Raw genomic sequence first — 109724 nt, 5'->3', positions numbered from 1 at the left:
CTGACGAGACGCCGCAGGCTGCGACCTTCATCCCGGGCGACGTCAGTACGCCGGAAGGCGTGCGGACCTTGGCCACTGCCGCCCTCGAGGTACTCGGCGGTGTCGACATCGTCGTCAACAACGCCGGCGCCGCGCGTACGCACCTCGGCGGTATCGGCTCGATCCCCGACGAGGAGTGGGTCGACGCCCTTGCCCTGAACTACCTGTCCGCCGTGCGGGTCACGGGTGCTTTCCTGCCCGCTCTGCGCGAATCAGGTGCCGGCAGCGTCGTCGTCAACATCTCCTCCGGGATGGCCGTCGAGCTCGCGGCACCGCTGGCCCACTACGGCGCCGCGAAGGCGGCCCTCAACGCCTACAGCAAGGCGCTCGCCTCCGAGCTCGCCCCGGCCGGCATCCGCGTTGCCACCGTCACACCGGGCAACGTTCTCACGCCGGGCGCCGACGCCATCCGTCAGACCCTCGCCGACGCACAGGGCGTCCCTCTGGACGCCACGACGTCAGCCATCCCCCTCGGCCGACCGGGAGACCCACGCGACATCGCCGAAGCGGTCGCCTACCTCGCCTCCGACCGCGCCCAGTGGGTCACGGGAACGAACCTCGTCGTCGACGGTGGCGAACTCCCCATCGCCTGACCCCGTGAACACCACACCCGCTCCCCCGACCGCTCGAGGGAGCGGGTGTCGGGGCGACAGTGCGTGTTCAGTTGGGTGGCGGGGACGAGAGCGCGTAGGTCATCGCCGCGAGTCCTGTCGCGACGCCGGTGCCGCGGGCGTTGGTCAGGGTTTGGTCGAAGACAGCTGACGGCAGGTCGTTGGTCCGATGGTCGTAGCTCGCCTGCGCGTTGTCGTAGAGCCAATCGACGTACTGCGTCTGTCCGCCCATCGTGATGAACCGCGACAGCCCCCGCAGGAAGATCCCCTTGAAGACAATCTCGTAGCTCTCCACCGGGTCCGGTCGGTACCGGCCGGATCCGTTGACGTCGTCCTCGTACACGATGAGCTGCTCCGGCCCGGTCGTGAAGTGCGTCTTCGCGAAGTCCGCCACCCGCACCCCCTCGACGAGGTACGACCGATCCTTCGTCAGGTCGTACAGATTCGCGGCCAGCTCGAGGAACACGCCGGCGTTGTAGGTGTAGAGGTTGGCGTCCCACTCGCGCCCCGAGAACGAGTTCTCCAACCTGCCGTCGGGACGCAGGAAGCTCGCCTTCAGCCAGTCGTAGGTGTCCTGGCCGATCTGCAGGTATGTCTTGTCGGTCCCCAGCGGATTGTTGTGCACCTTCTCGGTCGGGTAGTACCGCGCCAGCCCCGCCGCGGCGATGGCGAACCCGTTCGACGGCACGTCCTTCTGGTCCTTCGTCCCCCGCTCGCGCCAGAACCCACCGCCGTACGCATCGTCGTAGAAGTCGCGGTAGAAGAAGTCCGTGTGCCACTTGGCCTGGTCGAGCAGGTGCCGGTCACCGGTCACCGCGTACGCCGCCAGCGCGAACTGCACGGCCCACGAGTAGTCGTCGTTCCAGTCCGTGTCGTTCGCGATCCAGCACTTCGGATTGCCGAACCGGTCGACTGCGTGCGTGTTCTCGTACCGGTAGTACGTCTCGCCGATCTCGTCCCTCCACAGCCCGGTCAGCCGGGACGCGTCGACCAGCGTCTCGCGGATGAACGCCGCCTCCCAGAAGTGCAGGGGCGTTGCGTTCCCAAGGTCGGTCCGGAAGTCACCCTCGATCCCGTACGCCGCCACGAACGCGTTCATGCTCCGCACCAGATCCGCCTGGGTGAACGTCATGAACTACTTCTATCCCGAAGCCAATTGACGGTCAAACGGCCCTTGTCCCCCGTGCGAGCTACACGTCGAACTTCTGCGGCCACGTCCGCCTTGTGCGCCGCGGTCAGAGCGGCGAACAAAGGCGGCGATCACGTGGCGTGGGGGCAGAGCCGGGTCTAGCGATTCGTTATCGTGGCCAACGTAATTCTGGGGCGGGAAGTTGCGGGAACGGTGTCTGCGGGGCGATCTGGTACCAGTACGCCGTGGTGGCGATGTCGTCCTGCCGCTCGAACAGGCCGTGGTCCCAGGCGCCGATCTGTTGCACCGTGACCGCGAGCCGTTCGGTGAAATGGATCGGGTCCGGCAGATGCCAGCGGTAGAGGCCGTGCATCGGCGGGGCCTCGGTCGAGAACGGTGACGCCTTCGTCCGATCGCGGACCGAGTGGAACGGATATCCGCAGTACGGCGCGTTGAAGGTGACGATCTCCGGCTCCGGATCGGCGCGCAACTCGTCCTGGAACGCCCATGCTCCACCCGCGTAGTCCTCCAGCCCCGTGCTGCACAAGGTCGGGAACTCGTCGTCGCCGTCGACGAAGAACTTGACCTCGCCCTCGCCCCACCAGTAACGGTGCAGCGACGTCAGCGCCAGGTAGGTGCCGACGTACGTACCGCGGCCGACGACGCCGTCGAGGATCACGTGGTCGGTGCCCAGCGCCGCCGTACCGTCGGAGTGTCGCCACTGCGCGTGGAAGTACGGCGTACCCGGGGCGACGTCGTCGCCGAGTGTGTAGTCGATCTGGAAGAACACCGCAGGCAGGTCGCCGGGGTGCTGGCTCTCCAGCGTCAGCCGGGCACCGCTACGGAACGGCATCGGGAAATAGCAGTTCATGCCCCCGGTCGGGGCGACGACGATCGGTGCCGAGTTGACGAGCGCGCGGGTGCCGAATCCGTTGCAGAAGAAGTCGCCGAGCGGGACCTCGACCGACGGCAGGTCCGAGCCGTCCCAGTACGCCCGCAGCACCAGATCCCGCAGTACGAAGGGACCCTGTTCGGTGCGGTCGGCAACGGTCAGCCAGATGTGCCGGATCACCCCCGGCCCCTCGATCTCGGCGAGCGTGAGCGTCTCCCCGGCCGGCAACGGCAGGTACGCCGACCCCTTCCGGGACGGACCGAGCGCCGACGCTGCACGCGCGGCCGCTCCGGGAGCACCACTCGGGTTCTCGGCGTTGATCGACCGACTGGTCACACCGTCGGGCAGGACGGGGACATCGAAGGTGGAGAACAAGAGGTTCCTCTCGGGACGGCTATTTGACGGCACCCGCGGTGACGCCGCGGTTCAGCGTGCGCTGAAAGATCAGGAAGAAGACCAGCGTCGGGAGCAACGAGAGCAGCGATCCCGCGTTGAGAACGGTGATGTCGATCGAGTGCTGTCCGCGCAGCGTCGACAACGCGATCGGCACGGTTTGGGCCGACTGGTCGGCGAGCAGGACGACCGGGATGTAGAACTCGTTCCAGGTCCAGATGAAGAAGAACACCAGCAGCACCGACAACGTCGGCCGCAGGATCGGCAGCACGATCCGCCAGAGGATCTGCCATCGGCTCGCGCCGTCCATGGCGGCCGCCTCGAGGATCTCCTTCGGCATCGTCCCCATCACGCTGGCGAGAAGGTAGGTGCCGAAGGCTCCTTGCAGTACGACGAACACGATCACGACCGACCAGACCGTATTGAAGGTGTGGGTGGCCTGGGCGCCGTAGAACAGCGGGTAGATCAGCGCCTCGTGCGGCAGCATCGTGGACAGCAGCAGTGCGGCGAGGATCACCCCGCTCCCCCGGATCCTGCCGACCCCGATCGGGTAGGCACTGAGCAGACCCAGCGCGACCCCTCCGAAGGCCACCGCTGTCGAGATCAGGATGGAGTTCCACAGCGCGACCGGGAAGTCCACCAGCGACAGGTAGTTGGTGAATGCATCGAGACTGAAGCTCCGCGGCCACGCGATCGGGCCGTGGCTGGAGTAGTCCTCGCCGGTCTTGAAGGCGTTCAGCACCATCAGCAGGAACGGCGACGACATCGCCAAGGCGAGGAACCCGGCGATCACCAGCACGAACCACGTCAACGGCGAGCGGCGCCTGGGCCGGCCCTCGACCTGTACCGCGACTCCCGCTCGGCGCGAGACCAGTGAGTCGGTCATGTCAGCCCCTCCGTTCCGCGCGTCGCTGCCAGCCGAGGAGTACGGCGGCGACCGCGAAGATGACGATCGCCATCACGGTCGCGATCGTCGAGCCGTACCCGACCTGCGACAGCTCGAAGAAGTTCCGGTAGGCGTAGTACGACGGCACCAGCGTCGAGCCCTCGGGACCGCCGCCGGTGAGGATCAGGATCGGCGCGAACACCTTCAGCGCGGCGACCGTCGCGGTCAGCACCACGATGAAGATCTCCGGCCGTACCGTCGGCAGCGTGATCGCCGCGAACTGCCGCCACCAGCCGGCCCCGTCGATCGCGGCCGCCTCGTAGAGCTCGGGATCGACCCGGGACAGCGCGGCCATGAAGATCACCAGCGGGTACCCGAGCTGCAGCCAGACCAGCATCAGCATCACCGAGTACAGCGCGAGGTCCGGGCTGCCCAGCCAGTCCGGCGGATCGCTTACCCCCACTGAGCGCAGGAACGTGTTGATCGACCCGCTGCCGGGATCGAGGATCCAGCTCCAGATGAACCCGGCCACGGCGATCGGCAGGATCTGCGGCAGGTAGTACGTGGCTCGCAGGAAGCTCGCCGCCCGGGCGCCGAAGCGCCTGCCCAGGTAGTCGACCAGCGTCGCCGCGAGCAGGATCCCGAGACCCGTCGGAATCACCACGATCGCGATGATCATGAACACCGAGTTCCGGAACGACAGCCAGAAGTTCGCGTCGTGCAGCAGGTCGCTGTAGTTCCCCAGGCCGTTCCAGTGCAGCGGCGCGATCCCGCCCTTCCACCGGAAGAAGCTGAGCACCACGTTCGCCGCGAACGGTACGGCGACCACCGCGGTGAACCCGATCCCGATCGGCAACAGGTACCACCAGTAGCCGGCTTGTCGTGGTCTCATCGTTTCGTGCCGTCGTCGTAGAACTTCTGCAGGGCGTCGAGGTACTGCGCGGCAGTCTCGTTCTTGTTCGACATCGCCTGCATGTGCGTCTGGATGAAGTCCAGAAAGCCCGGGACCGGATAGTCCGGGTAGAACGACAGCGTGTCGGCCTTCACCAGTTGGTCGAAGCGCTCGGTGAACTGGCGGGTGACCGGGTCGCTGATCGTCGCGGTGTCACCGGCCAGCGGCAGCCCGCCCTGCCGGCCGATCACGTTCTGCACCTCGGGGCTCAGCGTGGTGTTGATCCAGTCGTAGGCCAGATCCTTGTCCTTCGCCTTCGCCGGCACGCCCCACAGGTGCCCGGACGACCCCAACGACAGCCGCGCCCCGGGAAGGGTGAAGTAGCCCCAGTCGAACTTCGCGTCCTTGCGGATCCGGGCGAACTCGCCGTTGTTCCAGATCAGCATCGCCGCCTTGCCGCTGAGGAAGTTCACCGTGGCCTGCTCGAACGACAGCCCACCGAGCTTGTCCCCGACGTACCCCTTGTCGATCCACTGCTGGAACTTGTCGGCACCGTCTTTCCACGGACCGCTCTTGAAGTCGATCGGCGCCTTGACGAACATGAAGTCGTCGATCTGCTTGCGCGTCGCCAGCGCCGAGACCAGCGAGTACCAGATCCACATCTGGTTGAAGCCCTGGCTGCTGTTCGCCGAGCTGGAGATCGGGATCTGGCCGGCCGCCTTCAACTTGTCCATCGCGGCCTCGAACTCCGCGAGCGTGGCCGGCGGCTTCGCGATACCGGCTTGCCGGAATTTCGCCTTGTCGTAGTAGAACATCACGTACTCGCCGATGTTCGGTACGCCGTACCAGTCGCCGGAGCCGGCGTGCCCGTTCTCGTCGTACTTCGCGAACGCCGCCATCGACCCGGTGACCTTCTTGTCCCAGCCGTTCTTCGTCACCTGCTCGGTGAGCGGCTCGAGCAGACCCTGCGCGGCGAGCTGGCCGCCGTCGGCGTTGCCCTTGTTGAACTCGACCACGTCCGGTACGTCGTTGCCGGACAGCGTGATCTTCGCGTTCTGCCGGAACGCGTCGAAGCTGGTCTGCTGGAACTCGACCTTCACGTCCGGATGCTTGGCCTTGAAGATCTCCAGCGCCTTCTGCCAGCCCTGACCTTGCGGCGTCGAAGGGTTCTCGTACTGCAGGATCTTGAACGTCTTGCCCGACTCCGCCGCCGTACCGCCACCGCAGGCACCGAGGCTCATGCTGATGAGGGCCGCGACGGCCGCGACGACGCAGGCTCTGCGCGAGAGTGATCGCATAACAGGCTCCTTGAACTGTAGGTAGGCGTGACGGATCGCCCCGCGGCCATGCCAGGTCGCAGGTGGTGGTGCTCAGTGGTTGGGGTCAGTCGCTCCCGGTGCCGGGCGGCGCGACAGAGGAACGTTCGATCACCGGGCATGGCATCAACCGGTGGGTCGGTGCCGAGTCAGTCGCACCCCGGCTACGGGCGATGGCCTGCTGGGCTGCCCATTTCCCCATGGCGCGGTGCGGAAGCTGGACTGTGGTCAGTCCGGGAAGCATGCTCTCAGCAACGAACTGGTGGTTGTCGAAGCCGACGATCGACAGATCTCGTGGGATCTCCAGACCCAGTTGCTGAGCGACCTGATAGAAACCCATGGCGATCTGGTCCGAGAAGCAGAAGACCGCCGTCGGCCGATCCGGTCGGCGTAGCAGCTTCAGTGCCGCAGACCGGCCGGCCGCCGCACTCGGATCTGCCGCCTCCACGATCAGCGCCTCGTCCACAGCGAGGCCCGCTGCCCGCATCGCCTTCTCGTATCCGGTTCGTCGAAGCACTCGGGCGACGAACATAGGGTCGGCAACGTTACAAAATGCCACCCGCCGGTGCCCGGCTGCGATCAGCCGCTCGGTTGCGGCCCGCGCCCCACCGACCTCGTCCGGAACGACCCAGTCCGCGCGAGAACCAGGATCCTTCGGGCGCCCGTCGAGTACGACGGCAGGCAGCGAGTTCGGCACCAGTGGCACATCCACGTCCCGATGGAACTCAGCAGCAACGATCAACGCCTCGATGTTCCGCTGCAACAGTGCCCGGGTCGCCGGACCCTCCACCTCAGGGTGTCCGACGGTGTCGATCAACATCAGCAGGAAGCCGTCGTCGGCCGCCGCGAGTTGCGCGCCGGCCAGCATCTCCGTTGCGAACGGGATCGAGGCCACCCCGTCCGAAACCAGGCCGATGGTCAGCGACTGCTTGGTCTTGAGTCCGCGCGCCAGCAGGTTCGGAACGTAGCCGAGCTCCGCCGCGAGCTCCCGGATACGCTCGGCGACATCGGCTCGGATCCGTCCCCGATCCCGGTCGTTGAGCACCAACGACACCGAGGACACCGACACGCCCGCCTGCTCGGCGATGTCCCGCAAAGTCACCATCTCGACCGTCCGTCAAACGATTGCTGTTAGCTGTCGAAGGAACCTTGACTCCGTCAAACGTGTTGACGCAAGACCGCGATCTGACCTGCTGACCGCGGCGAGCGGGAAGGCGGTCCGGGGTGCAGAACTTTCAAGTCCGAAGGAGATCGGTGGCGCGGCCGGCCGCCTCGATCAGGTGATGGAGGTGCCGCCGGTGACCCGTGGCCCGCCTTCTGCAGCTTCGCGGAGGACTACGTACGCCTGCGGGCGACGAGTTGCGGTCTGAATGAGGCGCTGGCCGGAACGGGCGGGCTGGCCCTGGCCGATCGCGTCGGTGAACTCCGCCAGGAGTTCGGCGCGCTCGTACGGCGATTGCAGACCACCGGCGCGCTCCGAGAAGGCCTCAGCTACCGCGACGTCGCCTTTGCATTGGCGGGCGTTGTGCCGCAGACGCGGACGCTCGGAATGACCGCTGAGCCGGCCCAATGGCGAACGACTCTGCAGATCCTGCTCGACGGCATCCGCGCTTGATCGCCTGCGAGGTCCGGAGCGCGCCGAGAGGCGACCTTGCATAATCGTAGCCGTCGGCAACTGCTGAGGGTGGAGCCGTGCGTGGCACGGCTCCACCCTCGGTAGTTAGCTAGCGTGCCGTTGGACGAGGCCGGCAATGGCGCGGGAGAGCAACTCAGCGGCGCTGTCAGCCTTCGGCTGTGTCAGGTCGGGCGACCGCAGTGCGGCCTTGGCTGCCTCCAGTGCCGGGAGTAGCGGCTGCCAGCTGGACGGCGTGTAGCGCTCGCTGTCCAACGTGTTTGCACGCTTGACCAGCTGCTCGAGCTTCGTCGTCGCAACCGTGAACGTCACCGGGCACAGGGTGTACTCGTCACCCTTGGCGTGCGTGAAGAGGAGCGAGGTCGATCCCGAGCTTCCCGTGCTGAGGTCGACGTCGATTCGGCCGTCGGCATCAACTCGCGGGGCGCCGGAGATCGAGACCACGTTCTTGTCCAGCGTGGCGACAGCGACCTCGTCGTCGGGATCGCGGGGCGAGAGGGTGGCCGTGACAACGGCCTTTCGGTTCGGGTCGACCCTGTACGGCGTCGCACCGCAGCGCAGGGTGTAGCCGCCGTACACCTCGAACTCGAAGATCGACACTCCGTACTGCGTGGCCGGCAGTCCGGCCACGCGCACATAACGGACCACCGACTGGCCGAAGTCGACGACGTTCCGCAGCTCACTCGAGGTCTTCTGTACGTGGGACAGCACGTTCCAGTTCTGACCGTCGACCGAGCCCTCGATACGGAAGTCGTTCGAGGTCGCCGCCTCCCAGGTGACGACGGCCTGGTTGACCGGCTGTGCCCTTTCGAGATCGACCTGGAGCCATCGCTCGGTGGTGTAGGGAGCCGCCTGCCGTTGCGACGCCCAGCGTGTGGTCGCGTTTCCGTCGTTTGCGTTCGCCGCGGCCAAGGTGGCGTTGTACGTCGAGTCTGCGGTGACCGGCCGGTGCAGGGCGAGATTCTCACGTCCGCCGGATTGGGGTGCCGCGTCCGTGATCCGGCCGTCGTCGAACACCTCGAGTTCCCACAGCGAGATCCCGTATTGGCTGGTACTGCGCTGCCGCGACTGCACCCGGACGTACCGCGCGGTCTCGTCGACCCTGACCAGATCCGTCCCGCCGTCGGAGCCCGCGCCGCTCGTGGCGAAGGCGTCGCGCCAGGTCCGGCCGTCGTCGGACACCTGGATCGTGTACTGCTTGGCGTACGACGCCTCCCACCACAGCCTGACGGTGCGGATCGGTTGCGCCGAGCCGAGATCGGCCTGGATCCACGCGGTGTCGGAGGAGTTCGCGCTCCACCGGGTGTCCATGCTTCCGTCGGTGACGTTCGCCGCAGCCCCGCCGGACGAGCCGGACGCGGTGACAGGCATGCCCAGGGCACGGTTGATGCTCGTCTGCGTCCCGAACTCCTTGACGGAGTATCCCCGGCCGGTGGTGCTGTCGATCATCAGCAGCCGGACGTAGTTCGCGGGCGTCGGCGCGAACTGCAGGTCGACGCGTCCACCGGCTCCGTCGGCGACGAACCGCTGATCGGTCCACGTCGTACCGTCCGACGAGGTCTGCAGCAGGTAGCGCCGCGCGGCGTCATTGCCCCACGCAATCGTTACGCCGGTGAGGAACGACCCGGTTGCGAGTTCCTTGCGCAGCCAGGCCGACCCGTCACCCGCCGAATGCCAGGCGGTCGTCTCGTCCTGGTCGCCGGCGAACGCGGCCCGCCCATCCGCGGCCGCGGTGCTCGCGGTGTAGTCGGAGTTCTCGCCCGGCGTGCGCCGCACCAGTGCTGCGGTCACGGTTCGGCCGAGGTTCGGGCCGGAGCCGAGAGCGAAGCTGCCATCGGCAGAGGTGGCCCCGTCGTTCAGGGTTACGCGTACGACGAGACCCGGCTGGCTCGGGTTCGCCACGCTGACCACCGGCGTGGCGCCGGACTCGTCGAGGATCACGATGCTCGGCCGACTCACCTCCAGGGTTCGTCCTTGCCCCAGGTCGAGCCGCCCGGGCCGGTAGAAGGTCGCCATGGTCCGGTGCAGGCCCGGGTGCTGGACGGCCTGGACGTCGGTGTCGTTGCGCAGCACCTTGATCGCCGGAGCGGCGGCGTAGGCCTTGACCTGGTCCGGCTTCTTCCCCGGCAGTACGACGTACTCGTAGCCGGCGTCGTGCGGCTTGACACCGTGATCGACGTACAGGGTGAACGCGTCCCGGCTGACCGGGTCCTGGTCGAGCCAGTTACCGCTTTGGGTCTTGTTCGAGACGCGCACCGGTTGCCCGGTCGGGAAGACGTACCCGACCTCGTCGTTGTAGGCCCACGACGGATGGTCGACAGCCACCGAGTCCGACCCGGCCGGCACCGGCTTGCCGTCCACCGAGGCGTTCGGCTTCGCTGCCGCCTGATTCACCGTCGTGTGGATGGCCGCATCGGACGTGGAGGTGATACCGGAGCCGAGGGCGACCATCTCGTCGTCGAAGTAGTAATAGCTCTTGTTTCCCTTCGTGGCCGCACGATCGAGGCTGTACACACTCGCGCCGTAGGTGCCGTCGGAGATACCGCCGGTGAAAGCCCCGCCGTTCCCCGTCGAGCCCCGGGTCTGCTCCTTGACGTACGGCGCGGTCACGCCGGGATAGTGGAACCAGTCGAAGGCCGGCCCGAGGTCGGAGTATTCGTGGTTGTTGACCTGGATCGCCGTCGCACCGGCACTGTTCCAGACGATCTCGTTCCCGACCTCGGGACGGAAGGTGGACCGGTACTCGCTGCCGACGGTCCGGCTGGAGTTCAGCCGGGTGAAGATCCCGTAGCCGTCGCGGAGGTGGGACGAGAACTCCGAGCGCCAGAAGTACTTGTCCCCCACCAGTCCGTTCGACCGGGTCTTTCCGTAGATGCTGTCCAGCAGACCGCGGTACGCGCTCGCGTACAGCGGGTCGGTGCGGATCATCTTGGTCAACGGCTCGATGAACTCAGAGCTCTGGCTCGTCACTCCGTCGATGGTCTTCGGCGGCCGGTAGCCCAGGTAGAGCATCCCGATCTCTCCGCGAATCATCCACCGGGTGCCGTTGACGATGTAGTTGGCGATCGTGTCCAGGTTGTCCCGGCTGAAGGCGAAGCCGGTGCCGCGGGCGGCGTCGGCCCACAGCGCGACGTTGACGAACAGGATCATCCCGTAGCCCTCGCTGTACAGCTGCGCGCCGTGCGCCCAGAAGCTCGCGTCGGGCTGAACTGCCTCGTTGGTCGCACCGGAGTTGTCGACGACGACCGTTTGGACCATCGTGTCGAAGCCGGCTTTGATGTTCGCGGCGTTGTTGGTGGCAAGGGCCTCGAACAAGTAGTTGGTGGTTCGCCAGGCCCCGTTGGCGCCGACAGGGTCCAGCTTGCCGGTGTTGTGCCGCAGGGCGACGTCCAGCGCGTCCTGGCTGAGCACGTCACCGACAAAGATCGAGATCCTGCCCATGGCGATGGACTCGCCGATCTCCGTCTCCCACCAGTTCTTGTTCGTCGGGTCCGCCGAGTCCCAGTATTTCAGGGCCTTCTCGAGCCCACTGAGGACCGCGGGGTTCTGGTACCCGCTCGCGGTGGGATCGCGGTAGGCCTGGGCCATGGCGAGCATCCGGTACAAAGCGATGTACGCCGACCAGACCGCTCCGTTCGCCGAGCTCGTCGTGTCGGTGTAGTCGACATCGGACCACGAACCGTCCGCCGACAGGGAATCGGCGTACTGCACGGCCTCGGACATCCGGCCGAGGTAGATCCCGTTGGCGATCTTGATCTCGTCGCCCTGGTCCAGGTAGTACTGCCGCAGGCGCGTGACGATCGTCTCGACATCCTTCTTCCCGGGATCGGCTGATGCCGAAGGCACCGCGATCAGGCCGCTGCCGGTGATCACGATGCTCAGCATCGCGGCGATCAGGAATCTGATGCGTCTCATGTCCAGCTCCCTTTCTGACGGTGCGTGAGTTCGGCGACGCCGATCCGGGAGTCGGCCATGCCGTAGAAGACGAAGTACCGGTCGCCGATCTTCTCGACCGCTGTCGGGAAGACGACGTTGCCCAGCGTGCCCTGCAGCTCCTCCGCGGTCTCCGGGACGAGGAGCGGTTCGGGTGTCCGGGCGAGAACTCGCCGCGGGTCGGCCGGGTCGAGCAGAATTCCACCGGCTGTGTACCGCGCGCCGTGCGCGAGCTCGAAGCCCTTGACATTCGCTCCGGTCACGCCGTGGTGCAGGACGAGCCACCCCTCGGGTACCCGCAGCGGCGGCGGCCCGGCGCCGATCTTCGACTCCTCGAAGGGCATCTCGGGCGCCGCGATCAGCTCCGACCCGTACACCGAGGTCAGCGTGCTGAGGTCACGCGTCGCCTGCTCGAGGTCGACGTACCCGATCCAGATCGACGGCCTGGCGTCCACGATCCCGGCCGGCGTCGGAGCGCCCGCGCCCGGACGCAGCCAGTCGAGGTCCCACATCGGGCGATGCAGCAGAGCGAGCGAGGGTTTGCCGTCGGGGCCCGGAACAGCCTCGGGGAAGAACGTGATGTCCTTGTTCGCGAACAGGTTCAGGTCGGTGTCCAGTTCGGGCTGGTAGCCGAACCGGATCGGGCCGAGGCGCTGCCAGCCGACCGTGTCCCGGGACACCGCGATCGCCGGCCGCGGGCCGAGCGGACCGTACGCCACATAGGTCATGACGTGGATCCCGAGCGGCTCGACGAAGGTGATCCGGGGGTCCTCGACGCCGGCATTCTGCCGGCTGCGTTCCCAGCCTTGGTCGGGGGCCAGAACGACGCCGAGCCGCTCGGCCCCCACCGGCTCGCCATCGGCGATCACCACCCGCGCACGGCCGATGCGCGACACGTTGCCCTCCGCGACGAGACGGGGATACAGGTAGAGCTGACCATCGCTCCCCCAGGCCGTCCCGGGGTTGAGCACGCCCTCGGCCTCGAGCGGGTCGCCCGGCTCGGGGCTCATGATGGTGCCGATCCTTCGCAACTGGTACGGAACGGTCGTTACACCGGAGATCTGCGTCATTACCTGGCTTTCAGGGTCGGGGTTCGTACGGGCGGGCGACTCGGATCAGCCCTTGACAGCCGAGCCGAGGTTCGCGGACGTGAAGTGCCGCTGGAACAGGATGAACAGCACGACGGCCGGAATCGCCAGCACGCAGGCCCCGGCGAGGACGGCGCCCATCGGGTTGGCCTGGAACGTCGAGTTCGCCTGCGAGAAGTTGGCCAGGGTCACCGCGAGCGGCTGCAAGGAGGTGTCCTTGGTGACGAGGAACGGCCAGAGGAACTCGTTCCAGGGACCGATGAACGTCACCAGCATCGCGGTCAGGATCGCCGGCCGGACCAAGGGAACCGCGACCGAGATCAGGATCCGTACCTCGCTCGCACCGTCGATGCGGGCGGCGTCGAAGACGTCGGGCGGGATCTGGCGGAAGTACTGCCGGAAGATCAGCACCGCGACCGAGTTGACGGCGAACGGCAGGATCATGCCGAAGTAGGTGTCGGCGAGGCCGAAGTAGCGGACGACCATGACGTACAACGGGATCATCAGCAACTGGAAAGGAATCGCCTGGACCAGCAGCACGAGCGCAAAGACCAGCCCTTGACCGCGGAAGGACAGTACGGCGAGCGCATAGCCGGCGAGCAGGCCGAAGACGAGCGTGAGGCCGACGACTCCGGCTGTCATGATCAACGAGTTCAGCAACGACCGGAGCAGGTCGATCGAGTCGTTGACCCCGGCGAAGTTGTCCAGGCTCAGGTTGCCCGGCAACGGAAGCAGCCCGCGGAGGCTGGTATCGCGGCCCTTCTGCAGCGCGCCGATGACCATGTAGTAGAACGGCACCAGCGCGACGAACGCGCCGGCGAGCAGCGCGGCGCCTCGCAGTACGGCCAGGATCCCGCTGTGCTGGCGATCGGTTGCCATCTCAGTGCTTCCCCTCGGTCAGGCGGCGGGAGATCAGCGAGAGGACCATCACGCCGAGGACCAGGAGCATTCCGATCGCCGCCGCGATGTCCGGTTGTCCTTGCTGGATGCCCTTCTGGTACATCAGCAGTGCCGGGGTCATCGACGCACCGTTCGGTCCGCCGCCGGTGAGCAGATAGGGCTCGGTGAAGATCTGCCCGGTGGTGATGATCGTCAGCAGGACGACCAGCGACGTCACCGGCCGGACCCCGGGCAACGTCACGGCGCGGAAACGGGCCCATCGGCCCGCACCGTCCATCTCGGCCGCCTCGTGCAGCTCCGCCGGGACGTTCTGCAGTGCCGCGAGGTAGAGCAGCACGTAGAACCCGAGGTTCTTCCAGGTCACGTAGACCGCGATCAGCGGCATGACCAAGCTTCGGCTCGCCAGCAAACCGGACCCTTTGAACATGAAGATCCATACGGCGAGGGTCGCGACGGACGCTGTCACATAAGGGACGTAGTAGGAGACCCGGAGGAAGACCTTCCAGCGTGCAACCGCGTTCAGCCCGGTGGCCAGCAGCAGCGCCAGCACGACGGTCAGCGGGACGTTGATGACGAGGAACGTCACCAGGTTGCCGAAGGCCTGATGGACAGCCCGGTCGCCGAGCACCTGCCGGAAGTTGCCGAGCCCGACGTACGGATGCGGCACCTGCACGCCCGGAGCGGTGAAGAAGAAGTCGTGAAACGCCATCCAGACACCGAACCCGAACGGGACCAGGAAGACCGCTACCACGAACGCCGCGTACGGAGTGCTCAGGATCAGGCCGAGCGGATGTTCTCCCAGCAGACGCTGAAGACGCCGGGCGGAACTTCTGGGAGCAGGTGCCCGCACGGTGCGCCGGATGTCACTGCGTTCCGGCCTCGTTTCGCTGACGGTGGTCATGAGTCCTTCCTCATCCGCTCCGGACCGGCACTACAGTCCGTCGATCGTGGTCGCCGCGTCGCCGAACGTTCCGTTCAGATCGCCTTTGCCGGACTGGACGGCGCTCGCCCACGCATCGCGGAACGCCTGCATCCGCTCGGTCAGGGCCGGCACGTTCGGCACGTCGACAGCGCGTGGCACAGCGGCCGCGAACGGCTCGAAGAACGTGTTCCGGCCGAGGAATCCGGCCGCGAGCTTCGTCACGTCGGCGCGGGTCGGGAACTGTCCGGTGGTCTCGAGGAGTGCGAGGTCGTTCTGGGCGTTCGTCGCGAACTTCACGAAGTCCCACGCGGTCGACTTGTGCTTGCACGCGGTGAACAGGCCGATGTTCTTGGAATCGGCGAACGTCGACGTCGCGTCCGCCGCCTTGCCCGCGGCGGTCGGGATCGGCACGACGCCGTACTTCACCTTGCCGTCGAACTGCGCCTTGCCCCACGGCCCCGCGACTCCCATCGCCGCGGTGCCGTCGGCGAACGGACCCGCCCACATGTCACCGCTGTACGCCTCGGCGGAGGCATAGCCCTTCGCGTACAGGGCTTGCCAGAACCGGAGTGTCTCCATTCCACGGTCTCCGGTGAACGTGGCCTTCCCGTCCTTGATCAGCTGGGTTCCGTCGGAGTTGGCCAGATAGAACGGGTAGAAGTCGAAGTTGACGTTGGTGTAGTCCGCGGTCGCCGGCGGGTAGATCGCGACGTCCGCGGCGCCGGAGTCCTTGATCGCTTTCGCGGCGGCAAGGACGTCGTCGTACGTCGCCAGCTTGGGATGCTCCGGATCGAGCCCGGCCTTCTTGAAGACGTCCTTGTTGTAATAGAGCATGAACGGGTTCGTCTTCCACGGGACCTGGTACAGGCCGTGATCGCCGCTGCGGAAGCCTTCGGCCGCGGCGCCGGAGCGCGCGGTGATGTACTTGTCGGCGTCGTCGAACGTGGTCGTGAGATTGACCAGTCCGCCCTGCTTCTGGAACGCCGGAACGGCCGCCGGCGCGGTGTTGAAGACCAGGCACGGCGCATTGCCCGCCGTGATCGACGCCGCGATGACGTCCTCCGACGACTTGCCGGCCGGGATGGCCTGTGCCTTGACCTGCTGGTCCGGGTGCTGATCGTTCCAGGCCTTCACGACCTTGTCGCCCCAGGCAATCTCCTGCTTGTTCGTGGAGTACCAGATGTCGATCGGCCCGCTGCTGAGCGCGGTCGCCGCCGCCCCGCCTGAGCCGCCGGACCCGCCGGAACCGCATGCGGCCAGCGGCAGGACCGCCATCGCCGCCAGCACAGCAGCCGCCACTCGCGCCTTACGCCTCATCGCGCCCATCTCCTCGCCTGGGCCACTGCGGCCCGCTCGTCACTACGCGCCCTCGGCGCCGCCACCCCGTTCGACACGGGATTAAACCGGTTTGAGTAAAGGGCGTCAAGAGGTCGTCGTGGGATCATCGAGTCAGCAGGAGTGTCGACGGGTTCGCGCTCCAGATCTCCTTTGATTACTGATATTTGTGACAGTCTCGCCCCATCCGCAGCCGCCACAGCAGGCCGACCGAAGACCGAATACCATCATCAAACCGGTTTACAGCCGCTATCCTTCTGAGGTGAGCACAGCGGAGCCGTCCCCCTCGTCCGGCGCAGGAGCCGAGTCCAGCCCGTCCAAGCGGGCGACGATCGGCGACGTGGCGGCAAGGGCCGGAGTCTCCAAGAGCACGGTGTCCTTCGTCGTCAACGGACGTCCCGGCCCCAGCGCGACCTCACGGGACCGAGTCCTCCGCGCAGCCGCGGCGCTCGGTTGGCAGCCGAGCGCACGGGCCCGCGCGCTGTCTCGCAACCGCGCCCAAGCCGTCGGGCTGGTCATTCGCCGCGACCCGGAGCTCCTCAGCACCGACCCGTTCTTCCCCCAGTTCCTGGCAGGCATCGAAATCGGGCTCGCGGCGCATGAGTACTCGCTGGTCCTGCAGGTGGTCGGCGACGAGCAGTCCGAGCGCGCCGCCTATCAGCGGTTCGTCCGCGAGGCCCGGGCCGATGGCGTGTTCCTCACCGACCTTCGCATTCACGACGCCCGGCCCGACGAACTCCGCGACCTCGGACTGACCACCGTCATCGTTGCCCCGGAAGGGACGGATCCGGACGACGGCACCACGATCGGGATGAACGACGACGCCGGCGTACGGCGCGCCGTACACCATCTGCACTCGCTCGGGCACCAGCACATCGCGCACGTCATGGGCACCGCCGGCTATGTGCACACCGAGGCGCGGCGCCGCGCCTGGCAGAGTGCCCTCGAAGAGCTCGGCCTGCCGATCGGAACCGTCGTCACCGCCGACTTCACCGGCGCCTCCGGCGCGCGTGCGACACACGAACTCCTCGATCTCCCCCAGCCACCGACCGCGATCGTCTACGGCAACGACCTGATGGCCATCGCCGGCATCTCCGTCGCGGCCGACCGTGGTCTCCGCGTCCCGGACGACCTGTCCGTGGTCGGGTTCGACGACATACCACTCGCGCCGTACGCCGTCCCGCCTCTGACCACCGTCCGGCAGAATGTCATCGCCTGGGGAACGGCCGCCGCACAGACCCTGGTCGCTCTCGTCGAAGGAAGGCAACCGCCGACACCAGAGCTTCCACCGGTCGAGTTCATCGTCCGTGGCAGTACGGGCCCGATCAATCCACCTCGCACACGACCACACAAGTGAGGACCGGGCAGACCTTGAAGCGTCAGGACCGGACGTTCAGCGGTCAACCCAGTCAGTGAGGCACCGGTTGGCGGCTCTCGTGCATGTGAAGGTCGGGCGTCTCGTCCATCTCCAACGGCGGGACGCGTTCGGCTCGCAGGGACAGCACGGCGGAGCCGAGCAGCAGCGTGGCGATCAGAACCGACACCGCGGTGATGGCGTGAGCCGAACCGTACGCGCCGGCGACGGTGTAGTAGACGCCGCCGATGACCGCGACCGACAATGCGGCGCTGATCTGCAGGGTCGCGTTGACCAAACCGCTGGCCAGGCCCGCGAATGCCTGCGGGATATGGGTAACCGCGATGCGGATCAGTGAAGGCAGTGCGAGGCCTTGGCCGAATCCGATCAGGGCCAGTGGTACGGCGCTCCAGTGCGTTTGGCCGAACCCTGCGACGAGTCCCGCGAAAACCAGGAAGCCGACGGTTTCCAGCCCCAGGCCGATCGCGGCGATCCGGCGCGGCAGTATCCGTACGAGGTGCGGCACGGTCAGCGGGCCGATCAGGAACCCCACCCCCAGCGCCAGGATGTCCATGCTCGCCTGCAGCGGCGTACGCCCGACAGCCTGCTCGTGTTCGGAGAAGACGAGGAAGAACGCGGCGATCGAGTAGAACAGGGCAACCGCCGAGAGCGCGATCCGAACTCCAGGCGCGGTGAGTGCGCCAGGTGGTACCAGAGGCATCACGCGGTCGCGCCGCGGTCGGCCGTCGAGCGCCGTCTCGTAGCGCCAGAACCCGTACAACAAGCCTGCCGCGACAATCAGGACGCCGAAACACCACCAGGGCCGGCCGAGGGCGCGCCCCTCGACCAGCGGTACGACGACCCCGGCGAGGCCGGCGAAGAGCAGGATCGCGCCGCGCCAGTCGAGTTTCGCCTCGCCCCGGGTTCGTGGGTCGGGCAGGAACAGGCTGCCCAGTAGGGCGAGCGCGGCGACGGGCAGGTTGATCAGGAAGATCGCCCGCCAACCCAGACCCCAGAGGTCGGCGGTGACGAGGAGCCCACCAAGGGACTGGCCGATGACCGCGGCCAGCCCGAAGGTCGCACCGTGGAAGCCGAGCGCGATGGTCTGGTCGCGGCCGTCGAGACCTGCGCGGATCAGTGCCAGGGACTGCGGTGCCATCAGCGCTGCGCTGAGGCCCTGCACCACGCGACCGATGAGGAGCAGCCAGGGTTCGCCGGCTGCCCCACACAGCAGCGAGGCGAGGGCGAATCCGACGAGTCCGACGACGAAAACCCGCCGTCGTCCGTACAGATCGCCGAGGCGTCCGCCGAGGGTGAGCATCACGGCATAGGTGGCTGCGTAGCTGGCGACCACCTGCTGGCCGAGGATGTCACCCCCACCGAGGTCGTCCTGGATCGACGGGATGGCGAGGTTGACGATGAAGAAATCCAGCGGCGGCAGCAGGGTGCCGCCGAGCAGGGTGCCCACGCCCAACCAGGTCCGGGCAGATGTCATTGTTGTCGATCTTCCTTTGTCGTTGGGCGGAGGCCGACTACGCCGCCGCGACGAGCTCCGCCGGCTCCGCTTCGCTGAGCTGAAGCTGGACCTCGGTCAAGAGCGAGGGTCGCCCTTGTCCAGAGCGGACTCCTGGCCCTGGTTCTCGGACTCGGCGACTGACTGCTCGGCCAGCCGGCGCAGGAGGACCAGACCGTCGTGGCTGGCGCTGCCGGGCTCGGCACTGTAGACGGACAGGTGCTGCCCGGGGGCACTGGCGACAGCCAGCGTCTCGAAGTGCAGCCGCAGTTCTCCCACCTTCGGGTGGACGAAGTGCTTCAGTTCGCTCGTGCGCGGACGCACCTCGTAGCGGGCCCACAGGTTCACGAATGCCGGACTGCGCAAGGTCAGTTCACCGACGATCCGCTCGATGTGCTCGTCCGCCGGGAACTGCGAGGACGAGGCCCGCAGGTTGCTGACCGCGAGCCGCGACGCAGCGTCCCAGTCGCCGTAGAAGGACCTGGCGTGCGGGTCCAGGAAGATCATCCGCAGCAGGTTGTCGTACCGGGCGAAGCCGCGGTAGAGCTCCCGGGCCATCGCGTTCGCACCCAGGATGTCCTGCGCCGCACCGACCAGGAACGCGGGCACTTCCGGCATGCTGTCCATCAGCCGCACCAGCTCCGGAGCGACGGTCAGCGGCGCCGCCGCACCCGCCCCGAACACCGGCAGCCCGAGCCGGAACAGGTGCGCCGCTGCAGCGTCGTCCAGCCGTAGTGCACTGGCGATCGACCGCAGCACCTGGTCGGACGGATGCCGTTCCCTGCCCTGCTCCAGCCGCATGTAGTAATCCGTACTCACCCCAGCGAGCAACGCCACTTCGTCGCGACGAAGCCCCGGGACCCGCCGCGGGCCGACGTCGGGCAGACCGACGTCCTGAACCCGGACCAGAGCCCGCCGGGCACGCAGGTAGTCACCGAGCTTGTTCTCACTGTCCACGTTCACGACAGTAATGCGGGCCGGCGCCGGACGCGTGGGTGCAGCACACCCATGGTGACCTCGCATGGCGTCCGAGAACAGTTCGAACCCGGTCGTCCGACACGCCTGCGGGACCGAGCTGCCGACGTACGCGATAGAAATTACCGACGATCACACACTCGTGAAGGTCGACGACACAGACCGATCGGACAAGCGGGCAGGGGAAAACGATGGGCAGGCGCCGGTGGACGTATCGGTCGGCTGTGCTGGTCAGCATCGGCGGCTTCGCGGTCACAGTGGTCGTCACCTGGTCCCTGCTGAACCGAACGAACCCGTCAGACGGCGCCGCCGTCGCGAACGTACTGGCACTGCCCGTCGGCGTCGCCGGCACGATTGCAGCCTTCCTCGGCCTGAGATCCCGCCCAATGGCCACAGACTCCGCCTCCTTGGAGGAACAGGCCCGGGTGTTGACCGAGGCGATTGCCACGGCTGAGGCTCGCGCCCTCGTGCAACTGCTCGGTGACACCGGCGAGGCCAGGCCCGCGGATGTCGGATTCGCGCACACTGACGCAACTCTCGTCACCTGGCGCAGCGACGGCGGAGACCGTACCGGGTCGCTGTCGACCATCAGCCAGTACTACGACAGCCTTCAGCTCGGGCGCCTCGTCGTACTCGGAGAAGCAGGCTCCGGGAAGACGGTTCTGGCCCTGCGCCTCCTTCTCGATCTGGCCGCCACACGCAGCGCTGCCTCGGACGGCTCCAACCTCAGGATTCCCGTACGGCTGAGCCTGCCGGGGTTCGTGGCGGCGAGCGACTCCCCCAGCGAACTGCGTGATGAGCTCGATCGGTGGATTGCCCGCCACCTGGCCGTGAGCTACAACGTCCACCCGACCGTCGCGGACGCCCTCGTGGCCCATGGCTGGCTGCTCCCGATCCTCGACGGTCTGGACGAGCTGGACCCGGCAGGCGCTGCTCCCGACAGGGCGCGAAAAGTCTTGGCTGCCCTCAACCTTCCAGTGGGTCCGAGGCCGGCGCCCGTGGTCTTGACCTGCCGCATTGGGACTTACCTGGAGATCTCTGCAGGGGGTAGATCCGGAAACGCGCTGGCGGATGCAACGGCGATCACCTTGCAGCCGCTCCAGTCCTCGCAGGCCGTGGCATGGCTCGAGCACAGGCTGCCGAACCCTGAGGCCCGGAGACGGTGGACGCCTGTCATCTCGGAGCTACGCTCGCGTCCTGGCGGGCCACTGGCCAGGTGCCTCTCGTCCCCGCTGAGGCTCTATCTTGCGCTGACGGTGTACGCACAGCCGAACGTAGACCCGAGCAACCTCTGCGAGCTTCAAGCCCGTGAACTCGACGACCATCTCTACGCACAGCTCGTTCCGGCGCTGACCGATCAGTACCCGCGACCGAACGGCCCGCGATACGTGGCCACGGATGTCGAGCGCTGGCTCGGAACGTTGGCGATGTCTCTTGTCAGGTTCGGCCAGGACCAGGGACCAGCTACGGACTTCAGCCTCAGTTACATCTGGCGCACCGTGGGCGATCCGGCCCGCCGTCGGGCTCAACGCCAGGCTCTGGCTGTTCTGGCGGTCATCCTCGTCGGCCCGTCGATAGTTGCCTGGATGGCCCTGGCGGGGACCAGCCCCTGGTCGATCGACATCGCTGTTATCGCATGTTGGCTCGCCCTCGTCGCTCGAATCCTGTACGGCGCGATCGCACCCGGAACGCCACGTTTGCTGCGAGTCGACCTGCGCCGTGCGGGATCGCGCCGTACACGTCGCGGGGTTGTCCGCAGCATCTGGTCCGGGCTGAAGCTCGGTCCACAGTGGGGAGTGATCGCGGCCTACGCCTTCGTCGTATTCCAGGCACGTGTACCGGCCGGCGCCCAGGACCTCCTCCAGCTCGTCCTGAAAACCACGGCGGTCGGCGCAGCGGCCGGCCTGTTGCTCGGATTGGTGGCCGGACTGTTCACAGGGTTGCTCAGCGGGATCACGGTCATTCGCGAATCCGCGAGCACGCCGAGCGAGCCGCACCGGCAGGCCGTGACCGCGGCCTTCTCGACAATCGCCACGATCACCGTCTCGGTCGGGGTCATCCAGACCGGTCCGCTCCTTGAGGTGATCGGCGGCATGATGGTCGGCTTGCCGCTCGGCATTGTCGCCTCTGGCGCGGAGTCGTGGTACATCCAGTACAAACTTCACGTGCTGACGCAGGCCAGGGCCGGGGCGCTCCCCTACAAGCTGCCCGAGTTTCTCGACTGGGCCTATCACGCCGGCCTACTTCGCCTTTCCGGAGCGAGCACACAGTTTCGCCATCGTGAGGTCCAGGAGTACTTCGAATCGCTGGCCCTCTCGCCCGCGTCGCGGCAAGCGCTCTGACCGTGAGGTGAGACTATCTATCCTCCACTCGAAGCGAGCTCACCGAGAGAATCACTCAATGCACCGAATCCCGCCGCTGTTCACGTGGGCCTGAGTTCGGCACAGGTGATGCAGGTGCGGGCTGCGGGTCTGGCTCGGAGGCGGGCTGGGGCGATGGGTTGTCCGCAGAGTTCGCACGAGCCGTAGGTGCCGGCCGACAGCCGGTCGAATGCTGCCTCGATCTCCGTCAACTGCTTCTGGACCTGTTGTACGAGCGACGTGACCTGAGATCTCTCGAAAGCGATCGTCGCGCCCTCGGGGTCGTGCTCGTCATCGGCGTTCGAGTCTCGTGAGGCAGCGACCACCTCATCGAAGTCGCCCGTCAGGCTCGCCAGCCGTTGCAGTGCTTGTCGCCGTTGCGCCTCCAGCAGGTCGCGAGCTTCCTCCATCTGTCCATCGTCGCACTGCGGCCGGGCGGGGGGATCAAGAGTCTTCTCAACGCTCGCGATCACGAACAGCATCGTCTGCAGCGGATGACGCCGCCGCGCGGCCCTCGGGCATCATCAGCAGGGAGGCGATGAGGAAGCAGACGGCGCCGAGGAAGGTGCCGCCGTTGGCGAGCTGGACGTTGGACAGCTCGCCGACGGAGGTGAAATGGGCGCCGATCGCGGACAGGCCGAAGAAGACCGAGCCCCACAGGTTGAGCGCGGTGATGTGCCAGTCGCGTTGGCCGGGCCGCCACGACCACCAGCGGTGCCCAGCCTCCGCGAACGCGATCGCCGACGAGACCAGGAAGCACACCGATCCGATCGCGTCCGGCCGCCACACGATCCGGTTCTCCAGATCGGACGGTACGTCGAACAGCCCGGCGAACGTGGTCACGTTGAAGTAGAGCGTGCCGACCAGCTGGATCGAACACGCCCAGAACCCCGGACTGCGCGGCGCCCAGGCGAACCAGCGATGGCCGACCTGCCGCACCACCTGCACGTAGGACAGGTATGCGCCAGACGTGAAGAACAGCGAGCCGACGAAGTACGTGAGCGCGTCGACGTGCCCACCCACCGCGTGCGCGTACGCCGGGATCGGTCCCACGACGAAACACGCCGATCCGATGGCGAACAACAGTCCCGCCCACCACGTCGTACCGAATCCACGCGCGCCGGCCGCCTTCCGGCGTGACCGTGCCTCCCACTGCACCACGCGACCGTCGGCACGCCGGTACTGCACGCGGGTGACGAACGGGCGCGGGCCTTCGACCACCAGGTCGGTCGCGTCCGCCGGCACGTCGACCGGCAGCCTGGTCACGGTCGACCTCGTCACGATCTGCCTGGTCAGTGGCCGGAGCCGACCACCATCTTCTTGCGCTCCGACTCGTGCGCCCCGCCCTTCTTCTCGAGCGTGCGGCACGCGTCTTCGATGTCCCGCGCCAGGGTGTCGACCTGCTCGCGGCTCAGCGTCTGCTTGACCAGCGCCCGCATGATCGTCACGTCCTGCGCGTTCGGCGGCATCGTGTACGCCGGGACCATCCACCCGCGTTCGGCGGACAACTGCCAGGCGACGTCGAACTCGTCGTACGGATGCCCCTCGGTCAGCCTGAACGCGACCAGCGGAAGCTGCTCGTGCTCGCGCCCGATCACACCGAAGTCGCCGGTCTTCTCGAGTTTGTCGGCGAGCACCTCCGCGTTCCGCTGCATGTTCTCCATGATGTAGGTGTAGCCGGGGCGGCCGTAGCGGACGAAGTTGTAGTACTGCGCGACCACCATCGCCGACCCGGTCGAGAAATTCAGCGTGAACGTCGAGTCGGTCTTGCCGAGGTAGTTCTCCTTGAACACCAGGTCGGGGTTGAGGTCGTCCTTGGTCCGGAAGATCAGCCAGCCGACGCCCGGGTACACGAGGCCGAACTTGTGACCGGACGCGTTGATCGACCGCACCTGCTCGAGCCGGAAGTCCCACTCGGAGTCCGGATACAGGAACGGCCAGACGAACCCGCCGCTGGCGCCGTCCACGTGCAGCGGTACGTCGAGGTGCCGCTCCTTCTTGATCCGGACCAGGAGATCGTTGATGCCACTGATGTCGTCCTTGTGGCCGGTGAATGTCGTACCGAGGACGGCCGCGACGCCGATCGTGTTCTCGTCGATGTGCGGCTCGACGTCCTCGGGGCCGATCGTGTACTTGCCGGGCTGGAGCGGCACGATCCGCGGTTCGACGTCGAAGTACCGGCAGAACTTCTCCCAGACAACGTGCACGTCACCACCGAAGACGAGGTTCGGGTTGCCGGTCGGCAGACCCGCGTCGCGGCGGCGCCGGCGCCAGTTCCACTTCAGCGACAGCGCGCCGAGCATGATCGCCTCGGACGAACCCTGCGTCCGCGCGCCGGTCGTCTCGCCGGGTGCGTGGAAGAGATCGGCCAGCATCCGGATACAGCGCTGCTCGAGCTCGGCGGTCCGCGGGTACTCAGCGTGATCGATGAAGTTCCGGTGCAGGTTGAGCGCGATCAGCTTCTGCGCCTCCGGCTCCATCCAGGTCGTCACGAACGTGGCGAGATTCCGCACCGGCAGCCCCTCGAGCGCCAGGTCCTCGGCCACCAGCCGCATCGCGTCGACAGCAGTCAGTCCCGACGACGGAAACTCACGCGTCGGCACCTCCCGGACCACAAAACTGCTGCCGAACAACTCGGCGCTCTTCTCGTACGACCGCTCGGTCTCACCCACGACGACTCCTTTGCCGCGCCCCACCTGCTGACCTGCCATCATCAGCACCTCGGCTCCGGCCGAACATCCCCCCAGCGGGGTGAGCACACCCCGCTACCCCGCCGGCAACAGAACCCCCTTTGCCAGTTCACGCCAGCAGAACGCCTTCCCCTCGGAGGCCGCCGAGTCTCTGCCGACTCCGAGAGTTCAGCCGTAGTCTCTGAGGGCATGGGCCTACTCGACTCCTGGACAGCGGGGAGTCATACCGCCGGCGGCGTGACACATCCGACCTTCCGCAAGGGATCCGGTCCGGCGGTGATCGTCATCCACGAGATCCCGGGGATCACGCCGGCAGTGATCGCCTTCGCGGAGGAGGTGATTGCGCGGGGCTTCACGGTAGTGATGCCGTCACTGTTCGGGCGGCCGGAGGCCGCGGCCACCGTCCGTGAGTCTGTGCGCAGCATCGCCCAGGTGTGTGTCAGCCGGGAGTTCAGTCTGTTCGCCCTCGGCCGGACGAGCGCGATCGCCACCTGGTTGCGGTCCCTGGCTCGTGACCTTCAGGCCGAACTCGGAGGACCTGGTGTGGGAGCCGTGGGCATGTGCCTGACCGGCGGTTTCGCGCTCGCGATGCTGGTCGATGCGCCCGTCATCGCGCCTGTGCTCGCACAACCGGCCTCACCGGCGCCGGTGGGCAAGGCGCGGAAGGCCGACCTCGGACTGAGCGCCACCGATCTCGACGCAGTCAAGGACAAGGTCGCCGCCGGCTGCCCAGTACTCGGTCTGCGCTATGCGAGCGACCCTGCTGTCGGCACACGCTTCGACACCCTGCGTCGCGAGCTCGGCGACAGGTTCATCGCCGTAGATTTCCCAGGTCGCGGGCACGCCACCCTGACCGAACACCGTCAGCAGGAAGCCGTGGACCGCGTACTGGCGTTCTTCGAACAGCGCCTCAAGCAGTAGCGGCGTCGGGATAACGCAGAGCTCACCGCAACCACGGGTACTTGCGGACGGGGTCCAGGCTGCCCCACCACCTGCCGAGGCCCCACACGTTGCCGGCAGCAACGAGCGCGAGCACGACGAGAGTGATGGCGCCGAGGATGTGGTCGTCCAGCACCGGGTTCGTCGTCGGTGGCAGGTTGACGGACCACATCAGCAGGTACAGCAGTGCTCCGCTGACGGCCGCGATCCGCAATCCGATGCCGAGTGTCAGTGCCAGCCCGATGCCCGCCAGCGCGATCATGAACAGCGGTGTGACCCACCAGTCGCCGGCCAGTGAGTGGTAGAAGCCCTTCATCGGTCCGGTCGAACCTTTGAGGAAGCCGGCGGTGACGTCTTTGCCGTCGATCCAGGCCCTACCCGACTTGGTCGAGTAGCCGAAGCCGAACAGCTTGTCGATGAACGCCCACAAGAACGTGAGCCCGTAGGCGATCCGCAGTACGGCGAGCGCGCGCCCGGCCGCGGGGGTGACGAACTGTCGCCGATCACCGTCCGGTTCCATCACGGGAGCCGGAAGGTGCTGCTGCCGTCGATGCGGCGTTGTGGTCATGATGCCGTCCTTCCCAGTCGATCCGACACCTCGAGCCTGAGGTCTCCCGGCAACGATGGGCAGAGCCCTTCTCGCCCCATCGGAGGAGCCGAACGACCCTTCCGGAGCGGGCCGTATGTCCGTGTCCGCGCAATGCCGTCAGCGCCGAAGCTGAAGCTGTGCCGACGGACACGGCTGAACCCACAGGAGGTCGCACCATGACGACAAACCTCGCACCGATAGTGGTCGGGTACGACGGCTCGCCGGGCAGCGTGTCCGCACTGGAATGGGCCGCCGCCGCGGCCGAGCGCACGATGGCACCGCTGCGGATCGTGGAGGCCTTCGAGATCGTCATTACCGCTCGCCCAGCGCCCGGACACGTCGTACCGCTCGAGGCTGTGCGAACCGCACGCCAGGAGCAGCTCGAGGAGGTCGTGGCGAAGCTCCGTCTGGAGCATCCTGGCGTGCACCACGTAGAGACCAGTCTGATGGGCGGAGCCGCCGCGAAGACCCTGGTCGACGCGGCCCGGGACGCCCGGCTCGTCGTCCTCGGATCACGTGGGCACGGTGGCTGGAGCGGGCTCCTGGTCGGCTCGGTCGCCGTGCAGGTGACCACGCACGCCGACTGCCCGGTCGTCGTGATCCCGCACGACTTCCAGCCGCGTACGGGGCAGCAGCCGACGGTGGTCGTCGGCGTCGATGGCTCCAAGTACTCGGCGCGGGCCATCGACTTCGCCTTCGACCAGGCCGAATCGCTGCACGGCCGAGTGGTCGCCGTGCACGCGTGGACGAGTCCCTACCTCACGTACCACGACGGCGAGTCGATGCTGGAGTTCGACGAGGACAAGGTCCGTGAGGAGTCCGGGCTGCTGGTCGCTGAGTCCGTGGCCGGTGCCGCCGCCGAGCACCCCGACGTACGGTGGACGGTCGAGCTCTCGGAGGGGTCGGCGGGGCGGGCCCTGACACGACGTTCCGGGTCCGCGGACCTGGTGGTGGTCGGGACCCGCGGCCACGGCGGATTCACCGGCCTGCTCCTCGGATCGGTGGGCCAGAGCGTCCTGCACCACACCCGTTGCCCGATCGCGGTCGTCCATTGATCACGATGGCTCAGTCCAGGTTCCATTACGAAGAAGCGACCGCCGTACGGCGGGCGGTGCTCTTCCCCGGGCAACTCCAGGACTGGGTTCCGGCCGCCTGCGCCGTGGTCGCCGAGCACCTACGGCACCACGGCATCGCGCCGAACGGTTTCCCGTTCGCCCGATGCCACCCGCTGCTGGACGGCGTCGTCGAAGTCGAGGCCGGTTTCCCGGTCGCCGCGCCGATCGCCGACAGCGGTCTCGTCGGGCCGTCCACGCTGCCCGCCGGGCCGGTGCTCGCCGTCTGGCACAACGCCCCGGACCGGAAGATCGCCGAGAGCTACCAGGTCGTCGACGAGTGGCTGGCAGCCGAGGGCGCCACGCCGACCGGCGACAGCTGGGAGATCTACCACGACCTCCCGAGCTGCGATCACCTCGGGACGCGGATCGAGATCGTCCAGCCCATTGCCTTCACTCACGCCTGCCCGACAACCGTCACACGCCGGGCAGCCGTGGACGGCCGGGACATCTCCACCGCGGGATGAGTACGTCCAGGCAACCACCCGTTAGTAGAAGATCCCTCCCCGCGAGCGGTTGGTGTCGTCGGTCCGCCAGGTCAGCTTGTTGCGGACGGCCACTACACCGTCCACGTCCTCGACAAGAAGCGTGACGAGTTCGACCGCGCTGCGCCGCTCCACGTGGCCGGTCAGGGTCACCACACCGTCCTGCACCTCCACCTTCACCGCCTGCGGTTCGTCCCACAGATGGCGCTCGACGACATCGCTGTGGATACAGCTGAGGATTTCCTGATCGGAGGCCAGGAACGCGCTGAGCAGATCCGAGCGCGTGACGATGCCGGCAAGTGCGTCACCGTCCATCACGACGAGGCGGGTGATACCGCGGGCCGCCATCAGCCGGGCGGCCTCGTCCAGCGTGCGGCCACCTTCGATCGTGACCGCCGGGCTCGTCATCAGCTGTCCTGCTGTCACGGCGTCCGCCTTCGCCCGCGCCTTCGGGTGCAGCACATTCGGCCGCCGTTTCTCCTCCTTGTACAGCAGATCCGTCTCGGACACCACGCCGGTGATCCGGCCGGTCGCGGCCCGGACCGGCACCGCGCTGATGTGGTGCTCGGCGAGTACTGCGGCGACGGCCTTGAACGGCGTGTCCTCGGTGACCGTGACGACGTCCTTCGTCATCACGTCGGAAACCACCAGGAAGCGGCGCATCACAACTCCTTGTGCCGGCAGACGATCACTACCGGCGAGTCCGCGTGGTGCAGCAGGCTCTGGCTTACCGAGCCCAGCAGCAAGCCCTTGACCCCGCCGCGCCCACGCGACCCGACGACCGTCAGTGAGGCGGTTCGCGAGAGGTCGATCAGTTGCGCGCGCGCCCGTCCCTCCAGGATCGCGGAACGCACCTGCACCGTCGGGTACTTGTCGCGGTACGGCGCGATGCTCTCGGCCAGCCAGTCCTTCAGCAACTGCTCGGTGTCGGCGACCGAAGCCGCGTACTCCGTCCGCGGCTGCCAGCAGTACACGACCTCGAGCGGATCCCCGGTCCGTGCAGCCTGCTCGAACGCGAAGCCCACAGCGTCCTCGGAGTCGGGCGACCCGTCGGTCCCGACCACAATCGGGCCGGTCCGCAGTTCACCGCGCACCACCGCCACCGGGCACGGCGCCTTGGCCGTGACCGCAGTGGCGACCGATCCGAGCAGCGCCGCCGACATCTTGTTCGGCGACCTGGTCCCGACCACGACCAGCTCGGCTCCGCCGGCCTCTCGCAGGATGGCGTGGGCCGGATCCATGTCGACCAGCACTCCGGACACGCGGTCGTCCCCGAGTCCGCTCCGCGCGACCTGGAGCGCGTCATCCAGGTCCTCCTGGAACTTGTCCAGAACCATCGGCGGTGGCACGTACCCGGCCATCCCGAGCGCCGGCCATCGGTCCAGATCGTCTTGGTAGGCCAGCACCACCCGGATCGCGAGTTGCCGCTGCTCCGCCACGTGCACGGCCCAGCGCAGGGCGTTCCGGCTCTCAGGTGAGCCGTCCACACCGACGAGGATGTAGTCCTTCATCATCGCTGGTCCTACTCAGTCGCTCGGGTGCTGGACGAGGATTTCCTTCAGGCCGTCGACGAAGGCCAGCGACTCGTCGTACCCGCGCTGCCACACGTTGCGGCCGAAGATCAGCCCCAGACCGCCCGCGTCCATCGCCTGCTCGGCCTTGCGGTACATCGCCTCGTCACCAGCCCGCTCACCACCCGACACCAGCACCAGCGTCCGGTTCGCGGACCGGACCACGCCGTCGATCGCCTGCTGGGGCGAGAAGATCTCCTCGTACGGCGGCTTCACGTCGTCCCGCTTGTCGGGACGCGGGAAGTTCACCTTCACCACGTCCGCGCCGAGCTCACTCGCCACCCGAGCCGCATAGTCGACCGCGTAGAACGAGTCCTTGCCGCCCTTCGCCTCGATCGCCTCGCCGCGCGGGTACGCCCACACGACCAGCGGCATCCCGAATCGTTCGGCGTCGGCCCGGACCGTCCGGTACTGCGCGAAGTCCGCCTCCTGGGCGGGCGATCCGACGTACAACGTGTAGCCGACCGCGTCGGCACCGAGCCGTACGGCGTCCTCGACGCTCGCGTGCACCGGCGACAACGCGGCCGCGTCCGAGGGGATGTCGGTCTTGCCGTTCAGCTTCAGGATCAACGGGATCTCACCGGCGTAGTCCCAGAAGAACTTCTCCGCCAGCCCGATCTGCATGACGACCCCGTTGAACTCCCCGGCCAGGGCGAGCTTCATGATGTACGCCGGGTCCGAGGCGGCCGGGTTCGCGAAGAAGTCCCGCGGCCCGTGCTCCAGTCCTTGGTCGTACGGCAGGAACAACGCCGTACCGTTCTGCAGGCCGTGGTCGAACAAGATCCGCCGCAACCGCGTCTTCTTTCCCACACTCAGTCCGAGCTCGTTCAACGCCGCACGCTTCTGCATGATCGTCCTCCCCACTGGCAACCCTCGTCCGGACGACCAGGCCCCGGCAGAGGCGACAGTCCTCGACTGGCCGGGACGTTCAGCGGCCGCACTGTCGAGTCTGCAGCGGCGGTCCCCCGGTGCGCAGAGATGGCCGCCGGTCCTCGCCGATCAGCGACTTTCGGCACTGGAGCGTGCCACTGATCGGTGATGAACTGACCATAGGCGAGGGGAGCCGGGCTGGGCGCGAAGCGGCGGGCCCCCACCCCGCGTACCGCGTGCCAACACGGCCGCTCCCGGGGGCGGCGGTGGGTTCCTCTCGCCGTGGGCTCACCGAGGCCCCGACACGACGAGAGTGGCGGATGCATCAGAGAGAGCCGTGCTGATCGCCGGCTCCGATTCGGCGGGCATGGTCGGGACCTTCGGCCCTGACTGCGCTGCGGCCATCGGTCTGTACTGGTGGAGAAAGGGAGTGGTGACGATGCGGGTCAGTGAACTGATGACCACGCCTGCGATCACCGTGCTCGGCGAGACGCCGGTGACTGAGGTACTCCATCTGCTGGACCGGAACCAGATCACTGCGGTACCGGTCGTCGATCGCCACGGCCGGCTCGTCGGCGTGGTCAGCGAGGCGGACCTGATCCCGGACATGCTGCTTGTCGAGGATCGCGTGCCGTCGTACCCGATCAGGCTGTCCGCCGGCGTACGCCCGCGCCGGGCTGTCGAACTCATGGCGCACCTGGTGATGAGCGTTCGTGCCGACGAGGATGTCGACTCGGCGATCGACCTGCTCCGGGAGACGATGGTGAAGAGCCTCCCGGTCGTCGACCACAACCAAGAGGTGGTCGGTGTGATCAGTCGCAGCGACGTCATCCATCACCTCGCCGGTCGCGACGCACGGATCCTCAACAACATCCTCGACCTGCTCCGTGAGCGGGACCTCGACTGGCAGGTCGACGTCGACGACGGCGTCGTCCGCATCCACGGCCCGATCACCGCGCTCGACCGCGAACGTGCCGAGTCGATCGCCGGCTCCGTTCCCGGCGTCCTCGCCGTCCACACCTCCTGACGCGGACGCGCTCGCATCCGAAGGCCGCGGACACGGCGACGCGACGCCGTGTCCGAGCTCCGGCACACCAGACTGGCAGAGATCAGCGGAGTACTGCGGCCTGTTCTTGGTAGGCGGGGACGAGGACTGACCAGCGGGTCTCGGGGTCGGCGGGGGCGCGGTTGGCGAGGTAGGCGGCGAGGGTCTCGGCGTGGACCTGCCAGCCGGCGCCGTAGTACTCGAGTTTGTCGACGGGAAGCCCGTGGACCTCGATGGTCAGGACCGTCTGGGTACCGTCGGGGGTGAGGGTGGCTTCAATGAGGTGGTCGGCGGGTGCCGGGCCAGTGCCGCGGGCAGCGGAGTCGTCGGATTCGCGGCTGGTGACGCGCAGGCGATGCGGCGGTTCGCAGATCTCGATCCGGCCGACTGCTTCCACCTCGGCGGATTCGATGTACTCCGTGAAGGTGCCGCCAGGGCGTAGATCGCCCTGAACCTTCCCGTACCACCTGGCCAAGCGCTCCGGGTCGGTCATGGCCGACCAAAGGTCGTCGATGCCGGTGTCGTAGCGGTCCTCGATGCGTACGACGCCTCGGCCGTCGGTCACGCCCAGTCGCCCCAGGATCTTGCTCGTCATGGATCTAATCCCTCCGCTTGCCTCGCGCGATCTCGGTGTGGAGGGCATCCAGTCGCTGCTGCCAGAGTCCGCGGTAACGGCCGAGCCAGTCGTCGAGCTCGGCGAACGGCTCGGGCCGCAAGCTGTACACCCGCCGCTGCGCCTCCTGCCGTACGTCGACCATTCCGGCCTCCCGCAACACCCGCAGATGCCGCGACACCCCGGGCCGCGCGATCGGCAGCAGCTCCGCCAACTCCCCCGCAGTAGCCGGCCCAGCAGCCAGCGCCTCCACCAGAGTCCGCCGCCCGTCATCAGCCAACGCCCGCAGAACCTCTTCCACACCACGAATGTAACCACTGGCGTACGTAACCGTCAAGGTACATAAAGACCGGGACGAACGACGTGCCAGTGCAGCTCGGTCTCGACGAGTGCGCTCAGCTTGCGCGGGCGGCGGCTGTCAGTGGGGAGTTGCGGGGTGGTCTCGGGGCGACATCCAAGGGGGCGTGGGCCTCCTTGCGGTAGCGGTAGGAGTTGTGTTCGGCGGTGGTGCCGTCGGGGTTGATGATGATGTGGTCGACGCCGTACCACTGTGCAACGGTGGCGCCCTGAAAGACTTGGCGCTCCCGGCCGCCGCCGGCGGCGAAGGGTTTCGGGCTGCTGCGCCAGCGCGTCTTCCAGATGCCGTTGTCGCAGTAGGTCTCGATGTCGTCAACGGGGGCCATCGTGTTTCCCTCCTGGAGGTGGCGGTTCCCAGTGCACGGGGCCGACACGGATCGGCACAGCATCAGACGCACCAGCCCCGGAGCGCCGCGGCCGCGGCGAACGTGCGGCTGAGGACGCACTGAGCGCGGCCGCCTGGGCCCGGTCGTAGGCGGCGCGGCGGATCGGGTCGCGCAGGGTGGCATAGGCATTGAGGAGGTCCTGCAGGCGCCGGTCGGCGTCATCTGCGTCATCGGAACCGGATGTGCGGGTGTCGGGATGGAGGCCGCGGACGAGTCCGCGGAAGGCGTGATCGAGGTCGTCGTCGGAGGCCTCGACGGTGACGCCGAGGATCGCGTACGGGTCGGGCGGCGGCGCGGTCATGGCAGGTACCCATACAGATCATCGGGGTGGGCGAACGGCTCGTCCGGCAGCCACCGCACGGCAGGCGACTGCCGGACGGAGCCGAGGGTCATGTCGCTCACCTTCTCTCTTTGCCTTGTTATCCAGTGGTTTCGGTCGTCTCGGAGAGTGGTTTCGGTCGTCCCGGAGGGCTGCGTTGCCGGCTTTGGGGCTTGCGTGCCGGGGTGCTGCGGGTCAGGGGTGATCGTTGTGGTGGCGGCGGCTGGTGTGGTGGCCGGCCGGCCCATCCGCCGTGGGGTGGTGACGGGTTGCGGTGTGGGGGCTCGGACGGTGATTCCCAACTGGCGGCAATCAGTGCGTCGAACTCGGCGCGCAGCAGGTCGTCGTCGTCGAGGACGAGGTCTGTGAAGGCCTCGGCGATGGTTTGCTGCCGGTCGGTCGCGGTCATCGATCCCACCTCATCGACAACTCCTCCCACGTCACTGGCACCGGGGACCGAGACCGGGACCGGGACCGATGCCAGTGACGTGACGTGGCGTGGCGTGGTGTGGCTTGGTGTGGCTTGGTGTGGTGTGGGTCAGGCGTCGAGCTGTTTGCGGTCGTCGCTGTCGGCCGCGCTGATCGCGATCTTGCGCGGCTTGGCCTTCTCCGCGATCGGGATCTTCAGCGTCAGTACGCCGGCCTCGTAGCTCGCCTCGATCCGGTCGGCGTCCAGGGTGTCGCCGAGGAACAACTGCCGGGAGAACACCCCGAGCGGACGTTCCGCGACCTGCATCTCCACGCCGTCGCCGAGCTCGAGCGGGCGGCGTTCGGCCTTCACCGTGAGCACGTTGCGCTCCACGTCGAGATCGATCGCCTCCGGCGAGATCCCGGGCAGATCGAACGAAACGACGTACCGGTCGCCGTCACGGTAGGCGTCCATCGGCATCGGGCTCGGCCGCGACCACGTGCCCGGCGCCTGACTGCCGAAGAACTGCTGGGCGAACCGGTCCAGCTCTCGGAACGGGTCGGTGCGCATCAACATCGTCCTACACCTCCTGAAAGTTTCGACCAGTGGTGTCAACACGCACTTTCCTTATAACATGTCATCGAAACGATGACAAGCAGCAAAAGTCAGCGAACCGCTGACACAATGCGAGGCAAGGAGGTGACCATGACACCCACCGACACACCCGGCGACACACCCGGCGAAACCCCCACCGACACACCCGGCGCAGCACCCGCGGCACCCGCGGCACCCGCGGTACGGGCTGCACCGGGGGCACCGGCGTCGGGGTCGGCGGCGGCCGCGATCGCGGCCGTCGAGGAAACCGTCCACCAGGTCGCACACCACCAAGACACCCCGACGCCCGGGCAGCCAGACACCACCAGCCCAGACCCCACCAACCCGGACACCAACAGCCCAGACACCAACCCGGACGCCACCGGCCCAGACGCCGCCGGCCCGGACGACGTACTGACCGCGCTGGCCGGCCTGCGCGCCGTCCAAGACCGGCTCGCCACCTGGGAACCACTGCTCATCGGCGCCGCCCGCGCCCGCGGAGCCAGCTGGGCCGCGATCGCCCCCGCACTCGGCCTCGCCAGCCGCCAAGCCGCCGAACGCCGCTACCTGCGACTCAACCCCCACACCACCAACCCCGCCGGCATGACCGGCGAAGAACGCGTCAAAGCCGCCCGCGACCGCCGCGCCGGCGACCGCGCCGCCAACCAATGGGCCCGCGACAACGCCCCCCGGCTACGCCGGCTCGCCGCCCAAATCACCGCCCTCGACAACCTCGACCCAACCACCCAAAAAGCCGTCGACCGCGTCCTGCACGCCCTCGGCAACAACGACACCGCAACACTCCTGACCCCCCTGGCCGACGCCGGACACAAACTCCAACACACCCACCCCACACTCGCCGAACAAGCCGCCGACATCACCACCACCACCAACCGGCTACGCCACCCCACCTGACATCACCGTCGACTCCCGCCGGCCGGGCGACGGAGATGCTGATCGAGCGCAACGGCCTCACCAGCGACCCGACGAACAAACTGCGCACAGATCCGGGCATACACCGTTTACGAAGCGTCACACCCTGGGCACCGCATTGTCAGCGGCCCTCGTCGATCGGCTCCCCACACAACCGTCGACGAGGGCATGCTTGCGGACAGGCCGGCCGCTGTGACAACTGCGGCGGCGGCAACTGGATATGCCCTCGGACGGCCTTTCGGCGGGGAGGGTAGTCGGCCTCATCGGCACTTCGCTGCCCGTACTTCGCCCGTACTGTTTGAACCCGTAGGTGTCGCTAGTGTGGTGCTCCATGACTGCGTGGAATGTTGGCCCGAGGCAACAACCAGGAGCATCCGGTGCCCGCCGACGACCCGGCGTCGCGGGCGTCGTCGCGGGGATAATCCTGCTGGGGGTCGCACTGGTCGTCCTGATCCTCCCCTTCGGCCTGTTCCTCCTCGGAGGCGGCGGCGACAGCGAGGCGTTCAGCGCGATGCTGAGAGGGTTCGTGATCGCGGCCGCGGTCATCGGCGTACTGGCTCTCGCCGTCCTGACCTTCGGCATCGTCACGCTTGTCTCCTCCCGCCGAGGCAGCGCGTCAGGTCAGATGATGTAGCGGTCTTCGGGACCGACGACACGGAGCCAGCGCGTCGCGTACGGCTCGAGGGTGAGCGGCAACGTGCCGTCCGGGGCGACGTCGGCGGATCCGTCCCGAAGCAGGTCGACCGCACGGAGTCCGACGCCCGTGCCGGAGACCCCGAGCGCGACCTCGACGGACTCGGCGCCGAAGTTGTGCGCGGCAACGACGACGCCGCCCTCGTACTCCGATCGATGCGCGAACACGGCCGGCACTCCGGGCTGCAGGATCGTGCACTCTCCCCACGAGAACTCCGGACACTCCCGATAGCGCCGGATGAGCAACTTGATCCAGTTGAGCAACGAGTCCGGATCGCGACGTTGCGCGGCCACGTTGACGTTCTCGGGCCCGAACTCCCCTTCGGTGACAGGTGCCACGAGCCGCGACGGGTCAGCCGTCGAGAAGCCGCCGTTCAGGCCTGCCGTCCACTGCATCGGGGTACGGACGGCCCGTCGGCCTTCTACTGCGAGGTTCTCGCCCATCCCGATCTCCTCGCCGTAGAAGAGCACAGGCGTGCCCGGCAGCGAGAACAGCAGGCTGTAGACCATCTTGAGCCGGGCCTGGTCGTTGTCGAGCATCGGCGGCAGGCGACGGCGCAGCCCGCGGCCGTAGAGCTGCATGTCCTGGTCCGGCCCGAACGCCTCGAACACCTCCTGCCGCTCGCGGTCAGTGAGCTTGTCCAGGGTCAGCTCGTCGTGATTACGCACGAAGGTCCCCCACTGGCCGTCCTCGGCACAGGGCGGACGCCGGCGCAGCGCGTCGACCAGCTCGGACGGATCCTCGCGCGCCAGTGACAGGTACAGCCGCTGCATACCGACGAAGTCGAAACACATCGTCAGCTCGTCGCCGTCCTCGTCGCCGAAGAAGCGGCGTACCTCCGGGTACGGCAGGTTGACCTCGCCGAGGAGAATCGACTGTGCTCGGCGACGGTCCACGAACGCCCTCAGGTCCCGCAGGTAGTCGTGCGGATCCGGCAGGTTGCCCGCGTCCTCCGCACCCGAGGTGTCGAGCAGGAACGGTACGGCGTCCACGCGGAACCCGGACACGCCGAGCTGCGACCAGAACCCGATCACCCGCTGGATCTCTTCGCGGACCTCGGCGTTCGCGATATCGAGATCCGGCTGGTGCTTGTAGAAGCGGTGCAGGTAGTACTGGCCCGCCTCCTCGTCGTACTGCCACAGGCTGGTCTCCTGGTCAGGAAAGACAATGCCCTCGTGCTGATTCGCCGGCGGCTCGTCGCGCCACACATACCAGCCGCGGTACGGCGAATCTCGCGAGGCGCGGGCGCTGCGGAACCAAGGATGCGCGTTCGAGGTGTGATTGACCACCAGGTCGGCGATCACCCGGATCCCGCGATCGTGGGCGAGGGTGATCAGCTCGACCAGGTCACCGTGAGTGCCCAGCCGCGGGTCGACGCCGTAGAAGTCGGTGATGTCGTAGCCGTCGTCGCGATCCGGTGTCGGGTAGAACGGCATCAGCCACAGGCAGGTCACGCCCAACTCGGCCAGATGATCGATCCGTTGGCCGACCCCACGCAAGTCGCCCGACCCGTCGCCGTTGGTGTCGAAGAAGGTCTCGACATCGAGGCAGTAGATCACCGCGTTCTTCCACCAGACATCAGCCGTCTCCGTGAGGCGCATGACCTCCCCGTTCCCCGCCCGATCCCGCCGTACACCTGGCTCAAGGTGCATCACGGGCGACAAGGAACCCGATGGTGAGCCGGTCGCGGCCGCTCGTGCCTCAGCTCTTGGAAGCCGCCTTACCGCCCTTGCGGCCCGCCTTCTTCTTCTGAGCGGTCGTTCCGCCCTGCTTGCTGCTGCCGCCCTTACCGCTGCGCTGACCGCCGTGCTCGCTCGACTTCGGAGCATTGGCGATCTTCGCGGCGCGCTCCTTGGACATCCCCTTGTCCTTCAACGCCTCGTACTGCTTCTCGTTCTTCACGTTCGCCGACTTACCGGGCATCGTGACCTCCGCTGTCTCGGTGTTCGCATCGGTACCCAGCCGGTGCAGCAGAAAACCAGCGAGTCTACGGCCGCGGCTGGTCCCTCAGTGCTTCGGTTTCTTGGGCTTCGGCGGTTTCGCTTTCTTGGGCTTGGAGGGTTCCTTGGCGTGGGTCTGGGGTTTTGCGCGGGGCCGGGCAGTCACCGGAACTTTGGTGTGGGCACTGCGCTCGGTGGTGGTCGTCGGCGAACTCGTCCGTACGGGCGTGGGCGTCGTGCGCTGCGGCACGACTGCGAGCGTCGGCGGCCTGGCGGGTTCAGCGGGCGCAAAGTCGTTCGTTGCCGGCAGCTCGCTGCCTCGCGTCTCCAGCACGATCCCCACAGTTGCCGCGACCACGAGCGCGAAGACCGCGCCGACGCCGGCGAGCATCGCCTTGGTTCGTCGACGGCGTACCGGCCCGTACTCCGTGGTCGTCGCGTCGGCGCCGATCATCGGCTGTACACCATGGGCGATCTGACTCGCGGTCGGTCGCCGGCCTGGATCCTTGTCGAGCATCCAGAGGATCAGGGCCTCGACCTCACCGGCGAGGTCCGGCCGAAGATCGCTCGGCAGCGAGGGCGCGACCTCCACGTGCTGGTACATGATCGATGCCGGCGACTCCGCCATGAACGGCGGATGGCCGGTCACCAGCTGGTACAGCACACATCCGAGCGCATACACGTCGGCCGGCGGTTCGGCCGGGTGGCCCAGCGCACGTTCTGGCGCGAGATAGTGGGTGGTGCCCATGATCTGACCGTTCGACGTCATCGTCGTCGTTGCGTCGTCCAGGATCCTGGCGATGCCGAAATCGGCGAGCTTGACGGCTCCGTCGTCATCCAGCACCAGGTTCGCGGTCTTCACGTCGCGATGCACGATCCCGAGCTGATGCGCAGCGGCCAGCCCGGCCGCGGCCTGCCGCACGATCCTGAGCGCGGCGTCGGCCGGGAACGGCCCCGTACGTCGCAGCTCGTCGGCGACGGACGAACCCTTCACGAGTTCCATCGCGATGAAGTAGCGGTCATGGTCACGACCGAAGTCGTACGTGGCGACGACATGCGGGCTCTGGATCCGCGCGGAGACCCGTGCTTCCCGCAGGAAGCGTTCCGGCCGCGCGAGTGACTCCGGCTCCGCGAGTGGCGTCATCAGCTTCACCGCCACCGGACGAACCAGTACCTCGTCCGTGGCCCGGTACACCGTCCCCATGCCCCCACGGCCAAGGAGCTCATGAAGCCGGTAGCGGCCGGCAACAAGTCCCTCGTCTGCATCCCTCACAGCCGCTCGGTACCCCGCCGTACGCGCACCAATCGCTAGGCCTACTTGGTGGGATCCTGGCCGCGGTTCATGCCACTTCCCCGTCGCCGGGCCGGGCCGGGGGCCGACGGGACTGGTTCCGGAACTGGGTGGGAGGTGTGCCGACCACGCGGCGGAAGGCGGTGCTGAACGCGCTCTCGGACAGGTAGCCCGTGGCCCGTGCGATCTCGGAGATCGACAGGGTGTCGCGGGCAAGGGCGTCGCGCGCGAGGCTCATGCGCCAGTGGATCAGGTACTCCAACGGAGCGACGCCGACATGGCGCTTGAATGCCTGGGCGAACGCGGAACGCGACATGTGGCTGATCTGGGCGAGCTCCTTCAGGCTCCAGGAGTGCGCGATGTCCGCGTGCACGGCGCGCAACGCCGTACCGATGCCGTCTTGGTTCAAGGCGCCCAGCCAGCCGGTCGGCCGGTCGGTCTGGCCGGCGTGCGCACGCAGCATGTGGACGAGCAGGATTTGTGCGAGGTGGTTCTGGACCAGCGGGCCGCCGGCGGCGGTGACCCCGACCTCGGTGGCCAGGAGATCGACCAGCTGCGCGAGCCGCCTGCCGTGCGGGTCGGCCTCGCGGACGATCACGAGCGGCGGTAGCAGATCGGTGAGAAGGGCCGCATTGCTGTCGTCGAACGCGATGTGCCCGACGCACAGGTAGAGGTCGTCCTCGGACTCGGGGCCGATCCGGACGAACCCCGCCTCGGCACCCGCCAGCACCGGCGCCGCAGGGCTGGGGCTCGCGTCGGGCGAGCTGGCCAGCACGTACGGCGGAGGGTTCCCCAGCATGAAGGTGTCGCCCTCCCGCAGGAGCACCGGCTCGTGCCCTTCGAGGATCAACCAGCACGCGCCGCGGACGAGGCCGCCGATCCGCACGTGCAAGAACGCGTCGAAGCGCAACGCCCACTCACCGACGGCCCGGAGGCTCGGCCCGACCACCGTTCGCGGCCGGAGCAGACCGATCGCGTCAGCCACTGGATCCCCAAAGCCGAACACTGACGCCCTCCTGGACGATACATAAAGAAGCCTGGACTCTTCGTTATGGATCGTACTGCGCGACTCCAGCAGGATCGATGTCGAACGATCGACATCGAGAAGGATGGAGCAACACCTATGGGACAGCTGGACGGCAAGACGGCGGTGGTCACCGGAGGGAGCAGCGGCATCGGGCTGGCCACCGCCGTACGGCTGGCGGACGAGGGCTCTTACGTGTTCGTCACCGGACGGCGTGAGGCCGAACTGGAGGCCGCCGTCAAGGCCATCGGAACAGATCGGGCCACCGCGGTCGCCGGCGACATTTCGACGTTGGAGGACCTGGACCGGCTCTACGCTGCGGTCCGGGCCCGGGGCAACGGATTGGACGTGCTCGTGGCGAATGCGGCGGTCGGCGCGTTCGTGACGCTGGAACAGACCACCGCGGAGCACTTCGACCAGACCTTCGCGATCAACGTCCGAGGCACTCTGTTCACTGTGCAGAAGGCGTTGCCGCTGCTGAACGACGGAGCCTCGATCGTCCTGATCGGTTCGACCGCCGCCGATCGCGGAGTCGAAGCCTTCGGCGCGTACGCCGCGTCGAAGGCGGCCGTCCGGTCCTTCGCGCGGACGTGGTCGAACGAACTCAGGCACCGCGGCATCCGGGTCAACGTCGTCTCGCCGGCCTGGATCGAGACTCCCGGGGGCACCGCCGCTTTCGGCGATGACGAGACCGCCCGAACGGTCAAGGAGAATGTCGCCGCGACCGTGGCCAGGGGCCGCATGGGGCAGCCTGAAGAGGCCGCCGCAGTCGTGACCTTCCTGGCCTCGGAGCAGAGCAGCTACGTCGTCGGCGCGAACTTCTACGTCGACGGCGGCGCGAACCAGATCTGAGCAGGTGCCGGCTACCGGGAACCAGCGGCCGCGAGCAGCTCGGTGATCTGTGCGTAGAACTGGGCCGGGTCGCCGGCGAGCGCGGTCTTCACCATCGCCGTCCAGTCGTCGACGACCACCTCGATCGCACCCGCCGCCAAGCCGTCGAGCGAGCGACGCGGTACCTCGCGCGGATCGATCTTCGGTCCGTCGTACCCGGCCATCATGTCAGTGTCGGCGGCGCCGAGGAGTACTCCTTGAACGAGCGTGCCCTGAGCGGCGAGCTCGAGTCGTACGCCGTTCGTCATGTTCCACTCTGCGGCCTTGGCGGCGGCGTACGCCCCCGGCGCCCGGGGAGGCGAACCACGACAGGGCCGACAGAACGTTCACGATGGCACCTCCGCCGTTGCCGGCGAGGACCGGGCTGAACGCACGGATCACGTCGAGCGTGCCCCAGAAGTGCGTGTCCATCTCCCGACGGATCTCGGCGAGGTCGCCGGTGACGAGCTCGGCGCCGGTCGTGATGCCGGCGTTGTTGACGAGCAGGCTGACCTCGCCCGCGGCGGCCGCTGCCGCGGTGACGGACTCGTGGTCGAGCAGGTCGAGCCGCAGCGGCACGACCCGGGTGTCGTCGAAGGCGAGCGTCTCGGGGCGACGAGCGGTCGCATATACCTTGCTCGCCCCGCGGTCGAGCAGCTCGAGGACGAAGTGCCGGCCGATGCCGCGGTTGGCTCCGGTGACGAGGGCGATCCGGTCGGTGACGTTCATCGATGCCTTGCTTCCTGTGGAGGGTCTCGGTACGCCGGGCCGCGCCCGGCACCAGCTACGCTAAAACCTCACGTTGACGTCAAGGTCAAGTGGAGGACACATGCGAATCGGCGAACTCGCACGCCGAGCCGGCGTCAGCACCAGAGCACTGCGGTACTACGAGGAGCAGGGACTCCTCACCTCGGATCGCACCCTCAGCGGCCAGCGGATCTATCCAGAGACGGCGGTGGAGCGTGTCCGGCTGATCCAGCAGCTCTTCACCGCCGGCCTGCCCAGCAAGACCATCGTGCGACTGATGCCGTGCATCGAGTCCGGACACGCATCACCCGAGGCCTTCGACCTGATGGCAGCCGAACGCGACCGCATCACCGCCGCCATGACGGACCTCGCCGCCGCGCGCGACGCACTGGACCGCATGATCGACATCGCTCATCACCCAACCCCCGAACACTGCCCCACCCTCCGCGACCCCACCTGGTCGCCCTACGAGGCTGCGGAGGAACTCGGTCAGGGGGCGGCGAGGTAGGGGATCGTCTGGGGGCCTTCGGGGAGGATGCAGAGGCGGGCGTTCGGGCCGGCTGCGGCGAGGGTGTCCGCGATGGTTGCGGTGATGTCGGTGGTTTGCTCCAAGTGGGCTTCGTGCAGTTCGGAGTCGGTGAGGAAGCTGGTGTGCATGACGACCCGGCTGGTCGCCTGGACGCGGGCCTGGATCTGCACCTGCCATTGGTCGGGCGCGGTCTCGGGCCTGGCGCCGATCTGAGCGAGCAGCTCCTCAGGGGAGCCGGCCGAGGAGAGGACCGAGCGGTAGGACCCGTGATCCGGGAAGCCGTCACGGCACTCCGCCGCGCAGATGATCGTCCCGCCGGGGCGGACGATCTGGTGGGCGGCCGACATGCCCTTGACGGACTGGTAGAGGTTCTGATCGAGGGGAAAACCCGAGTTGGTGGTGACCACGACGTCGAACGGCGCGCTCACCGGCTGCATGGCGATTCGCTTGGCCGCGGCGCAGGCGGCCGCGTGCATTGGCAGCAGGTCACCGCCGAAGGCCGCCACGATGTCCTTGTCCCGATTGAGCACGACGTCCAGGGCGAAGGTGACCCCCGTCGCGTCGGCGATCGCCCGGACGTCGTCGTGCACCGGGTTTCCCTGCGTCACTCCCCAGGTCGCGCTCGGGTTGCCGATCCGGGCGGCGTCATGCAGTACGAGGACCGTGTCGAGACCCGCCAGGCCGGGCGCGACGAGTTTCGGCCCTCCGGAGAATCCGGCGAAGAAGTGCGGCTCGACGAAGCCGGTGGTGATCCGCACATCCGCATCGACCCATCTACGGTTCAGCCAGACCGGTACGCCGTCGCCATGGACCCCCAGCCAGGCCAACTGATCCTGGTCGCGGCCGTCGTGATTGACGATCCGTACGGAATCGACGACCACATCCCCGAACATCTGCCGAAGTTCGGCGTCACTGTTGCCGCGATGCGTACCGGTCGCCACCAGCACCACCACATCGTCGAGGTCCACCACACCATCGAGCTCGGCCAGGACGGCCGGAATCATCTGCTGCCGCGGCTGTGGCCGGGTACCGTCGCAAGCGGAGATCGCCACGGTCTGGCCACGGCGAACCCGCTCGCGCAACGGCGGTCCTGCCACGGGCTCGCGCAGCGCACGGCGCAGGGTTGCGGCCGGATCGGAGGCAGCGCGGTGATGCACCGGCTCCACTACGGTCGTCCGTGCGGAGTCCGCCTCGACGACCAGTCCGGTCTCGCCGTACGCCAGACGCACCTTCATCAACCGGCCTTCCTTTCAGAGGACACAGCCTTTCAGAGGACACAGCGCCTCACGCCCAAGCGGTACTGAGCCGCTCGTACTCTCCGGAGGTCAGCGGTAGTACGACGCCGTGACAGGGATCGTCCGGCAGACGGTGATCCGCACAGGCCACCCATTCACCGCCGGCGAGGTCGGTGGTCTCGAACGGGACGTAGCGGCGTTCAGCGGTGAATTCGTCGATCCACAGATACCACCTGTTCTCAGTGTTCGACTTGTACACCAACGGACCCTCGCCCTGGCTGATCGCGCCGAGACCGATGCCTTCGGTCAGCGGCTTCCAGTCGGCGGTCGTGAGTGAGGTCGAGGTCTCGGAGAAGATCGACTTGCCGTACGGCGAGTCGCCGGCGCGGCTGCGTTCGTCCTTCAGGAAGCGGTAGTAGACAGCCTCGTGCCGGATCACCGTGGTGTCGATCGTCTGCCAGCCCCGGTCGATCCACACACGTGGCTCCGAGAACTCGCGGAAGTCGCGGGTGGTCGCGCACATGATCCTGTTGTAGCTCTCCCCCGCGTGTGCGGCGTTGTCGTACAACGTCGAGGACCAGTGCACGAGGTAGGCGTCCTGTTCGGGGTCCCAGATCGCCTCCGGTGCCCAGGCGTTCCCGGCCTCGGGCGGTGCGACCTCGACGAGTCGCCCCTCTCCCCAGTGCACCAGATCGTTCGACTCCCACACCATGATCGAGCGGCTGCCGTGGCGCTGGTGCCGGTCCCAGTCGAGGCTGGCAGCCAGACGCAAGTCGGTCGCGACCAGGAAGAACCGGTCACCGCGCGGCGAACGGACGATGTGCGGGTCGCGGACACCCCGCTCCCCCAAGGCGGAGTACAAGACCGGCTTGCCGCCGTTGAGGTCGTTGAAGTGCAGCGGGTCGTTGCCGTCACTCAAGGCGAAGTAGATCTGCTCACCATCGGCAGATTCACGCTTGAAATGCGCGTAGAGGTAGCCCACGTGCCGTCCTGTTTCCCCGCGGGGGTCCATCAGATCGAGTCGTCTTTCTGGTCGGTCGGCGGACAGCTAGCCGAGGTCGATGGCGAGGCAGTTGGCGGTGGTGAGGGGTGGGGTGTCGGGGAGGCGGACTACCAGGATGCCTTCGGCTTGTTCGTACGGGACCGGGCCGTGGCCGAGGAGGCGGACGCCGGTGACGGTTTCGTGGTCGGCCAGGCTGCGGATCACCGCGCGACGGTCCTCCGGCCAGGCCAGCTGGAAGGCGTAAAGGGTGTTGTCCCGCCGGGTGAAGCGGTAGTCGGCGCTCGTCCAGGCAACCCGGTCTTCGGTGAAGCCCTTGATGACGACGGTCGACGGGCCCTCGCCGAACACGCGGAACGGCCTGGTGCCGTAGATGCCTTCGCCGCAGATCCGCGTCCAGGCGCCCAGGTCCTCCAGGAGCTGCGTGCACTCGATGTCGATCGTGCCGTCCGGTAGCTGGGGGACGTTCAGCAAGAGATTGCCGTTCTTCGACACGATGTCGACCAGCATCTCGATCACATGGCCGGCGGTCTTGTACACGTCGCGGACGTTGTAGAACCAGTCGCCGACCGACGTGTCGGTCTGCCAGGGAGCGGGATGGATCTCCGGCGTCTGGCTGCGCTCGATGTCCATGATGCCGACGGCGCTCACGGCTGGGTTCCGGTCCTTCTGCTGGTACACGGCGCGCGGGTTGGTGTTGTACAGGTGGGCGACCGCGCGCAGACCGGGCGTGTAGTCCACCTCCCCGAACGGCAGCGGTCCGTCGGAGTACAGCAGCTCCGGCTGGTACTTGTCGATCATCTCGGTCACCGCGTCGAGCCAGTGCCGGTGCCACGCCGGTTCGGTGGCGTACCACGGGTCCTGTACGACGACCTCCGGGCCGGTCAGGTAGGCGCCGTTGTCGAGGTAAAGATCCCGGTACGCCGGATCGCCGCCGTCGTACGGCACACCGGCGTACGGACCGTGCCGGTCGTGGCCCTTCGCGGCGGCGAACCAGCTGAACGCCGCACCGAGATGTTCCGTGAGCCCGAACGGCAGCCCGCGCTCGGCCGCAGCGGCCTTCCACAGACCGACGATGTCCTTGCCCGGGCCGACCTTCACCGAGTTCCAGGGATTCACGACGGACTCGTAGTTGAAGAAGTTGTCGTGGTGCACGGCCTGCGCCACGAAGTACCGCGCCCCCGCCGCCACGAACCGATCCATCAGCTCTTCCGGATCGAACCGCTCCGCCTTCCACAGCGGTACGACGTCCTTGTAGCCGAACTGCGACGGGTGTCCGTACGTCCGCAGGTGGTAGCGGTACTGATCGCTGCCTTCGCGGTACATGTTGCGCGCGTACCAGTCGCCGTACCGTGGCACGGACTGCGGTCCCCAGTGCGACCAGATGCCGAGTTTCGCGTCCCGGAACCACTCTGGGCACTCGAAACCGGACAGGGATTCGAACGTTGCGTCAAACGGCACTGGTCGCTCCTCGTCGGGAAGATGTTTCAGAGAGATGGACTACTTGTTGGGGACCTTGTCGTACGCGGTCTGCTGGATCTCCAGGTAGCGCTTGAGACCGAGGCTGTCGAGGCCCTTGACGTAGGCGTCCCAGTCGGTGTCGATGTTCTTCGAGCCGGTGACGAACTGCAGCGCGTTCTGCTGGACGTAGCTGTCGATGTTCGTCTGCAGCGTCGCGAGCTCGCTGGCCTGCGCCGGGTCGATCCAGACCTTCCAGAACGGGTAGATCTGGGCCTTGTCCTCGTGGCCGGCGTACAACTTGGTGGCCTCGAACAACTTACGCTCGTAGCCCGCCTGCGAGTAGATGTCGGTGCCGATCGCCTCGGAGTTCCGGAAGCGCGCGGTGTTGTTGTACTGCGCCATCGCGCCCCAGCCCGAGTTCCGCGGGGTCGAGCCGGGCTTCTGCGGGATCTGCTTGAAGATCGGCTTCAGCGACTTGTCGAGCGCGACGTCACCGGCGGTCGGCTGGGACCAGCCCTTGCCCTCCAGCCCGAACTGGCCGTTGATCTGGCCCGGGTCGGTGAAGATGTAGTCGAGCATCTTGATCGCCTGGATCTGCTTTTCCGGCGTCGCCTTGGACGTCAGCACGAACGTCGCACCCGGCGCGCTCGGGAAGTTGTAGCCCGTGAAGTTGGCGCCGTCCGGACCGGTCAGTGGCGGCACGGCGTCGTACTGCTTGTCCCGTCCGTCGGCCGAGCCGGTGTTGACGAAGATGCCGGGGTGCAGCACGGTCGAGGAACCGAGGATCACCGAGCCGGCGTGGTTGCCCTGCTGCGAGAGCGCGTCCGCGTTCTGGGTGAAGGCGCCCTTGTCGATCAAGCCTTCCTTGTAGAGCGAGTTGATGTACTTCAGGCCCGCTTTCCAGCCGTCCTTGTTCGCCTGGATGTCGACCTTGCCGTTGTTCAGCACCAGGGCCGAGTTGTTGTACCCGCTCGAGCCCTGCGGGTCGTAGATGAACGCGTTCATGAAGTACGGGATCAGGAAGTCCCGCACGTCGGCGCTGAGCGGGATCTCGTCGGCCTTGCCGTTGCCGTTCGGATCCTGGGTCTTGAAGGCCTGCAGGACCTTGCGCATGTCCTCGGTGGTCTTCGGCTGCTGCAGTCCGAGTTTCTTCAGCCAGGCCGAGTTCATCCAGAGCTTGTCCTGGTACGAGCAGTGGAAGCAGTCCACCCATTGCGGCAGGCCGTAGATCTTGCCGTCCGGCGCGGTGGCCATCGCCTTCCACTCCGGCGTGGAGTCCAGGGCCTTCTTGATGTTCGGCGCGTACTGGTCGATCAACTGATTCAGCGGTACGACCACGCCCTGGGTCGACAGCTTCTGCAGGTCCGTCTGGCTGAACTGGTCGACCCACGGGATCAGCAGATACAGGTCGGGGTAGTCACCACTGGCCAGCGAGATCTGCCGCTTCTCCTTGGCCGGGCCACCGTCGTACGTCGTGGTCTGCCACTTGATCGTGATGTTGAACTTCTGCTGGATCAGCTTGGTGAAGTCGTTGGTGGCCAGGTTCGTGTCGGCCGACTGCGGCGCGAACACGTTCAGCGTGACGGCCGGGTTCCCGGTGACCGTCGGCAGTGGTTTGCCCTGCGCGGCGTCCGTGCTGCCGCCGCCTCCGGAGCAGGCCGCGAGGCCGAGTGCCAGGAGACTGATGCCGGCGATCGCGGCACGCCTCCGCCTACTGAGCTTTACAGACATGGGTTCCTCACAGGGGTTCGAGACAAGCAGAGCGGTATCGGGGATCAGCCCTTGACGGCGCCGATCAGGATTCCCTTGGTGAAATAGCGGGCGACGAACGGATAGATCAGCAACACCGGAACGCTCGCGACCACGATCAGCGAGTACTTGAGCAGGTCCGCCAGCTGCTGACGCTGGATGACGACCGAGGCGTCGACCGCACCGCCGCCCTGGGTGTTCAGGATCAAGATGTTCCGCAGCACCAACTGCAGCGGGAACAGATCCGGGTTCTTCAGATAGATCAACGCGTCGAAGTACGAGTTCCACTGCATGATCGCGTACATCAACGCGACCACCGCGATCATCGGCTTGGCCAACGGGATCACCACCGACCACAAGAACCGCAGATCACCACAACCGTCCAACTGCGACGCCTCGACCAGCTCGTCCGGGATCGCGGTCCGGAAATAGGTCCGGGCGATGATCACCTGCCAGACCCCGATCGCCTGCGGCACGATCAACGCCCACCGGGTGTCCAGCAGACCGACCGACTGCACCACCAGGTACGTCGGGATCAACCCGCCGGTGAACAGCATCGTGAACAGAATCAGCGTCATCACGACATTCCGGCCGACCAGCGTACGGCGCGACAACGGATAGGCGACCGCGATCGTCATCGTCACGCTCACGATCGTGCCGACAACGGTGTAGAACAACGAGTTCAGATAGCCCTGGATGATCTGCGGGTTGTCGAACACCGCGTGATACCCACGCAACGAGAAGTCCACCGGCCAGAACAACACCCGCCCCGACGACACCGCCTCCGGACTACTGAACGAACTCGCCACGACATACAGCAACGGCAGCAGCACGACGGCAAGGAACACCGCCAGCAACAGGTACACACACACCAAGAAGATCCGGTCGGTCCGCGGCTCGCGGATCCGCCGCGCCCGCGCCGCCCGCCGCTCCACGCGCTTGCTCGGCGCCGGCCGTTGTTCGGTAAGAGTCGTCATGACCACAGTCCGTTCCCGGTGACCCGCTTCGCGATCACGTTCACGACCAGCAGCAGCACCAGATTGATCACCGAGTTGAACAGCCCCACCGCCGTCGCCATGCTGAAGTCCGCGTTCAGCAGACCCGTCTTGTACACATACGTCGCGATGATCTCCGACTGGCTCAGGTTCAGCGGATTCTGCAGCAGGAACGCCTTCTCGAAACCGATCGCCATAATGTTGCCGACCGCAAGAACCAGGATGATCACCGCGGTCGGCATGATCCCCGGCAAATCGACATGCAGGATCCGCCGCAACCGGCCCGCGCCGTCCACCTTCGCCGCCTCGTGCAACGCCGGATCGATCCCCGCCAGCGCGGCCAGATAGATCACCGCGGAGTACCCCGTGGTCTGCCACACATCCGACCACACATAGATATGCCGGAAATAATCCGGGTTCCCGAGGAAATCGACGGCCGGCACACCGAAGAACCCCAGCCCCTCGTTCACGATCCCGAGCCGCGGCGACAACACCAGGATCGTCATCGACACCACCACCACCGTCGAGATGAAGTACGGCGCGTACGTCACCAGCTGCACCGTCCGCTTGAACAGGCCGTTACGGGCCTCGTTCAACGCCAGTGCCAGCACGATCGCGAGCGGGAAACTCGCCCCCACCGTGTAGACCGACAACACGAAGGTGTTCTTCACCAGGGTCCAGAACACCGGGTTGTGGAAGAACAGATCGAAGTTCTGCCACCCGATCCAAGGACTGCCCCAGATGCCCTTGATCACGTTGTAGCTCTTGAACGCCAGCACCGCGTTCGACATCGGGATGTACTTGAAGACGGCGAACCAGATCAGCGGCACGACCATCAACAAGTACAGGGTCCAGTGCCGCCGAAGGCTGCGGCGCAGGCCCTTGACCCCGGGGCGTTCGCGCCGCCGTCGCCGGCGCCGTGGTTCAGCAGGTTTTTCGATATACCTCGCCAGCGGTGGCTCGCGGTCAGTGGTCACCAAGTTGCTCATGCCATCAGTCCTCCGTCGAGACGACGAGGGTATTAATCCCATGAATTTCCGGGATCGTAGCGCTGGCGCTGCCGCTGGTCCATACTGAACGGCATCAAAGATGGAGAAAGATCCCATCTATCGCTCTCTGCAAGGGGCCCGCCATGCGCTGCATCACCTCGGTGGAGGTCGTCGACGTCCGCTTTCCGACCTCGCTGACCAGCGACGGATCCGACGCGATGAACAAGGACGGTGACTACTCGGCGGCGTACGTCGTCCTGCACACCGACGACCCTGACCTCGCCGGGTACGGCCTCACCTTCACCATCGGGCGCGGCAACGACCTGTGTGCCGCCGCCGCCCGGCAGCGCGCCGAGCCGCTGATCGGCCGCGACGTCGACGAACTGTGCGCCGATCTGGGCGGGATCTACCGGGAACTGCAGTCGGACAGCCAGTTGCGCTGGCTCGGCCCGGACAAGGGCGTCATCCACCTCGCGCTCGCGGCGGTGATGAACGCGGTCTGGGACCTGGCCGCCCGGAGAGCCGGCGTACCGCTGTGGCGACTGTTGTCGGACATGTCGCCCGAGGATCTCGTCGCGGCCGCCGACCTGCGGTACCTTTCCGACGTCCTCACGGCGGACCAGGCGGTCGCCCTGCTCGCCCACCAGGAACCGGGTCGCAAGGAACGCATCGCGGAGCTCGAGGCCACCGGCTATCCGTGCTACACCACCTCGGCCGGCTGGCTCGGGTACTCCGATGCCAAGCTGCGCAGGCTCTGCGAGGAGGCCGTTGCCTCAGGCTACAAACACGTGAAGCTCAAGGTCGGCGCGAACCTGGCCGACGACGTCCGGCGCTGTGCCATCGCCCGCGAGGTCCTCGGGCCGGACGGTCACCTGATGATCGACGCGAACCAGGTGTGGGACGTGCCGGAGGCGATCGAGTGGGTGCAGGCGCTGGCCGGGTTCGACCCGCTGTGGATCGAGGAACCCACCAGCCCCGACGACATCCTCGGGCACGCCGCGATCCGCAAGGCCGTGGCGCCGATCGGGGTCGCCAGCGGTGAGCACGGCATGAACCGCGTGCTGTTCAAGCAGATGTTCCAGGCCGGCGCCCTCGACTACTGCCAGCTCGACGCGGCCCGGCTGGGCAGCATCAACGAGGTACTCGCGGTGTACCTGCTCGCCGCGTCCTTCGGCGTACCGGTGTGTCCGCATGCCGGCGGTGTCGGTCTGTGCGAGCTGGTTCAGCACCTGTCGATCTTCGACTACGTCGCCGTCTCGGGCAGTCTCGACGGCCGGGTGACGGAGTACGTCGACCACCTGCACGAGCACTTCGTGGAACCGTGCGTGGTCCGGAACGGCTCGTACGTGCTGCCCGCTGCGCCCGGCTACAGTGCCGAGATGCACACCGAAGCACTCGGCACCTACCGCTTCCCGGACGGTTCCTACTGGGCGGCACGCACGTCGACGGACGCCACCGAGGCACTGCCGTGACCCCGGACAAGGTCGCCGAACAGCCCCGCACCCCTGGCGTCTCGCAGACCGATGTGGTGGTCGAGGGCATCCGGCGGCTGATCATCGACGGCCGCCTCCGGCCGGGCGACCGGCTCCCGGTCGAGAAGGATCTTGCGGCCGCGCTCGGCGTGTCCCGGAACCCGTTGCGCGAGGGAGTTCGCGCGCTGTCGATGATGGGCGTCCTCGAGACGCGGCAGGGCGACGGCACCTACGTCACCGGGCTCGAACCATCGATGCTCCTGGCTCCGATCGGCTTCGTGGTCGACCTGCAGCACGGCAGCGGAACCACCCATGTGCATTCGGTACGGCGGATTCTCGAGACCGAGGCCGCGGCATCGGCGGCGCAGCGGATCGGCAGCGCGGACCTCGAGGCGGCCGCGGAACTGCTCCGGCACAACGCGACCGAACTGGCGCTCGGCGAACCGAACCACGAGACGGTCATCGAGAACGACATCGCGTTCCACCGCATCATCGCGGAAGCGGCGGGCAACCCGGTGCTGACCGCATTGATCGACGCCCTGGGCGGCCGCACGATGCGGGACCGGCTGCGCCGATCGATCACCCAGCCCGGCGCCGACGAGACCGCCCATCGGGAGCACCTGTCGATTCTCGCCGCGCTGACCGCGCACGACCCGGACCGGGCCCGCACCCGGATGTCCGCCCACCTGTTCACCGTCGAGGACTACCTCCTCGAACAAAGCGTCGTAGATGAGGACATGTGACGTTGCTGCGCTGGAGTACGGCTGACCTGACCCTGACCTTCGCCCTCGACGACGGCCCGGTGCGGCTGATCGCCGTTCGCGAGCGATCTGCACCGGAGCGCCCTGGGCAGGAGCCGAGCCAGGCCATGGTCGAAGTGACTGCCCTCGGGTTCGGTCGCTCGCCCAGCAGCAATCGGCACGTGGAGACCGTGCTCGGTCAAGCGCTGCGGTACGTCCGGCACGAAGAGACCGACCGCACGTTGCGCATCCTGCAGGAGGACCCGGACTCCGGGTTGCGTGTCACCAGTGTGTTCGAAGCGGGAGCCGGCGTCCGCGCCTGGTCCGAGGCATCCCTTACCGGTCCGGGGTCCCTCGAGTTGACGTTCCTGTCGTCGCTCGCCGTCGGCCTCGAGTCCGTCGACGCAGATCTCCATTCAGCCAGGAACAGTTGGATGACCGAGAGCCGATGGTCCGTGACGTCGCTGCGGGCGGGAGCGCTTGCCGACATCGTCAGCGAGGGTCATCGTCACGTGGCCCGGACGCGGCACGCGGTCACCAACTTCGGTTCGTGGTCCACCGGTGAACGGCTGCCGATCGGCGTACTGGTCGCCCGAGGTACGGCGTACGCGTTGGGCTGGCAGATCGAGCACAACGGGCCGTGGCACTACGAGATCGGCGAGGCCCGATCCGGCGGTTATCTGGTGCTGAGTGGCCCGACCGATCAGGAACACCAGTGGAGCGTGGCACTCACCGAGGACGAGCCGTTCACGTCGGTGCCGGTGTCACTCGTTGCCGGGACCGACCGCGACAGTACGTTCGCCGCGCTCACCCGCCAGCGTCGCGCCGTACGCCGGCGACGCCCTGTCGACGACCGGATGCCGGTGGTCTTCAACGACTACATGAACACCCTGGTGGGCGATCCGACCACGGAGAAGCTCCTGCCGCTGATCGACGCCGCCGCCGAGGCCGGCGCGGACTACTTCTGCATCGACGCCGGCTGGTACGCCGAAGGCGACTGGTGGAACACCGTCGGCGCCTGGCAACCCTCGACCACCCGCTTCCCGAACGGGCTCGCCGAAGTCGTCGACCGGATCCATTCACGCGGCATGGTGCCCGGCCTCTGGCTCGAACCCGAGGTCATCGGCGTCCGGTCCCCGGTCGCCCACGAACTGCCCGACGAGGCGTTCCTCACCCGCCGCGGTATCCGGGTCGCCGAATCCGGGCGGTACCTGCTCGACCTGCGCAACGCGGTCGCCCGCAAACATCTCGACGACACCGTCGACCGGCTGGTCGAGGACTTCGGCGTCGGCTTCTTCAAGTTCGACAACAACACGATGACCGGGCCCGGTACCGACAAGGGCGGTACGTCGCTCGGCCACGGGCTCCTGGAACACAACCGCGCCCTCCTCGACTGGCTCGACGACCTGCAGACCCGCCATCCGGATCTGCTGATCGAGAACTGTGCGTCGGGCGCGATGCGGATGGACTACGCCATGCTGTCCCGCCTGCACCTGCAGTCGACGTCGGACCAGGAAGATCCGTTGCTCTATGCACCGATCACGGCAGCTGCCCCGGCCGCTCTGCTCCCCGAACAGGCCGGCCACTGGGCCTACCCGATCACCGGGACGACCCGCGAACAGTTCACCTTCGCCCTCGTCAACGGCATCCCGGGCCGCTTGTACCTCTCCGGTCACCTCAACCGCATGACGCTGTCCGAGCTCGATCTGGTCCGCTCGGCGCTCGCCGCGCACCGCGAGATCCTCGGGGACCTCGACACGCTCGTCCCCAGCTGGCCGCTCGGTCTGCCCGGGTGGACGGACGACTGGATCGCCCTCGCTCTCAACGGGCCTCGCACCACCTACCTGACCTTGTGGCACCGCGCCGCCGGCCCCGCCACCGTCAACCTCCCCATCCACCGGTCCTCGATCGCACCGCATTTCCCCACCGACGACACCGACTGGACCTACACGTGGAGCGACGACGTACTCACCGTCACCGCCAACACCCCCGAGCCCTCCGCCCGAGTACTCCGCCTGGACACCAACCCCGGCTGACATCACCCAGGTACTCGGGCGCGCGAGAGGGCACTGTCAGGCATCGTGGACGTCGACGTCCACGGACCGGTCCTCGGTCGTACGGATCTGATCCCGCCGATGTTCGAGAAGGTCCAGAACCCGCGGACGCTCGCCGTGGTTGCGCTCGTACCCGATGAGTTGCTCGACCTGCTCGATGTCGAGCTGCCGGATCCGCGACGGCAAGGAGCCTGCCGGCAGGAGATCGAAGTCCGGAACCGGCAGCGCACCGTTCCTGTTGGTCATGGGTCGCTCCTTCCGGCTACCGCGGTACGTCGCCGCGCCAGCTGCCGGTGGCGGTGTCGCGGCTCTCGATGAAAGCCTTGAAGCGTTGCAGATCGCCCTTCACCCGGCCCTCGACGACGCCGGCCTTGTCGGCGACCTTCTCCAGGAAGCCCTCGGGATCGAGGTCCATCTGCGCGGTCACCCGGCTGCTCGTGTCGGACAACTTGTGGAACGTCACCACACCGGCATGCTGCGGACCGGAATCCGACTTCCAGGCCACGCGCTCGTCGGGATGCTGCTCGGTCACGGTCGCGTCGAACTCCCGGGTCGCGCCACCGACTTTCACCACCCAGTGGTTGTGCGTCGCGTCGAGCTGCCGGATCTCTTCCACGCCCTCCATGAACTGCGGAAAGGACTCGAACTGCGTCCACTGGTTGTACGCCGTCGTCACCGGAACGTCGACGTCGATCGACTGCGTGATCGTGCCCATGCCTGTTACCTCCAAAGAGTTCCTGCGTTCGGTCGTCTCGTACGCCGTCAGCCGCGGCCCGAGAGGTGTTCGTCCGACGGACGGTAGGGAGTAGGGCCAGTCGCTCTCTGCTGTAAAACCTCCGCCATGAGTCGGCTCTGCCGCCATGGCTGTCCTGCTCCCCTTCACTCGCGACTCAACCACCGCCGGACGCCGCACCCGGGATCAGATCACCCGACAGCAACTCGGTACCCACAACCCGCGACCGAACACGTCAGTGCCCGAACTTGTGCAAAGGTTGTTCAACCCAGTCGCCGGGTACCGAGCTGTGATGGAGATCGGCCAACGGTCTACTTCCCGTCGTCGCGATGCGCCGAGGCGTCGTCGGGTTCGCTCAGTTGGCTCAGGTCGATGCGGCGGCTGCGCACGAGATAGAAGGTGCCGCCGGCAACCACGGCCGCGACGACCAGGACGGCGATGACAACCAGCGGCGCTTTGTTGAAGTCGTTCGCGTCGGGGTCACCCGCACCCGGCGGATCAGCCTTCGGCGACGCTGTGGAACCCAGCGTCGGTGTCGGCGTGGCGGCCGGCTCCTGAGGCGTCCCGGCCTTCGCCTGCGCGGGAACGGAGGCCGAGGCGAGGAGTAGGAGGCACAGCGCCGCCGTCGCGATCGCGGCTCGCATCAGTTTTCTCACCATCGATTTCCGGTGCCCGGACGTTCTTGGCACAAACACCCGTCAGGCGACGCGGTACGTCGCGGCGGGTAGGGCGATCCAGGTGAGACCGTGGCCCGGGGTGTCGTCAGCCGCCGACACCTCGCCGCCGGATGGATCGGGGAGGCCGTCGAAGAGCATCGACTCGATGCGGATAGGTCGTACCCGTACTCCCCCCGCGTCACGTCGGTACCAGTCTGCCGCGCACAGTACGAAGACCGGCGAGATCATCCGAGGACACCGGCTCCTCGAACCACGTCACGTCGTACGTCGCCGAGCGCGACGCGACCCGGCACGCCTGGCCGACCGAGTACCAGCCGTTCGCGTCGACGGCCTCCGGCGCGTCGGTGGGAATCGTGTACGCCGACGCGCGGACGGAGTCGATCACCGCCAAGTGGGACTCACGACGTCTTGCCGCCCGGGAGGAACTCCTGGACCTTCGACTTGACGCCTTCCTTCACCACGCTCACCCGGTCACTGTCCCCGCGCACGATCGACTCCAGCGCCTTCTCCAGCTGGTCCCAGGTCGCGTGCGGCGGGATCGGCGGTACGGCGGGATCGGTCCGGAACTCCACCACACACGGACGGTCCGCGCGCAGCGCCTCCTCCCAGGCCGGTACGACGTCCTCGGGCTTGTCTGCCACCACCCCGTGGAGACCGATCAGCTTCGCGAACCCGGCATACGGGAACTCGGGCAGCTCCTGTGAGGGCAGGAACTGTGGCGAGCCGCCCATCGCCCGCAACTCCCACGTCACCTGGTTCAGGTCGTTGTTGTGCAGCACCGCGACCACCAGCCGCGGGTCCGCCCACTCCTGCCAGTACTTCGCGATCGTGATCAGCTCGTTGATCCCGTTCATCTGCATCGCGCCGTCCCCGACCAGCGCGTACGCCGGCCGGTCGGGCAACCCGAACTTTGCCCCGATCACGTACGGCACGCCGGGCCCCATCGTCGCCAAGGTCCCGGACAGCGAGCCCCGCATCTCCCCGCGGATCCGGATGTGCCGCGCGTACCAGTTCGCCGCCGAGCCGGAGTCCGCGGCGAGGATCGCGTTCGAGGGCAGTCTCGGCGACAGCTCGTGGAAGACCAGTTCGGGGTTGATCGGATCGGCCGACGTGTACGCGCGCCGCTCCATCACCTCCCACCAGCGCGACACCTTCGACTCGATGTCCGCGCGCCAGGACCGGTCGTCCTTGCGGTGCAGCAACGGGATCAGCGCCCGCAGCGTCGGCGCCGCGTCACCCACGAGATTCACCTCGAACGGGTACCGCATCCCGATCAGCGTCGGATCGATGTCGATCTGGATCGCCCGCGCCTGACCGAACTCCGGCAGGAACTGGCTGTACGGGAAGTTCGACCCCACGACCAGCAACGTGTCGCAGTCCGTCATCAGCTCGTACGACGGCCGCGTCCCCAGCAACCCGATCGATCCCGTCACCCACGGCAGGTCGTCGGGCAGCACGTCCTTGCCCAGCAGGGCCTTCGCGACACCGGCACCCGTGATGTCGGCCAGTTCGGTCACCTCGTCGACCGCGCGCCGCGCACCCTGCCCGACGAGGATCGCGACCTTCTCGCCCGCGTTCAGGATCTCCGCCGCGCGGTCGAGCTGGTCCGGCTCCGGCACCGGCGCCGACCAGCTCAGGTCAGTGCTCGACGGCACCATCTTGAACGCGTGCGACGGCGGTGTGTACTCGAGCTCCTGCACGTCCGCCGGGATGATCAGCGCGGTCACGGTACGCCGGGACTCGGCGATCCGCAGCGCCCGGTCGAGCACGTTCGGCAGCTGCTGCGGGACCATGACCGTCTCGCAGTAGTCCGACGCGACGTCCTTGTACAACGTGTGCAGGTCGACCTCCTGCTGGTAGCTGCCGCCCATCGCACTGCGAGCGGTCTGACCGACGATCGCCACCACCGGGACGTGATCGAGCTTCGCGTCGTACAAGCCGTTCAGCAGGTGGATAGCACCCGGCCCACTGGTCGCCGCGCAGACCCCGACCCGTCCGGTGAACTTGGCGTACCCGACCGCTTCGAACGCCGCCATCTCCTCGTGCCGGGCCTGCACGAACCGCGGCTGGTCGTTCGCCTTCTCCCAGGACGCCAGCAGCCCGTTGATACCGTCACCGGCGTACCCGAAGACGTGGTCGACGCCCCACTCGCGGAGGCGCTGGAGTACGTAGTCGCCAACAGTCGTGCTCATGTCAATCCTCCTGCAGGTCGAGGTACCCGGGCCGCTCGCGGGCAAACAGGCGCGCCGTCGTCTGGATTCTGCGTTGTCCTCTCCGGTGACGAGTCCGGTTACGAGCGGGCCTTGTGGACCGCGCGGCTGAGCTCGGCCTTGGTCATCTTGGACCGGCCCCTGATCCCGAGCCGTTGCGCTGCCGCGTACAGCTCGGCCTTGGTCTCGCCGGACCTGTGCCCGCGGGCGTTCGCGGACAGGTCCTGCACACCGGACTTCACCTGCTCGTAGGCATCGGTGACCTTCTCCTCCAGCCGGTCGCCGAGCTTGGTGCCAATGCTGTCGTACGACGTCATGGCCACCACTCCTTCCACTTTCTCCGTGCGGACCTATTCCGCAAGCAGCGATCCGAGCGGTCCGAGATCGATGTTCAGGTCGGACGCGCTCAGCCCGAACCGCTCCCGCAGCTCGGTCATGGCCGCCTCGAGCCGCATCAGCCCGAGGCCGAGCTCCTCGACCTGCGACGGGCTGAGACCGCCCTGATCGATCCTCCGGATCGCCTGTCTTTCCATCAGCTGCCTGACCAGTTCGACGATGGTGAGCACCAGCTTGAACAGCTCGCGCTCCACCGTGTCGGCATTGGCCTCGATCCGCTCGGTCAACGGCAGCAGCGGTTCGGTCATCGGCGGTTCACCTCGTTCCGTACCGAATGGATGACGGCCGACAGCTGGATGTGGACGAGGTCGACCTCGGCAAGCGAGATGACGACATCGCCCGAGATGACGACACCCTTGCCCAGCAGCCGGTCCAGCAGGTCGACGAGGCTCGGCTGCGCGGTCGCACGTTCCGGAACGGTCATCCGTCGTCCAGTACGGCGAAGGAGTACGGCGGCCACGGTCCGTCGACCTCGATGCACAGCGACGGATAGATGTCCCGCAGCCGGTCGACGACCTGGAAGAACTCGGAGCTGCGATCGTCGTCGACGAGGAAACTGGCATTCAGCAGCATCGGCTCCGGCCGGTCGGTGAGGCGCCGGTCCTGGATCATCAGCCGTCGGGTCGCCGCGGTCGCGGGAGCCAGGTCCCAGAACAGCTGGTCGCCCCGCATTCGCTGAGCTTCGGCCGTCTCCTCCCGGCCACGGATCTCCGCACGTCGCCGTTCGAGATACGCGGCACCCGACTCCGGGGTATCGGCCGCCGCCGGCGCGGGCTTCGCCGACTGCTCGCGGCCGAAGGCCTTGACGCTCCACTCGCTGCGCCGGTCGAGCCGGTCGAGCGCGTCGACCAGCTTCTCGTACAGCTCGTCGATCCGGTCGCGGACGGCGTCGTCCGACCGATAGATCGTGATCAGGCGGAACGGCGCCAGCGCGGTCGTGTTGGCGGCGGCCCGTCGTACCACCTCGTCGTGTCTGCGGGCCGTCCGCTCCACCCAGTCCAGGTTCTCGAGGTTCCGCCGCAACGCGGCCTCCCCGAACTCCGCGAGGTCCACGCTGCTCACCACGACCTGCAGACCGCGCCAGGAGATCAGGCGGACCGCCGGCTCGTCGACGCCGGTGAGGCCGTCTACGGACTGCTCGTCCAGATGTACTCCGACCGCGTAGACGTACGTACCGGTCTCAGTCCCGGTCTCAGGCCCGGTCTCAGGCTCGGTCTCAGGCACTGCCTCGCTCCAACTCTTCCACCCGCTCGCGGAGCTTGCGGTTCTCGTCGGTCAGCTTCTGCGCGTCGGCGTTCGCGTCCGCGGACAGCATCGGGTCGCTGGTCCACCAGTCGATGCCCATCTCCATCGCCTTGTCGACGGAGACGACGACCAGCCGGATCTTGATGGTGAGCAGCTCGATGTCGAGCAGATTCACCCTGATGTCGCCGGCGATGACGATGCCCTTGTCGAGCACTCTCTCCAGAATGTCGGCCAGGTTGTCCGGACGCGGGGCCGCGGACGAGGCGCCGTACCGGGCCACCGTCTCCGGGCGCCGCGCGATGGACGGTTCGGTCATCAGTACTCACTCATTCCTGGATCCGGCCGCGCACGTAGCGCCCGGTCCGCCGGTAACCGAGCACTGCGCCGTCGTCGTCGACCTCGACCTCGTAGACGGCCAGGATGTCGGTCGTCGCGGGGATCCGCTCCGACTCGACCACCTGGACCTGGACACTCCAGCCGCTGTCCTGCTTCTCCACGCCGATGATCGACTCCGCCGTCCGGCCGATCAGATCTGCCAGCTCGCGGGCGGCGTTCACCGCGACGGCGCGCATCGGCAACCGTCCCGAGCGCGCCGTTCCGGACTGCCCGTTGTGCGCGCCACGAGCAGTCGGCTCGCGGCGGCCGGTGCCGCCGCTCCGGGCGGGCCCCGTACTCGAGGATCTGGTGGACTTTCGTGGCGTCGCCATGATGATCAGCTCTCCAACCGTTGCCGTTCATCGGCCTCGAACAACCGCGCCAGCAGCTCGTCCTCGAGGACGGTCGCCTCGTCCGGGTCGATCTTCCCGCTCTCGCGCAGATCCTCGATCTGTTCGATCTGGTTCCGGATGGCCGCCGGGTCGTAGTACTCCCGCTCGGCCTGCCGCCGGATCTGCTCCGCCAGCGCCACCGTCGCACGCACCGGCGCCAACGGCAGAGTGAGCAGACTCGTCATCAAACCCATCAGTCCTCCGTCGTCACGAAGTCGTACGGCGCGGTCGGCCCGATCAACTTCAGCCGGGCCCGGCCGGCGAATTCGTTGGCCAGCCCCTCGACCGTCCGCTCGAACGCAGCCCGGCCGGCGTCCTTGACCAGGACCGCGACGTCAAGCAGGCGATCCAGCCCCGCGCTGTCGCGGACGTTGACCGCGGTCGCGTGCGGTTCGAGCGCCGTCAACAGCCGGTGCCCGTCCTGCGCACTCTTCGCTTCGAGCGCTCCGGCGACCAGTTCACCGAGACGAACCCGATCGGCGTACGACGAGACGTCGGGCCGGTCTCGCGTCGCCGCACGCAGCTGCGCGATGGCCGGGTTCTCGGCGACGACCTCGGTGAGCACCTGCCGCTCGTCGTAGCGTGCCCGGACCGTGAACTGCGAGTGCCCGGACAGCTCCGCCAGCAGTGCGCGGTACCGGTCGTGCCCTGGCTTCAGAACATCGCGCTCCAAGGCCTCACGGTCCAGCAGCACGGCGCCGAAGCGAACCGGGATCACCGGCCCAGCGGCGGCGACGGTGTCCAGCACCCGGCCGTGGGCCAGCAGATCATCCCGTCCGGCGACGGACCGATCCCGATCGGCCAGGCTGATCACCGCGGCGACGTCGCGATGCGGCACCACTGTCACGATCTGTCCGCCGACGCCTTCGAGATCCGCCGGCACCACGAGCTCCGGCCCGGCGATGCCGTACAGGTAGCACCCGAGGTCGACGTCGTTCGGCGTGGTCAGGGTCATCCGTCACTCCTTCGCCGCCGAGCGGCCGCCTTCTTCGCCGGACGCCGTCGCGGACGGGACTCCTCGTACTCACGCGCTTCGTCGTCTTCGCCGTCCTGGTCGTCCTCGTCACTACCGAGGAGTGCCTCCTTCGCGCCGGAGAGCAGCCCGCGGGACTTCCCGTGCGCCCCGCTCTCGGTCATCTCGTCGATGACCTCGGGCAGGTCCTTGCCCTTCTCGTACAGGTCGAGACGGTTCGTGGCCTCGGCGAAACGCAGGTACGTGTCCACGCTCGCGATCACGATCCGCGCGTCGATGGTGAGCAGCTCGATCCCGACCAGCGAGACCCGGATATAGGCATCGATCACCAGGCCCTTGTCCAGAATGCTGTCGATCACGTCGGCGAGACCGCTCGGTGCCGGCCTTTCCAGGTAGCCTCCGCCGGATCGGCGCGGGCCAGTGGTGGCGACGGTCATGGTGCTCCTCCCGGTCGGGTCTCAGCTCGCACGCCGGTGCCGGCGTGTGTCGGTCTCGTCGTCCTCGTCCTCGTACTCGTCCTCGGGTTCCTCGTCGTCCTCGTATTCGTCCTCGTCCTCGTCGTCGGCTTCGTCTTCGTCTTCGTACTCGTCGGCGTCCTCGTACTCGCCCTCGTCGCCGGCCTCGTCGTCGTACTCGTCCTCCGGCTCCTCGTCGCCTTCGTCCTCGTACTCGTCGTCTTCGTACTCGTCGTCGTCGCCGGCCTCAGCTTCGTCTTCGTCCTCGTCGCCCTCGTCGTACTCGTCCTCGTCGCCGTACTCGTCCTCCGGCTCTTCCTCGCCGTCGTCCTCGTACTCGTCCTCCGGCTCCTCGTCGCCTTCGTCGCCCTCGTCGTACTCGTCGCCCTCGTACTCGTCGTCCCCGTACTCGTCGGACTCGTCGTCGGAGCCTGCTTCGCCGTCGCTCTGGACGCGGCCCTCGTGGATCTCACCGTGCCAGCCCTCGACCTCGTCGGGCTTGAGGATGACCCGCGTCATCACGTGCCGCTGGAAGTGCTTGAGTTCGACACGTGCCCGCCGGCCCTGGGCGCGCCAGATGTTGCCGACGCGCTCGAACAGACCCTGCGGGTAGTACTCGAGGACGACGATGACGCGGGTGAGGTTCGGCGCGAGCTCGTGGAAGGTCACCGAACCGTCGACGTGTCCCTTCTGGCCCTTGGAACGCCAGACGATCCTGTCCTCCGGGACCTGCTCGAGAATGCTCGCCTCCCAGGTCCGGTGCGACCACATGATCTTCGCCTTGAAGTCGAGCTTCTCGTCCTCCTTCTGCTCGACCTTCTCGACCTTCTTCATGAATCCCGGGAAGTCCTGGAACTGGGTCCACTGGTTGTAGACGACGTCGATCGGTACGCCGACGTCGATCGACTCGATGATGGTCGTCGCCTTGAGCGGGTTCGTACCGCCGCCCGAGCCGGACCCTCCGCCGAGCGCCTCCACGGCTTTGTCCTTGGCCCCCATCAGCCCGCCCTTCAGCGCACCCATCAACGGCGAACCGCCGGTCGCGGCCGCCTTCCCACCTTCGGCCAGCGCCTTCCCCGTCACGCCGCCGTTGCCGGCGACGTCGGTGAGCCGCTCGGTGAGATCGGAGATCTTGCCGGAAGCAACTTCCGCCGTCCGCTCGGCCGCGACCGACAGCGCTTCCTGGAGTTCGCCCTTCAACCGGTCGACCGGCAGCTCGTCGAGGATCGACATCAGAACGCCACCCGGCTCCTGATCACGCGATCGTTCCGCCATCGTCGTCACCCACGCTTCCGGGCCGAGGAGCCGCCCGACCTACTCGTCGCCTTCGAGGCCGTCTTCTTCGCCGCTGTCTTCCGCGCGGCGGTCTTCCGCGGCGGCGAGGCCTTCTTCGCCGCGGCTTTCTTGGCGGGAGCCTTCTTCGCCGGAGCCTTCTTGGCCGCGGCCTTCTTCGCCGGAGCCTTCTTCGCCGCGGAACCGCCCTGGCCGGCCGGCCCCGAGGCCTTCTTCGCCGTACCGCGCCGAGCGCTGGTGCTCGAGCCACCGGACGCCTTGGCCGCCACGCGTTTCCCCGTACGCCCGCTTCCCGAGCGCCCACTCTCCGAGCGACCGTTCCCCGAGCGCCCGCTGTCGGAGCGCCCGTCGTCCGGGCGTCCGCTTCCGGAGCGACCGTTCCCCGAGCGCCGGCGGGACGGACGATCGTCGGACTCGTCGGCGCCTACATCGTCTGCACCCTCGTCCGCATCCGCCTCGTCCGGGCTCTCGTCGTCGGACGACCGGTCCCGATCCGTGTCATCGTCACCGCGCCGACGGACCGCACGCAGTCCGCGGCGCCGCCGCGGCCGTTCCTCGTCCTCGGCCGGCTCCTCGTCGCCGTTCTCGCCGTTCTCGTCGCTCTCGTCGCTGCCGCCGAGGGACAGCATCCGGTCGGTCCGATCACGGATCGAGTCACTCACCCGGTTCAGCCGGTTGCTCGCGGCCGCGACCGCCGCCTCCCGGCCGGCTGTGACGAGCTTGCCTCGGACCTGGTCGGACAACTTGGCCAGCTCCGGGTTCTGCTCGACCATGGTGGCCAGTTGCTGCACGATGGCCCGCGGGTCGGTCGCGATGCGCTTGCCGGCCAGCAGACTGCCGACCGTGATCGCCAGCTTCAGCTTCTTGGTGCGGCCGAGCAAGTAACCGCTCGCGACGGCAGCCGCCACCTTTCCGGTGGTATTCATGAATTCTCCTCACAGCTACAGATGCCGATCTCGGTAGAGCACCGATCGGCTTCGGGCAACGAAATGCGGATCCCGGCCCCGCTACTCGGTGAGGGCGGCGAGCCGACGCAGCACCGGGAAACTCGGATACGTCTCGGCGCGCACTTTGTCGAGCAGTACGGCGACGTACGTCTGCACCTCGTCCGGGCGCAGCAGGGTCTCGATGAGATCGAGCATCGACGTCGACGGAAAACGGTCCTGCGCCACCTTGTCGAGCAAGGTCTCCAACAGCAGCTCTCTGGGCTGCGCCGACGGACGCTCTTCAGCCATGGTCGCTCCCCAACTCTCCCCGTGCCGGAAATGGTGGAGAGGCGGTACCCGGACAATCACCGGCAAAACGAAATTCGAAATTCCTGCGCTCCGCACATCGATCGTCGCAATACGCGCCGGTTCATTCCAACGATCATTTCAAACAATCGAATTCGGGAACGCCGCGCATGACGAAGCCCAGGACAAGTGGGCGTCCTGGGCTTGTCGCGGAAGCGTCCGCGCACCTCGCCGCTGGTCAGTGCTTGAACGCGTCCTTGGCCTTCTGGCCGGCTTGTTTCAGGTTGGCCTTGGTCTTCTCCGCCTGGCCTTCGGCCTGCAGGTCGCGATTGTCAGTCGCGTCGCCCGTCATTTCCTTGGCCTTGCCCTTGGCCGCCTCGGCGGCGTTCTTGGCTTTCTTCGGCACACTCATCGGTCTCTCCCTTCACGGGCTCGGTGTTCGACCCCGTCCCCGGTGCCCGCGCCGTACCCGGTCATGCATCACCCCCGCCGGCGCCGGCGGGCATCAGGACGGGAGGTTGCGGGTGTCGATGAGTTGCTGGGCGACGGCGCGGAGCTTGGTGTTCGTCGACTGGGAGTAGCGCCGCAGGACCGCGAAGGCCTGGTCGGCGTCGAGGCCGAAGCGCTCCATCAGGATGCCCTTGGCCTGTCCGATCAGATCGCGGGCGTCGACCGCGATCCGCAGCGACTCCTCAGCGCGAACCGCAGCCAGAGCCGCGGTGGCGTGCTCCGCCAGCACGTCGGCGACGGCCAGGTCGTCCGCGCCGAACTGGCCGGCCTCCGCGCCGTACAAGCTGAGGACGGCCAAGGCCCGCAACTCTCTGGGCAACGGCAGATGTACGACGCTGCGGAACCCGGAGACCGCCATCTGCGCCGACCAGGCGGAATCCCAGCGATCTTCGGTCCGGGCGTCGACGACCGCGATCATGCGGCCGCTCCGGATCGCCTCGAGAAGGGGGCCTTCGGCTCCGTCGACCTGTACCTTGTACAGCGCCTCGATGCTGGGGTCCGTGGTCGCGGCGATCTCGAGGGAGCCCTGGTTCACCAGGACCATGCCGGCGGCAGTGCAGTGCACCGCGTGCAGGGCGAAGCGGATGATCTCGTCGACCGTGCCGCCCATACTTCCGGCGGCGCGCAACTCGGTCGCCAACAGCGCGAACATCTCGGCGGCGGCGAGCTCACCAGGCTGCATCCTGGCCTCCAGGCATAGGTCAGCACCATGACTGCCCACACTGTCGGAGCCGTACAGCGCTCATCCTGCACTACCCGCCGCCCCGTAGGCCACGAACACACCGGGTCGGGACGTCCCCACTGAGGGGGCGGCCCGGACCGCTCTCGGCTGAACGATCCGGGCCTCGAACCATCCGAACCCCCCGGGCGGCCGGGTGGTTCTGACTCGGCAGTACCCGCTTCGGAGACATCGATTCCCCATTGTCCCCAGAAGTTTCCGGGCGACGGTTCCGGAACCGGCGAGGCTTCGAAATCCGGCCGTCCCGGCGCTCGTCCGCGGACGATTGGCGACCGCCGGAACGGGCACCCGATGGACGAGGCGACGAATCGGAGGCGACCGTGAAGATCGGATACTTCCTGTCCAGCGAGGAATACACGCCCGCCGAGCTGATCGAGCAGGCACGGATGGCCGAGGAGGCCGGGTTCGACGGGTTGTGGATCAGCGACCATTTCCATCCGTGGAACGACGAACAGGGGCAGAGCGCGTTCGTCTGGTCGACGATCGGGGCGATCTCCCAGGTCTGTGAACTGCCGGTGACCACCGCGGTGACGTGCCCGACCGTGCGGATCCACCCGGCCGTGATCGCGCAGGCGGCGGCGACCAGCGCCGTACTGCTGAACGGGCGGTTCCGGCTCGGCGTCGGGACGGGTGAGGCATTGAACGAGCACGTCCTCGGGTCCGGGTGGCCGACCGTCGACGTCCGGCTGGAGATGCTCGAGGAAGCCGTCGAGATCATGCGGCGGTTGTGGACCGAAGACGGGTTCGTCAGCCATCACGGCCGGCATTACACGGTCGACACGGCCCGGATCTACACCCGCCCGCAGGAACCCCTGCCGATCTACATGTCCGGGTTCGGGCCGGAGGCAACCGATGTCGCGGCCCGGATCGCGGACGGATACCTGACCACCTCAGCGGACCCTGACCTGCTGCGCCGGTTCCGTGACCACGGCGGCGGCAGCAAGCCCGCGCAGGCCGGCTTCAAGGTCAGCTACGCCCCGACCGAGGAGGAAGGCATCGAGCAGGCGCACCGGATCTGGGCCAACTCCGGTCTGCCCGGCGAGCTGGCGCAGGTGCTCCCCTCCCCGCGGCATTTCGAGCAGGCCAGTCAGCTGGTGACCAAGGAGTCCACCGCGAACTCCGTGACTTGCGGTCCGAAGGCCGACGACCACGTCGAGGCGTTCACGCCGTACGTCGACGCGGGATTCGACGAGGTGTACGTCGCGAACATCGGCCCGCACAGTGTCGACATGATGAACCTCTACCGCACCGAAGTACTGCCCGAGCTCCGCAGGCGTCACGTCGGCCGTTGAGCCGACGTACCCCGCCTGGGGGATTCGGACCGCGTGGGGTGGGTACTCGGACAGGGTCCCGGTGGTGGTCGAACAGCGTGCCGTACGCACCGGGAACGTACGACTGGGACCTCTAACATGTCGATCAGTAGCCCAGACCCCGCGCTGTCGTTGGACACACACGCGAAGAGCCGGGCGGCTCAGGCCGCGCACACCGAACAACTGCTCCGGGCGGCCGACGCCGCCGACGGCGAGCAACGCGACGAACTACTCGATGCGGCCGTGGTGGCCGGCGTGCCGCTGGCCCGCACGTTGGCCCGACGTTTTCGCGGTCGCGGCGTCGATGACGACGACCTCGAGCAGGTCGCGTTCGAATTCCTGATCAGGGCCGTTCAGAACTACCGGCCGACCGACGGATCCGACTTCCGTTCGTACGCCGTACCAACGATCCGTGGCGGGCTCCGGCACCACTTCCGGGACAACGCCTGGGCGGTCAAGCTTCCGCGCCGGCTGCAGGAGACCCAGGCCCGGGTCAATCAGGTCGAGTCCGGCCTCGCCGTCGATCTGGGGCACTGGCCGAGCCATGCCGAGGTCGCGCAGGAGATCGGCGTCGATGTCGCCGAGGTCTCCGAGGCCGAACAGGCCCGCGGCTGCTTCCGGCCACTGTCGCTCGATGCCCCGATCACCGGCGACCGCCCGGACCTGAACTGGCTGCAACTGGTTGCCGACCCCAACGACACCTTCGCGCTCGTGGACCAGGTCGAATCCCTGCTACCCGTGGTCGAGAGCCTGACCGACCGCGACCGCCTGGTGTTCCGCCGACGCTTCGTCGACCATCACAGCCAGGCCCAGATCGGTGCCGAGGTGGGGATCAGCCAGATGCAGGTCTCCCGCCTGCTCCGCAGCATCATGGGCCGGCTCCAGCTGGCTCTGACCGCGTAAGACCCACGGAATTCAGCGGGTGGTCTCCGCGGCCGTGTCCTCGAGAGGGACCTCGGCCGCGGGCGTCTGCGCAGGCGCGACGAGGTCGTCACGACGCTTGCCAGGACACGGCGCGCCGGGACGGATCGGGCCGCCACCGAGACGGCGGAACTTCCACTGTCGCTCGTCGTAGTCGAAATAAGTGTCCGTACCACCGACAGTGATCACGGGCTGCCTCCGGTCAATGGGCTGCTCTCGCGCCCACTGTTGGACGACGGACGCCCGGTACCCCAGGAGCCGACCGCGAAACGTCGCGTCTTGAACACGAGGTGCGGCGACTGCGCGCCACGGTTCTGGGCACCGAGGCCGACGAGCACAGCTGAGGAGGCTGAGATGAGCACAACCCCAGTCCCGCCCGTCCCGCCGCTCCCCGATCCGACAGACCCGGATCGCGCGTTCCCCGGGCGGACCGATCCCGGAGACGATCCGGACACCTCGCCGTACCCGGACCCCGAGCCGCAGCCGGAGGAGGACCCGGACGAACAGATCCCCCGCGACGGATGAACCCTGATGGGATCAGTAGGCGGCGAGTAGCCTGACAGCGATCCCTCACGGCTGGAGCTCTGCGATGACACCGGATGCGTCACAACCGGCGGTGGCTCTGCTCGCGGAAATGGCCCAGCGCTTGCAAGCGGAGCCAGATCTGGAGCAGACCCTGGCAGCGGCACTCGATTACGCGGTTGCCGCGGTCGGTGCGGATGACGCCGGCGTCCTGCTGGTCCATTCGGGCAGCCGGATCGAGTCGGTCGCAGCCACGGCTCCGGTCATCGAGAAGGTGGACCAACTCCAGTTGGAGGTCGCCGAGGGTCCGTGCCTGTCGGCATTCGTCACGGATCGCAGCTATCGGATCGCCGACACCCTCACCGATACCCGATGGCCGACCTGGTCGTCACTGGTCGTCCCGCTGGGTATCCGTAGCGTGATCGGGGTACAGCTGGGTACTGCCACGGCCGACCTCGGGGCTTTGAATCTTTTCGGAGCAGCGCCGGAACAGTTCGGTGACGAGGATGTCGCGGTGGCACAGTTCCTCGCGGACCATGTCAGCGTGGCGCTGGCGCACGCGAAGCGGGAAGCGAATCTCGCGCTCGCGGTGGACAGCCGCACCGTCATCGGGCAGGCACAGGGAATCCTGATGGAGCGCTACAGCCTCGATCCCCAGCAGGCGTTCAGCGTCCTGCGCCGCTATTCGCAGGACCGCAACATCAAACTGCGCCAAGTCGCCGAGGAAGTCATCGGCGGGCACCCCTTGTAAGCACCGCGGTCCATCCTCGTCCACATCCCGGTACGCCGACCCGCGGGGGCGGATCGACGCCGTACGGAGGATCATCATGGGGCAAGAACCAGAGCGAGCAGCGGGCTCGACCGCGCAGGCGCTCGCGCCCTTCGTGGCCGAGCACTACCTCGAGACCGGTGCGGATCTGGTGCAGAAGGCGGCCGTGGACACGAAACTCATCTACTACGCCTCGCTGTACGCCGCGCTGCCCGGTGTCGCCGAGGAAGCGGCCCGCCGGTCTGCCCTGGAGGCGCCGGTCGACGCCCAGGCGGCAGCACAGGCCCAAGCAGTCTTCGCAGCCGCGAACCGGCTCCTGAACAAGACCGCGGCGGCCATCCGGGAACGCCTACGCCAACTGGACCGGCAACGAGACCGCGAAGACCCCGACCCTTAACCGGCGCCGTCAGTCCAGCACGATGTCGATCGTGTGGTGGCCCTCGAGAGATGTAGGTACGGCGTGGATCGCGGTGCCGTCGAGTTCGAAGGAGTTGATGTTGTGGCCTGTGCCGTGGAGGTTCACGGTCAGGACGGCGGCGCGGTAGGGGAGGTTGGCCAGGGCGACGTTGCCCCAGCCTTCGGGGAGGGTCGGGGTGAAGGTCAGGCCGTTGGCGTCGAAGGACATTCCGAAGAGGCCGGTGTGGATCATGTCGATGAACGCGGTCGCTGACCACGTCTGGTCGGGTTGCGAGTCCCAGTGGTGCTTCTTGACGCCGAAGCCCGCCTGATACCCGCCGTCGACAGCGCCTGTCTCACCGTTGTAGATCTCCCAGAAGCCGCCGCTGTCCCTGACCAGCTTCGCGAGCAGCGTGGTCTCCCGCACGAACCCGGCCTGGTCCCCGTGCTTGGCCAGCGCCTTCGCCCACAACCCCTGCACGAGCGGCCAGATGATCGCGTTGTGCCGCCCCGGCTCCGCGCTGGAGTACCTGTCCCAGTGCGGATACGTGTCGGGCATGCCCCACGGCATCCCGTGCGCGTTCGCGATCACGGCCTTCGCCTGTGCGTCGTCGGCGATCCCGAAGAGCAGCGTGAACGCCAGCCCGGTGCCTTCCTGGTAAATCCCCGGCGTACCGTCGGCCCGCAGCTCGTAGTTGTAACTCCCCGCCTGCGCATTCCAGAAGTGCTCGTTGACGGCCTGCTTCATCGCCGCCGCGTTGTCGCGGTGCCCGTCGGCCGGCAGACCCAGCGCCGCCGCCATCTCCGCCGCACCGGCGTACGCGGCGTAGTACAGGGCGTTCGTGCTCAAGTACATCGACGCGACGACATCCGGGTACGACGTACTCTCGCTCCCCTTCGACTCGCCGTCTCCAGCCGTCGGCGCCGGGAACCCGGACACACCGTCGTTGAAGAACGACGGACCGGTGAACAGGCCGTACTGCGCGTTGTACCCGAAGACCGCTGCCTGCTCGCGAACGGCGAGCGTCGTCACGACGGCCTGATAAGCGTTCCGCAGAAAGTCCAGATCGCCAGTCACCAGATAGTGGTGCCACGCGCCGACCGTCCACACCACCTGGTCCCACTGCTGACTGTCCTGCTGCACCACGAGCTTGCCCGCGGCATCCTTCTCGACAACCGCCCACAGAGTGTTCGCGGCCAGCGTCGGCGCGAGCAGGCTCGTCGCGTTCCAGCTGTTGATGGTCGCGTCCCGGGTCCACGGCTGCTCATATCCCCCACCGGCCCGAACCATCCCGGCCGCTGGATCCATCAGACCACTCCGGGCATAGTCATCGCCGTACGGGACGGTGTTGGTCGTCAGCAGGTTCTCGAGCGCCGCCTCGTACGTCGTGCCGAACAGTGCCTGGCTTTCCGGGTTCTCGAACCGCAGCGTCGGACGCGGGTCTGTCGTTGTCATTCCCCCATTCCATCAGCCGGCGCTCGGCTACAGTTCGGCGGATGCGGACAGAACCGGCGAATGTCTTCTGGGTGGGCGGTCCGGCGGCCGCGGGTAAGTCGACGGTGAGTCGGCTGCTCGCGCGAAAGCACGGTTTCCTCTGGTACAGCGTGGACGCGCGGTCCTTCGCTCACGAGAAGCGCGCTGTCGCGGCCGGATCTTACGTCCCAGGCACCGATCCGGGAGCGCTCGATCGGCGGCCGATGATCATCGAGGACATCGAGTCGCTACCTGTGGAGACGTCGGTGATTGTCGAGGGTGCGTTCGTCACGCCGGCGATGGCTGGGACCGGCGAGAACGCGGTGTGGCTGATGCCGTCCCAGAAGGAACAGGTCGCGCGGGTGGAGCACCGGAATCCAGGCGCTGATCATTCAGGCCTGATCTGGGGATGGAATCTGGTGCACGGCCAACTCGAGGGTACCGGCGCGAACGTCGTGGTGGTCGACGGTCAGAGCGTCGAGGAGACGATCACGGCGGTCGAACGGGCGTTCGGCGCGACCTTCGAATCCGGTCCAGCCGCACGCACGACCGGCGAACGGCGAGCGTTACTCCGCGTCAGCAACGGCTACCTCGCCGAGAACACCAGGCGCCGTACGGTCCACGCCTTCGATTGCGAGTGCGCACAAGAAACGTGCACCGCTGTCGTCGACCTCCACGTCGACGAGCTCCCATCGCTGCTCGCCGCAGCACCGCCGTCGATCGTCGCGCCCGGACACGCCTGAGACGCCTGAGACGCTCGGGGCGCCACCGACGTTCGGCGCCGGTGCCGGAAGGCCGGATCGTACGATGTCACCTTCCGCAGGTTGGCTCCGAGGAGGTCGGCAGTGCCCGTCAGCATCCGGGACGTCGCGCGCGAAGCCGGCGTCTCGCTCGGTACGGCGTCGACGTACCTCAACAATCCGGACCGCGTCGCTCCGCACACGGCCAAGCGGATCCGCAAGGCGATCGACGAGCTCGGTTACGTGCGGAACGAGACCGCCCGGCAGTTGCGCGCCGGGCAGAGCCGGATGCTGGCGATGCTGAGCATGGAACTGCAGAACCCGTTCTTCGGCGCGGTGGCCGAGGTGATCGAGAGGCGGGCCGCCGACTTCGGGCTGTTCATGATGCTGCTGTACGGCCACGGGGACGTCGAGCGGGACCGGCAGTACGTCGACCTCGCGGTGCAGAAGCAGGTGTACGGGATGATCCTGGCGTCCGGCAGCGCGACTCCCGACGTACTCGACCTGCTCGCCCGGCAGCGGGTGCCGACCGTACTGATGGACGGGCACGCCGATCGCGACGGGTTCGCGTCGGTCGCGATCGACGACGTCACCGGTGGGCGGCGAGCCGTCGAGCACCTGATCGCGCAAGGCTGCAAGCGGATCGCGGTGGTCGGCGGTGAAGCCGTGCTGCCACAGATAGAGGAACGTGTTCGCGGCGCGCAGCAGGCGGCCGCCGGTCACCGCGGGGTGAGCCTGGAGATCGTGCCCACCAAGGAGCGCACGGTGGAAGCCGGCCGGGCCGCCGGTCAGGAACTGGCGCAGCGCCCCACCCGCCGACGGCCGGACGGGATCTTCGCGATCAACGACCTGATCGCCATCGGCCTGGTGGACGCGCTCGTGATCTCGGCCGGCTGGCAAGTGCCGCAGCAGCTCGCGCTGGTCGGGTACGACGACATCGATTTCGCATCGTCCACGATCGTGCCGCTGTCGACGGTGCGCCGTCCCCGGGACGTGTTCGGCCGGGTGGCCGTCGACTTCGTCCGCGAGCTCGCCGGCGCGCAGACGCCGGGCCCGGCCCGGCATGTCGAGATCCAGCCGGAGCTGATCGTCCGCACCAGCTCGCGCCGGCACTGAAACGATGGCAAATTTCTCCGCGTAGTCCGATCCCGGACACTGCGCGCATTCGCTCTTGACACGCTCAAACGGCTCCGCAACAGTTCGCTGAAACGTTTCGGTCCAGCGCAGGGAGCGTGCCATGACGGTGTCCTCGACGACGGTGTCCTCCACGACGGCGACCTCCACGACGGCGACCGGGACCCCGCGGCGACCGCGACGGTGGCGGTTCGCGGTGTACCTGACGCTCGCGCCGGTGCTGGCGACGCTGACGGTGTTCCAGTACTACCCGGCGATCAGTGGCATCTGGCACTCGTTCTTCGACTGGAAGCCGGTCGGCCACTCGAAATTCGTTGGCTTGGCCAACTACCGGACGATGCTCGGCGACGACCTGTGGTGGACCTCGTTCCGCAACCTCGGAGCGATCTTCGTCTTCGGCGTCGTGATGTGGACGATCCCGCTGCTGGCCGCGGAGCTGCTGATCTCGCTACGCAATCGCCGGCTGCAGTTCGTCTTCCGCACCCTGCTGATCGTGCCGATGGCCTTCCCGGGCGTGGTGACCGCGCTGGTCTGGTCGTTCATGTACCACCCGAACCAGGGCATCATCAACCAGGGACTGAGCGCGATCGGACTCTCGGAGCTGCGGCAGAACTGGGTCGGTGATCCGGACCTGGCGCTGCTCAGCCTGCTGTTCATCGGGTTCCCGTTCGTCGCCGGGTTGCCGTTCCTGATCATCTACTCGAGCTTGAGCAATATCCCGGCGGAGATCTTCGAGGCCGCCGAGATCGACGGCGTCGGTCGCCTCCGGCGGGTCTGGACGATCGACCTGCCGCTGCTCGCCGCGCAGATCAAGCTGCTGTTCTTCCTGGCCGTCGTCGCCACCCTGCAGTACGGCTTCCTGGCCTACATCGTGACGGCCGGCGGTCCGGACGGCGCGACCTCGGTTCCGGTACTGCGGATGCTCGACGTCGCGTACCAGGGCGGCGACTGGGGATACGCGGCAGCGCTGTCGACCACGTTGTTCGTGATCACCCTGGCGCTGTCGTGCGTCGTCGTCTTCGTCCGCCGCAAGAACAGCCTCGCCGACGCGAAGGGGATGTGATCATGTTCGACACCCGCAACAGCCGGATCCGGGCACATCGCCGTACGCCGAAACGCCAACGCCGACGTGGTCAGGTCGGTGTGGTGGCCGGTCTGACGGTGCTGGTCCTGCTGAGCCTCGGACCGTACGTCTTCATGCTCGGTACGTCGGTCAAGGACAACCTGCAGTTCGCGACGAGCTACTGGCTACCCACCTGGCCGCTGCACCTCGGGAACTACGCGACCGCGTGGAAGCAGATCAGCCCCTACCTGCTGACGTCGCTGATCGTCGCGGCCGCGGCGATCGTCGGCATCCTGGCGCTCTCCGCGGTGGCCGGCTTCGTCCTCGCCCGCTACAGCTTCCCCGGGCGCCGGTTCCTGTTCGCGATGATCGCGGCGCTGATGATGGTGCCGAGCATCTCGAGCCTGATCCCGCTGTTCGTGATGATGCGCGACTTCGGCCTGCTGAACACGTACGCCGTCCTGATCATCCCGCACGTCGCGGGCGGGGTGGTGCTCGGCACGATCCTGATGAAGACGTTCGTCGAGGGCATCCCGCAGTCGATGTTCGACGCGGCCCGCACCGACGGGGCCGGCGGGGTCCGGATGTTCACGTCGATCATGCTGCCGCTGTCGATGCCGGTGATCGGCACGATCGCGCTCGTCACCGTCAACGGGGTCTGGAACGACTTCTTCTGGCCGCTGCTGACGATCACCAAGGACCAGTACCGCACGGTGTCGGTCGGTCTGCTCTTCTTCCACGGCCAGTCCGGCACGGACTACGGCCCGATGTTCGCGGGGTACACGCTGGCGAGCTTGCCGTTGCTCGTCGGTTTCGTCCTGCTCTCCAAGCACTTCCTGGCCGGTGTCCAGGGCGGCTTGCCCGGCAGTCACTAGGAACACCTCAATCACCAGAAGGGAACGACCGATGGCGAGACTGCACGTCGCCCGCGCGCTGTCCGGTGCCGTGGTGGCCGCTGTGCTGACACTCAGCGCAGCCTGCAACGGATCGGGGGCCGGTGGCGGTGACGGTGGCGGTGACAAGGTCACCATCACGATCGCCGGCCCGAACCAGTGGAACTCCGACCCGAAGAGCTTCGGCCCGGCCTGGGACGACCTGGTCACGCGGTTCGAGGCCGCCGAACCGAACATCAGGGTCGAGACGACCGTGCTGCCGATCCCGGGGTTCATCCAGACGTTGTCCACCCAGCTCACCGCCGGTACGGCGCCTGAGCTCGTCTTCAACCAGGCGCCGCACCAGCCCGATCAGGTGCTGCCGCTGGACGAGTACCTGGACAAGCCGAACCCGTACGTTCCCGGCAACCAGCACTGGATCGACATCTTCAACGCCGACCAGTTCGGGCCGAAGTCCGGCAAGGTGCGCAACGCCGCCGGGCATTACGAGTGGGTGCCGTTCAACCTGGTGACGATCGGCCTCTACTACAACCAGGACGCGTTCGCGAAGGCCGGCGTCCAGGCGCCGCTGACGACGTACGGCGACTTCGTCGCGGCCTGCCCGAAGCTCAAGGCGGCCGGGTACGCGCCGCTCGCGATGGACAACGGGTGGCTCGGCCAGGGCTGGACCTACACCGTGGTGATGGGGATGCTGGCGGACAAGTACTTCGACCGCTGGAACCAGTTCGACGCCGACGGCAAGCCGGGCAAGGCGGCGCAGCTGACCGCGAAGTCGGTCGCCAAGGCCGTCCTGACCGGCGAGCTGGACCCGACGAAGACACCCGAGGTGGCCGAGGGGCTCCGATTGATCAAGGCGATGTTCGACGCCTGCGCGACGCCGAACTGGTCCGGGATCTCCGGTGGCGCGTCGTTCGTCGGCGGTGACGACTTCGTCGGCGGCAAAGCGGCGATGGCCTGGGGGACGAACTTCGCCGACGCCGGCCTGGACAAGGTGTCGTGGAAACACGGCACGATGCCGTTCCCGACGATCACACCGACGGACAGCGAACTCGCCGACGGTACTCCGGCGAGGTTCGGCGCGGACACCGGCGGTACGTCGTACATGATCCCGTCGACGACCAGCGGGAAGCAGCTGGACGCGGCGGTGAAGTTCCTGCAGTTCGCGAGCAGCACGCAAGGCGGTCAGGCGTGGCTGGACAAGTCAGGGGGCATCCCCGCGACCAAGGACGGTAAGGCCGCGCCGGGGCTGCAGGGCCTGATGAGTGGCGAGTGGTTCAAGCACCCGCCGCGGGCCACCGGCCTCGATCTGCAGCCGAAGGCGCTGGCCGGAAAGCCGTCGTACGACGGTTATCTGCTCGGCACCAAGAGCGAGGACGAGACGCTGCGAAGGCTGAAGGAGAACTGGACGACCGCAGCCAAGGAGGCTGCGAAGGACGCCGGCTGGACGGAGAGCTGGGCGAAGTGACGGCATTCACCGAGTTCGAGGAGAAGCGATGATCAGATCGATCGGCTCCCTCAGGAGCCTGCTGGCCGGGGTGGTCCTGACCGCCCTGGCCGCCGGGGGCCTGGTGACGACGGCTGCCGCGGCGCCGCCGTCCGGCATCACGACAGTGCGGGCCACCGACCAGGCGATCCAGGTCGAGGGCACGGCCGACCCGAGCACCGACGTGTCCGTGTACGCGCTCGGCCTGGAGCAGGAGGACTCCGCCTGGTCCAGCAGCACCCCGGTGGCGACCGTCAAGTCCGACGCCGCCGGCGCGTTCACGGCCTCCGCTCCACGCGACGGGTACTACGACAAGTACGTCGCCGTGGCGAACGGCGCGATCGTCGGCACCGACCGTCAGGTCGACGACCTGCAGATGACGCCGACCAACACCTACCCGTATCCGACCAGCCCCACGAAGAAGGGCTTGCAGGTCCAGATGACCGCGGACGCCGAGGAGCTGGGCGTCGGCCATGCGGCGATCAACGTTCCGTTCAACACCCTGATGCAGGTCTCCGACGCGGGCGCCGGCAAATCCGTCCCGTTCGTCTCGCAGGGCCGGACGTTCTACTTCGACGCGGCGACCGTCAGCGGGCTGGACCGGCAGATCAAACCGCTGTCGGACAACGAGACCGTGGTCAACCTGATCCTGCTGCTCTACCGGGACGATCGGGCGAACTCGAGTTGGTCCGTGCTGAAGCACCCGGACGCCGACCTGAGCGGCGGGCCGGTGTTCGCGTTCAACACCAAGACCGCTGAGGGCATCGCCTACTACACCGCCGCGGTCGAGTTCCTCGCGCAGCGCTACACCCGGACCGACGAGCGCTACGGCCGCGCGACCGGCTTCATCGTCGGTAACGAGGTCGACGCCCCGTGGATCTGGCAGAACATGGGCAACAAGCCGATCGACGAGTTCCTGAAGTACTACGAACGCGCGCTCCGGATCACGTTCCTGGCCACGCGAGCGGCGTACAGCGAAGCCCGCACGTACGTCTCGCTGACGCACTCGTGGAAGCAGGCGGTCGCGAACAACCCGAGCCAGTACTACCCGGCCAAGGACGTCGTCGACCACCTGAACGCGCTCACCAAGTCCCACGGCGACTACCCGTGGAACGTTGCCTACCACCCCTATCCGCACGACCTGACCGACCCCAGGTTCTGGAACGACCCCAACACCACGAACGATCCGGACACCAGTCCCGAGATCACCTTGCGCAACATCGAGGTGCTACCGCAGTACCTGCAGCGGCCCGAGCAGACGTACGACGGTCAGCAGCGCCGGATCATCCTGTCCGAACAAGGCTGCAACACCCCGAACACGACCGCCGAGGCAGAGCGTAACCAGGCCGCCTGCTACGCGCTGGCGTACTACAAGGTCGCGTTCAACCCAGGAATCGACTCGTTCATCCTGCACCGGCACGTCGACCACCAGGGCGAGGGCGGACTGCGGCTCGGCCTGTGGTGGTGGGACGACACCGTCAACGCTCCGGCCGCACCGAAGTCCAAGAAGCTGGTGTACGACGTCTTCCGCACCATCGACACCAGCAAGTCCTTGGAGGTCTCGAAGTTCGCCCTCGACGTGATCGGCATCAAGGACTGGTCCGAGCTCGTCCAGAACTGGGACCCGTCGAAACTGGCGGTGCGCGCGAACCCGACCACGGTCGGGGCGAGCCGGACGGCGATGCCGCGCCAGGTCAGGACGTTGATGGACTTCACCAACGGCACGCAGGGCTGGCGGGTGTCCGATGCCGCGGACGCCGTGACCGCGACGGACGGCGTACTGCGAACCAACTTCACCTGGGAGTCCGGGTACGCCGGGCAGCTCGGGCAACTGTGGCGGGGCACGGACGTCGTACTGCCGGCTCCGATCGACACCGGCGGCGCACAGGGACTGAGCGTCAAGATCAGGATCCCCGCGGATGCCACCGTCGGTACGCGGTACGTCAAGATCAAGGCGTACGGCGATGACGGCCGCGTGATCGAGGGCGCGACCCGGCTCGACGATGGTGGTGACTGGCAGCGCGCGACCATCGATCTCTCGGGATGGCGCGGGAAGATCAGCCGGATCAAGGTGTGGGTCCGCGGCAGCACGCAGGCCACGTGGAGCGGGCACTTCGACCTGGACGACGTACAGCTGGCCGGCGCTCTCGCCGGGGCGGAGCGGACGGGCAACCTGACGTTCTCGGCCGACGCGCCGGAAGGCATCGGCGCCGGGAAGCCCGTGCACGTGACGATCCGCAACGACGACCTGCGGCCGGTCAGCGATCCGGCCGAGGTGAAGGTGTGTGACGGGGTGACGCTCACCCCGGCGGCACTGCCCGCCACCGGGATCGCGCCCGGAGCGACCGCGACCCTCGACGCCACTGTCGCGAAGTCGGCGCCGGCGGATCCGTACCATCCGAGCCTGTGCTTCCGGCTGGCCGGATTCGACTACCGCGTCGCAGTGACCGTCCCGCCGAAGCCGGTCCCGGTCGCGAAGCCGGTGTTCGACTTCGACGACGGTACGGTGCAGGGCTGGCAGGCAGGCGCGGGCATGGCGTCGGTGTCCGCGGTGTCGAGCCTCGCGAACGGGCCCGGCGTACCGCAGGCCGGTTCGTACGCGCTGGACGGCGCCTCGACCGTCGCGTCGTCGCTGCAGCCCAAGACGCTGTACGTCGACCCGTCCACGCCTCTCGACCTGTCCGCGGCGAAGCGGGTCGTGGTGTGGGTGAACTCGTACGGCGGAGCGCCCAACTCGACCGGTTACGAGGTCACGTTCACGCTCCGGTCGGGCACGTCCGTCCAGACGATCACCCAGCCGTACTCGCCGGACCGGTGGAACGAGATCGGCCTCGACGTGTCGAACTGGGCGGGTCGCGCATCGATCGACCACGTGGAGGTGACCATGCACGCGGTCGGCGGCGACTACTCGACCTGGGGCGCCCACTTCCAGGTCGACTCCCTCGGCTGGTTCGGCACCGTCTGAGGTGAAGACGTCGGCTGCAGGCTCGCGGCGGCGAGCCTGCAGCCGACCCTGCAGCCGACCCTGACTGATCCGCCGCGGTCTGCACCGGCCCGTACGAGCTGGTCATCCGGGAGTCGAGTCACGCTCCAGCCACGGGAGCAACTCGGCGAGTAGGCGGTCCGGGGCGTCCAGCGGGATCAAGTGTCCACAGTTGTCGAGCTGGACGGACGTGAGGTCGGGCGCCGCGGTACGGAGTTGAGCGGCGAGCGCTGGACCCACGGGTTGGGACCCGATGGCCAGGACCGGCAGGTCCAGCGACTTCTCGGTGAGCAGCGGCGCGAGTTCCTGGGCGTTGCGCGGCATCGCGCGATAGTGCGCGAAGGCTCCGGCCAGAGCGACAGTTCCGGTGTACGCCGACGCGAAGGCAGCCGTGAGCTCGGGACCGATACCCGTGCCGTCAGCGGTGCCCACGTTCAGGAACCACTCGACGTACTCGCGTTCATGACCGGCCAGCACGCGTTCCGCGAGCCCGGGAACCTGGTGGAAACCGAACCACCACGGTTGCCCACGCTCGAGCAGGCTCTCCGCGCCGGCGACACCGGGCAGGATCGCCTCCATCACCACCAGCCGGTCCGTGCGTTCCGGGCGCGTGACCGCGAATCCCACAGCGGCAGGCACGCCGGCGTCGATGGCGACCACCGTCGCACGGTTGATCCGCAGGCCGTCGAGGAGCTGCTCGGTCCGGTCCGCGAGTTCCAGCGCCGACCCACCCCGGACGAGATCGGGAGCGATCAGCCGCCAGGTCGCGGACAGCCGCGGTACGACGAGCTCCCACAACCGCTCCGTGTGCGGAAACCCGTGCAGCAGGACGACGGCAGGTCCGCGGCCGCTGTCGATCAAGAGAACCTCCAAAGTTACCGTTGGTTACCTGGTCGACTGTAGGAACCACGGAGGCGGGGATGGAAGATCGCACTTTCGGGACACCTGGTCACTCCGAGGTGCCCTCCCGGCGCGGCGACCTCTTCAGCCCGGACTGCCCCACCCGCCAGCTGCTCGACCGCGTCGGCAGCAAGTGGGTCGCGATGATCGTGAAGACCCTGGCCGAGACCGGCGAACTGCGGTACGCCGAGCTGAAACGCCGGACCCCCGGGGTCTCGGCGAAGATGCTCACCCAGACGCTGCGCGGGCTCGAGGACGATCAGCTGGTGGCCCGTCGGGTCGAGCCGAGCGTCCCGCCGGCCGTCCACTACTCGCTCACGCCACTCGGTCGCAGTCTCGACGAGCCACTCGCCGCCCTCCGAGCGTGGGCCGAGACCCACATGCCCGAAATCGACGCCCACAGGTCCCGAGCCCACACCGTTTGAGACAACGCCCACCGGCGGTCCGGTCGGTGCCATACTCGCGAAATGTCCACACTCGATCTGTCGCCCGATCAGTTGCTCACGACAACCAGAGCCGTTCGCAAACGACTCGATCTGGACAAGCCGGTTCCGCGCGAGCTGATCCGCGAGCTGATCGACATCGCCGTCCAGGCGCCGTCGGGAAGCAACGGGCAGACGTGGCACTGGCTGGTGATCACGGACCAGGACAAGCGGAAGACAATCGGTGAGTACTACCGTCGTTCGCTCCAGAAGTACTTCGCTGCGAAGGATGCCGCGGAGACGCCGGACGACGACCCGGCGCGGGCGGCGGTGCAGGAGCGGGTCCGGAGCAGCTCGGCGTACCTCGGCGATCACATGGGCGACGTACCGACGCTGGTGATCCCCTGCATCGAAGCCACCGAACTGCCCGCCGGCAACCAGGCCGGGCTCTGGGGTTCGATCCTGCCGGCCGCGTGGAGTTACATGCTCGCCGCGAGGTCGCGCGGTCTGGGGACGGCGTGGACGACGTTGCACCTCAGGTACGAACGCGAGATCAGCGAGCTCCTCGGCCTTCCCGAGCACCTCCGTCAGGCCGTGCTCATCCCCACCGCGTACTCGATCGGCACCGGCTTCAAGCCCGCCCCGCGCAAGCCGCTGGACGAGGTCCTCCACTTCGACGCCTGGTAAGCGGACGCGGGCAATCGCCTGCCGCAGCAACTCGGCTACCTCCTGTGCGCGTTCCGAACGCCTGCTCCGCGGCGCGATGCGTGGTCTCGACTGCGCCGAAAGTCAGCTGCTCCACCCTCCACCTAATGTCCAGCAAACGTATAGACATTGGAGTCGCACCGAGACCACGTGTCACCAGACGGTCGCGACGGTCAGCCGGACTGCTGCGCCGCCCACGTCGCGAACGAGGTGAGCGGGATGCCGAAGCTTGTCGCGACAGCTGGGTCGGCGGAGATCCCGGTGGCATTCATACCGACCTGGTTCTCCAGCAGTAGCGGCAGCATGCCACGCGCCACGCCCTGCTCGACGGTGACTGTTTCCACCCGCGCCGGATCACCCGCCGCGGTCAGCGCCGCTGCCATCTCCGCGAGCGAGAGTACGTCGCCCGCGAGGTCGACCGCCTGCTCGTGGAAGCGGACCGGATCGGCGAACGCGGCGGCCGCCGCAGCGCCGATGTCCTGCGTCGCGACGACCGCCAGCGGCTTGTCAGCGTCGACGGCGGTGACGATCGTCTCGCCGGTCAGGTCCTCGAACCAGATCGACGGCCGGATCAGGTTCGACATGAAGAAGGCCGGGCGCAGCTCTGTCCAGTAGCGGAACCCGGCGTGCGGGAGGGCCAGGCCGACCGCCGCCTTGCTGTTCCAGTAGTGCGGGTTGCCCCACGCGGGTGCCCGACCTGATGCTGCCCTGTCGAGGAACTCGCGGAGCCCCGCGACCGACGAGTGCACGAACTGTTCGACACCGGCCTCGCGCGCCGCGTCGACGAGGTTCAGCCCGTTGATCCGCTCGACGTCCGAGCCGAGATCGCTCAGGTCAGGCGTCTGTACGGAGAACACCGCCCGGGCGCCCTCGAGCGCCGGGGGGGAGCGAACCACGGTCGGTCAGGTCACCCACGACCAGCTCGGCACCCGCCGCCTCGATCGCCCGAGCCGCGTCCGCGTCGGGCCGCCGTACCAGCGCCCGGACCGGTACGCCGTCCGCCAGCAGCCGGCGCGCGACGCTGCCGCCCTGCTGTCCGGTCGCGCCGGTGACCACCACTACATCTGACATATCTGTCTCCAGGAGAATCGATGAGAACGATCCGCGGCACCCATCGCCGGCGGACTTGCGGCCCACGGTAAAACTTGACGTCGACGTCAGGGGCAAGTCCGGAGAGGAGCGGCGCATGCGCATCGGGGAGCTCGGCGGCAAGGCCGGGGTCAGCACCCGCGCCCTGCGGTACTACGAGGAACACGGCCTGCTGCGCCCGGAACGGACCGGCAGCGGGCAGCGGATCTATCCCGACTCGGCCGTCGACCGGGTCCGGCTGATCCAGCAGTTCTACGCCGCCGGTCTGAGCAGCCGCCTGATCGAGCGACTGTTGGCGGGCATCGACGCACGGCACCTCGATCCCGCTCTCCTGGAACGCCTGGCCCAGGAACGCACCCGCATCGCCGACGAGGTCGCCGCGCTCCAGGAAGCCGGCCGGCGCCTCGACCAACTGCTCGACATCGCAGTGCACCCCAAAGAGTCGTGCCGCGCCGCCGACCTCGAACCACTCACCCCTTCCACCGGACGAACCAGGCGGAGTCTGCGGCAATAAGTTCTGACCGGGAGTCCTGGCGGGTTTCGTGGGTGGGGGTGGGGAAATCGCCCGTGGAGGGTGAGGTCGGGGTGGCGCGGAGTGTTGATCATGGGGCCGTGGAGACGACTGAGCAGGCTGGGCTGGAGCCCGAGGGGCCGCGGTTCGGTCCGGTGCTGGTGTTCGACGTCGCGGTCGGGCTGTCGAGTCTGGCCCTGGCGACCACGGTCGCGGCCGCGCGCGGCGCGAAGCGGGCCGCCGTCGTGGTGCTCGGGCTCCCGCAGCAGGCCCGGTCCGGTGGTCTGCTGCAGAACCTGGCCCACCGGGGCGAGCAGCAGGAGGACGAGCTGAAGTCGCGCCTGTCGACGGCCAGTGACGAGGTGGTGCAGGCGGTCGTCGACGCGATCCTGAGCCGGATCGACCTGAACGAGACGGTCCGGAGGTACGTCGACGTGAACAGCCTGGTCAAGCAGGTCGACCTGCAGGAGGTGATCACCAGCCTCGATCTGGCCGGTCTCGCCGAGGGCGTGATCGCCGAGGTGGACCTGTCCGAGATCATCCGGCAGTCGACGGGTTCGCTGAGCTCCGAAACGGCCCGCGGGGTGCGGATGCAGGGCATCTCCGGGGACGACGTCATCGACGAAGCGGTCGGCAAGATCCGCCTGCGCTTCAGCAGGAAGCCCGCGGCACAGGCGGGCACGCCGGGCACGACGGGCTCGTCAGGCGGACCGGGCTCGTCGGCCGACTCGTGAGCCTTGATCCGATCCCGCAGGAAGTCTGGCCGCACCAGGGCCGGCCCGCCGGACTCGTCACGCGGACCGCGGCGGCCGTCGTCGACTTCTTCGTCGTACTCGCACTGCTGACCGGCGGCTACCTGGCCCTCAACGCACTGCTGTTCGTGATCAACCCGAGGCACTTTCACCTGCTCGCGGTGTCGGCCGTGTTCAGCCGTACGGCGAGTCTCGTCGTCTTCGCGGGGTATCTCGCCGCGGCCTGGACCATCACCGGCAAGACCTTCGGCTGCCAGGTGATGGGGCTGCGCGTCGTGAGTGCCGCGGGCGGGCCCGTGCGGGCTTGGGTGGCGCTGGTGCGGGCGATTCTCTACACGCTGTTCCCGATCGGCCTGGTGCTGTGTGTGATGCGGCACCATCGCTCGTTGCAGGACATGCTGCTGCGGACCCGGGTCGTCTACGACTGGCGTGCCCAGCGCGACGGCCGGATCACACCGGCACCGCAACCACGCTGACCGCCGGGTCACCCGGATCGGGTGAAGTTGTCACCGTCGCGCCGGCGGCACCTGGACGACCTCGACGATCGTGATGCCGAGGGTGTCCAAGTGGTTGAGTACGCCGGCAAGCGCGGCCTGATCGTCGAGCTCGCCGTGCAGAACCGTCTGGGCGGGTTCGGGATCGGCGGACAGTGACGGGAAAGCGTCGGTCAGTTCGGGCGAGAGATCGCCCTTCACCCGGATCATGTAATGAGCCATGCGACTGTCCTTCCCGCTCGACAGCTTCGACTTTGCTGCCCGGACACCCGTCGGGCATCACCCTTCCCGGGGGAGCGAGCTGCCGGCCGGCGAGGCGAGAATACGGAGTGGCGGTAACAGCCTGGCCGACTCAGCCGGAGGAGGGCCGATGGCCGGAACGGCGGATCAGCAGGCATCCGGGCCGCCGGTTCGCGCCTCGGACACGGCCGGCGCGATCTACGGCACGATCGCCGCGATGGCCGTCATCGCCGGTGGCGCGAAACAGCTCTCCGCCGATCGCCTGCTCGTGGTCACCGTCGCGACCCTCGCCGTGTTCTGGCTGGCCCACGTGTACGCCGACGCGCTGGCGCACCACCTGCGCGGGGCGCGACGGCTGGAGTGGAAGGCCGTCCGGGCCGCGATGGCCGAGGAGTGGCCGTTGCTGACCGGACCGGTGCCGTGCCTGGTGGTGCTCGTCATCGCGGCGATCGGCGACCTCGACCTGGAGCGCTCGGTCCGGGTGGCGCTGTGGATCGGCGTCGCGCAGCTGTTCGCCTGGGGGCTCGCCTTCGCGCGGCGGCAACGGTGGAGCTGGCCGGTCGCGGCGTCGGCGGGCGCCCTGAACGCTGCCTGCGGCGTCGCGATCGTCGTCCTCGAGGTGGTGGTGCACTGACTCGGGGTGTCACCGCCGTCGCTGTTCCGCGCGCTTCCTGGCCTGCCCGGACAGGATCCGGACCAGCGCGCCGACGAACACGACGTTGAAGGCGATCTGGACGAGGACCAGCACCCTGGCGATCTGACCGGCCGCGTGGACGTCGCCGTACCCGACGGTGGCCATCGTGGTCACGGTGAAGTACAGCGAGTCCGTCTTCGTCTGCAGGCCCGCGATCTCGCCGGGCCGGGTCCGCTCGAGCCAGAAGAAGCCGAGCGCGAACACCACGGCGGACAACTCGATCAGGATCAGCAACGTCTGCAGCCGGACGTCTTGGTCGCCCCGGAGCTGACGGCGGATCTGTCCCGCGATGGCCCAGCCCAGCACGGTCACCGCAAGGACGGTGACGACCAGACCGAGGATGAACGGATTGTCCGCGGAGCGGTCGGTCGGTATCGCGTAGTACGCGACCAGCAATCCGCCGAAGCTGATCACCGGCCGGCGCCAGTCACTCGACGTGCCGGTCACGCCCCGACCGCCCTGACCGCCCTGACCGTAACCACGGTTCCAGCATCGGGGCCGAGCCACCGGCGGTCCCTCACCCCGCCCGGATGAGTCCGTCCGCCGTCCGCCCGCCTACCGTCGAAACGCCGGATCCGGCCCGGCAGCGGCGGAGGGTGGCGGATGATGCGCCAATGGGCCGAGCACCCCCAGGTACGGCGGGTGGTGCGATGGGCCCGGCAGAACGTGATCGGCCGGACCGTCATGGCCGCGCTCGAGATCCGGCTGTACGACCGGGCGCTGACGCTGGCCGGGAAGGCGTTCGTCGCGCTGGTGCCGTTGCTCATCGTGCTGGCGACGCTGCTCAGCGGGTCCGGCGCGCTCGCGCTGGCCGACTGGATGATCAGCAAGTTCAGGCTCACCGGCGCGTCGGCCGACGCCGTACAGGCGCTGTTCGGCCGGCCTCCGTCGGCATCCGGCGGCCTGACGATTCTCAGCGTGCTGACGGTGCTGGTGTCGGCCAGCAGCTTCGCGCGGTCGTTGCAGCGGACCTACGAGGCGGCGTGGCGACTTCCCGCGCGCGGCCTGCGCGGAACCTTGCACGGTATCCAGGGCGCCATTCTCGTCCTGGTCCTGCTGTCCGCGGTCGCGTACCTCGCCAGCCTGGCCGACAAGCTGCCGGGAGGCGTGGTCGTCAGTCTGGTCGCGGAGACCTGTGTCGCGTTCCCCGGTTGGTGGCTGGCCAGCTGGCTGATGCTGAGCAGACGGATCACCTGGCGACTGCTGCTACCGGGTGCCATCGCGAGCGCGCTCGGACAGACGCTGGTCGGCCAGGCCGGCTCGTACTACGTGCCGCGCCTGATCGACCAGAACGCCGAGCGGTACGGCGTCATCGGCGTCGCGATCGCACTCATCTCCTGGCTGGTGGTGCTCGCATTGCTGATCGTCGCCTCGGCCGTGGTCGGGGCGGAGCTCGGCGCGGCGCTCGCCCGGCGCGACGAGGCCCGGAACGCGGCGGCGTCGACCGGTGCGGACGACGACGCCACCTAAAACAGGCACGTCAGTCCGGGGGCTCGGTTCGGACGCAGCGGAAGCCGATGTGACTCATGCCCGTGTCGACCATCTGCGGACGCCTGGCCGCCGGCCGGTAGCGCCGGCAGTAGCTGTCCGCACAGAGGAACGAGCCGCCTTTGAGCACCCGGCGCGGGATCCGGAACTGCGGCTGCGCGGCGTCCGGACTGCCCATCGGCCCGTCCGGCGAACAACACGACGGCCCGTTCTGCGGTTCGGACTCGTACCAGTCGCGGGTCCACTCCCAGACGTTGCCGGCCATGTCGAACAGGCCGTACCCGTTGGCCGGGAACGACCCGACCCGCGCGGTGTGCCCGTAGCCCGGGTCCGATCGCCAGGGGAAGTCGCCGTGCCAGAAGTTCGCGAGCCGCTGCCCGGGCCGTTCGGGCACGTTGCCCCACACGTACGTCGCCCCGTCGAGCCCGCCCCGCGCCGCGGCCTCCCATTGCGCCTCGGTCGGGAGCTCGGCGCCGGCCCAGTCGCAGTACGCGAGCGCGTCGTCGTACGCGATGTGTACGACGGGATGGTCGGAGCGGTCGGCGATGCCCGATCCGGGTCCTTCCGGATGCCGCCAACAGGCTCCCGGCGTCCACGTCCACCACTGACTCAGATGGCGCAGGTCGACCGGTCCGGGAGTTCGCGTGAAGACCAGGGAGCCCGGTTTCAGGTTCTCCTTCGGAGCTCCCGGGAAGTCGGCCGGGTTGAGTGGTCGCTCGGCGACCGTGACGTACCTGGTGTCCGCGACGAAGTCGGCGTACTGACGATTCGTCACCGCGTAGGCGGCGATCCAGAACGGTGCGACGTCGACCCGCCGTACCGGACGCTCCTCGGGGTAGTGCTGCTCGGACCCCAACGTGAACGTGCCGCCCGGTACGGCGACCCAGGCCTGGGTGGTGGGCTTGGTCGCTGCCGCCATGTCCGGCTCCTCCCCGAGCGTCTGTGACAACTGTCGCGACGGGCACACGGCTGAGGATCACCCGTCAGGGGTGAGAAAGGTGCACGTTCAACCGGAAACGGAATCGCCGGTCGAGAGTTCGGCCGGTGGCGGCTTGTCCGGCCGGTTGGACAGCAGTGGGCCGATCCAGTCCGCACGGGGATCGACATCGACGAGCAGGGACCTGACCAGCAAGCTGAGCGGGATCGCCAGCAGCGCACCGAGCGCGCCGAGGACCCAGGCCCAGAAGACCAGCGACAGGAACGTGAGCGTGGTCGAGAGACCGACCGCGTCACCGACGAACTTCGGCTGCAGGATCGTCTGGATGATCAGGTTGGCCAGGCAATAGACCACGATCACCGCGAGTGCCAGCGACCAGCCGCCGGAGAGCAGCCCGAGCACCGCCGGTGGGATCAGCCCGATGACGAAGCCGATGTTCGGGATGTAGTTCGTGATGAACGCGAGGAGTCCCCACAGCAGCGGCACCGGAATGCCCAGCAGCCACAACGCGATGGTGTCGACGACCGCGACGATCAGTCCGAAGATCGTCGACACCACGAGATACCGGCGGGTCCCGTGGGCGAACGAGAGCAGCCCGTCGACGAGCGTCGGCTTCGAGGCACGGACCCGGGACAGCAACGCCGGGAACGTGCCGGCGTCCATCGTCAGGAACAGCACCAGCGTGAGGATGAACGCCAGGCTCGACACGGTGTCGAGGACCGTGCCGAGCACCGTCTGCATCAGGTCGGCGACCTTCCCGAAGTCGAGGGCGCCGAGCAGGTCGTGCACCTGCCCGGAGCCGATCCCGGCATCCGCCAGCTTCCCCGCGATCCCGGCGACGCGGTCGTCGAACTCGTCGGCGTACGTCGGCAACAGCGTCGCGAACCGTGCGGTCGCGATCACGAGCGCGAGACTCAGACCCAGCAACAGCCCGTAGACCGCGACGACGCAGACCGTCGATGCGGCCCAACTCGGGAGGTGCAGTCGCTGGAGCCGGCGGCGTACCGGATGGACGACGATGGTCAGCACCAGCGCGAGGAAGATCGGACCGACGAAGCCGGCCGCGATCCGGAGGCCGCCGATCACCACCACAGCCGCGGCGAAGGTGCCGAGCACGACGAGCCCGCGCGGGAGCCCAGGGCGAGCGTCGGCCGAGCGCGCCATCGAGATCCTCCGGGTCCGGTGACCTTTCGCCACAGTGTTGGCCGTGGGCGCGCCGCCTGATTCACCCACCAGGGATGAACCGGCTCGGCACCGTCCAGACTCGGCCTAGAGCAGGCCGACGGTGCGGGCGACACGCAGGGCGACCGAGCGCTTCTCGACGCAGAGCTTGCGGTAGAGGGACATCAGGTGCGTCTTCACGGTGTTCTCGGTGATGTAGAGCGCCTGGGCGATCTCGGTGTACGAACTCCCGAGCGCCAGCTGATCGAGTACGTCGGCCTCGCGCGCGGTCAGGTGGATGGTCGCGCCGTTGATCACCGCTTCAAGTCGCCGAGGCGGTGCTTCCGCGACCTGGTCCGTGGGGCGGGCCAGCAACGCGATGCCGCCGGTGTTCCAGGTCGCCCGGTGCCGCGACAACTTGTCCAGGGCAACCGACGCGAACGGATGCGCCCGCGGACTCTCGGCGCAGCGGCGCAGCAGATCCATGAACGTCGGTTCGAGTCCCGCCATCGCCAGCGGTTGCAGCAGATGCTGCGGCGCGATGTCCGTCAGCAGAACGCTCAAAGCTTGTTCGGCCCCCGCCGTGTCACCGAGGCGGACGAGCAGGATGACCCGGAACGCCTTGGCCGACGCGGCCAGCGTGGGGTACAGACTCGGATCCGCGAGCGCGGTGTCGACGGCATCCAGCGTGGCTCGCGGGTTGTCCACCACCCAGGAGCCGACCGCGCGCAGCAGTGCTGCCTCGGCGACGTTGCCGGACTCTTCGAGGATGCCGACCTGCGACTCGGCCGAGGGGCGGTCGTCGACCAGCAGCGCGACCCACAGCCGCAGCAGCGCCAGATCACGCACCAGGAAGGACGGCAACTGCCCAGCCGCCGGTGGATCGGAGGCCAAGGCGAGACGCGCCTCGTCGAGACGGCCGTCCTCGATGACATTGACCGTCCGCATCATCTCCCGCAACGCCGTGACGACCGGGTCGGAACCCGGGACGTCGGCCTCCGTGACGGTCCGGCTCCAGTCCCGGGCATCGTCGAGGTCGAGTCTGCTGAGCGCCGCGAGTCCGAGGACCACCTGCGCACGTACGACGTGCTCCTCGGCGAGACCGTACTTCGCCGCGCTGTCGAGCGCCGCCTCGGCCGAGCGAGCCGCGCTCTGGACCTGACCGCGCACGAGTTGCACGACCGCCCGATGCGCCTGCCCTGCCGCCAGCAGTTGCCGGTGGCAAGCCATCCGCGCGGTCACCGCGACTTCGTCGAGATGGCAGGCAGCGTCATCGAGTCGATCGGCGGTGGTCTCCGCCGCGGCGAGCTCCAACAGCACCCAGGCCAGGCGTTCCAGGCCGAGGATCGCGCGGTGTTCGCCGGCACTCGCGGCGCGCTCGACGAGCACGGTCGCTCGCCGGATCGCGTCGTCGACGTCGTACCAGCCGTAGCGGGACTCCCACAGGCGCAGTACGGCGACATCGGCTTCGAGCGCATCGCTGCTCGGGCCCGATTCGTCCGTCATCTCGGCGGCGGCCGCCGCATCCATGACAGCGCCCGTGAGGTCACCGGTGAAGCGGCGTAACAGGCCACGGACACCCGCCAGGTGCAGGTGCGTCTCGACGTAGTCGTCCGGGAGTACGTCGAACCCGGACGCGACCAACGCAATGTCGCCGGCGGCAAGCAACGTGGGACCGTGCACCAGCAGCAACTCGGCGACCAACCCGGGATCGCTCGCACCCAGCGCATTGGTCAGCGCGGCCGTGGCGTCGCCGTGATGCGCGTAGTACGCCGCCGCCCGCCGGCGCGCCGCGACGACACGCTGACCGTCGTGATCGTTGCCGACCGCCCGCCGCCGGAGCAGCTCGACGAGCAACGGGTGATAGTCGTACGTCGACTCGCTCCCGTGCCCGTCGGAGTACGCGGTGACCAGCAGACCCTGGACCGAGAGATCGGCGAGAATCGCGCCCGCGTTCGGATCCCCGCTGAGCGCCGCCGCGAGCTGGGCGGTCATCTCGCGCTGCTCGAACGTGCTGAGCAGCACCCCTTGAACACGTTCGTCGAGTGTGTCGAACGTTTCACCCAGCAGCAGGTCCAGCACCGGCCGCTCGGTCAGCGCCGGCGGCGGACTGTCTCCGGAGATCGTGAAGGCCCGCGCCGCCAGAACGAGCGCGGCCGCCCAGCCCGAGGTGGTCTCCTGCAGCAGTTGGATGTCCTCGTCGCTGACACCGTCGGCGTGCGCGTGCACCAGCGCCGCGGCCTCGTCGTCGGTGAACCTGAGGTCGCGGGACCGCAGGATCGACCCGAGGCCACGCAATTCGAGCTCGGAGATCGGGAGCGGGAGGTCGTATCGGCTGGCGATCACCAGCCGGACGTCGTACGGCGTGGTGAACAGCAGCTCCGCCAACCGCCCGACCGCTGCCGGTGGCAACAAATGCGCGTCGTCGATGATCACGAGATCGGGACGGCTCCGCGGAGGTGCCGTCCCGAGCAATGCGGCCAGGTTGCCGGTGTCGTGGCCGGTCACCCAGGCCACGGACCGCTCCTGGTGCGCCGCCCAGTCGGCCAGCAGGACGGTCTTGCCGGTGCCGGCCGGCGCGACCAGCATCGTCAGCGGCAACCGCGAGCCGCGGTCGAGGGCGATGTGCAGCCGCCGGCGCGTCACGAGACTGAGCGGTGGCCGCGGGCTCTGTCCGAGCCCGGTGCCTACCGCCCCGTCAGGTCTCTCCCCAGGCTGCGGGGTCATCGCCCGTGTGCCCTCCCATGAGGAGGCGCCGTCACGCGGACGGCCTGCGGCGCCTCCCACTGTCAATCGAGACTAGACCGTCTGAGATTTCCCTGGGAAGGGTTGCTTCCTCGGAAGGGACGTTGCCGGCCTGCTCAGGTGCGGATCGCGCCCGGCCGGGTCAGCGCCCAGATCACCCAGATGTCGAGCGCGATCAGGACCAGCGACCAGAACGGGTAGTACGGGATGAAGAAGAAGTTCTCCACCGCGCTCAGCACCACCAGGAACAGGGCCGCGATCCCGGCCCAGGTGGCGCGCCGGAACACCCCGACCCCGACCAGGATCAGCAGCACGCCCAGGATCAGGTGGATCCAGCCCCAGGCCGTGGTGTCGAGATTGAACGTGTAGCCGCGGACGACCACGAAGAACTCGTCGTTGATGACCGCCACCAGACCGGTGATGACGTGGAAGATACCGATGATCAGCAGCATCGTCGCGGCGAAGGTCATACCACCGATCGCCCAGCCGGAGACGGGCTCTTGCGTCCGCTCGGTGTCCTGGCTCATTGCTTCCCCCTAATGTGTCGCATTCGACTCAGGACCCTAGAACGCCGCGCATCCGGCCGACTCACCCTCGAGGGATGATGCGTGGGATCACGCGCAGTGGTCGGATCGAGGGGTGATTGCCGGACCCGCCGCCGGGGGCGGCCGCGGGCTCGGCTCCTCGCGGTGGAGAGTCGCGTACAGGGGCGCACGCTTCCACCGCAGGTGCCGTGCGGTGTCAGCCGCACGGCACCACGCGGTCAGCCGGCGCCTGCCGACAGTGCCTTGGTCAGTGCCTCGGTCATGCGCCGGCGGGCCGTGTAGTAGTGCTCCGGCTCGAGCACCGGCCGGTCGAAACGCACGGTCCGGCCGGGATCGACGATGTCCAGCGCCGCGGCGTTCCCGAGGGTGGCGCGGACGGCCTGCAACGCCCGGTGATCCCACATCGCCTGCGCGAAGACGCGGTGCCGGATCGACGGCCACGGCGTACCGTCCGGGCCGGGGTAGACGGCGAACGGGTCGCCGGCCGGGAACGCGCCGCCGGCGGAGGTGTCGGTGAACGGGTCCACCCGCCGGATCGCGTGCCACGTGTACCAGAAGTTGAACCCCCAGTGCAGGAATCCGTCGACGCCCGAGGCGAAGAGCTGGTGCCCGATCGCCCGGTTGCGCGCCGACGGCATCCCGATGAAACGGTTCGCCACATCGCGGTCCTGGCTGACGCAGTAGTACACCCAGAGGCGCTCCGGCCGCTCCGCGAGGAACGGTTCGACGTGATCGGTCGCGACGACGGGCACGGGTACGGCGCCTGAGGTGTAGAACGAGTGCTCGCTGAGGGCGTCGACGACCGTCCAGCCCTTCAGCAGATCGGTGACGACCGCCTTGGCGGCGAGATAGCTCGCCAGCCCCTCCTCCCCCGACGGCTCGTCGGAGATGTGGAAGACCACGTGCTCGCGATCCCACTCCTCGTCGAGCACCGCCTGCAGCGCGGGCAGCAACGCTTCCATCAGGGCGCGGTACCGCGCATCGGTCGCCGGCACGTCCCACCCGAAGGCCCGTTCCTCGTTCACCACGATGCCGGGCGTCGCCCGCGCACCCCACTGGGTGAACAGATGCGCGACCTCCACACCAGTGATCCCGGTACGACGGCACAGTTCGAGCCAGCGCCGCAGCTTGTCGAACCCGAACCGGTATCCCTCAGCGGTGGCCGTGATGTCGACGAGCTGCACAACCGTGCGGTACGAACCGACCGCGGTGTCCAGCGGCGGCGTCCACACCGGCGCGAGCAACGAGGTCGCCCCCATTTCGGCCGCCGACGCCATGAAGCGCTCGACGATCGTCCAGTGCTCCTCGCTGAACACCTCGACGCCGTAGTGATCCGCGAGCGCGTCCAGGTGCATCCAGTGACTCGACACGATGTCGAGCGGCGGCAGCTCGATTCCCGAGATCTCGACGCTGACCGGTTCGCGGTACAGCTCCTCGCCGTCGGGAGAGCTGATCACGACCGTGAGCTCGTGGACGCCGGCCCGCGCGGGGTCAGCCGTCGTGACGTCGAACCACAGCGCTGCCCAACTGCCGAACCGCACTCGCGCCTCGCCGTCCGGCACCGGGCGCAGCAGGTCCGGGTACAGTCCCGGCTCGTCGAACTCGTAGCCGTCGTCATGACCCGGCAGCGCGAGGAAGGCGCACGGCACGAGGTCCACGCTCGACACGGTGACCAGGTCGGCCGCCGTACCCTCGACGGTCGCGCGGAGCGGGCGCGGGTCCCGGAACTTCGGGTCGAGCGGCGGGCGGTACGCGAGCTGGAAGGACGCCGGCTCACCGAGGAACGCCTGGAACCGGGTCTGTCCGGACACCGGCCGCGGATCCCGGACCGGGTGCACCTTGACCAGCGCGTCGCACAGAACGAACTCCCATGTCGCGGTCACGGAGGACCACTCCTTCCCTCGCCGGGCTGCGTGATGATGGCGTCAATGATGCAGATTCGCGCATCAATGCACAACGAGCCGTCCATGGTCGCGCTCCGGGATCACCCGATGTGGGTGATCAGCCGGTCCGGCTCAGGACACTAGGCTCGCGGCGGGAGGTCGCGATGTCCCACACCGACGACGGACCGCACGAGGCCCCGGTCAGGTCCGGCCCGAGCCGGCTCCTGGTCGTTGCCATCGCGGAAGGGGTGATCGTCGCCGCGCTCGTCATCGCGCTGATCGTCGTCGCCGTCCGCAACAGCCGCAGCCCGGCGTCCGCGGCGTCGGGTTCGGGCAGCACAGACGCCGGTACGGCGATGTGCGCGGCGATCCCGGTCGCGCAGCAGGTGCTGCCGTCGATCGTCACGATCTCGGCGAGCAGCGGTGCCCAGGCCGGCACCGGCTCGGGCCAGATCTTCCGGGACGGCGGCTACATCCTCACCAACGACCACGTGATCTCGCCGGCGGCGTCCGGCGGCAAGGTGTTCGTTCGCTACAGCGACGGTCACAGCGTGGACGCGACCATTGTGGGACGCGACCCGGGCACCGATCTCGCCGTACTCAAGGCGTCCGACAGCGCGAAGGACTACCCGGTGATCGGCGTCGGCTCGTCGGCCGAGCTGCAGGTCGGCCAGCCGGTGGTCGCGCTGGGCGCGCCGCTCGGGCTGTCCAGCACCGTCACCTCCGGCATCGTCAGCGCTCTCGACCGCTACGTGCCGGTCCCGGGCGAGGGCGTCACGCACCACCTGATCGGCGCCATCCAGACCGACGCGGCGATCAACCCCGGCAACAGCGGTGGCGCGCTGGTCGACTGCGCCGGCAAGCTGGTCGGGATCAACGCCGCGATCGCGACCGTGCCGAACTCCGCCGGGGTCGGTGGCGGCGGCAGCGTGGGTCTGGGCTTCGCGATCCCGGTCGATCTCGCCGGACCGATCGCCGACGAACTCATCCGTACCGGCAAGCCCGGCCACCCGACCACCGGTCTCCAGGTCCAGGAGATCCCGCCCGCGGTGGCGAAGGCGTCGGGCGCTCCGGCCGGGCTCTTCGTCCTCGCCGCCACCGGGCCCGGAGCCCAGGCCGGACTCCGGACGGGCGACGTGATCACGAAGATCGACGGCCAAGCGGCCACCAGTAGCGAGCAGATCGTGGTCGCGACCCTCACCCGCGAGGCCGGAGACACCCTCGAACTCACTTACGTCCGGAACGGCGCCTCGAACACGACCAAGCTGACGTTGGCCGCCCAATAGTGTCCTGAGTCGGGGTTCAGCTCTGCAGGGCCTCGACCAGTTCTTCCTCGCGTTCCTTCGTGAGGTTCGTCTGGATGACGGTCGGGTTGAACGGCTTCAGCGCGTCGATGACGCGGTCCACCGTGGCCGAGCGCGCCAGCAGGAACACCGCGGCGTGGCCGATCTGCAGCTCGCGGCCCACCTGCTTGATCATGTCGTCGTTGATACCGACGTCGGTGAGCTTGCCGGCGACCGCGCCGGTGGCCGCGCCGACCGCCAGACCGGCGAGCGGGTTGAGGAAGATCAGACCGATCAGGGTCCCCCACAGGGCACCCCCGGCCGCACCGGCGGCGGTCATGTTCATCGTCTGGTGAATCCGCACCTTGCCCTTGTCGTCCTTGTACGCGTACGCCGCGTCGTCGCGTTGCAAGAGCTGCTGTTTCGCCAGATCTTCGGTGACCTGGAGGACGCGCTCGGCGTCCTCACGGCTGTCCACACCGAGCACCACCAGATGGGTCATGTCGAACTCCTCGAGGCAGGGCGCGGTCCTGTACGCCGCGCTGGACGCCTCATCCCATCAACCGGACCGGGTACCGGCTTCCTCCGATTAGGGTGACTCGCCCGGACGACCGGTGCCGGAGTCCTTCGAATCGCGCGCCCGGTGCACCCGGGGCACCTTCGCCCCGATCCAGACGGCGACCACGACCAGTAGACCGATGCCGATGAACCAGCCCCACAGGCCCTCGGAGACCGGGCCGAGCCGGCCGAGCCCGAGTCCGCCCGGGTCCTTCTGCTGCTGCAGCGAGACGATGTACGCGATGATGTCCCGCTTGTCGACGGGTGTCAGGACCGGGTCCGAGAAGACCGGCATCTGCTGGGGACCGGTCAGCATCGCCTGGTACATGTTCTTCGGCGTGGTGTGCATCAGCGAGGGCGCGTACTTCCCGTTCGGGAGGGCGCCGCCGCGGCCGGCGAAGTTGTGACAGGCCGTGCAGTTGGTGCGGAACAGCTCACCGCCCCGGGCGATCCCCGCCTGGTCGACCTTGCTGACGTCGTACTCGTCCGGGGCCGGGATCGCCGGTCCGGGTCCGAGCGAGGCGACGTACGCCGCGAGCGCCGCGATCTCCTCGTTCGTGTACACCGGCGGCTTCTGCGGGATCTGGGCCCCGGGCTGCGTCGCGGGCATCCGCCCGGTGCTGACCTGGAAGTCGACCGCGGCCGCGCCGACACCGATCAGCGAGGGGCCGGCGAACCGGCCGGCACCGTTGGTGCCACCCTCGGCGAACATGCCGTGACAGCTCGCGCAACCAACCGCGAACAGCAGTCTGCCCTGCTCGATCTGGTCCGAGTTCGGGCCGTCCGCACCCGCGGCGCCGCGCGGCACCAGAGCGGAGTACCCGAGGCCCACCGCCACGAGGGCCGCGCCGAGTGCCAGCGCGCGGCCGAGTGTCGCCCGGCGCCACGGCCGAGCGGCCCTGTTGCCCGTGTCCCCCATCTGCACACCTCCCGGCCGCCGCCGGAACACCAAATCCCACCTCGGGGCGCTTGTGATCCCCCGAATCAGGTGAGGTTACTTGGCGCCGGCTCGGCGAGTGTCGCGTTTGGTCTGGCGGCGCGCGCCCATCGCCCGCGTGGACGCGTCCTTCTTCAGCCCACCGGTCGTCTTGACCGTCCGCGGCCTGGTGCCGCGCGTGGTCGTCTCCGTCGCGGCCGACTGCGGTTCGGCCACCCGCATCTCGGGTCCGGCGGCCTTGGCCTGCCGGGCCGCCTCGATCCGCTCGCTGCGCAGCTCCATCGACGACCGCCTGGCGGCCGCCGCGACCTCCCGGCTCACCTTCGCCAGCGCCAGCTCGAACAGCTCCGCCTTGTCCCGGGACCGCTGGTTCTCCGGGAACGACCGCCCGCGCCCGCCCGCCGCTCCGACGGCGGCGCTCGCCGCCCGCCGATAGTTCTTCAGGTACTTCGTCCGCGCCCGCCGGACCCGGTCGTGCAGCGCCAGCAGCTCGTCCTCGTCCAGATCTTTGAGCGCGTCCCGCTCGGTCTCGGCCACCAGGAGCCGCTCGGTGTCCGTCAACGAGTTCAGCAAACCTTGGTTCATCGCAGTCTCCTACTCGCCCTCTCGCAGACTACGTGCGTGACGCATCCGCGTCGAGGCCCGGTCGCGCACCGCACACAACAGTTGGCCAAGGCAACTACACGGCAACTACACGGCAACTACACGGCAACTGCACGGCGACTACTGCCAACAGGGTTGCACGATCGGTGCCTGGAGGAACACCCTGTGAAGATGACAACCGATGGGTTGACCGACGGCCTGGCCACGATCCGCGACGAACTCATCGAGTTGTACAAGGAACTGCACCGCACCCCGGAGCTCTCCTTGCAGGAGACGCAGAGCGCCGGGCTGCTCGCGCAGCGGCTCCGGGACGCCGGCGTCGACGAGGTGGTCGAGCAGGTCGGCGGCACCGGCGTGGTCGGCGTGATCTCCAACGGCGACGGCCCCGTCGTGATGCTGCGGGCGGACTTCGACGCGTTGCCGGTGCTCGAGAAGACCGGGCTGCCGTACGCGAGTTCCGCCCGAGGGGTGGATCGTGACGGGAACGACGTACCGGTGATGCACGCCTGTGGTCATGACATGCATGCCGCCTGCCTGATCGGCGCCGCGACTTTGCTGGCCCGGTCGCGGGAGTCGTGGCACGGGACGGTGCTGGTGGTCTTCCAGCCTGCCGAGGAGCTCGCGGTGGGGGCCCGGAACATGGTCGCGGACGGCCTGTTCGAGCGGTTCCCGAAGCCGGAGATCGTGCTCGGGCAGCACGTCGGGCCACTGCCGGCCGGGATGATCGGCTACGGCACCGGCCCGGTGATGGCGGCGGCGGACTCGGTCAACGTCACGCTGTACGGGCGTGGTTCGCACGGGTCCCGCCCCGAGGCCGCGATCGACCCGGTGCTGATGGCCGCGCACGTCGTGACCCGGCTGCAGAGCATCGTCGCCCGCGAGGTCCCGCCGGCGCAGCCGGCCGTGGTGACCGTCGGCCGTCTGCAGGCCGGCACCAAGGACAACATCATCCCGGAGACGGCCGAGCTCGGGATCAACATCCGCACGTACTCGGCGGAGAGCCGCGACCTCGTCCGCGCGGCGGTCGAACGCATCGTCCGCGCCGAGAGCCAAGCCAGCGCCGCGCCGCGCGAACCCGCTATCGACTGGTTCGCCAGCGCGCCGATCCTGATCAGCGACCCCGAAGCCACCAGGACCACGATGGCCGCGATCACCGAGCATTTCGGCCCGCACCGCATCCAGCCGATCCCGGTCGTGAATGCCAGCGAGGACGTCGGGGTCTTCGGCGACGTGCTGAACGCCCCCACGGTCTTCTGGTTCTGGGGCGGCCTCGACCCCGCGATCGCCGTACCCGCCTTCCAGGAAGGCCGCGAGGACGACCTCCCCAGCAACCACTCCCCCTACTTCGCCCCCGCCATCGAACCAACCCTCAGCACCGGCGTCGAGGCCCTCACCGTCGCCGCCCGCACCTGGCTCAACTCCTGAACCTGCCGCTGCAGAGGGAGCTGACTCGGCGTGGATGCCCCGTCCTCTCGTCCTGACCGGTTTGGGGAGGATTTCCCTCCCGAATCGGCTAGCAATCCTCCCCAGTCCGGCGCCAACGACGGTTTGTTGAAGTAGCCGTCAGGTCACCGCGTTACCGGCGGCACCCTGCGCATCTGGCACGGGAGCGACCTCGTAGTGCGTGACCGTCTCCTCGCGGTCGAGGAGGTAGGCGTCGTCTTCCGGGTAGTACTTCGCCTTCTCGATGTCCGCACCCGCGAAGGCGCGGATGTGCTCGAGATCGGTCCACCAGCTCAGCGTCACGATCTCGGTCCGCCCATCCCCGAGGTCGCGCGTGAGCAGCTGCGCACCGTGGTTCCCGGGCGTGCGGCGGTAGCCCGCCATCCCGGTCCGCTCGACGATGTCGGCGTACTCCACGGCCTTCTCGGTCGGCACCCAGCCCCGCCACATGCGTGCGATCATCCGCCCAACGTACTCCGGCTCGCGCCTATCTTTGAGCGCATGACGAGCATCGGGTCCCGATGAACCGGCCGTGGGCGACGAACCCTGACGTGGGTTCATGGGTTGCTCCGGCAGATCAGCAGGATGCGGCCGCGTTCCATCGGAGCATGCCCGGGTACGCGCCGACGCCGCTGGTCGAGCTGCCTCTACTCGCCGAGGGGTTGGGCATCGGCAGGGTGTGGGTGAAGGACGAGTCGCACCGGTTCGGGTTACCGGCGTTCAAGGTGCTCGGCGCGTCCTGGGCGGTGAGCCGGGCGATCGGTACGCGGACTTTCCCGGAACTGACCGAGCGGGTCGCGGGCAGCAACCTGACGCTGGTCACCGCGACCGACGGCAACCACGGCCGGGCTCTCGCACACATGGCTCGGCTCCTCGGTCTCCGGTGCCGCGTGTACGTGCCCGCCGGTTTGCCGGACAGCACGGTGCAAGCGATCCGCGACGAAGGCGCGTCGGTGCTCGGCACCGGTCGCGACTACGACGAGACCGTGCGGATCGCCGCCGCGAGCCCACGGGACGGCGAGCTACTGATCCAGGACACCGCATGGCCCGGGTACGAGGAGGTCCTGCGCTCGATCGTCGCGGGCTACACCACGCTCTTCTCCGAGCTCGACGAACAACATCCCGGCGAACCCGACCTCGTCGTCGTCCCAACCGGCGTCGGCTCGCTACTGCAGTCCGCCATCCACCACTACCGCTCGCCGGCCCGAACCCGCCGTACGACGATCCTCGCCGTCGAACCCGTGACGGCGGCCTGCGTCACCGCGTCCCTCCAAACCGGCAGGCCGACCACCGTCGACGCATCAATCCCAACCACCATGGCCGGCCTCAACTGCGGCACAATCTCGTCGGCCGCGTGGCCCGCCATCCACCACGGCCTGGACGCCGCCATCGGAGTAACCGACGCCGAGGCAAGCGAGGCCCTCCATGTCCTGCACGGCCAAGGCATCCTCGCGGGTCCCTGCGGAGCAGCCGCCCTGGCCGGCCTCCAAGCTGCCGATCTCCAGCTACCCGCATCAACAAGCGCCGTACTCATCAGCACCGAGGGCATCACGGCGAACTCCCCCTGAACCGACTGGTATTCCGTCATACGAACACGCACAACCCGCCGCGAGGCCGTCGATAGGGTGGAATCCGATGGCTCACACAGTGCGTGATCTGCTGCCCGAATCCCTGCTCTCCCAAGCGCTCGCCACGCTCGATCTGGCGGGAGTATCGCCGGATATCGGCGATCGACAGGCTTGGGAGGCGGTCCCGACTCACGACCGTACGGCGCTGCTCGCGGATGCCGAGGAGCAGCTCGCCAGGGCGTGGCCGGTGGTGTTGGCCAGTGACTACGCCCGGTTCCAGCGCGAGGGCGATCGGGAGCGGTACGAGACGCCGTACTTCGAGCGGCGCCGCCGGATCGTGACCAGCACGCTGGCGGCGCTGCTGACCGGCGAGTCGCGATGGGTCGCCGACGTGGTGGACGGCGTCTGGCTGGTCTGCGACGAGGCCACCTGGACGGTGCCGGCCCACGCGCGGTCGGGGCTCAGCCGCGGCGAAGCTCTGCCGCAACCGACCGATCGCGACCTCGATCTGTTCTGCGCCGAGACCGGCGGACTGCTCGCCTGGGTGGATCATCTGCTCGGTCCGGCCCTCGACGAATCCACCCGGACCCGGATCGGCACCGAGGTCGACCGTCGGGTACTCACTCCGTTCCTCGAGGTCCGCGACTGGCCCTGGCTGACCGAGTTCACGAACAACTGGAACCCGTGGATCCACTCGAACCTGACGATCTGCGCACTGCTGCTCGAGCGCGATCCGGTACGCCGGGCCGCGGTCGTGTCGCTCGTCGTCGACGGCCTGGACCGCTTCCTCGATTCGTACCCCGCCGACGGTGGCTGCGACGAGGGCGCGTCGTACTGGACCCGCGCCGGCGGTGCGGTCGCGGACAGTCTGGTCCTGCTGTACGACGCGACCGCGGGACAGCTGGACGGTTTCGGTCACCCCAAGCTGCGGCCGATCACGTCGTACCTGCCGGCGATGCACATCCAGGACCGGTGGTACGTCAACTTCGCGGACTGCCCCGCGCAGCTGTCCGATCCGTCGGTCGCCTACCCGCTGTACCGGCTCGGCGTACACACCGACGAGCCGGCCGCTCGTCGGCACGCCCGAGCGGTCAAGCGGCGTGACGACCCGCTCGTGGCGCGGATCCCCTCGATGGCGCGGGTGATCGGGACGCTGCTCGACGAAGGTCTACGCGCCGACGAGGAGGGCGTGGAGCCGACGCGGGACACCTGGCTGCCGGACACCGAAGTACTCGTGGCGCGCTCGAAACACCTGCTCGTCGCGCTCAAGGGCGGGCACAACGCCGAGTCGCACAACCACAACGACGTCGGGTCGCTGATCATCGCCGTCGACGGTGTGCCGCGGGTCATCGATCTCGGCGTCGGCACCTACACCCGGAAGACGTTCTCAAAGGATCGCTACCAGATCTTCACGATGCGGAGCGACTATCACAACCTGCCGCGGATCAACGGGTTCTCGCAGCCACCCGGTCGCGAGTTCCGCGCAGCCGGCATGTCGGTCGAGCTCAACGATGCCCGCGCCCGCTCCCAGGTCGAACTCGCCGGCGCGTACCCGGCTGAGGCAGGCATCCGCTCCTGGCGCCGGGACCTCGTGCTGAACCGCCCCGACGAGCTGATCGAACTGACCGACACCTGGGACCTGCAGGAAGCGCCGAACTCGTTGCTCTGGCACCTCATCGTCAACGGCCCGGTCACCCTCGAGGACGGCATCGCCCGTGCCGGCGCCTTGACGATCTCCTACGACGCCAACCAGGTATCGCTGACCGCCGAGCCCCTTCCCCTCGACGATCCCAAGCTGAGCACGATCTGGGGCGACCAGGTCACCCGCCTGGTCCTCTCCGCGCACCCATCGCTCCGCACCCCCACCGGCCGAACCACGATCACGTTCAGCAGCTGAGGCTCACCGCAACTCGAAGCCCGAGACGCGGAGCGCTTCGCGGAGGTGCTCACGGCCTTTCAGACCAGCGATGGTGCCGAAGCGAGTCGCCACTCGCGCAGTCCAGCCCGACGGCAGCCCGGCTTCGGCGTAGAAGGCGTCGAGCGTTTCCTCGTACGTCCGCAGATGCGGCTCCTGTGGAGGCAGCTCGTACCGCTCGTGGTGCAGAACCGCCTCCTGCGGGAGCCGCGGTTTCACCGAGGTCTCGCCGAGCTGATCGGGCTGCCCCACGGTCAGCCCGAAGACGGGGAACACGTTGGGCGGCAGTTGAAGCTCCGCGGCGACGTCCAGCGGATGGTTCCGGATCGCACCGACGAAGACCGTGCCCAGACCGAATGATTCAGCGGCCAGGGACGCGTTCTGCGCCGCCAGGGCGACGTCGACGAAGGCCAGCAGGGCTGCCTCGACGAAGTCGGCGGCCTCGGCGGTGCCGGACCCGAGCTCGGTGGTGATGTGCCGCGCCCGGGCGAGGTCGGCCAGCCAGACCAGGAACAGCGGCGCCTGCGCGATGAAGTCCTGCTCGCCGGCCAGCTTCGCCAACCGGGTACGGCGCCCCGCGTCGCGAACCGCGACGACGCTCCACAACTGCAGGTTGCCCGAGGTCGGCGCCGACTGAGCTGCCGCGATCAGAGCCGTCAACGTGTCGTCCGGCACCGGATCCGGCCGGTACGACCGCACCGACCGGTGCGCGAGCTGCTGCGCCAGCACCTCACTCCACACCGCCGGCGGCTCGAAAGCGCCACCCACCCCGTACCGCAACCGATAGGAATCAACCGCCGCCATCGCACCTCCTGGTCAGGAACAGGACCACGCCCTCGCCGGCACCGTACGCCCGCGGTCCCGCCTGGTGAACGGGGCCGATGACAACCGTGCCGCGAGGGACGCGGTCCTGCTCGTGGTGCGACCCCGCCGGGTACGGACGGGGTCACGACCAAAAGTCTACTGACCTACTACACATTCCCGCCGTCATCTCACCGACCGGGACGGACGCCGGAACCCTGATCGCGGGGTCAGGACACAGAAGGGGTGAGTGCGGGACGATCGGGAGGTGGCGGTGGGCGACGGGGAGTTGTGGCGACGGGCCGTGGGCGGGGAGCCGGAGCTGTTCGGTGTCCTGTTCGACCGGCACGCCAAGGCGGTGTACAACTTCGTGTTCCGGCGGATCGGGTCCTGGAGCGACGCGGAGGACCTCACCTCGCTGGTGTTCCTGCATGCGTGGCGCCGGCGCGGTGACGTGGTGCTGGTGCACGACTCCGCGCTGCCCTGGCTGTTGCGTACGGCGGACTTCGTGGTCCGCAACGAGCGGCGCCGGCAGCGGTTCCGCTGGCTGAACCTCGCCCGGCAGGCGCCGGTCACGGACGAGCCGGATCACGCCGACCGGGTGGCCGCCCGGATCGACGACGAACGCGAGGCGAACCGGCTGCGCGGCCTGCTGCGGCAGTTGCCGCGGCACGAGCAGGAGATCGTCGAGCTGTGTTTCTGGTCCGGACTCGACGCACAGTCCGCCGCCGTCGCACTCGACGTACCACTCGGCACCGTGAAGTCCCGGCTGGCTCGGGCCCGTAGGCGCCTTCGCGATCTCAGCATCGCCGTACCGGATCAGATCCGGCCCGATTCCGTGGAGAACCTGTCATGAACGAACTGCTCACCCGCCGACCCGACCGGCCGCTGCCGCCCGGGACGCACGAGCGGCTGCGCGCCGAACTGCTGTCGGCCATCGAGTCCGAGCCGGCCCGCTCGCCCCGTCGCGTCCTGGCACCGGCGCTCGCGGCCGCGTCCGTCCTCGCGGTGGTCGCCGGCCTGGCGATCGGTGTCCGCGCGCTGCAGGACGACGCCCGGCCGGCGGCCGCCGGCGATCCGGTGAAGCCTACGATCAGGGCGCTCACGCCCGCGGAGACCCAGACGCTGCGCGGACAGTGCCTCGCCGAGGCCAACCGGATCACCAGCAAGTCGTTGCCACATCCGTTCACCGACTACAAGGTGACGAAGGCCTTCGAGTTCACCGATGTGAAGGACCCGAGGGTGGTGACGACGTGGCTGATCGGTTCCGGCATCCAGCGGTACCCGTCCGTGCCGAAGGGCGTCCCGGACCAGAGCCACCCGGGGTACTGGCTGTGCAGCCGCACCGCGGGCGGCGTCATCAGTGAGTCGAGCATCCGGTTCAGTCCGGGTGCCCGGTTGTCCGGCAGCCCGATGATGCGGATCGCTCGCAACGCCGGTGTCTACACCAAGTCGATCGCCCGGATCACGGTCCAGGCCAAGGGCGAGCCGGTGACGGACGCCCTGCTGATCGACGGGTTCTGGTTCGCGCCCACGCTCGGGCGCACCGGCTGGGGCCCGTACGACTCCGGCGACCCAGGCTTCAACGACTTCGTCGTCCGCGGGTACGACGCCAACGGCACACTGCTGACGACCGATCATGGCATCGACCCGACGGCCGCGCCGATCACGTGCGAAAGGGTGATGGTCACACTGCCGAACGGCGACCTGAGCGCGACCCCGAAGACACCTATCCGACCCGAGTGCCGCGAGTACCGCTGGCCGTCCTGAACGAGGCGCGGAGGGACACGCCGGTGGCCCTCCGCGCGATCGGTCAGCCGACCGACGGGCCGAGGCCCAGGGATTGCGGGGTGCTCGAGTCCGGGGACGGCTGGTGCAGTCCTTCGTCCAAGGCGCCGTACTCGGTCATCAAGGACGGGCTGCCGCCCCACGGGGTCTGTTCCTCGGCGATCAGGGTGTTGGTGGTGAGCAGCAGGCCGGCCACGGACGCGCCGTTCTGCAGCGCCGAGCGGGCGACCCGGAGCGGGTCGATGATGCCCATGGCAAGCATGTTGCCGTACTGGCCGGCAAGCGCGTCGAAGCCGTCGTCGACGTCCATCTGCGACGTCCGCTCCAGCACCTCCGCACCGGAGTACCCCGCGTTGGCCGCGATCAGGTACGCCGGTTCGCGCAGCGACCGCCGGACGATCTCGACACCGGCCCGGTAGTCGCCCTGGACATCCAGACCGTCGAGCGCGGTGGCGGCGTGCAGGAGGGCCATGCCGCCACCCGCGACGATCCCCTCCGCCATCGCAGCCCTGGTCGCCGACAACGCGTCCTCGACCCGGTGCTGCAGTTCCTTGAGCTCGGCCGGGGTCGGTGCGCCGACGTGAATGACCGCGACCTTGCCCGACAACGCGCCGATCCGCTCGGTGAGCACGTCCTCGTCCACCCCGAAGGTCGCGCGCTCGAGTTCCGCGCGCAGCTGCGCGATCCGGAACGCGACGTCCTTGTCATGACCCGTGCCGGCCACGATCGCGGTCCGATCCGCGTTGACCCGGACCTGTTCCGCCCGGCCCAGCTGCTCGAGCGTCATCGTCTCGAGGCTGAAGCCCGAGTGCCGGCTGTACACGGCTCCCCCGGTGATCGCCGCGATGTCCTCCAGCTTGTGCAACCGCCGGTCGCCGAAGCCGGGCGCCTTCACCGCGACGCACTGGAACAGGCCGTTGACGTGGTTGTGCACCAGCATGCTGAGCGCCGTACCCTCGAGGCTCTCGGCGATGATCACCAGCGGCCGCGGCTCGCGCATGATCTTGTCCAGCAGCGGCATCACTTCCTGGACCTTGGTGATCTTCTCGCTGCACAACAGGATGTACGGGTCGTCCAGCACGGCCTGCAGACTGCCCGGATCCGTCACCATGTACGGCGACAGGTAGCCGTTGTCGAACTCGAACCCCTCGACGAAGTCGACCCCCATCCCGTTGCTCGACGACTCCTCGACGGTCACGATCCCGCCGTCGCCGACGGTGTGCAGCGCCTTCGCGATCACCGCGCCGACCACGTCGTCGTCGTTCGCGGAGATCGCCGCGACCCGCGCGTAGTCCTGCTCGGTGATCACCGGGTGCGCGACCTCCCGCAGCCGGTCGACCAGCTTCCCGACGGCGAGGTCGATCCCGCGTTTCACCAGCACCGGGTTGCCGCCGGCGGCGATCGCGGCCATCCCCTCGCGGATGATCGCCTGGGCCAGCACGGTCGCGGTCGTCGTACCGTCGCCGACGATGTCGTTGGTCTTGATCGCGGCTTCCTTGACCAGCTGGGCGCCCATGTTCTCGAACTGGTTCTTCAGATGGATCTCCCGGGCGATCGTCACGCCGTCGTTGGTGACGACCGGCGACCCGGTGATCTTCTCCAGGATCACATTGCGGCCCTTCGGGCCGAGCGTCGACTTCACCGCGTCCGCGAGCTGATCCACTCCGGCCAGTAGCAGGTCGCGGGCACTCTCACCGAATCGCAGTTCCTTGGCCATCTTTTCCCTCCGGAAGTGGTCCTTACGGCACGAGGATCGCGCGGCCGCGGACCCGGCCGGCGTCGAGATCGGCGACCGCTCCGACGGCCGCGTCGAGTGGGTAGGTCCGGGTGTGCAGCGTGACCTTGCCGGCCTGCGCGAGCGCCATCAGCTCGGCCAGCTCGTTGAACGTGCCGACGATGTTGCCGACGATGTTCCGCTCGGTCGAGATGATGTCGAGCGTCGGGATCTGCAGCTGGCCGCCGTACCCGATGACGAAGTACGACCCGCCGGCCGCGGTCATCGCGAAGCCGTCGTTCTCCGCGCCCTGCTCGGCGACGAAGTCCAGTACGACGTGCGCGCCGGCGCCGCCGGTCAGCTCCAGCACCTTCTCCACCTGTTTGCCGTCAGCAACAACCGTCTGGTCCGCACCGAGCTGCTCGGCCAGCTTGAGTGCGTCCGGGTTGCGGTCGACGACGATGATCCGGGCCGCGGTCAGCGCGGCCAGACACTGGACGCCGATGTGCCCGAGCCCGCCCGCGCCGATCACCACGCAGGTCGTCCCCGGTGGCAGCAACGGGATCGCCTTGCGCACCGCGTGGTACGCCGTGATTCCCGCGTCGGCCAGCGCGGCCACGTCCTGCGGTCTCGTACTCGGGTCCAGTTTCACGCAGGCGCGCGCAGAGGTGAGGAGGTACTCCGCCATGCCCCCGTCACTGTCCAGCCCCGGGAACGTGCTGTTCTCGCAGTGCATGTCGTTGCCGGCGCGACAGGCGCGGCACAGCCCGCAGGTCGGGGTCGGGTGCAGGATCACCGTGTCGCCGACCTGCACGTTGGTGACCGCGGAGCCGACCTCGTGCACCCAGCCGGCGTTCTCGTGGCCGATCGTGTAGGGCAGCGGCGGGTGCATCGCCGACTCCCACTGGCCCTCGATGATGTGCAGATCGGTGCGGCACACGCCGGCGCCGCCGATCTTGACGACGACGTCCAACGGGCCCTTGACGACCGGCTCCGGTACGTCGTCGACCACTGGTTGCTGGTGGTACCCATGCAGTCGAACGGCCTTCATCCCTGCTCCTCCTCGCCCGCACCGGACTCGGTGTACCGGTGCTTCAGCATTCCTCTGCAGATACCGGTGTTGGCCTCGATCCCGGTCCGGGTCAGCCGGGCCAGGCCGAGGTGCCGCGCCGCGGCCGTCCCGGCGACCGGCTCGCCGGTCCCGACATCGACGAGCAACGCCGCGTCCGGCCCGGCCGGCAGCCCGATCTCGGCCCGCCGCCGCAGCAGCCGGTCCAGCTCGGCCGACGGCGCGACGTCGGCGATCGTCAGCCGCGCGACGTCTTCCGGATCCATGCCAGAAGCAACAAAAGGCCGGCAGACCTGATCGGTCCCGGCCAGTACCGCCTTCGCGACGAAGGTCCGGCGCAGCTCGTCGAGCTCCGCCGCCGCCTCGCCGTCGAACGAGGCGACGAAACCCGCCCGCGCCGCGACTCCGGCATTGATCTGCGCGGCCGCGAAATGATCCTCCAGCGCGACGTCCGCGCTGCGCACGGACGGGAGCGCGGACACCACGTCGTACGCGTCGGCGACCATCAGGAACGCGAAGTTCGGCGCGCAGAAGTACGTCGGCAGCCGAAGCCGGACGACCACGTCGCCGGCGGCCGACACCACACACGTGGACACGAAGCCCAGCGTCGTGATCGGTTCGTCGAGCTCCGGGTCCCGGACGGCGCTGAGCGCGTCCAGGACCCGGTCCCGTTCAGTGACTACCGCCGTCATCAGGACGCGACCAGCTTCGAGTCGTCCTGCGCGGCCGGCGTCGCCTCCTTCAGTTGCAGCTCTTCCGGCACCTTCAGGTCGTAGAGCTTGGCGGCGTTCAGCCCGAGGATCTTCTTCTTGCCCTCGACGCCGAGCCGCGGGTAGTCCGCGAACTCCGGCTGGTCGGGCATCTCCCAGTCGACGAAGCCCTCGACCTGCCACTTCGGCTCCCAGATGCCGTAGTCGCTGCCGAACGTCATCTTGTCCTCGCCGACCCAGAACAGCAGTTCCCCCATCACCTTCGCGAAGAACTGCGGCCGGGCGTGCATCAGACCGCCGATCACGACCGACAGACCGGCGTACACGTTCGGTTCCTGGGTGGCCATGAAGCAGAAGTCCTCGATCCGCGGCAGGCCGACGTGCTCGACGATGAAGTTGAGCTCCGGGAAGTCGGTCGCGGCGTGGTCGATGTCGGAGACGTCGAACGCGTCCTTGTCCAGCGGCCAGATCGTCGGGCCCTTGTGGACGTGGATGTTCTTGATCCCGAGCTCCTGGGCCTTCTCCAGGTAGCGGTACGCCGCGGTGTCGGTGAGCTTGTAGCCCCTGGACCCGGCGTTCCACTCGGCGGTGTAGAGCTTGACGCCCTTCGAGCCGTACCGTTCGACGTTGTGCGCGAGCTCCTCCAGCCCCGCGTCACCGTCGCGCGGGTCGAAGCGCGTGTTGAGCACGAACTTCCCGGGGTGTTTCTCACCCAGGGCCGCGTTCTGCTCGGTGGTGTTGAAGCCCTCCTTGTACCACTCCTTCAGGTACGTCGGCTGGAAGATCGCGACGTCCACGTAGCCGTCCTCGAAGACGTCCTTCATCAGGTCGTCCTCGGAGTAGCGCATGAACTTCTCGATCGGCCAGTGGGTGTTCTGCGGCGCCAGACTCATGTACGCGTGGAAGCATTCGATCCATCCCTTCGCGTACTGCTCCTGCCCCGGCACCCAGTTGTCGGGTGCCGCGTTCCAGAAGTGCATGTGGCTGTCGACCACGAAGTACTTCTCACCGTTCTTCTCGTACACGAGAACCCCCTTGTTTCAGCTGGATGTAGGTCAGCTGGATGCGGTCAGATCGAACCCGATGTACTCGGCGGCGTCCTCGGGGTTGGCGAACAGGATGGTCCGGTCGTCGAGGTGCACCATCCGCCCGTAGTGGGTGGACATGTTCTCCTCGAACTCGGCCTGGTCGAAGTAGCCGGGCTCCTCGCCGAGCGCCTCGGACACGTCGTCGTAGATGACCTCCATCTTGCCGACCGCGTCGACCCGGATCATCGACGGCAGCGGCGTCACCGTGACGTTGTCGTAGGCCTTCATCACGTCCGCGACGACTACGCCGACCTGGTTGTTCATCAGCGTGAAGCCGCACTTGTTGGACGCCGTGCTGTCCGCCTTGAACGGGCTCTCGACGACTGCCTTGAGCGTGGTCACTGTGCCAACTCCTTCGGTTCCTCGAGGCCCAGCGAGACGACGATGCCGCTGAACCGGCTCTTCGCGCGGTCGAGGCCGTCCTCGAACCGCGGCGGTTTCGCGTCCGGCTGCGACCAGATCGGCTGCAGCGTCCGGGCCGCGGCGAGCGCCTTTTGGGTCCAGGACCCCATCCAGTCCGTCAGGATCGCCTTGTTGTGGTCGGCGAACTCGCGGTCGTTGGTGAGCAGCTCGAACATGGCGGTGGTGTAGCGCAGGTCGCGCTCGGCGAAGTCGTACTCCGCCGCGCCGACCACCGTCGGGGTGACGAAGTCACCGTTGCGCGGCGCCGCCTGCTGCACGAGCTGGCTGCGGAAGAGCTCGCCGACGAGCGGTTCGAAGACGACGTTCGCGGCGAAGATCGCCTCGCACCAGTCGTCGATCGCGGTCAGCGACTCGGCGAGCTCGCGGACGCCCTGCCAGGCGGGGTCGGAGTTCCACGTCTCCAGGTGCGCGCTGCCGTTGAACCCGTCGATCTCCTCCGAGAGCGTAAGGTTGTAGAGCGCGAGGTC

General features: G+C 68.0%; 118 protein-coding genes and 1 pseudogene (2 of these 119 cut by a window edge). 39 read left to right on the top strand and 80 right to left on the bottom strand.

Going from position 1 to position 109724, the window contains the following annotated elements; genetic code table 11:
• Positions 1-632, top strand: the 3' portion of a protein-coding gene (locus tag ACFYRH_RS33795) for an SDR family oxidoreductase (RefSeq protein WP_387783772.1). 148 nt of this gene lie to the left of the window's left edge; the window shows 632 of its 780 coding nt (coding positions 149-780); its start codon lies off the left edge, out of view; it ends in the stop codon at positions 630-632.
• A 67-nt stretch (positions 633-699) separates the two neighbouring features.
• Here ACFYRH_RS33795 and ACFYRH_RS33790 read toward each other — a convergent pair whose 3' ends face one another.
• The 6 genes from ACFYRH_RS33790 to ACFYRH_RS33765 all read right to left on the bottom strand — a co-directional run bounded on the left by ACFYRH_RS33790 (position 700) and on the right by ACFYRH_RS33765 (position 7263).
• Positions 700-1782: a glycoside hydrolase family 76 protein gene (locus ACFYRH_RS33790; protein WP_387783770.1), complete on the bottom strand. Its 1083-nt coding sequence runs from the start codon at positions 1780-1782 to the stop codon at positions 700-702.
• A 166-nt stretch (positions 1783-1948) separates the two neighbouring features.
• A complete protein-coding gene (locus tag ACFYRH_RS33785; protein ID WP_387783768.1) occupies positions 1949-3007 on the bottom strand; it encodes a glycoside hydrolase family 172 protein in 1059 nt (352 codons plus the stop codon).
• A gap of 58 nt (positions 3008-3065) precedes the next feature.
• Positions 3066-3950, bottom strand: coding sequence for a carbohydrate ABC transporter permease (locus tag ACFYRH_RS33780; protein ID WP_387783767.1), 885 nt, complete (start codon positions 3948-3950; stop codon positions 3066-3068).
• Position 3951: 1 nt separating this feature from the next.
• Positions 3952-4842: a carbohydrate ABC transporter permease gene (locus ACFYRH_RS33775; RefSeq protein ID WP_387783765.1), complete on the bottom strand. Its 891-nt coding sequence runs from the start codon at positions 4840-4842 to the stop codon at positions 3952-3954.
• Positions 4839-6140 carry an ABC transporter substrate-binding protein gene (locus ACFYRH_RS33770; protein ID WP_387783763.1) on the bottom strand — a complete coding sequence of 434 codons (1302 nt, stop codon included), beginning with the start codon at positions 6138-6140 and terminating at the stop codon, positions 4839-4841. The genes ACFYRH_RS33775 and ACFYRH_RS33770 overlap by 4 nt, the downstream gene beginning before the upstream one ends.
• 85 nt (positions 6141-6225) lie before the next feature.
• Complete coding sequence (locus ACFYRH_RS33765; RefSeq protein ID WP_387783762.1) at positions 6226-7263, bottom strand: LacI family DNA-binding transcriptional regulator; 1038 nt, start codon at positions 7261-7263, stop codon at positions 6226-6228.
• 207 nt (positions 7264-7470) lie between these two features.
• Here ACFYRH_RS33765 and ACFYRH_RS33760 point away from each other — a divergent pair.
• A pseudogene (locus ACFYRH_RS33760) lies at positions 7471-7773 on the top strand (hypothetical protein); the annotation flags it as partial.
• Between the two features lie 105 nt (positions 7774-7878).
• Here the strand turns inward: ACFYRH_RS33760 and ACFYRH_RS33755 are convergent.
• From ACFYRH_RS33755 to ACFYRH_RS33735, 5 genes are all read right to left on the bottom strand, one after another.
• Positions 7879-11706 carry a polysaccharide lyase family 8 super-sandwich domain-containing protein gene (locus ACFYRH_RS33755; RefSeq protein ID WP_387783760.1) on the bottom strand — a complete coding sequence of 1276 codons (3828 nt, stop codon included), beginning with the start codon at positions 11704-11706 and terminating at the stop codon, positions 7879-7881.
• On the bottom strand, positions 11703-12734 hold the full coding sequence (locus tag ACFYRH_RS33750) for a glycosidase (RefSeq protein WP_387783759.1): 1032 nt from the start codon (positions 12732-12734) through the stop codon (positions 11703-11705). The genes ACFYRH_RS33755 and ACFYRH_RS33750 overlap by 4 nt, the downstream gene beginning before the upstream one ends.
• A 105-nt stretch (positions 12735-12839) precedes the next feature.
• The gene (locus ACFYRH_RS33745; RefSeq protein ID WP_387783757.1) at positions 12840-13691 is read right to left on the bottom strand and encodes a carbohydrate ABC transporter permease; all 852 of its coding nucleotides are present in this window, start codon (positions 13689-13691) and stop codon (positions 12840-12842) included.
• 1 nt (position 13692) lies between these two features.
• Positions 13693-14613, bottom strand: a complete 921-nt coding sequence (locus ACFYRH_RS33740) for a carbohydrate ABC transporter permease (protein ID WP_387783755.1) — start codon at positions 14611-14613, stop codon at positions 13693-13695.
• Positions 14614-14643: 30 nt separating this feature from the next.
• Entirely contained in the window at positions 14644-15951 is a 1308-nt protein-coding gene (locus tag ACFYRH_RS33735) for an ABC transporter substrate-binding protein (RefSeq protein WP_387783753.1), read from the bottom strand.
• A 280-nt stretch (positions 15952-16231) separates the two neighbouring features.
• On the opposite strand from ACFYRH_RS33735, the gene ACFYRH_RS33730 reads away from it, so the two are divergent.
• Positions 16232-17326, top strand: coding sequence for a LacI family DNA-binding transcriptional regulator (locus tag ACFYRH_RS33730; protein ID WP_387783752.1), 1095 nt, complete (start codon positions 16232-16234; stop codon positions 17324-17326).
• A 52-nt stretch (positions 17327-17378) separates the two neighbouring features.
• Here ACFYRH_RS33730 and ACFYRH_RS33725 read toward each other — a convergent pair whose 3' ends face one another.
• Positions 17379-18818, bottom strand: coding sequence for an MFS transporter (locus tag ACFYRH_RS33725; RefSeq protein ID WP_387783751.1), 1440 nt, complete (start codon positions 18816-18818; stop codon positions 17379-17381).
• A gap of 96 nt (positions 18819-18914) precedes the next feature.
• Positions 18915-19793: a helix-turn-helix domain-containing protein gene (locus tag ACFYRH_RS33720; protein WP_387783750.1), complete on the bottom strand. Its 879-nt coding sequence runs from the start codon at positions 19791-19793 to the stop codon at positions 18915-18917.
• Positions 19794-20035: 242 nt separating this feature from the next.
• Here ACFYRH_RS33720 and ACFYRH_RS33715 point away from each other — a divergent pair, with 242 nt between their 5' ends.
• Positions 20036-22153, top strand: coding sequence for an NACHT domain-containing protein (locus ACFYRH_RS33715; RefSeq protein WP_387783748.1), 2118 nt, complete (start codon positions 20036-20038; stop codon positions 22151-22153).
• A gap of 80 nt (positions 22154-22233) precedes the next feature.
• Here the strand turns inward: ACFYRH_RS33715 and ACFYRH_RS33710 are convergent, their stop codons facing one another.
• Genes ACFYRH_RS33710 through ACFYRH_RS33700 form a run of 3 tightly spaced genes read right to left on the bottom strand, consistent with a single transcriptional unit; the run spans position 22234 to position 24843 of the window.
• On the bottom strand, positions 22234-22653 hold the full coding sequence (locus ACFYRH_RS33710; RefSeq protein WP_387783746.1) for a TraR/DksA family transcriptional regulator: 420 nt from the start codon (positions 22651-22653) through the stop codon (positions 22234-22236).
• A complete protein-coding gene (locus ACFYRH_RS33705) occupies positions 22628-23437 on the bottom strand; it encodes a hypothetical protein (protein WP_387783744.1) in 810 nt (269 codons plus the stop codon). Before ACFYRH_RS33705 ends, ACFYRH_RS33710 begins: the two co-directional genes overlap by 26 nt.
• 26 nt (positions 23438-23463) lie before the next feature.
• Complete coding sequence (locus ACFYRH_RS33700; protein ID WP_387783742.1) at positions 23464-24843, bottom strand: glutamate decarboxylase; 1380 nt, start codon at positions 24841-24843, stop codon at positions 23464-23466.
• A gap of 207 nt (positions 24844-25050) precedes the next feature.
• On the opposite strand from ACFYRH_RS33700, the gene ACFYRH_RS33695 reads away from it, so the two are divergent.
• Positions 25051-25782, top strand: a complete 732-nt coding sequence (locus tag ACFYRH_RS33695) for a dienelactone hydrolase family protein (RefSeq protein ID WP_387783741.1) — start codon at positions 25051-25053, stop codon at positions 25780-25782.
• 22 nt (positions 25783-25804) lie between these two features.
• Here ACFYRH_RS33695 and ACFYRH_RS33690 read toward each other — a convergent pair whose 3' ends face one another.
• Positions 25805-26368, bottom strand: a complete 564-nt coding sequence (locus tag ACFYRH_RS33690; protein WP_387783739.1) for a hypothetical protein — start codon at positions 26366-26368, stop codon at positions 25805-25807.
• Between the two features lie 197 nt (positions 26369-26565).
• Here ACFYRH_RS33690 and ACFYRH_RS33685 point away from each other — a divergent pair, with 197 nt between their 5' ends.
• Complete coding sequence (locus ACFYRH_RS33685) at positions 26566-27444, top strand: universal stress protein (RefSeq protein WP_387783738.1); 879 nt, start codon at positions 26566-26568, stop codon at positions 27442-27444.
• Positions 27445-27449: 5 nt separating this feature from the next.
• Positions 27450-27968, top strand: a complete 519-nt coding sequence (locus ACFYRH_RS33680) for a hypothetical protein (protein ID WP_387783737.1) — start codon at positions 27450-27452, stop codon at positions 27966-27968.
• 21 nt (positions 27969-27989) lie between these two features.
• Here ACFYRH_RS33680 and ACFYRH_RS33675 read toward each other — a convergent pair whose 3' ends face one another.
• From ACFYRH_RS33675 to ACFYRH_RS33665, 3 genes are read right to left on the bottom strand one after another with little or no spacing between them, the layout of a single operon-like run.
• Entirely contained in the window at positions 27990-28649 is a 660-nt protein-coding gene (locus ACFYRH_RS33675) for a CBS domain-containing protein (RefSeq protein ID WP_387783735.1), read from the bottom strand.
• The gene (locus tag ACFYRH_RS33670) at positions 28649-29500 is read right to left on the bottom strand and encodes a universal stress protein (RefSeq protein ID WP_387783733.1); all 852 of its coding nucleotides are present in this window, start codon (positions 29498-29500) and stop codon (positions 28649-28651) included. The genes ACFYRH_RS33675 and ACFYRH_RS33670 overlap by 1 nt, the downstream gene beginning before the upstream one ends.
• Before the next feature lie 12 nt (positions 29501-29512).
• Positions 29513-30406 (bottom strand): class I fructose-bisphosphate aldolase, encoded by an 894-nt coding sequence (locus ACFYRH_RS33665; protein WP_387783731.1) that lies wholly within the window; start codon positions 30404-30406, stop codon positions 29513-29515.
• Positions 30407-30866: 460 nt separating this feature from the next.
• On the opposite strand from ACFYRH_RS33665, the gene ACFYRH_RS33660 reads away from it, so the two are divergent.
• Positions 30867-31454, top strand: a complete 588-nt coding sequence (locus ACFYRH_RS33660) for a CBS domain-containing protein (protein ID WP_387783730.1) — start codon at positions 30867-30869, stop codon at positions 31452-31454.
• An 82-nt stretch (positions 31455-31536) separates the two neighbouring features.
• Here ACFYRH_RS33660 and ACFYRH_RS33655 read toward each other — a convergent pair whose 3' ends face one another.
• The 6 genes from ACFYRH_RS33655 to ACFYRH_RS33630 all read right to left on the bottom strand — a co-directional run bounded on the left by ACFYRH_RS33655 (position 31537) and on the right by ACFYRH_RS33630 (position 34132).
• Positions 31537-32067, bottom strand: coding sequence for an SRPBCC family protein (locus tag ACFYRH_RS33655; protein WP_387783729.1), 531 nt, complete (start codon positions 32065-32067; stop codon positions 31537-31539).
• 4 nt (positions 32068-32071) lie between these two features.
• A complete protein-coding gene (locus ACFYRH_RS33650) occupies positions 32072-32386 on the bottom strand; it encodes an ArsR/SmtB family transcription factor (RefSeq protein ID WP_387783728.1) in 315 nt (104 codons plus the stop codon).
• Positions 32387-32480: 94 nt separating this feature from the next.
• Positions 32481-32768, bottom strand: a complete 288-nt coding sequence (locus ACFYRH_RS33645) for a hypothetical protein (protein WP_387783727.1) — start codon at positions 32766-32768, stop codon at positions 32481-32483.
• A complete protein-coding gene (locus ACFYRH_RS33640; RefSeq protein WP_387783725.1) occupies positions 32755-33129 on the bottom strand; it encodes a J domain-containing protein in 375 nt (124 codons plus the stop codon). Before ACFYRH_RS33640 ends, ACFYRH_RS33645 begins: the two co-directional genes overlap by 14 nt.
• 118 nt (positions 33130-33247) lie before the next feature.
• Positions 33248-33556: a hypothetical protein gene (locus ACFYRH_RS33635; RefSeq protein ID WP_387783724.1), complete on the bottom strand. Its 309-nt coding sequence runs from the start codon at positions 33554-33556 to the stop codon at positions 33248-33250.
• 129 nt (positions 33557-33685) lie between these two features.
• On the bottom strand, positions 33686-34132 hold the full coding sequence (locus ACFYRH_RS33630; RefSeq protein WP_387783722.1) for an Hsp20/alpha crystallin family protein: 447 nt from the start codon (positions 34130-34132) through the stop codon (positions 33686-33688).
• Positions 34133-34261: 129 nt separating this feature from the next.
• On the opposite strand from ACFYRH_RS33630, the gene ACFYRH_RS33625 reads away from it, so the two are divergent.
• Both ACFYRH_RS33625 and ACFYRH_RS33620 read left to right on the top strand, forming a co-directional pair.
• On the top strand, positions 34262-35065 hold the full coding sequence (locus ACFYRH_RS33625; protein WP_387783721.1) for a hypothetical protein: 804 nt from the start codon (positions 34262-34264) through the stop codon (positions 35063-35065).
• A 349-nt stretch (positions 35066-35414) separates the two neighbouring features.
• Complete coding sequence (locus ACFYRH_RS33620) at positions 35415-35717, top strand: hypothetical protein (RefSeq protein ID WP_387783720.1); 303 nt, start codon at positions 35415-35417, stop codon at positions 35715-35717.
• Here ACFYRH_RS33620 and ACFYRH_RS33615 read toward each other — a convergent pair.
• The 4 genes from ACFYRH_RS33615 to ACFYRH_RS33600 all read right to left on the bottom strand — a co-directional run bounded on the left by ACFYRH_RS33615 (position 35705) and on the right by ACFYRH_RS33600 (position 39993).
• Positions 35705-37378, bottom strand: coding sequence for an alpha-amylase family protein (locus ACFYRH_RS33615; RefSeq protein WP_387783718.1), 1674 nt, complete (start codon positions 37376-37378; stop codon positions 35705-35707). The genes ACFYRH_RS33620 and ACFYRH_RS33615 overlap by 13 nt on opposite strands.
• A gap of 100 nt (positions 37379-37478) precedes the next feature.
• Complete coding sequence (locus ACFYRH_RS33610) at positions 37479-37700, bottom strand: hypothetical protein (protein WP_387783717.1); 222 nt, start codon at positions 37698-37700, stop codon at positions 37479-37481.
• 84 nt (positions 37701-37784) lie between these two features.
• Positions 37785-38990, bottom strand: coding sequence for a serine/threonine-protein kinase (locus ACFYRH_RS33605; protein WP_387783715.1), 1206 nt, complete (start codon positions 38988-38990; stop codon positions 37785-37787).
• Positions 38991-39057: 67 nt separating this feature from the next.
• Complete coding sequence (locus ACFYRH_RS33600) at positions 39058-39993, bottom strand: AraC family transcriptional regulator (protein WP_387783713.1); 936 nt, start codon at positions 39991-39993, stop codon at positions 39058-39060.
• A 138-nt stretch (positions 39994-40131) separates the two neighbouring features.
• On the opposite strand from ACFYRH_RS33600, the gene ACFYRH_RS33595 reads away from it, so the two are divergent.
• Positions 40132-40884, top strand: a complete 753-nt coding sequence (locus tag ACFYRH_RS33595) for an SDR family NAD(P)-dependent oxidoreductase (RefSeq protein ID WP_387783711.1) — start codon at positions 40132-40134, stop codon at positions 40882-40884.
• A gap of 11 nt (positions 40885-40895) precedes the next feature.
• Here ACFYRH_RS33595 and ACFYRH_RS33590 read toward each other — a convergent pair whose 3' ends face one another.
• Positions 40896-41087: a hypothetical protein gene (locus ACFYRH_RS33590; protein WP_387783710.1), complete on the bottom strand. Its 192-nt coding sequence runs from the start codon at positions 41085-41087 to the stop codon at positions 40896-40898.
• A gap of 4 nt (positions 41088-41091) precedes the next feature.
• The gene (locus ACFYRH_RS33585) at positions 41092-41631 is read right to left on the bottom strand and encodes an SDR family NAD(P)-dependent oxidoreductase (RefSeq protein ID WP_387783708.1); all 540 of its coding nucleotides are present in this window, start codon (positions 41629-41631) and stop codon (positions 41092-41094) included.
• A 100-nt stretch (positions 41632-41731) separates the two neighbouring features.
• On the opposite strand from ACFYRH_RS33585, the gene ACFYRH_RS33580 reads away from it, so the two are divergent.
• Entirely contained in the window at positions 41732-42157 is a 426-nt protein-coding gene (locus ACFYRH_RS33580) for a MerR family transcriptional regulator (protein WP_387783706.1), read from the top strand.
• Here the strand turns inward: ACFYRH_RS33580 and larA are convergent.
• From larA to ACFYRH_RS33550, 6 genes are all read right to left on the bottom strand, one after another.
• Positions 42139-43413 carry a nickel-dependent lactate racemase gene (larA, locus tag ACFYRH_RS33575; protein ID WP_387783704.1) on the bottom strand — a complete coding sequence of 425 codons (1275 nt, stop codon included), beginning with the start codon at positions 43411-43413 and terminating at the stop codon, positions 42139-42141. The genes ACFYRH_RS33580 and larA overlap by 19 nt on opposite strands.
• A gap of 49 nt (positions 43414-43462) precedes the next feature.
• A complete protein-coding gene (locus tag ACFYRH_RS33570) occupies positions 43463-44395 on the bottom strand; it encodes a glycoside hydrolase family 43 protein (RefSeq protein WP_387783702.1) in 933 nt (310 codons plus the stop codon).
• Between the two features lie 66 nt (positions 44396-44461).
• Positions 44462-45874: an alpha-L-fucosidase gene (locus ACFYRH_RS33565; RefSeq protein ID WP_387783700.1), complete on the bottom strand. Its 1413-nt coding sequence runs from the start codon at positions 45872-45874 to the stop codon at positions 44462-44464.
• A 39-nt stretch (positions 45875-45913) separates the two neighbouring features.
• Positions 45914-47605: an ABC transporter substrate-binding protein gene (locus ACFYRH_RS33560; RefSeq protein WP_387783699.1), complete on the bottom strand. Its 1692-nt coding sequence runs from the start codon at positions 47603-47605 to the stop codon at positions 45914-45916.
• Positions 47606-47649: 44 nt separating this feature from the next.
• Positions 47650-48600, bottom strand: coding sequence for a carbohydrate ABC transporter permease (locus tag ACFYRH_RS33555; protein WP_387783697.1), 951 nt, complete (start codon positions 48598-48600; stop codon positions 47650-47652).
• On the bottom strand, positions 48597-49607 hold the full coding sequence (locus ACFYRH_RS33550) for an ABC transporter permease (RefSeq protein ID WP_387783695.1): 1011 nt from the start codon (positions 49605-49607) through the stop codon (positions 48597-48599). Before ACFYRH_RS33550 ends, ACFYRH_RS33555 begins: the two co-directional genes overlap by 4 nt.
• Before the next feature lie 143 nt (positions 49608-49750).
• On the opposite strand from ACFYRH_RS33550, the gene ACFYRH_RS33545 reads away from it, so the two are divergent.
• The 3 genes from ACFYRH_RS33545 to ACFYRH_RS33535 are packed head-to-tail and all read left to right on the top strand — an operon-like array spanning position 49751 to position 53855.
• A complete protein-coding gene (locus tag ACFYRH_RS33545) occupies positions 49751-51079 on the top strand; it encodes an L-fuconate dehydratase (RefSeq protein ID WP_387783694.1) in 1329 nt (442 codons plus the stop codon).
• On the top strand, positions 51076-51822 hold the full coding sequence (locus ACFYRH_RS33540) for a FadR/GntR family transcriptional regulator (RefSeq protein WP_387783692.1): 747 nt from the start codon (positions 51076-51078) through the stop codon (positions 51820-51822). Before ACFYRH_RS33545 ends, ACFYRH_RS33540 begins: the two co-directional genes overlap by 4 nt.
• Positions 51819-53855 (top strand): glycoside hydrolase family 36 protein, encoded by a 2037-nt coding sequence (locus ACFYRH_RS33535; protein ID WP_387783690.1) that lies wholly within the window; start codon positions 51819-51821, stop codon positions 53853-53855. Before ACFYRH_RS33540 ends, ACFYRH_RS33535 begins: the two co-directional genes overlap by 4 nt.
• Before the next feature lie 36 nt (positions 53856-53891).
• Here ACFYRH_RS33535 and ACFYRH_RS33530 read toward each other — a convergent pair whose 3' ends face one another.
• The 19 genes from ACFYRH_RS33530 to ACFYRH_RS33440 all read right to left on the bottom strand — a co-directional run bounded on the left by ACFYRH_RS33530 (position 53892) and on the right by ACFYRH_RS33440 (position 65046).
• Positions 53892-54119, bottom strand: a complete 228-nt coding sequence (locus ACFYRH_RS33530) for a hypothetical protein (RefSeq protein WP_387783688.1) — start codon at positions 54117-54119, stop codon at positions 53892-53894.
• 16 nt (positions 54120-54135) lie between these two features.
• Positions 54136-54588 (bottom strand): SRPBCC family protein, encoded by a 453-nt coding sequence (locus ACFYRH_RS33525; protein ID WP_387783686.1) that lies wholly within the window; start codon positions 54586-54588, stop codon positions 54136-54138.
• Positions 54589-54917: 329 nt separating this feature from the next.
• Complete coding sequence (locus ACFYRH_RS33520; RefSeq protein WP_387783684.1) at positions 54918-55250, bottom strand: hypothetical protein; 333 nt, start codon at positions 55248-55250, stop codon at positions 54918-54920.
• A gap of 211 nt (positions 55251-55461) precedes the next feature.
• The gene (locus ACFYRH_RS33515) at positions 55462-55668 is read right to left on the bottom strand and encodes an enolase C-terminal domain-like protein (protein ID WP_387783972.1); all 207 of its coding nucleotides are present in this window, start codon (positions 55666-55668) and stop codon (positions 55462-55464) included.
• A 13-nt stretch (positions 55669-55681) separates the two neighbouring features.
• Entirely contained in the window at positions 55682-57475 is a 1794-nt protein-coding gene (locus ACFYRH_RS33510; RefSeq protein WP_387783682.1) for a thiamine pyrophosphate-requiring protein, read from the bottom strand.
• Between the two features lie 98 nt (positions 57476-57573).
• Positions 57574-57810, bottom strand: coding sequence for a Rho termination factor N-terminal domain-containing protein (locus tag ACFYRH_RS33505; protein ID WP_387783680.1), 237 nt, complete (start codon positions 57808-57810; stop codon positions 57574-57576).
• Between the two features lie 33 nt (positions 57811-57843).
• On the bottom strand, positions 57844-58137 hold the full coding sequence (locus tag ACFYRH_RS33500) for a gas vesicle protein K (RefSeq protein WP_387783678.1): 294 nt from the start codon (positions 58135-58137) through the stop codon (positions 57844-57846).
• Entirely contained in the window at positions 58134-58313 is a 180-nt protein-coding gene (locus ACFYRH_RS33495; protein WP_387783676.1) for a gas vesicle protein, read from the bottom strand. Before ACFYRH_RS33495 ends, ACFYRH_RS33500 begins: the two co-directional genes overlap by 4 nt.
• Entirely contained in the window at positions 58310-59113 is an 804-nt protein-coding gene (locus ACFYRH_RS33490) for a GvpL/GvpF family gas vesicle protein (protein WP_387783674.1), read from the bottom strand. Before ACFYRH_RS33490 ends, ACFYRH_RS33495 begins: the two co-directional genes overlap by 4 nt.
• Entirely contained in the window at positions 59106-59450 is a 345-nt protein-coding gene (gene gvpJ, locus ACFYRH_RS33485) for a gas vesicle protein GvpJ (RefSeq protein ID WP_387783672.1), read from the bottom strand. Before gvpJ (ACFYRH_RS33485) ends, ACFYRH_RS33490 begins: the two co-directional genes overlap by 8 nt.
• 10 nt (positions 59451-59460) lie before the next feature.
• Positions 59461-59841 carry a gas vesicle protein gene (locus ACFYRH_RS33480; RefSeq protein ID WP_387783670.1) on the bottom strand — a complete coding sequence of 127 codons (381 nt, stop codon included), beginning with the start codon at positions 59839-59841 and terminating at the stop codon, positions 59461-59463.
• 5 nt (positions 59842-59846) lie between these two features.
• Positions 59847-60095, bottom strand: coding sequence for a gas vesicle protein GvpG (locus ACFYRH_RS33475; protein ID WP_387783668.1), 249 nt, complete (start codon positions 60093-60095; stop codon positions 59847-59849).
• A complete protein-coding gene (locus ACFYRH_RS33470; protein ID WP_387783666.1) occupies positions 60095-60856 on the bottom strand; it encodes a GvpL/GvpF family gas vesicle protein in 762 nt (253 codons plus the stop codon). Before ACFYRH_RS33470 ends, ACFYRH_RS33475 begins: the two co-directional genes overlap by 1 nt.
• Positions 60853-61266 (bottom strand): gas vesicle protein GvpJ, encoded by a 414-nt coding sequence (gvpJ, locus tag ACFYRH_RS33465; RefSeq protein WP_387783970.1) that lies wholly within the window; start codon positions 61264-61266, stop codon positions 60853-60855. The genes ACFYRH_RS33470 and gvpJ (ACFYRH_RS33465) overlap by 4 nt, the downstream gene beginning before the upstream one ends.
• Positions 61267-61332: 66 nt before the next feature.
• Positions 61333-62604, bottom strand: a complete 1272-nt coding sequence (locus ACFYRH_RS33460; RefSeq protein WP_387783664.1) for an SRPBCC family protein — start codon at positions 62602-62604, stop codon at positions 61333-61335.
• 5 nt (positions 62605-62609) lie between these two features.
• Complete coding sequence (locus ACFYRH_RS33455; protein ID WP_387783662.1) at positions 62610-63548, bottom strand: hypothetical protein; 939 nt, start codon at positions 63546-63548, stop codon at positions 62610-62612.
• 81 nt (positions 63549-63629) lie between these two features.
• On the bottom strand, positions 63630-63857 hold the full coding sequence (locus ACFYRH_RS33450; protein ID WP_387783660.1) for a hypothetical protein: 228 nt from the start codon (positions 63855-63857) through the stop codon (positions 63630-63632).
• A gap of 235 nt (positions 63858-64092) precedes the next feature.
• On the bottom strand, positions 64093-64266 hold the full coding sequence (locus tag ACFYRH_RS33445) for a CsbD family protein (protein ID WP_387783658.1): 174 nt from the start codon (positions 64264-64266) through the stop codon (positions 64093-64095).
• A gap of 93 nt (positions 64267-64359) precedes the next feature.
• Positions 64360-65046 carry a GAF and ANTAR domain-containing protein gene (locus ACFYRH_RS33440; protein ID WP_387783656.1) on the bottom strand — a complete coding sequence of 229 codons (687 nt, stop codon included), beginning with the start codon at positions 65044-65046 and terminating at the stop codon, positions 64360-64362.
• 377 nt (positions 65047-65423) lie between these two features.
• Here ACFYRH_RS33440 and ACFYRH_RS33435 point away from each other — a divergent pair, with 377 nt between their 5' ends.
• A complete protein-coding gene (locus tag ACFYRH_RS33435; protein ID WP_387783654.1) occupies positions 65424-66395 on the top strand; it encodes a TIGR03557 family F420-dependent LLM class oxidoreductase in 972 nt (323 codons plus the stop codon).
• Positions 66396-66512: 117 nt separating this feature from the next.
• On the top strand, positions 66513-67316 hold the full coding sequence (locus ACFYRH_RS33430; protein ID WP_387783652.1) for a sigma-70 family RNA polymerase sigma factor: 804 nt from the start codon (positions 66513-66515) through the stop codon (positions 67314-67316).
• Between the two features lie 12 nt (positions 67317-67328).
• Here the strand turns inward: ACFYRH_RS33430 and ACFYRH_RS33425 are convergent, their stop codons facing one another.
• On the bottom strand, positions 67329-67523 hold the full coding sequence (locus ACFYRH_RS33425; RefSeq protein ID WP_387783650.1) for a hypothetical protein: 195 nt from the start codon (positions 67521-67523) through the stop codon (positions 67329-67331).
• A 165-nt stretch (positions 67524-67688) separates the two neighbouring features.
• On the opposite strand from ACFYRH_RS33425, the gene ACFYRH_RS33420 reads away from it, so the two are divergent.
• The 3 genes from ACFYRH_RS33420 to ACFYRH_RS33410 all read left to right on the top strand — a co-directional run bounded on the left by ACFYRH_RS33420 (position 67689) and on the right by ACFYRH_RS33410 (position 69022).
• Positions 67689-67859, top strand: coding sequence for a hypothetical protein (locus tag ACFYRH_RS33420; RefSeq protein ID WP_387783648.1), 171 nt, complete (start codon positions 67689-67691; stop codon positions 67857-67859).
• Positions 67860-67923: 64 nt separating this feature from the next.
• The gene (locus ACFYRH_RS33415) at positions 67924-68607 is read left to right on the top strand and encodes a GAF and ANTAR domain-containing protein (RefSeq protein WP_387783646.1); all 684 of its coding nucleotides are present in this window, start codon (positions 67924-67926) and stop codon (positions 68605-68607) included.
• Between the two features lie 76 nt (positions 68608-68683).
• Positions 68684-69022: a hypothetical protein gene (locus ACFYRH_RS33410; protein WP_387783644.1), complete on the top strand. Its 339-nt coding sequence runs from the start codon at positions 68684-68686 to the stop codon at positions 69020-69022.
• A 9-nt stretch (positions 69023-69031) separates the two neighbouring features.
• On the opposite strand, the gene ACFYRH_RS33405 is transcribed toward ACFYRH_RS33410, so the two are convergent.
• Positions 69032-70477 carry a glycosyl hydrolase family 65 protein gene (locus ACFYRH_RS33405; protein WP_387783642.1) on the bottom strand — a complete coding sequence of 482 codons (1446 nt, stop codon included), beginning with the start codon at positions 70475-70477 and terminating at the stop codon, positions 69032-69034.
• A 41-nt stretch (positions 70478-70518) separates the two neighbouring features.
• Here ACFYRH_RS33405 and ACFYRH_RS33400 point away from each other — a divergent pair, with 41 nt between their 5' ends.
• From ACFYRH_RS33400 to ACFYRH_RS33375, 6 genes are all read left to right on the top strand, one after another.
• Positions 70519-71238, top strand: coding sequence for a hypothetical protein (locus tag ACFYRH_RS33400; RefSeq protein ID WP_387783640.1), 720 nt, complete (start codon positions 70519-70521; stop codon positions 71236-71238).
• Positions 71239-71340: 102 nt separating this feature from the next.
• Positions 71341-72351 carry a LacI family DNA-binding transcriptional regulator gene (locus ACFYRH_RS33395; protein WP_387783638.1) on the top strand — a complete coding sequence of 337 codons (1011 nt, stop codon included), beginning with the start codon at positions 71341-71343 and terminating at the stop codon, positions 72349-72351.
• 121 nt (positions 72352-72472) lie between these two features.
• Positions 72473-73432, top strand: a complete 960-nt coding sequence (locus ACFYRH_RS33390; protein WP_387783636.1) for a carbohydrate ABC transporter permease — start codon at positions 72473-72475, stop codon at positions 73430-73432.
• Positions 73433-73434: 2 nt separating this feature from the next.
• Positions 73435-74307, top strand: coding sequence for a carbohydrate ABC transporter permease (locus tag ACFYRH_RS33385; RefSeq protein ID WP_387783634.1), 873 nt, complete (start codon positions 73435-73437; stop codon positions 74305-74307).
• Positions 74308-74338: 31 nt separating this feature from the next.
• The gene (locus ACFYRH_RS33380) at positions 74339-75790 is read left to right on the top strand and encodes an ABC transporter substrate-binding protein (RefSeq protein WP_387783632.1); all 1452 of its coding nucleotides are present in this window, start codon (positions 74339-74341) and stop codon (positions 75788-75790) included.
• Positions 75791-75818: 28 nt separating this feature from the next.
• Positions 75819-78773 (top strand): DUF5722 domain-containing protein, encoded by a 2955-nt coding sequence (locus ACFYRH_RS33375; RefSeq protein ID WP_387783630.1) that lies wholly within the window; start codon positions 75819-75821, stop codon positions 78771-78773.
• Positions 78774-78875: 102 nt separating this feature from the next.
• On the opposite strand, the gene ACFYRH_RS33370 is transcribed toward ACFYRH_RS33375, so the two are convergent.
• Positions 78876-79652, bottom strand: coding sequence for an alpha/beta fold hydrolase (locus tag ACFYRH_RS33370; protein WP_387783628.1), 777 nt, complete (start codon positions 79650-79652; stop codon positions 78876-78878).
• Positions 79653-79711: 59 nt separating this feature from the next.
• Between ACFYRH_RS33370 and ACFYRH_RS33365 the strand changes: the two genes are divergently transcribed.
• Both ACFYRH_RS33365 and ACFYRH_RS33360 read left to right on the top strand, forming a co-directional pair.
• The gene (locus ACFYRH_RS33365; protein ID WP_387783626.1) at positions 79712-80116 is read left to right on the top strand and encodes a winged helix-turn-helix transcriptional regulator; all 405 of its coding nucleotides are present in this window, start codon (positions 79712-79714) and stop codon (positions 80114-80116) included.
• Between the two features lie 42 nt (positions 80117-80158).
• Complete coding sequence (locus tag ACFYRH_RS33360; protein ID WP_387783624.1) at positions 80159-80800, top strand: nitroreductase family protein; 642 nt, start codon at positions 80159-80161, stop codon at positions 80798-80800.
• A 191-nt stretch (positions 80801-80991) separates the two neighbouring features.
• On the opposite strand, the gene ACFYRH_RS33355 is transcribed toward ACFYRH_RS33360, so the two are convergent.
• Both ACFYRH_RS33355 and ACFYRH_RS33350 read right to left on the bottom strand, forming a co-directional pair.
• On the bottom strand, positions 80992-81675 hold the full coding sequence (locus tag ACFYRH_RS33355) for an NmrA family NAD(P)-binding protein (protein WP_387783622.1): 684 nt from the start codon (positions 81673-81675) through the stop codon (positions 80992-80994).
• Positions 81653-81889 carry an NmrA family NAD(P)-binding protein gene (locus ACFYRH_RS33350; protein WP_387783620.1) on the bottom strand — a complete coding sequence of 79 codons (237 nt, stop codon included), beginning with the start codon at positions 81887-81889 and terminating at the stop codon, positions 81653-81655. The genes ACFYRH_RS33355 and ACFYRH_RS33350 overlap by 23 nt, the downstream gene beginning before the upstream one ends.
• Positions 81890-82004: 115 nt before the next feature.
• Between ACFYRH_RS33350 and ACFYRH_RS33345 the strand changes: the two genes are divergently transcribed.
• The 3 genes from ACFYRH_RS33345 to ACFYRH_RS33335 all read left to right on the top strand — a co-directional run bounded on the left by ACFYRH_RS33345 (position 82005) and on the right by ACFYRH_RS33335 (position 83646).
• Entirely contained in the window at positions 82005-82421 is a 417-nt protein-coding gene (locus tag ACFYRH_RS33345; RefSeq protein WP_387783618.1) for a MerR family transcriptional regulator, read from the top strand.
• 98 nt (positions 82422-82519) lie between these two features.
• Positions 82520-83152 carry a hypothetical protein gene (locus ACFYRH_RS33340; RefSeq protein WP_387783616.1) on the top strand — a complete coding sequence of 211 codons (633 nt, stop codon included), beginning with the start codon at positions 82520-82522 and terminating at the stop codon, positions 83150-83152.
• Complete coding sequence (locus tag ACFYRH_RS33335; RefSeq protein WP_387783614.1) at positions 83149-83646, top strand: RDD family protein; 498 nt, start codon at positions 83149-83151, stop codon at positions 83644-83646. Before ACFYRH_RS33340 ends, ACFYRH_RS33335 begins: the two co-directional genes overlap by 4 nt.
• A 30-nt stretch (positions 83647-83676) precedes the next feature.
• On the opposite strand, the gene ACFYRH_RS33330 is transcribed toward ACFYRH_RS33335, so the two are convergent.
• On the bottom strand, positions 83677-83886 hold the full coding sequence (locus ACFYRH_RS33330; RefSeq protein ID WP_387783612.1) for a hypothetical protein: 210 nt from the start codon (positions 83884-83886) through the stop codon (positions 83677-83679).
• 148 nt (positions 83887-84034) lie between these two features.
• On the opposite strand from ACFYRH_RS33330, the gene ACFYRH_RS33325 reads away from it, so the two are divergent.
• Positions 84035-84538, top strand: coding sequence for a hypothetical protein (locus tag ACFYRH_RS33325; RefSeq protein WP_387783610.1), 504 nt, complete (start codon positions 84035-84037; stop codon positions 84536-84538).
• A 9-nt stretch (positions 84539-84547) separates the two neighbouring features.
• Here ACFYRH_RS33325 and ACFYRH_RS33320 read toward each other — a convergent pair whose 3' ends face one another.
• Positions 84548-85045 (bottom strand): potassium channel family protein, encoded by a 498-nt coding sequence (locus ACFYRH_RS33320; RefSeq protein ID WP_387783608.1) that lies wholly within the window; start codon positions 85043-85045, stop codon positions 84548-84550.
• Positions 85046-85201: 156 nt separating this feature from the next.
• Here ACFYRH_RS33320 and ACFYRH_RS33315 point away from each other — a divergent pair, with 156 nt between their 5' ends.
• Entirely contained in the window at positions 85202-86068 is an 867-nt protein-coding gene (locus ACFYRH_RS33315; protein ID WP_387783606.1) for a YihY/virulence factor BrkB family protein, read from the top strand.
• A 10-nt stretch (positions 86069-86078) separates the two neighbouring features.
• Here ACFYRH_RS33315 and ACFYRH_RS33310 read toward each other — a convergent pair whose 3' ends face one another.
• The 5 genes from ACFYRH_RS33310 to ACFYRH_RS33290 form a co-directional block, all read right to left on the bottom strand.
• Positions 86079-87005 (bottom strand): formylglycine-generating enzyme family protein, encoded by a 927-nt coding sequence (locus ACFYRH_RS33310; protein ID WP_387783604.1) that lies wholly within the window; start codon positions 87003-87005, stop codon positions 86079-86081.
• Between the two features lie 87 nt (positions 87006-87092).
• Entirely contained in the window at positions 87093-88187 is a 1095-nt protein-coding gene (locus tag ACFYRH_RS33305; protein WP_387783602.1) for an AI-2E family transporter, read from the bottom strand.
• A gap of 105 nt (positions 88188-88292) precedes the next feature.
• The gene (locus ACFYRH_RS33300) at positions 88293-90830 is read right to left on the bottom strand and encodes a LuxR C-terminal-related transcriptional regulator (protein WP_387783600.1); all 2538 of its coding nucleotides are present in this window, start codon (positions 90828-90830) and stop codon (positions 88293-88295) included.
• Positions 90831-91045: 215 nt separating this feature from the next.
• Positions 91046-91456, bottom strand: coding sequence for a hypothetical protein (locus tag ACFYRH_RS33295; protein WP_387783598.1), 411 nt, complete (start codon positions 91454-91456; stop codon positions 91046-91048).
• Positions 91457-91692: 236 nt separating this feature from the next.
• The gene (locus ACFYRH_RS33290; RefSeq protein WP_387783597.1) at positions 91693-93357 is read right to left on the bottom strand and encodes a DUF4091 domain-containing protein; all 1665 of its coding nucleotides are present in this window, start codon (positions 93355-93357) and stop codon (positions 91693-91695) included.
• Positions 93358-93521: 164 nt separating this feature from the next.
• Here ACFYRH_RS33290 and ACFYRH_RS33285 point away from each other — a divergent pair, with 164 nt between their 5' ends.
• Positions 93522-94643, top strand: coding sequence for a S1C family serine protease (locus ACFYRH_RS33285; RefSeq protein ID WP_387783596.1), 1122 nt, complete (start codon positions 93522-93524; stop codon positions 94641-94643).
• A 16-nt stretch (positions 94644-94659) separates the two neighbouring features.
• Here ACFYRH_RS33285 and ACFYRH_RS33280 read toward each other — a convergent pair whose 3' ends face one another.
• The 3 genes from ACFYRH_RS33280 to ACFYRH_RS33270 form a co-directional block, all read right to left on the bottom strand.
• Entirely contained in the window at positions 94660-95142 is a 483-nt protein-coding gene (locus tag ACFYRH_RS33280; RefSeq protein ID WP_387783594.1) for a DUF1269 domain-containing protein, read from the bottom strand.
• Between the two features lie 87 nt (positions 95143-95229).
• A complete protein-coding gene (locus tag ACFYRH_RS33275; RefSeq protein WP_387783592.1) occupies positions 95230-96117 on the bottom strand; it encodes a c-type cytochrome in 888 nt (295 codons plus the stop codon).
• Between the two features lie 75 nt (positions 96118-96192).
• Positions 96193-96720: a hypothetical protein gene (locus ACFYRH_RS33270; RefSeq protein ID WP_387783591.1), complete on the bottom strand. Its 528-nt coding sequence runs from the start codon at positions 96718-96720 to the stop codon at positions 96193-96195.
• 189 nt (positions 96721-96909) lie between these two features.
• On the opposite strand from ACFYRH_RS33270, the gene ACFYRH_RS33265 reads away from it, so the two are divergent.
• Positions 96910-98163, top strand: a complete 1254-nt coding sequence (locus tag ACFYRH_RS33265; protein ID WP_387783589.1) for an amidohydrolase — start codon at positions 96910-96912, stop codon at positions 98161-98163.
• A 138-nt stretch (positions 98164-98301) separates the two neighbouring features.
• Here the strand turns inward: ACFYRH_RS33265 and ACFYRH_RS33260 are convergent, their stop codons facing one another.
• The gene (locus tag ACFYRH_RS33260; RefSeq protein ID WP_387783587.1) at positions 98302-98643 is read right to left on the bottom strand and encodes an antibiotic biosynthesis monooxygenase family protein; all 342 of its coding nucleotides are present in this window, start codon (positions 98641-98643) and stop codon (positions 98302-98304) included.
• Positions 98644-98789: 146 nt separating this feature from the next.
• On the opposite strand from ACFYRH_RS33260, the gene ACFYRH_RS33255 reads away from it, so the two are divergent.
• Together ACFYRH_RS33255 and ACFYRH_RS33250 are read left to right on the top strand one after the other, a co-directional pair.
• Positions 98790-99749 carry a pyridoxal-phosphate dependent enzyme gene (locus tag ACFYRH_RS33255; RefSeq protein WP_387783585.1) on the top strand — a complete coding sequence of 320 codons (960 nt, stop codon included), beginning with the start codon at positions 98790-98792 and terminating at the stop codon, positions 99747-99749.
• A gap of 67 nt (positions 99750-99816) precedes the next feature.
• Positions 99817-101646 (top strand): heparinase II/III family protein, encoded by a 1830-nt coding sequence (locus ACFYRH_RS33250; protein WP_387783583.1) that lies wholly within the window; start codon positions 99817-99819, stop codon positions 101644-101646.
• Between the two features lie 3 nt (positions 101647-101649).
• Here ACFYRH_RS33250 and ACFYRH_RS33245 read toward each other — a convergent pair whose 3' ends face one another.
• Positions 101650-102468 (bottom strand): NADPH-dependent oxidoreductase, encoded by an 819-nt coding sequence (locus ACFYRH_RS33245; protein ID WP_387783581.1) that lies wholly within the window; start codon positions 102466-102468, stop codon positions 101650-101652.
• Between the two features lie 247 nt (positions 102469-102715).
• Between ACFYRH_RS33245 and ACFYRH_RS33240 the strand changes: the two genes are divergently transcribed.
• Entirely contained in the window at positions 102716-103321 is a 606-nt protein-coding gene (locus tag ACFYRH_RS33240; protein ID WP_387783580.1) for an RNA polymerase sigma factor, read from the top strand.
• Positions 103318-104235 (top strand): hypothetical protein, encoded by a 918-nt coding sequence (locus tag ACFYRH_RS33235; protein WP_387783578.1) that lies wholly within the window; start codon positions 103318-103320, stop codon positions 104233-104235. Before ACFYRH_RS33240 ends, ACFYRH_RS33235 begins: the two co-directional genes overlap by 4 nt.
• A 43-nt stretch (positions 104236-104278) precedes the next feature.
• Here the strand turns inward: ACFYRH_RS33235 and groL are convergent, their stop codons facing one another.
• The 6 genes in view from groL to ACFYRH_RS33205 are tightly spaced (at most 30 nt apart) and all read right to left on the bottom strand, a layout consistent with a single transcriptional unit that may run on beyond the window.
• The gene (gene groL, locus ACFYRH_RS33230; protein WP_387783576.1) at positions 104279-105970 is read right to left on the bottom strand and encodes a chaperonin GroEL; all 1692 of its coding nucleotides are present in this window, start codon (positions 105968-105970) and stop codon (positions 104279-104281) included.
• Between the two features lie 22 nt (positions 105971-105992).
• Positions 105993-107018 (bottom strand): NAD(P)-dependent alcohol dehydrogenase, encoded by a 1026-nt coding sequence (locus tag ACFYRH_RS33225; RefSeq protein ID WP_387783575.1) that lies wholly within the window; start codon positions 107016-107018, stop codon positions 105993-105995.
• A complete protein-coding gene (locus ACFYRH_RS33220) occupies positions 107015-107728 on the bottom strand; it encodes an iron-sulfur cluster assembly protein (RefSeq protein WP_387783573.1) in 714 nt (237 codons plus the stop codon). The genes ACFYRH_RS33225 and ACFYRH_RS33220 overlap by 4 nt, the downstream gene beginning before the upstream one ends.
• The gene (locus ACFYRH_RS33215) at positions 107728-108771 is read right to left on the bottom strand and encodes an amidohydrolase family protein (RefSeq protein ID WP_387783572.1); all 1044 of its coding nucleotides are present in this window, start codon (positions 108769-108771) and stop codon (positions 107728-107730) included. Before ACFYRH_RS33215 ends, ACFYRH_RS33220 begins: the two co-directional genes overlap by 1 nt.
• 30 nt (positions 108772-108801) lie before the next feature.
• The gene (gene mimD, locus ACFYRH_RS33210) at positions 108802-109176 is read right to left on the bottom strand and encodes a propane 2-monooxygenase effector subunit MimD (protein ID WP_387783570.1); all 375 of its coding nucleotides are present in this window, start codon (positions 109174-109176) and stop codon (positions 108802-108804) included.
• A protein-coding gene (locus tag ACFYRH_RS33205) for a hypothetical protein (protein ID WP_387783568.1) crosses the window boundary here: on the bottom strand, positions 109173-109724 show its end. Its footprint extends 639 nt past the window's final position; 552 of the gene's 1191 nt are visible here — the last part of the coding sequence; its start codon lies beyond the right edge, outside the window; it ends in the stop codon at positions 109173-109175. The genes mimD and ACFYRH_RS33205 overlap by 4 nt, the downstream gene beginning before the upstream one ends.

It is taken from the genome of Kribbella sp. NPDC004875, assembly GCF_042873375.1.
GTDB lineage: Bacteria > Actinomycetota > Actinomycetes > Propionibacteriales > Kribbellaceae > Kribbella.
This window is presented reverse-complemented; position numbering and strand designations above follow the sequence as displayed.

Excerpts from the sequence above, each read along its gene's own strand:
- ACFYRH_RS33755 (WP_387783760.1), bottom strand. The coding sequence starts at position 11,706 with ATGAGACGCATCAGATTCCTGATCGCCGCGATGCTGAGCATCGTGATC.
- ACFYRH_RS33665 (WP_387783731.1), bottom strand. The coding sequence starts at position 30,406 with ATGCAGAAGCGTGCGGCGTTGAACGAGCTCGGACTGAGTGTGGGAAAG.
- groL (WP_387783576.1), bottom strand. The coding sequence starts at position 105,970 with ATGGCCAAGGAACTGCGATTCGGTGAGAGTGCCCGCGACCTGCTACTG.
- larA (WP_387783704.1), bottom strand. The coding sequence starts at position 43,413 with ATGAAGGTGCGTCTGGCGTACGGCGAGACCGGACTGGTCGTCGAGGCG.
- ACFYRH_RS33405 (WP_387783642.1), bottom strand. The coding sequence starts at position 70,477 with ATGACAACGACAGACCCGCGTCCGACGCTGCGGTTCGAGAACCCGGAA.
- ACFYRH_RS33265 (WP_387783589.1), top strand. The coding sequence starts at position 96,910 with ATGACAACCGATGGGTTGACCGACGGCCTGGCCACGATCCGCGACGAA.
- ACFYRH_RS33380 (WP_387783632.1), top strand. The coding sequence starts at position 74,339 with ATGGCGAGACTGCACGTCGCCCGCGCGCTGTCCGGTGCCGTGGTGGCC.
- ACFYRH_RS33295 (WP_387783598.1), bottom strand. The coding sequence starts at position 91,456 with ATGAGCCAGGACACCGAGCGGACGCAAGAGCCCGTCTCCGGCTGGGCG.
- ACFYRH_RS33585 (WP_387783708.1), bottom strand. The coding sequence starts at position 41,631 with ATGAACGTCACCGACCGGATCGCCCTCGTCACCGGAGCCAACCGCGGC.
- ACFYRH_RS33430 (WP_387783652.1), top strand. The coding sequence starts at position 66,513 with ATGTCGATCAGTAGCCCAGACCCCGCGCTGTCGTTGGACACACACGCG.
- ACFYRH_RS33270 (WP_387783591.1), bottom strand. The coding sequence starts at position 96,720 with ATGAACCAAGGTTTGCTGAACTCGTTGACGGACACCGAGCGGCTCCTG.
- ACFYRH_RS33675 (WP_387783735.1), bottom strand. The coding sequence starts at position 28,649 with ATGCGCCGCTTCCTGGTGGTTTCCGACGTGATGACGAAGGACGTCGTC.
- ACFYRH_RS33710 (WP_387783746.1), bottom strand. The coding sequence starts at position 22,653 with ATGCTGTTCGTGATCGCGAGCGTTGAGAAGACTCTTGATCCCCCCGCC.
- ACFYRH_RS33375 (WP_387783630.1), top strand. The coding sequence starts at position 75,819 with ATGATCAGATCGATCGGCTCCCTCAGGAGCCTGCTGGCCGGGGTGGTC.
- ACFYRH_RS33350 (WP_387783620.1), bottom strand. The coding sequence starts at position 81,889 with ATGTCAGATGTAGTGGTGGTCACCGGCGCGACCGGACAGCAGGGCGGC.
- ACFYRH_RS33360 (WP_387783624.1), top strand. The coding sequence starts at position 80,159 with ATGTCCACACTCGATCTGTCGCCCGATCAGTTGCTCACGACAACCAGA.
- ACFYRH_RS33780 (WP_387783767.1), bottom strand. The coding sequence starts at position 3,950 with ATGACCGACTCACTGGTCTCGCGCCGAGCGGGAGTCGCGGTACAGGTC.
- ACFYRH_RS33610 (WP_387783717.1), bottom strand. The coding sequence starts at position 37,700 with ATGCCCGGTAAGTCGGCGAACGTGAAGAACGAGAAGCAGTACGAGGCG.
- ACFYRH_RS33695 (WP_387783741.1), top strand. The coding sequence starts at position 25,051 with ATGGGCCTACTCGACTCCTGGACAGCGGGGAGTCATACCGCCGGCGGC.
- ACFYRH_RS33330 (WP_387783612.1), bottom strand. The coding sequence starts at position 83,886 with ATGGCTCATTACATGATCCGGGTGAAGGGCGATCTCTCGCCCGAACTG.
- ACFYRH_RS33480 (WP_387783670.1), bottom strand. The coding sequence starts at position 59,841 with ATGGCGACGCCACGAAAGTCCACCAGATCCTCGAGTACGGGGCCCGCC.
- ACFYRH_RS33275 (WP_387783592.1), bottom strand. The coding sequence starts at position 96,117 with ATGGGGGACACGGGCAACAGGGCCGCTCGGCCGTGGCGCCGGGCGACA.
- ACFYRH_RS33615 (WP_387783718.1), bottom strand. The coding sequence starts at position 37,378 with ATGCGCCTCACGGAGACGGCTGATGTCTGGTGGAAGAACGCGGTGATC.
- ACFYRH_RS33345 (WP_387783618.1), top strand. The coding sequence starts at position 82,005 with ATGCGCATCGGGGAGCTCGGCGGCAAGGCCGGGGTCAGCACCCGCGCC.
- ACFYRH_RS33385 (WP_387783634.1), top strand. The coding sequence starts at position 73,435 with ATGTTCGACACCCGCAACAGCCGGATCCGGGCACATCGCCGTACGCCG.
- ACFYRH_RS33645 (WP_387783727.1), bottom strand. The coding sequence starts at position 32,768 with ATGGCCCCCGTTGACGACATCGAGACCTACTGCGACAACGGCATCTGG.
- ACFYRH_RS33550 (WP_387783695.1), bottom strand. The coding sequence starts at position 49,607 with ATGAGCAACTTGGTGACCACTGACCGCGAGCCACCGCTGGCGAGGTAT.
- ACFYRH_RS33680 (WP_387783737.1), top strand. The coding sequence starts at position 27,450 with ATGGCTCAGTCCAGGTTCCATTACGAAGAAGCGACCGCCGTACGGCGG.
- ACFYRH_RS33595 (WP_387783711.1), top strand. The coding sequence starts at position 40,132 with ATGGGACAGCTGGACGGCAAGACGGCGGTGGTCACCGGAGGGAGCAGC.
- ACFYRH_RS33225 (WP_387783575.1), bottom strand. The coding sequence starts at position 107,018 with ATGAAGGCCGTTCGACTGCATGGGTACCACCAGCAACCAGTGGTCGAC.
- ACFYRH_RS33505 (WP_387783680.1), bottom strand. The coding sequence starts at position 57,810 with ATGACGTCGTACGACAGCATTGGCACCAAGCTCGGCGACCGGCTGGAG.
- ACFYRH_RS33635 (WP_387783724.1), bottom strand. The coding sequence starts at position 33,556 with ATGACCGCGACCGACCGGCAGCAAACCATCGCCGAGGCCTTCACAGAC.
- ACFYRH_RS33520 (WP_387783684.1), bottom strand. The coding sequence starts at position 55,250 with ATGCGAGCCGCGATCGCGACGGCGGCGCTGTGCCTCCTACTCCTCGCC.
- ACFYRH_RS33630 (WP_387783722.1), bottom strand. The coding sequence starts at position 34,132 with ATGTTGATGCGCACCGACCCGTTCCGAGAGCTGGACCGGTTCGCCCAG.
- ACFYRH_RS33660 (WP_387783730.1), top strand. The coding sequence starts at position 30,867 with ATGCGGGTCAGTGAACTGATGACCACGCCTGCGATCACCGTGCTCGGC.
- ACFYRH_RS33415 (WP_387783646.1), top strand. The coding sequence starts at position 67,924 with ATGACACCGGATGCGTCACAACCGGCGGTGGCTCTGCTCGCGGAAATG.
- ACFYRH_RS33560 (WP_387783699.1), bottom strand. The coding sequence starts at position 47,605 with ATGTCTGTAAAGCTCAGTAGGCGGAGGCGTGCCGCGATCGCCGGCATC.
- ACFYRH_RS33315 (WP_387783606.1), top strand. The coding sequence starts at position 85,202 with ATGATGCGCCAATGGGCCGAGCACCCCCAGGTACGGCGGGTGGTGCGA.
- ACFYRH_RS33735 (WP_387783753.1), bottom strand. The coding sequence starts at position 15,951 with ATGAGGCGTAAGGCGCGAGTGGCGGCTGCTGTGCTGGCGGCGATGGCG.
- ACFYRH_RS33255 (WP_387783585.1), top strand. The coding sequence starts at position 98,790 with ATGCCCGGGTACGCGCCGACGCCGCTGGTCGAGCTGCCTCTACTCGCC.
- ACFYRH_RS33410 (WP_387783644.1), top strand. The coding sequence starts at position 68,684 with ATGGGGCAAGAACCAGAGCGAGCAGCGGGCTCGACCGCGCAGGCGCTC.
- ACFYRH_RS33445 (WP_387783658.1), bottom strand. The coding sequence starts at position 64,266 with ATGAGTGTGCCGAAGAAAGCCAAGAACGCCGCCGAGGCGGCCAAGGGC.
- ACFYRH_RS33455 (WP_387783662.1), bottom strand. The coding sequence starts at position 63,548 with ATGAATACCACCGGAAAGGTGGCGGCTGCCGTCGCGAGCGGTTACTTG.
- ACFYRH_RS33775 (WP_387783765.1), bottom strand. The coding sequence starts at position 4,842 with ATGAGACCACGACAAGCCGGCTACTGGTGGTACCTGTTGCCGATCGGG.
- ACFYRH_RS33580 (WP_387783706.1), top strand. The coding sequence starts at position 41,732 with ATGCGAATCGGCGAACTCGCACGCCGAGCCGGCGTCAGCACCAGAGCA.
- ACFYRH_RS33790 (WP_387783770.1), bottom strand. The coding sequence starts at position 1,782 with ATGACGTTCACCCAGGCGGATCTGGTGCGGAGCATGAACGCGTTCGTG.
- ACFYRH_RS33470 (WP_387783666.1), bottom strand. The coding sequence starts at position 60,856 with ATGACCCTGACCACGCCGAACGACGTCGACCTCGGGTGCTACCTGTAC.
- ACFYRH_RS33640 (WP_387783725.1), bottom strand. The coding sequence starts at position 33,129 with ATGACCGCGCCGCCGCCCGACCCGTACGCGATCCTCGGCGTCACCGTC.
- ACFYRH_RS33310 (WP_387783604.1), bottom strand. The coding sequence starts at position 87,005 with ATGGCGGCAGCGACCAAGCCCACCACCCAGGCCTGGGTCGCCGTACCG.
- ACFYRH_RS33725 (WP_387783751.1), bottom strand. The coding sequence starts at position 18,818 with ATGACATCTGCCCGGACCTGGTTGGGCGTGGGCACCCTGCTCGGCGGC.
- ACFYRH_RS33220 (WP_387783573.1), bottom strand. The coding sequence starts at position 107,728 with ATGACGGCGGTAGTCACTGAACGGGACCGGGTCCTGGACGCGCTCAGC.
- ACFYRH_RS33750 (WP_387783759.1), bottom strand. The coding sequence starts at position 12,734 with ATGAGCCCCGAGCCGGGCGACCCGCTCGAGGCCGAGGGCGTGCTCAAC.
- ACFYRH_RS33390 (WP_387783636.1), top strand. The coding sequence starts at position 72,473 with ATGACGGTGTCCTCGACGACGGTGTCCTCCACGACGGCGACCTCCACG.
- ACFYRH_RS33305 (WP_387783602.1), bottom strand. The coding sequence starts at position 88,187 with ATGGCGCGCTCGGCCGACGCTCGCCCTGGGCTCCCGCGCGGGCTCGTC.
- ACFYRH_RS33685 (WP_387783738.1), top strand. The coding sequence starts at position 26,566 with ATGACGACAAACCTCGCACCGATAGTGGTCGGGTACGACGGCTCGCCG.
- ACFYRH_RS33740 (WP_387783755.1), bottom strand. The coding sequence starts at position 14,613 with ATGACCACCGTCAGCGAAACGAGGCCGGAACGCAGTGACATCCGGCGC.
- ACFYRH_RS33620 (WP_387783720.1), top strand. The coding sequence starts at position 35,415 with ATGACTGCGTGGAATGTTGGCCCGAGGCAACAACCAGGAGCATCCGGT.
- ACFYRH_RS33765 (WP_387783762.1), bottom strand. The coding sequence starts at position 7,263 with ATGGTGACTTTGCGGGACATCGCCGAGCAGGCGGGCGTGTCGGTGTCC.
- ACFYRH_RS33365 (WP_387783626.1), top strand. The coding sequence starts at position 79,712 with ATGGAAGATCGCACTTTCGGGACACCTGGTCACTCCGAGGTGCCCTCC.
- ACFYRH_RS33450 (WP_387783660.1), bottom strand. The coding sequence starts at position 63,857 with ATGGCTGAAGAGCGTCCGTCGGCGCAGCCCAGAGAGCTGCTGTTGGAG.
- ACFYRH_RS33325 (WP_387783610.1), top strand. The coding sequence starts at position 84,035 with ATGGCCGGAACGGCGGATCAGCAGGCATCCGGGCCGCCGGTTCGCGCC.
- ACFYRH_RS33655 (WP_387783729.1), bottom strand. The coding sequence starts at position 32,067 with ATGACGAGCAAGATCCTGGGGCGACTGGGCGTGACCGACGGCCGAGGC.
- ACFYRH_RS33280 (WP_387783594.1), bottom strand. The coding sequence starts at position 95,142 with ATGACCCATCTGGTGGTGCTCGGTGTGGACAGCCGTGAGGACGCCGAG.
- ACFYRH_RS33260 (WP_387783587.1), bottom strand. The coding sequence starts at position 98,643 with ATGATCGCACGCATGTGGCGGGGCTGGGTGCCGACCGAGAAGGCCGTG.
- ACFYRH_RS33285 (WP_387783596.1), top strand. The coding sequence starts at position 93,522 with ATGTCCCACACCGACGACGGACCGCACGAGGCCCCGGTCAGGTCCGGC.
- ACFYRH_RS33555 (WP_387783697.1), bottom strand. The coding sequence starts at position 48,600 with ATGACGACTCTTACCGAACAACGGCCGGCGCCGAGCAAGCGCGTGGAG.
- ACFYRH_RS33745 (WP_387783757.1), bottom strand. The coding sequence starts at position 13,691 with ATGGCAACCGATCGCCAGCACAGCGGGATCCTGGCCGTACTGCGAGGC.
- ACFYRH_RS33525 (WP_387783686.1), bottom strand. The coding sequence starts at position 54,588 with ATGGGCACGATCACGCAGTCGATCGACGTCGACGTTCCGGTGACGACG.
- ACFYRH_RS33475 (WP_387783668.1), bottom strand. The coding sequence starts at position 60,095 with ATGGGTTTGATGACGAGTCTGCTCACTCTGCCGTTGGCGCCGGTGCGT.
- ACFYRH_RS33625 (WP_387783721.1), top strand. The coding sequence starts at position 34,262 with ATGACACCCACCGACACACCCGGCGACACACCCGGCGAAACCCCCACC.
- ACFYRH_RS33545 (WP_387783694.1), top strand. The coding sequence starts at position 49,751 with ATGCGCTGCATCACCTCGGTGGAGGTCGTCGACGTCCGCTTTCCGACC.
- ACFYRH_RS33245 (WP_387783581.1), bottom strand. The coding sequence starts at position 102,468 with ATGGCGGCGGTTGATTCCTATCGGTTGCGGTACGGGGTGGGTGGCGCT.
- ACFYRH_RS33440 (WP_387783656.1), bottom strand. The coding sequence starts at position 65,046 with ATGCAGCCTGGTGAGCTCGCCGCCGCCGAGATGTTCGCGCTGTTGGCG.
- ACFYRH_RS33235 (WP_387783578.1), top strand. The coding sequence starts at position 103,318 with ATGAACGAACTGCTCACCCGCCGACCCGACCGGCCGCTGCCGCCCGGG.
- ACFYRH_RS33250 (WP_387783583.1), top strand. The coding sequence starts at position 99,817 with ATGGCTCACACAGTGCGTGATCTGCTGCCCGAATCCCTGCTCTCCCAA.
- ACFYRH_RS33690 (WP_387783739.1), bottom strand. The coding sequence starts at position 26,368 with ATGACCACAACGCCGCATCGACGGCAGCAGCACCTTCCGGCTCCCGTG.
- ACFYRH_RS33590 (WP_387783710.1), bottom strand. The coding sequence starts at position 41,087 with ATGGCCGGGTACGACGGACCGAAGATCGATCCGCGCGAGGTACCGCGT.
- ACFYRH_RS33670 (WP_387783733.1), bottom strand. The coding sequence starts at position 29,500 with ATGATGAAGGACTACATCCTCGTCGGTGTGGACGGCTCACCTGAGAGC.
- ACFYRH_RS33530 (WP_387783688.1), bottom strand. The coding sequence starts at position 54,119 with ATGACCAACAGGAACGGTGCGCTGCCGGTTCCGGACTTCGATCTCCTG.
- ACFYRH_RS33400 (WP_387783640.1), top strand. The coding sequence starts at position 70,519 with ATGCGGACAGAACCGGCGAATGTCTTCTGGGTGGGCGGTCCGGCGGCC.
- ACFYRH_RS33510 (WP_387783682.1), bottom strand. The coding sequence starts at position 57,475 with ATGAGCACGACTGTTGGCGACTACGTACTCCAGCGCCTCCGCGAGTGG.
- ACFYRH_RS33495 (WP_387783676.1), bottom strand. The coding sequence starts at position 58,313 with ATGACCGTTCCGGAACGTGCGACCGCGCAGCCGAGCCTCGTCGACCTG.
- ACFYRH_RS33420 (WP_387783648.1), top strand. The coding sequence starts at position 67,689 with ATGAGCACAACCCCAGTCCCGCCCGTCCCGCCGCTCCCCGATCCGACA.
- ACFYRH_RS33770 (WP_387783763.1), bottom strand. The coding sequence starts at position 6,140 with ATGCGATCACTCTCGCGCAGAGCCTGCGTCGTCGCGGCCGTCGCGGCC.
- ACFYRH_RS33500 (WP_387783678.1), bottom strand. The coding sequence starts at position 58,137 with ATGACCGAACCGCTGCTGCCGTTGACCGAGCGGATCGAGGCCAATGCC.
- ACFYRH_RS33460 (WP_387783664.1), bottom strand. The coding sequence starts at position 62,604 with ATGGCGGAACGATCGCGTGATCAGGAGCCGGGTGGCGTTCTGATGTCG.
- gvpJ (WP_387783672.1), bottom strand. The coding sequence starts at position 59,450 with ATGACCGAACCGTCCATCGCGCGGCGCCCGGAGACGGTGGCCCGGTAC.